At 61.6% G+C, this 115,343-nt stretch carries 90 protein-coding genes (2 of these 90 only partly in view); 36 read left to right on the forward strand and 54 right to left on the reverse strand.

Annotated elements, in window-relative coordinates; all coding sequences use genetic code 11:
* Positions 1 to 778, reverse strand: the 5' portion of a protein-coding gene (locus tag HBN98_RS19330; protein WP_083369231.1) for a J domain-containing protein. The gene continues 860 nt to the left of window position 1, outside the view; the window shows 778 of its 1,638 coding nt (coding positions 1-778); it begins with the start codon at positions 776 to 778; the stop codon falls past the left edge of the window.
* Positions 779 to 949: 171 nt separating this feature from the next.
* Entirely contained in the window at positions 950 to 1,375 is a 426-nt protein-coding gene (locus tag HBN98_RS19335) for a YciI family protein (RefSeq protein WP_064587380.1), read from the reverse strand.
* Between the two features lie 367 nt (positions 1,376 to 1,742).
* On the opposite strand from HBN98_RS19335, the gene tpx reads away from it, so the two are divergent.
* The 7 genes from tpx to HBN98_RS19370 all read left to right on the forward strand — a co-directional run bounded on the left by tpx (position 1,743) and on the right by HBN98_RS19370 (position 14,881).
* Positions 1,743 to 2,243, forward strand: coding sequence for a thiol peroxidase (gene tpx / locus HBN98_RS19340; RefSeq protein WP_064587381.1), 501 nt, complete (start codon positions 1,743 to 1,745; stop codon positions 2,241 to 2,243).
* Between the two features lie 175 nt (positions 2,244 to 2,418).
* Positions 2,419 to 3,726 carry an MdtA/MuxA family multidrug efflux RND transporter periplasmic adaptor subunit gene (locus HBN98_RS19345; RefSeq protein WP_083369230.1) on the forward strand — a complete coding sequence of 436 codons (1,308 nt, stop codon included), beginning with the start codon at positions 2,419 to 2,421 and terminating at the stop codon, positions 3,724 to 3,726.
* On the forward strand, positions 3,723 to 6,824 hold the full coding sequence (locus HBN98_RS19350) for an MdtB/MuxB family multidrug efflux RND transporter permease subunit (protein ID WP_083369229.1): 3,102 nt from the start codon (positions 3,723 to 3,725) through the stop codon (positions 6,822 to 6,824). Before HBN98_RS19345 ends, HBN98_RS19350 begins: the two co-directional genes overlap by 4 nt.
* A gap of 142 nt (positions 6,825 to 6,966) precedes the next feature.
* Positions 6,967 to 10,074: an efflux RND transporter permease subunit gene (locus tag HBN98_RS19355; protein ID WP_083369228.1), complete on the forward strand. Its 3,108-nt coding sequence runs from the start codon at positions 6,967 to 6,969 to the stop codon at positions 10,072 to 10,074.
* Positions 10,071 to 11,540: an efflux transporter outer membrane subunit gene (locus tag HBN98_RS19360; protein ID WP_083369227.1), complete on the forward strand. Its 1,470-nt coding sequence runs from the start codon at positions 10,071 to 10,073 to the stop codon at positions 11,538 to 11,540. The genes HBN98_RS19355 and HBN98_RS19360 overlap by 4 nt, the downstream gene beginning before the upstream one ends.
* 301 nt (positions 11,541 to 11,841) lie before the next feature.
* A complete protein-coding gene (locus HBN98_RS19365; RefSeq protein WP_083369226.1) occupies positions 11,842 to 13,923 on the forward strand; it encodes a putative bifunctional diguanylate cyclase/phosphodiesterase in 2,082 nt (693 codons plus the stop codon).
* Positions 13,924 to 14,134: 211 nt separating this feature from the next.
* Positions 14,135 to 14,881: an SDR family oxidoreductase gene (locus tag HBN98_RS19370; RefSeq protein ID WP_064587387.1), complete on the forward strand. Its 747-nt coding sequence runs from the start codon at positions 14,135 to 14,137 to the stop codon at positions 14,879 to 14,881.
* 134 nt (positions 14,882 to 15,015) lie between these two features.
* Here the strand turns inward: HBN98_RS19370 and mapR are convergent, their stop codons facing one another.
* The 3 genes from mapR to HBN98_RS19385 form a co-directional block, all read right to left on the reverse strand.
* Positions 15,016 to 16,425, reverse strand: a complete 1,410-nt coding sequence (mapR, locus tag HBN98_RS19375) for a GntR family transcriptional regulator MpaR (protein WP_008087199.1) — start codon at positions 16,423 to 16,425, stop codon at positions 15,016 to 15,018.
* A 207-nt stretch (positions 16,426 to 16,632) separates the two neighbouring features.
* A complete protein-coding gene (gene ccoG / locus HBN98_RS19380; RefSeq protein WP_064587388.1) occupies positions 16,633 to 18,063 on the reverse strand; it encodes a cytochrome c oxidase accessory protein CcoG in 1,431 nt (476 codons plus the stop codon).
* Between the two features lie 195 nt (positions 18,064 to 18,258).
* Entirely contained in the window at positions 18,259 to 18,507 is a 249-nt protein-coding gene (locus tag HBN98_RS19385) for a DUF3203 family protein (protein WP_083369225.1), read from the reverse strand.
* A gap of 122 nt (positions 18,508 to 18,629) precedes the next feature.
* Here HBN98_RS19385 and HBN98_RS19390 point away from each other — a divergent pair, with 122 nt between their 5' ends.
* Entirely contained in the window at positions 18,630 to 19,142 is a 513-nt protein-coding gene (locus HBN98_RS19390) for an MgtC/SapB family protein (RefSeq protein ID WP_083369224.1), read from the forward strand.
* Between the two features lie 123 nt (positions 19,143 to 19,265).
* Here HBN98_RS19390 and HBN98_RS19395 read toward each other — a convergent pair whose 3' ends face one another.
* Entirely contained in the window at positions 19,266 to 19,424 is a 159-nt protein-coding gene (locus HBN98_RS19395) for a hypothetical protein (protein ID WP_169841819.1), read from the reverse strand.
* Positions 19,425 to 19,641: 217 nt separating this feature from the next.
* Between HBN98_RS19395 and HBN98_RS19400 the strand changes: the two genes are divergently transcribed.
* The 3 genes from HBN98_RS19400 (at position 19,642) to glgB (ending at position 27,351) form a co-directional block, all read left to right on the forward strand.
* Complete coding sequence (locus HBN98_RS19400; protein ID WP_083369223.1) at positions 19,642 to 21,639, forward strand: alpha-1,4-glucan--maltose-1-phosphate maltosyltransferase; 1,998 nt, start codon at positions 19,642 to 19,644, stop codon at positions 21,637 to 21,639.
* Positions 21,640 to 21,775: 136 nt separating this feature from the next.
* Positions 21,776 to 25,117: a maltose alpha-D-glucosyltransferase gene (gene treS, locus HBN98_RS19405; protein ID WP_083369222.1), complete on the forward strand. Its 3,342-nt coding sequence runs from the start codon at positions 21,776 to 21,778 to the stop codon at positions 25,115 to 25,117.
* A gap of 2 nt (positions 25,118 to 25,119) precedes the next feature.
* Positions 25,120 to 27,351, forward strand: coding sequence for a 1,4-alpha-glucan branching protein GlgB (glgB, locus tag HBN98_RS19410; protein ID WP_083369221.1), 2,232 nt, complete (start codon positions 25,120 to 25,122; stop codon positions 27,349 to 27,351).
* 147 nt (positions 27,352 to 27,498) lie between these two features.
* On the opposite strand, the gene HBN98_RS19415 is transcribed toward glgB, so the two are convergent.
* Positions 27,499 to 28,281, reverse strand: coding sequence for an endonuclease/exonuclease/phosphatase family protein (locus HBN98_RS19415; protein ID WP_064587394.1), 783 nt, complete (start codon positions 28,279 to 28,281; stop codon positions 27,499 to 27,501).
* A 464-nt stretch (positions 28,282 to 28,745) separates the two neighbouring features.
* On the opposite strand from HBN98_RS19415, the gene HBN98_RS19420 reads away from it, so the two are divergent.
* Positions 28,746 to 29,120, forward strand: coding sequence for a DUF6124 family protein (locus tag HBN98_RS19420; RefSeq protein WP_083369220.1), 375 nt, complete (start codon positions 28,746 to 28,748; stop codon positions 29,118 to 29,120).
* Between the two features lie 139 nt (positions 29,121 to 29,259).
* Positions 29,260 to 29,619: a DUF6124 family protein gene (locus tag HBN98_RS19425; protein ID WP_083369219.1), complete on the forward strand. Its 360-nt coding sequence runs from the start codon at positions 29,260 to 29,262 to the stop codon at positions 29,617 to 29,619.
* Between the two features lie 193 nt (positions 29,620 to 29,812).
* Here HBN98_RS19425 and HBN98_RS19430 read toward each other — a convergent pair whose 3' ends face one another.
* The 16 genes from HBN98_RS19430 to HBN98_RS19505 form a co-directional block, all read right to left on the reverse strand.
* On the reverse strand, positions 29,813 to 30,571 hold the full coding sequence (locus HBN98_RS19430) for a PIG-L deacetylase family protein (RefSeq protein WP_064587397.1): 759 nt from the start codon (positions 30,569 to 30,571) through the stop codon (positions 29,813 to 29,815).
* A 157-nt stretch (positions 30,572 to 30,728) separates the two neighbouring features.
* The gene (locus HBN98_RS19435; RefSeq protein WP_083369218.1) at positions 30,729 to 31,415 is read right to left on the reverse strand and encodes a glycosyltransferase family 2 protein; all 687 of its coding nucleotides are present in this window, start codon (positions 31,413 to 31,415) and stop codon (positions 30,729 to 30,731) included.
* A complete protein-coding gene (locus HBN98_RS19440; protein ID WP_083369217.1) occupies positions 31,412 to 32,011 on the reverse strand; it encodes an SAM-dependent methyltransferase in 600 nt (199 codons plus the stop codon). Before HBN98_RS19440 ends, HBN98_RS19435 begins: the two co-directional genes overlap by 4 nt.
* On the reverse strand, positions 32,008 to 32,781 hold the full coding sequence (locus HBN98_RS19445; protein ID WP_083369216.1) for a PIG-L deacetylase family protein: 774 nt from the start codon (positions 32,779 to 32,781) through the stop codon (positions 32,008 to 32,010). The genes HBN98_RS19440 and HBN98_RS19445 overlap by 4 nt, the downstream gene beginning before the upstream one ends.
* Complete coding sequence (locus HBN98_RS19450) at positions 32,778 to 33,776, reverse strand: acyl-CoA dehydrogenase family protein (RefSeq protein ID WP_083369215.1); 999 nt, start codon at positions 33,774 to 33,776, stop codon at positions 32,778 to 32,780. The genes HBN98_RS19445 and HBN98_RS19450 overlap by 4 nt, the downstream gene beginning before the upstream one ends.
* Before the next feature lies 1 nt (position 33,777).
* Positions 33,778 to 35,937: a glycogen debranching protein GlgX gene (glgX, locus tag HBN98_RS19455; protein ID WP_083369214.1), complete on the reverse strand. Its 2,160-nt coding sequence runs from the start codon at positions 35,935 to 35,937 to the stop codon at positions 33,778 to 33,780.
* Positions 35,938 to 36,229: 292 nt separating this feature from the next.
* Entirely contained in the window at positions 36,230 to 36,562 is a 333-nt protein-coding gene (locus HBN98_RS19460; protein WP_064587403.1) for a DUF2934 domain-containing protein, read from the reverse strand.
* 27 nt (positions 36,563 to 36,589) lie between these two features.
* Positions 36,590 to 39,358 (reverse strand): malto-oligosyltrehalose synthase, encoded by a 2,769-nt coding sequence (locus HBN98_RS19465; RefSeq protein WP_083369213.1) that lies wholly within the window; start codon positions 39,356 to 39,358, stop codon positions 36,590 to 36,592.
* Positions 39,355 to 41,433, reverse strand: coding sequence for a 4-alpha-glucanotransferase (malQ, locus tag HBN98_RS19470; protein WP_083369212.1), 2,079 nt, complete (start codon positions 41,431 to 41,433; stop codon positions 39,355 to 39,357). The genes HBN98_RS19465 and malQ overlap by 4 nt, the downstream gene beginning before the upstream one ends.
* The gene (gene treZ, locus HBN98_RS19475) at positions 41,430 to 43,232 is read right to left on the reverse strand and encodes a malto-oligosyltrehalose trehalohydrolase (RefSeq protein WP_083369211.1); all 1,803 of its coding nucleotides are present in this window, start codon (positions 43,230 to 43,232) and stop codon (positions 41,430 to 41,432) included. The genes malQ and treZ overlap by 4 nt, the downstream gene beginning before the upstream one ends.
* A 19-nt stretch (positions 43,233 to 43,251) precedes the next feature.
* Positions 43,252 to 44,838 (reverse strand): glycogen synthase GlgA, encoded by a 1,587-nt coding sequence (glgA, locus tag HBN98_RS19480; protein WP_064587407.1) that lies wholly within the window; start codon positions 44,836 to 44,838, stop codon positions 43,252 to 43,254.
* Between the two features lie 586 nt (positions 44,839 to 45,424).
* Positions 45,425 to 46,378: a D-2-hydroxyacid dehydrogenase family protein gene (locus HBN98_RS19485; protein ID WP_083369210.1), complete on the reverse strand. Its 954-nt coding sequence runs from the start codon at positions 46,376 to 46,378 to the stop codon at positions 45,425 to 45,427.
* A gap of 13 nt (positions 46,379 to 46,391) precedes the next feature.
* Complete coding sequence (locus HBN98_RS19490; protein WP_083369209.1) at positions 46,392 to 47,444, reverse strand: alpha/beta fold hydrolase; 1,053 nt, start codon at positions 47,442 to 47,444, stop codon at positions 46,392 to 46,394.
* A gap of 85 nt (positions 47,445 to 47,529) precedes the next feature.
* Entirely contained in the window at positions 47,530 to 47,964 is a 435-nt protein-coding gene (locus tag HBN98_RS19495; RefSeq protein WP_083369208.1) for a YqaA family protein, read from the reverse strand.
* Positions 47,964 to 48,410 carry a DUF411 domain-containing protein gene (locus tag HBN98_RS19500; protein WP_064587411.1) on the reverse strand — a complete coding sequence of 149 codons (447 nt, stop codon included), beginning with the start codon at positions 48,408 to 48,410 and terminating at the stop codon, positions 47,964 to 47,966. Before HBN98_RS19500 ends, HBN98_RS19495 begins: the two co-directional genes overlap by 1 nt.
* Before the next feature lie 300 nt (positions 48,411 to 48,710).
* Positions 48,711 to 50,702, reverse strand: coding sequence for a methyl-accepting chemotaxis protein (locus HBN98_RS19505; RefSeq protein ID WP_083369207.1), 1,992 nt, complete (start codon positions 50,700 to 50,702; stop codon positions 48,711 to 48,713).
* A 379-nt stretch (positions 50,703 to 51,081) separates the two neighbouring features.
* Here HBN98_RS19505 and HBN98_RS19510 point away from each other — a divergent pair, with 379 nt between their 5' ends.
* On the forward strand, positions 51,082 to 51,609 hold the full coding sequence (locus HBN98_RS19510; RefSeq protein WP_083369206.1) for a hypothetical protein: 528 nt from the start codon (positions 51,082 to 51,084) through the stop codon (positions 51,607 to 51,609).
* A 42-nt stretch (positions 51,610 to 51,651) separates the two neighbouring features.
* Here the strand turns inward: HBN98_RS19510 and HBN98_RS19515 are convergent, their stop codons facing one another.
* The 6 genes from HBN98_RS19515 to HBN98_RS27955 form a co-directional block, all read right to left on the reverse strand.
* Positions 51,652 to 52,584 carry a GNAT family N-acetyltransferase gene (locus HBN98_RS19515; RefSeq protein ID WP_083369205.1) on the reverse strand — a complete coding sequence of 311 codons (933 nt, stop codon included), beginning with the start codon at positions 52,582 to 52,584 and terminating at the stop codon, positions 51,652 to 51,654.
* Positions 52,584 to 53,873, reverse strand: coding sequence for a phenylacetate--CoA ligase family protein (locus tag HBN98_RS19520; RefSeq protein ID WP_083369204.1), 1,290 nt, complete (start codon positions 53,871 to 53,873; stop codon positions 52,584 to 52,586). The genes HBN98_RS19515 and HBN98_RS19520 overlap by 1 nt, the downstream gene beginning before the upstream one ends.
* A 49-nt stretch (positions 53,874 to 53,922) precedes the next feature.
* Positions 53,923 to 56,325: an aldehyde dehydrogenase family protein gene (locus HBN98_RS19525; protein ID WP_083369203.1), complete on the reverse strand. Its 2,403-nt coding sequence runs from the start codon at positions 56,323 to 56,325 to the stop codon at positions 53,923 to 53,925.
* 1 nt (position 56,326) lies between these two features.
* Positions 56,327 to 57,457, reverse strand: coding sequence for a LuxE/PaaK family acyltransferase (locus HBN98_RS19530; protein ID WP_083369202.1), 1,131 nt, complete (start codon positions 57,455 to 57,457; stop codon positions 56,327 to 56,329).
* A gap of 9 nt (positions 57,458 to 57,466) precedes the next feature.
* The gene (locus HBN98_RS19535; protein ID WP_083369201.1) at positions 57,467 to 58,723 is read right to left on the reverse strand and encodes an MdfA family multidrug efflux MFS transporter; all 1,257 of its coding nucleotides are present in this window, start codon (positions 58,721 to 58,723) and stop codon (positions 57,467 to 57,469) included.
* Between the two features lie 263 nt (positions 58,724 to 58,986).
* On the reverse strand, positions 58,987 to 59,121 hold the full coding sequence (locus tag HBN98_RS27955; protein ID WP_257737114.1) for a hypothetical protein: 135 nt from the start codon (positions 59,119 to 59,121) through the stop codon (positions 58,987 to 58,989).
* 157 nt (positions 59,122 to 59,278) lie between these two features.
* On the opposite strand from HBN98_RS27955, the gene HBN98_RS19540 reads away from it, so the two are divergent.
* The gene (locus HBN98_RS19540; protein WP_025109975.1) at positions 59,279 to 59,467 is read left to right on the forward strand and encodes a hypothetical protein; all 189 of its coding nucleotides are present in this window, start codon (positions 59,279 to 59,281) and stop codon (positions 59,465 to 59,467) included.
* Positions 59,468 to 59,485: 18 nt separating this feature from the next.
* Here HBN98_RS19540 and HBN98_RS19545 read toward each other — a convergent pair whose 3' ends face one another.
* Positions 59,486 to 59,863, reverse strand: a complete 378-nt coding sequence (locus HBN98_RS19545) for a hypothetical protein (protein ID WP_064587419.1) — start codon at positions 59,861 to 59,863, stop codon at positions 59,486 to 59,488.
* A gap of 277 nt (positions 59,864 to 60,140) precedes the next feature.
* On the opposite strand from HBN98_RS19545, the gene pvdQ reads away from it, so the two are divergent.
* On the forward strand, positions 60,141 to 62,501 hold the full coding sequence (pvdQ, locus tag HBN98_RS19550; RefSeq protein ID WP_083369200.1) for a bifunctional acylase PvdQ: 2,361 nt from the start codon (positions 60,141 to 60,143) through the stop codon (positions 62,499 to 62,501).
* A gap of 73 nt (positions 62,502 to 62,574) precedes the next feature.
* On the opposite strand, the gene HBN98_RS19555 is transcribed toward pvdQ, so the two are convergent.
* Entirely contained in the window at positions 62,575 to 63,600 is a 1,026-nt protein-coding gene (locus HBN98_RS19555) for a FecR family protein (RefSeq protein ID WP_083369199.1), read from the reverse strand.
* A gap of 153 nt (positions 63,601 to 63,753) precedes the next feature.
* Here HBN98_RS19555 and HBN98_RS19560 point away from each other — a divergent pair, with 153 nt between their 5' ends.
* Positions 63,754 to 64,023, forward strand: a complete 270-nt coding sequence (locus HBN98_RS19560; protein WP_083369198.1) for a PepSY domain-containing protein — start codon at positions 63,754 to 63,756, stop codon at positions 64,021 to 64,023.
* 56 nt (positions 64,024 to 64,079) lie between these two features.
* Here HBN98_RS19560 and HBN98_RS19565 read toward each other — a convergent pair whose 3' ends face one another.
* Positions 64,080 to 68,876, reverse strand: coding sequence for a dermonecrotic toxin domain-containing protein (locus tag HBN98_RS19565; RefSeq protein ID WP_083369197.1), 4,797 nt, complete (start codon positions 68,874 to 68,876; stop codon positions 64,080 to 64,082).
* Between the two features lie 235 nt (positions 68,877 to 69,111).
* Between HBN98_RS19565 and HBN98_RS19570 the strand changes: the two genes are divergently transcribed.
* A complete protein-coding gene (locus HBN98_RS19570; protein WP_083369196.1) occupies positions 69,112 to 70,152 on the forward strand; it encodes an Ldh family oxidoreductase in 1,041 nt (346 codons plus the stop codon).
* A 176-nt stretch (positions 70,153 to 70,328) separates the two neighbouring features.
* On the opposite strand, the gene HBN98_RS19575 is transcribed toward HBN98_RS19570, so the two are convergent.
* On the reverse strand, positions 70,329 to 70,646 hold the full coding sequence (locus tag HBN98_RS19575) for an ElaB/YgaM/YqjD family protein (protein WP_064587425.1): 318 nt from the start codon (positions 70,644 to 70,646) through the stop codon (positions 70,329 to 70,331).
* Positions 70,647 to 70,799: 153 nt separating this feature from the next.
* Here HBN98_RS19575 and HBN98_RS19580 point away from each other — a divergent pair, with 153 nt between their 5' ends.
* On the forward strand, positions 70,800 to 71,054 hold the full coding sequence (locus HBN98_RS19580; protein ID WP_003224595.1) for a hypothetical protein: 255 nt from the start codon (positions 70,800 to 70,802) through the stop codon (positions 71,052 to 71,054).
* Positions 71,055 to 71,061: 7 nt separating this feature from the next.
* Here the strand turns inward: HBN98_RS19580 and HBN98_RS19585 are convergent, their stop codons facing one another.
* Positions 71,062 to 71,976, reverse strand: a complete 915-nt coding sequence (locus tag HBN98_RS19585; protein WP_083369195.1) for a LysR substrate-binding domain-containing protein — start codon at positions 71,974 to 71,976, stop codon at positions 71,062 to 71,064.
* Positions 71,977 to 72,060: 84 nt separating this feature from the next.
* Here HBN98_RS19585 and HBN98_RS19590 point away from each other — a divergent pair, with 84 nt between their 5' ends.
* Positions 72,061 to 72,984: a carbon-nitrogen hydrolase family protein gene (locus HBN98_RS19590; protein ID WP_083369194.1), complete on the forward strand. Its 924-nt coding sequence runs from the start codon at positions 72,061 to 72,063 to the stop codon at positions 72,982 to 72,984.
* A gap of 132 nt (positions 72,985 to 73,116) precedes the next feature.
* On the opposite strand, the gene HBN98_RS19595 is transcribed toward HBN98_RS19590, so the two are convergent.
* The 3 genes from HBN98_RS19595 to HBN98_RS19605 all read right to left on the reverse strand — a co-directional run bounded on the left by HBN98_RS19595 (position 73,117) and on the right by HBN98_RS19605 (position 76,290).
* Complete coding sequence (locus HBN98_RS19595) at positions 73,117 to 73,590, reverse strand: LEA/WHy family protein (protein WP_007966053.1); 474 nt, start codon at positions 73,588 to 73,590, stop codon at positions 73,117 to 73,119.
* Positions 73,591 to 73,655: 65 nt separating this feature from the next.
* Positions 73,656 to 75,122, reverse strand: coding sequence for a nucleobase:cation symporter-2 family protein (locus HBN98_RS19600; RefSeq protein WP_064587428.1), 1,467 nt, complete (start codon positions 75,120 to 75,122; stop codon positions 73,656 to 73,658).
* A 274-nt stretch (positions 75,123 to 75,396) separates the two neighbouring features.
* Positions 75,397 to 76,290, reverse strand: a complete 894-nt coding sequence (locus HBN98_RS19605; RefSeq protein ID WP_064587429.1) for a LysR family transcriptional regulator — start codon at positions 76,288 to 76,290, stop codon at positions 75,397 to 75,399.
* Positions 76,291 to 76,389: 99 nt separating this feature from the next.
* On the opposite strand from HBN98_RS19605, the gene HBN98_RS19610 reads away from it, so the two are divergent.
* From HBN98_RS19610 to HBN98_RS19630, 5 genes are all read left to right on the forward strand, one after another.
* Entirely contained in the window at positions 76,390 to 77,481 is a 1,092-nt protein-coding gene (locus HBN98_RS19610; protein ID WP_064589991.1) for an extracellular solute-binding protein, read from the forward strand.
* Positions 77,482 to 77,497: 16 nt separating this feature from the next.
* Positions 77,498 to 78,457, forward strand: coding sequence for an agmatinase (gene speB, locus HBN98_RS19615; protein ID WP_064587430.1), 960 nt, complete (start codon positions 77,498 to 77,500; stop codon positions 78,455 to 78,457).
* A 154-nt stretch (positions 78,458 to 78,611) separates the two neighbouring features.
* Positions 78,612 to 79,730, forward strand: coding sequence for a cell division protein ZapE (zapE, locus tag HBN98_RS19620; protein ID WP_064587431.1), 1,119 nt, complete (start codon positions 78,612 to 78,614; stop codon positions 79,728 to 79,730).
* 17 nt (positions 79,731 to 79,747) lie between these two features.
* The gene (locus tag HBN98_RS19625) at positions 79,748 to 80,329 is read left to right on the forward strand and encodes a DinB family protein (RefSeq protein WP_083369193.1); all 582 of its coding nucleotides are present in this window, start codon (positions 79,748 to 79,750) and stop codon (positions 80,327 to 80,329) included.
* A gap of 127 nt (positions 80,330 to 80,456) precedes the next feature.
* Positions 80,457 to 80,954 carry a GNAT family N-acetyltransferase gene (locus tag HBN98_RS19630; protein WP_083369449.1) on the forward strand — a complete coding sequence of 166 codons (498 nt, stop codon included), beginning with the start codon at positions 80,457 to 80,459 and terminating at the stop codon, positions 80,952 to 80,954.
* An 85-nt stretch (positions 80,955 to 81,039) separates the two neighbouring features.
* On the opposite strand, the gene HBN98_RS19635 is transcribed toward HBN98_RS19630, so the two are convergent.
* Both HBN98_RS19635 and HBN98_RS19640 read right to left on the reverse strand, forming a co-directional pair.
* Positions 81,040 to 81,249 carry a hypothetical protein gene (locus HBN98_RS19635; RefSeq protein WP_064587433.1) on the reverse strand — a complete coding sequence of 70 codons (210 nt, stop codon included), beginning with the start codon at positions 81,247 to 81,249 and terminating at the stop codon, positions 81,040 to 81,042.
* 131 nt (positions 81,250 to 81,380) lie between these two features.
* The gene (locus tag HBN98_RS19640) at positions 81,381 to 83,627 is read right to left on the reverse strand and encodes a TonB-dependent siderophore receptor (RefSeq protein WP_083369192.1); all 2,247 of its coding nucleotides are present in this window, start codon (positions 83,625 to 83,627) and stop codon (positions 81,381 to 81,383) included.
* A 197-nt stretch (positions 83,628 to 83,824) separates the two neighbouring features.
* Between HBN98_RS19640 and gorA the strand changes: the two genes are divergently transcribed.
* Complete coding sequence (gorA, locus tag HBN98_RS19645; protein ID WP_083369191.1) at positions 83,825 to 85,183, forward strand: glutathione-disulfide reductase; 1,359 nt, start codon at positions 83,825 to 83,827, stop codon at positions 85,181 to 85,183.
* Here gorA and HBN98_RS19650 read toward each other — a convergent pair.
* On the reverse strand, positions 85,180 to 86,196 hold the full coding sequence (locus HBN98_RS19650) for a DNA-binding protein (protein ID WP_064587436.1): 1,017 nt from the start codon (positions 86,194 to 86,196) through the stop codon (positions 85,180 to 85,182). The genes gorA and HBN98_RS19650 overlap by 4 nt on opposite strands.
* A 177-nt stretch (positions 86,197 to 86,373) precedes the next feature.
* On the opposite strand from HBN98_RS19650, the gene HBN98_RS19655 reads away from it, so the two are divergent.
* The 3 genes from HBN98_RS19655 to ahpF all read left to right on the forward strand — a co-directional run bounded on the left by HBN98_RS19655 (position 86,374) and on the right by ahpF (position 89,707).
* Complete coding sequence (locus HBN98_RS19655) at positions 86,374 to 87,312, forward strand: site-specific integrase (protein ID WP_083369190.1); 939 nt, start codon at positions 86,374 to 86,376, stop codon at positions 87,310 to 87,312.
* Between the two features lie 136 nt (positions 87,313 to 87,448).
* The gene (gene ahpC, locus HBN98_RS19660; protein WP_003224621.1) at positions 87,449 to 88,012 is read left to right on the forward strand and encodes an alkyl hydroperoxide reductase subunit C; all 564 of its coding nucleotides are present in this window, start codon (positions 87,449 to 87,451) and stop codon (positions 88,010 to 88,012) included.
* 132 nt (positions 88,013 to 88,144) lie between these two features.
* Positions 88,145 to 89,707 (forward strand): alkyl hydroperoxide reductase subunit F, encoded by a 1,563-nt coding sequence (gene ahpF, locus HBN98_RS19665; RefSeq protein ID WP_083369189.1) that lies wholly within the window; start codon positions 88,145 to 88,147, stop codon positions 89,705 to 89,707.
* Between the two features lie 126 nt (positions 89,708 to 89,833).
* Here ahpF and gloA read toward each other — a convergent pair whose 3' ends face one another.
* Positions 89,834 to 90,355, reverse strand: coding sequence for a lactoylglutathione lyase (gene gloA / locus HBN98_RS19670; RefSeq protein ID WP_007963339.1), 522 nt, complete (start codon positions 90,353 to 90,355; stop codon positions 89,834 to 89,836).
* Between the two features lie 139 nt (positions 90,356 to 90,494).
* Here gloA and HBN98_RS19675 point away from each other — a divergent pair, with 139 nt between their 5' ends.
* Positions 90,495 to 91,013 (forward strand): DUF4946 domain-containing protein, encoded by a 519-nt coding sequence (locus HBN98_RS19675; RefSeq protein WP_083369448.1) that lies wholly within the window; start codon positions 90,495 to 90,497, stop codon positions 91,011 to 91,013.
* A 218-nt stretch (positions 91,014 to 91,231) separates the two neighbouring features.
* On the opposite strand, the gene HBN98_RS19680 is transcribed toward HBN98_RS19675, so the two are convergent.
* Both HBN98_RS19680 and HBN98_RS19685 read right to left on the reverse strand, forming a co-directional pair.
* Positions 91,232 to 91,597, reverse strand: coding sequence for a histone-like nucleoid-structuring protein, MvaT/MvaU family (locus tag HBN98_RS19680; RefSeq protein WP_025109950.1), 366 nt, complete (start codon positions 91,595 to 91,597; stop codon positions 91,232 to 91,234).
* 234 nt (positions 91,598 to 91,831) lie between these two features.
* Complete coding sequence (locus tag HBN98_RS19685) at positions 91,832 to 93,367, reverse strand: EAL domain-containing protein (protein WP_083369188.1); 1,536 nt, start codon at positions 93,365 to 93,367, stop codon at positions 91,832 to 91,834.
* A 484-nt stretch (positions 93,368 to 93,851) separates the two neighbouring features.
* Here HBN98_RS19685 and hppD point away from each other — a divergent pair, with 484 nt between their 5' ends.
* On the forward strand, positions 93,852 to 94,928 hold the full coding sequence (gene hppD / locus HBN98_RS19690) for a 4-hydroxyphenylpyruvate dioxygenase (RefSeq protein WP_064587440.1): 1,077 nt from the start codon (positions 93,852 to 93,854) through the stop codon (positions 94,926 to 94,928).
* 60 nt (positions 94,929 to 94,988) lie between these two features.
* On the opposite strand, the gene rarD is transcribed toward hppD, so the two are convergent.
* The 3 genes from rarD to HBN98_RS19705 all read right to left on the reverse strand — a co-directional run bounded on the left by rarD (position 94,989) and on the right by HBN98_RS19705 (position 98,113).
* Entirely contained in the window at positions 94,989 to 95,870 is an 882-nt protein-coding gene (gene rarD, locus HBN98_RS19695) for an EamA family transporter RarD (RefSeq protein ID WP_083369187.1), read from the reverse strand.
* Positions 95,871 to 96,131: 261 nt separating this feature from the next.
* Positions 96,132 to 97,145, reverse strand: coding sequence for an aldo/keto reductase (locus tag HBN98_RS19700; RefSeq protein WP_064587442.1), 1,014 nt, complete (start codon positions 97,143 to 97,145; stop codon positions 96,132 to 96,134).
* A gap of 68 nt (positions 97,146 to 97,213) precedes the next feature.
* Complete coding sequence (locus tag HBN98_RS19705) at positions 97,214 to 98,113, reverse strand: LysR family transcriptional regulator (protein WP_083369186.1); 900 nt, start codon at positions 98,111 to 98,113, stop codon at positions 97,214 to 97,216.
* A 98-nt stretch (positions 98,114 to 98,211) separates the two neighbouring features.
* On the opposite strand from HBN98_RS19705, the gene HBN98_RS19710 reads away from it, so the two are divergent.
* Positions 98,212 to 98,568, forward strand: coding sequence for a VOC family protein (locus HBN98_RS19710; RefSeq protein WP_083369185.1), 357 nt, complete (start codon positions 98,212 to 98,214; stop codon positions 98,566 to 98,568).
* A gap of 198 nt (positions 98,569 to 98,766) precedes the next feature.
* On the opposite strand, the gene HBN98_RS19715 is transcribed toward HBN98_RS19710, so the two are convergent.
* Positions 98,767 to 100,077 carry an MFS transporter gene (locus HBN98_RS19715; RefSeq protein ID WP_083369184.1) on the reverse strand — a complete coding sequence of 437 codons (1,311 nt, stop codon included), beginning with the start codon at positions 100,075 to 100,077 and terminating at the stop codon, positions 98,767 to 98,769.
* A gap of 172 nt (positions 100,078 to 100,249) precedes the next feature.
* Between HBN98_RS19715 and HBN98_RS19720 the strand changes: the two genes are divergently transcribed.
* The 4 genes from HBN98_RS19720 to HBN98_RS19735 all read left to right on the forward strand — a co-directional run bounded on the left by HBN98_RS19720 (position 100,250) and on the right by HBN98_RS19735 (position 105,896).
* Complete coding sequence (locus HBN98_RS19720) at positions 100,250 to 101,368, forward strand: sugar diacid recognition domain-containing protein (RefSeq protein ID WP_083369183.1); 1,119 nt, start codon at positions 100,250 to 100,252, stop codon at positions 101,366 to 101,368.
* Between the two features lie 178 nt (positions 101,369 to 101,546).
* Positions 101,547 to 102,689 carry a glycerate kinase gene (locus tag HBN98_RS19725; RefSeq protein ID WP_083369182.1) on the forward strand — a complete coding sequence of 381 codons (1,143 nt, stop codon included), beginning with the start codon at positions 101,547 to 101,549 and terminating at the stop codon, positions 102,687 to 102,689.
* A 352-nt stretch (positions 102,690 to 103,041) separates the two neighbouring features.
* On the forward strand, positions 103,042 to 104,667 hold the full coding sequence (locus HBN98_RS19730) for a methyl-accepting chemotaxis protein (protein ID WP_083369181.1): 1,626 nt from the start codon (positions 103,042 to 103,044) through the stop codon (positions 104,665 to 104,667).
* Between the two features lie 41 nt (positions 104,668 to 104,708).
* Positions 104,709 to 105,896, forward strand: a complete 1,188-nt coding sequence (locus HBN98_RS19735) for a pyridoxal phosphate-dependent aminotransferase (protein ID WP_083369180.1) — start codon at positions 104,709 to 104,711, stop codon at positions 105,894 to 105,896.
* 117 nt (positions 105,897 to 106,013) lie between these two features.
* Here HBN98_RS19735 and HBN98_RS19740 read toward each other — a convergent pair whose 3' ends face one another.
* From HBN98_RS19740 to HBN98_RS19770, 7 genes are all read right to left on the reverse strand, one after another.
* On the reverse strand, positions 106,014 to 106,991 hold the full coding sequence (locus HBN98_RS19740) for a 2-hydroxyacid dehydrogenase (protein WP_083369179.1): 978 nt from the start codon (positions 106,989 to 106,991) through the stop codon (positions 106,014 to 106,016).
* Positions 106,992 to 107,004: 13 nt separating this feature from the next.
* Complete coding sequence (locus HBN98_RS19745) at positions 107,005 to 108,303, reverse strand: MFS transporter (RefSeq protein WP_083369178.1); 1,299 nt, start codon at positions 108,301 to 108,303, stop codon at positions 107,005 to 107,007.
* A gap of 55 nt (positions 108,304 to 108,358) precedes the next feature.
* Positions 108,359 to 109,378, reverse strand: coding sequence for a sugar kinase (locus HBN98_RS19750; RefSeq protein WP_083369177.1), 1,020 nt, complete (start codon positions 109,376 to 109,378; stop codon positions 108,359 to 108,361).
* Positions 109,371 to 110,153 (reverse strand): TIM barrel protein, encoded by a 783-nt coding sequence (locus HBN98_RS19755; RefSeq protein WP_083369176.1) that lies wholly within the window; start codon positions 110,151 to 110,153, stop codon positions 109,371 to 109,373. Before HBN98_RS19755 ends, HBN98_RS19750 begins: the two co-directional genes overlap by 8 nt.
* Positions 110,154 to 110,308: 155 nt before the next feature.
* Entirely contained in the window at positions 110,309 to 111,334 is a 1,026-nt protein-coding gene (locus HBN98_RS19760; protein WP_083369175.1) for a LacI family DNA-binding transcriptional regulator, read from the reverse strand.
* Between the two features lie 166 nt (positions 111,335 to 111,500).
* Positions 111,501 to 112,142: a DUF1345 domain-containing protein gene (locus HBN98_RS19765; protein WP_064587455.1), complete on the reverse strand. Its 642-nt coding sequence runs from the start codon at positions 112,140 to 112,142 to the stop codon at positions 111,501 to 111,503.
* Between the two features lie 115 nt (positions 112,143 to 112,257).
* Positions 112,258 to 115,343 carry the 3' portion of an efflux RND transporter permease subunit gene (locus HBN98_RS19770; protein ID WP_083369174.1) on the reverse strand. The gene runs 13 nt beyond the window's last position, so 3,086 of the gene's 3,099 nt are visible here — the last part of the coding sequence; its start codon lies off the right edge, out of view; the stop codon is at positions 112,258 to 112,260.

Below are 115,343 nucleotides of genomic sequence, written 5' to 3' on the forward strand. Positions count from 1 at the left end.
GAAAAATCGGCGTTTCATGGCGCGCAACCAGACGTTTCCATTCGCTCTCGGGGCATCGGTTCGACGGGCCTGAGTGCCAGTCCTGGCCAGCGCAAACCTGCTCGAAAATGTCCGCGGACCAGTGACGGCTGTCCAGCAGCAACTGACTCAAAAAGCGGTTGAACCATTGTCGGTGCACTTCGCCTTCAAGCCAGAGGACGTTGACGCGACCCTGGTAAGCCTGCAAAAAGGCTTCACGGTCTTGTTGCTCAAGTGCATCGCACAGGGGCTCGGTCACGCGCTCACGCTGTTGAGCCAGCAGCAGTTCTATGGATTCTTCGTCCAGCTCAAGGCGTTGCCAGGCACTGAACCAGTGATACTGCTGCACCGCCCAATCCACCAGCGGCCCGGACGATTGTGGTTGTTCGATGCAGTGCTGCAGCAGGGTTTCTTCCAGGATGTGTGCGCACCCTTGCTCGACAGCGAGTGCGTGACGCTGGCGCAGTTCTTCCAGGCTGATACCGTCCAGCGAGCGCGTGACCAGTTGCAGGGCATCGGCTTCGACCACGGTCAGGCCGGTCAAGTCCCATTGGCGGTCGTCAGGCTCGGGGGCTTCTTGCTCTTCGCGGGACTGTATCCATTCCTTGTAACTGAGGGCTTGTTCATACGCGTCGCGCAGGCGCTGAAACCCCTCCGGATCTTCGTCCGGACGGGTCTGTTTGAGCAGGGCAGCGTATTGGCGTTTGATACTGCGCGTATCGGCGTCGGCCGTTAGGCCAAGGACGGTCCAGCAACTCATTGCGTGTACAACTCCATGGAAACTTGCGACGCGACCCAGTGATGGCACTTTGATTTTGCGCACCCTACCTGTTTCGCGTCAGAAAGTCCTCAGACGTTGTCCATTTCTTGAGTTCGAGCGCTCGCATCAGCGCCAGATATGGCATCTGATGCCGGATGCACGTTAAGTCAGTCAAAGATTTTTCTTCGCCTGCTCGCGAATCCGCTCTTCCTGCGCACGGGCTTCAGGGGTGAACTCGGCACCGAAATCCTCGGCGGAGAATATCTGGCGAATCTCGATTTCAGACTCGCCCGGCATCGGGTTCGGGCAGCGCTTGACCCATTCGATGGCTTCTTCTTTGGATTTCACTTCCCAGATCCAGTAGCCGGCCACCAGCTCCTTGGTCTCGATGAACGGCCCGTCGATGACCGTGCGCTTGTCGCCGGAAAAGCGCACGCGGGCGCCTTTGCTGCTTGGGTGCAGGCCATCGGCGTCGATGAGGATGCCGGCCTTGACCAGTTCTTCGTTGAAGTTGCCCATGGCGGTGATCAGCTCTTCACTGGGCATGATGCCGGCTTCGGAGTCGGCGCTGGCTTTGACAAGGATCATGAATCGCATGGTGGTTGCTCCGTGGAGTGTGGGGGATTCACTGCTTGGTCGAACGGGCAGGGCATGAATCGACAGGTTCACTGAATAAAGATGCAGTCCGGCGTTTTAACAAGCAGCAAAAGCACTGCTGACCACAGAGATCTCCTGTAGGAATGAGCCTGCTCGCGATGGCGTCGTGTCAGTTAACAAATAGCTGCCTGATTCACCGCCATCGCGAGCAGGCTCACTCCTACAGAGGATCGGTTGCGCGGTTGTATACAATTTTTCACGCAGGCACCCAACAATTTCCAGACAGGGCATAGGTCGTCGGACAATTTCGTGGTTAACTTCGGCCTCTTGCATGCTTTCCAATCAAAACATCAGAAGGACTAAAGTCATGGCTCAAGTCACCCTCAAAGGCAACCCGGTTCAAGTCAACGGCCAGTTGCCACAAGCCGGTTCCAAGGCGCCAGCCTTTTCCCTGGTTGCCGGCAATCTGTCCGACGTCACCCTGGCGAGCTTCGCCGGCAAGCGCAAAGTGCTGAACATCTTCCCAAGCGTCGACACCCCGACCTGCGCGACTTCCGTGCGCAAGTTCAACGCCCAGGCCAACGAAGTCGCCAACACCGTGGTGCTGTGCATCTCGGCTGACCTGCCGTTCGCCCAGGCCCGTTTCTGCGGCGCCGAAGGCCTGGAAAACGTGCAGAACCTGTCGACCCTGCGCGGTGCCGAATTCATCGAAAACTACGGCGTAGCCATCGCTGACGGCCCGCTGAAAGGCCTGACTGCCCGTGCGGTGGTTGTTCTGGACGAGAACGACAACGTGCTGCACAGCGAGCTGGTCAAGGAAATCGCTGAAGAGCCGAACTACGAAGCAGCGCTCGCTGTTCTGAAGTAAGCGCTTTTACAATTGTTAACGGCCTGGCCCTGTCCAGGCCGTTTTCATTTGTGTATCAGTGTTTTGCCTTACACCTTGAAACGTAAGTTGAAGGTAAATTGCCGGTAAAGCTGCTTTGCTTAAATCCTGCCAGTGCTTATCGTTCAGCCTCCCGTAAAAGAAGCCCACGCGCCCAATGGTTAATCAATCCATGCAATCGTCCCCTCGCAACTCCCGTCGCTGGCTGATCAGCCTGCTCGTCCTGTTGGTCATCGCCGTACTGTGCTGGAAATTCTGGCCCGCCGGTTCGGCCCACAAGGAGGGCGGCGACAAGGCCGCCGCCGGTCATACCGGCCGTTCGGGGATGATGCGACCGGGCTTCGGTGGCGCGGCCGGACCGATTCCGGTGCGCGTGGCGCCGGCCGTCACCGGTGATTTCCCGCTGTATTACAAGGCGCTGGGCACGGTGACCGCGCTCAACACCATCAATGTGCGCAGCCGGGTGGGCGGCGAGCTGGTGAAAATCAATTTCGAGGAAGGGCAGATGGTCAAGGCTGGCGACCTGCTGGCAGAGATCGATCCGCGGCCGTACCAGAACGCCTTGCTCCAGGCTGAGGGCACCTTGCTGCAGAATCAGGCGCAGCTGAAAAACGCTCAGGTCGATGTCGAGCGTTATCGCGGCCTGTACAAGGAAGACAGCATCGCCAAGCAGACCCTGGACACCGCCGAAGCGCTGGTCGGCCAGTATCTGGGCACGGTCAAGACCAATCAGGCGGCGGTCAACGACGCCAAGCTCAATCTCGAATTCACCAAGATCCGCGCACCGATTGCCGGTCGCGTCGGCCTGCGGCAGGTCGATGTCGGCAACCTGGTGGCGGCCAACGACACCACGTTCCTTGCGGTCATCACCCAGACCCAGCCCATCAGCGTGGTGTTCACGCTGCCGGAAAACAGCCTTGAAACGGTGCTCGCCCGCTACCACAGCGGCGCCAAACTGCCGGCCGAGGCATGGGATCGCGGCGATACCAGAATCCAGGCCAACGGCGTGCTGCAAAGCCTCGACAACCAGATCGACGTCGCCACCGGCACCCTGAAATTCAAGGCCCGTTACGACAACCGCGATCAATCGCTGTTTCCCAATCAGTTCGTCAACGTCCACCTGCTGGCCGACACGCTCAAAGGCGTGGTGCTGGCTCCGTCGGCGGCGATTCAGTTTGGCACCAACGGCACCTTCGTCTACGCGCTGGACGGCGACAAGAAAGTCACCATCCGCCAGTTGAAGATCGGCGCCAGCGACGGCACCAACACCGTGGTCACCGAAGGCCTCGCCGCAGGGGATCGCGTGGTGCTGGAAGGCACCGACCGCCTGAAAGAGGGCAGTGAAGTGGAAGTGGTCAACGACAGCAATGACGTGCCAACCACGCCGACCGGCCACCTGCAGGGCAAACCCGCCGCCAATGCACCGGACGCCGCTGTGACTGACAAGGCCAAGAAGGGCGCATGAACATTTCGCGGCTGTTCATCCTCCGTCCGGTAGCCACTACCTTGAGCATGCTGGCCATTGTCCTGGCCGGCCTGATCGCCTATCGCCTGCTGCCGGTCTCGGCATTGCCGCAGGTCGATTACCCGACCATTCGCGTCATGACCCTGTATCCCGGCGCCAGCCCGGACGTGATGACCAGCGCCGTGACCGCGCCGCTCGAACGCCAGTTCGGGCAGATGCCGGGCCTGACCCAAATGGCGTCGACCAGCTCCGGCGGCGCTTCGGTGCTGACCCTGCGCTTCAGCCTCGACATCAACATGGACGTCGCCGAACAGCAGGTGCAGGCCGCGATCAACGCCGCGACCAATCTGCTGCCTACCGATCTGCCGGCGCCGCCGGTGTACAACAAGGTCAACCCGGCGGACACCCCGGTGCTGACCTTGGCGATCACTTCGAAAACCATGCTGCTGCCCAAGCTCAATGACCTGGTCGACACGCGCATGGCGCAGAAGATCGCCCAGATCAGCGGCGTCGGCATGGTCAGCATTGCCGGCGGTCAGCGTCAGGCGGTGCGGATCAAGGTCAACCCCGAGGCACTGGCGGCCAACAGCCTGAACCTGGAAGACGTACGCACCCTGATCGGCGCGTCCAACGTCAACCAGCCCAAGGGTAACTTCGACGGCCCGACCCGGGTCTCGATGCTCGATGCCAACGACCAGCTGACCTCGCCCAAGGACTACGCCAACCTGATCCTCGCCTACAAGAACGGCGCGCCGCTGCGCCTGAAGGATGTGGCGGAAATCGTCGATGGCGCGGAGAACGAACGTCTCGCCGCGTGGGCCAACCAGAATCAGGCCGTGCTGCTGAACATCCAGCGCCAGCCGGGCGCCAACGTGATTGAGGTGGTGGACCGGATCAAGGCGTTGCTGCCGAGCATCACCGATAACCTGCCGGCCGGCCTCGACGTCACCGTGCTCACCGACCGCACCCAGACCATCCGCGCCTCGGTCACCGACGTGCAGCACGAACTGCTGATCGCCATCGCCCTGGTGGTGATGGTGACGTTCCTCTTTCTGCGCCGCGCCAGTGCGACGATCATCCCGTCGGTCGCGGTGCCGTTGTCGCTGATCGGCACGTTTGGTGTGATGTACCTGGCCGGATTCTCGGTCAACAACCTGACCCTGATGGCACTGACCATCGCCACCGGTTTCGTGGTCGACGATGCGATCGTGATGCTGGAGAACATCGCGCGTTTCATCGAAGAAGGCGACAGCCCGATGCAGGCCGCGCTCAAGGGCGCCAAACAGATCGGCTTCACCCTGATTTCCCTGACCCTGTCGCTGATCGCCGTACTGATTCCGCTGCTGTTCATGGCCGATGTGGTCGGGCGGCTGTTCCGTGAGTTCGCCATCACTCTGGCGGTGGCGATCCTGATTTCCCTGGTGGTCTCGCTGACGTTGACCCCGATGATGTGCGCGCGCCTGCTCAAGCGTGAGCCGGAAGAACATGAACAGGGCCGTTTCTATCGGGCCAGCGGTGCCTGCATCGACTGGATGATCGCCGCCTACGGGCGCAAGTTGCAGTGGGTGCTCAAGCACCAGCCCCTGACCTTGCTGGTCGCCATCGGTACATTGGCGCTGACCGTGCTCCTGTACATGGTGGTGCCCAAGGGTTTCTTCCCGGTGCAGGACACCGGGGTGATCCAGGGCATTTCCGAGGCGCCGCAGTCGATTTCCTTTGCCGCCATGGGCGAGCGTCAGCAAGCACTGGCGAAAGTGATTCTGCAGGATCCGGCGGTGGAGAGCCTGTCGTCCTACATCGGCGTCGACGGCGACAACGCCACGCTCAACAGCGGCCGCCTGCTGATCAACCTCAAGCCCCACGGTCAGCGCGACCTGAGCGCCACCGAGGTGATCGCGCGGCTGCAACCGCAATTGGACAAACTGGTCGGCATCCGCCTGTTCATGCAACCGGTGCAGGACTTGACCATCGAAGATCGGGTCAGCCGTACCCAGTACCAGTTCAGCATGTCCTCGCCGGACGCTGAACTGCTCAGCCAGTGGAGCGGACGGCTGGTCGAGGCGCTGGCCCAGCGGCCGGAACTGACCGACGTTGCCAGTGACTTGCAGGACAAGGGCTTGCAGGTCTATCTGGTGATCGACCGCGATGCGGCTTCACGCCTCGGCGTTTCGGTGCAGAACATCACCGATGCGCTGTATGACGCCTTTGGTCAGCGGCAGATTTCCACCATCTACACCCAGGCCAGCCAGTACCGCGTGGTGCTGCAGGCGCAGGCCGGGGAGAAGATCGGGCCGGCGGCGCTGGATCAGATTCACGTCAAGACCACGGATGGCGCGCAAGTGCGTCTGTCGAGTCTGGCCCACGTCGAAGAACGTCAGGCGCAACTGGCGATCACCCACATCGGCCAGTTCCCGGCGGTGATGATGTCGTTCAACCTCGCACCCGGCGTGGCGCTGGGGCACGCGGTGGACATCATCGATCAGGTGCAGAAGGACATCGGCATGCCGATTGGCGTGCAGACCCAGTTCCAGGGCGCGGCCGAAGCATTCCAGGCCTCGCTGTCGAGCACCTTGCTGCTGATTCTGGCGGCGGTGGTGACCATGTACATCGTGCTCGGCGTGCTCTACGAGAGCTACATTCACCCGATCACCATCCTTTCGACCTTGCCCTCGGCGGCCGTGGGTGCGTTGCTGGCCTTGCTGCTCAGCGGCAACGACCTGGGGATGATCGCGATCATCGGCATCATCCTGCTGATCGGTATCGTCAAGAAGAACGCGATCATGATGATCGACTTCGCCCTCGACGCCGAACGCACCCAGGGCATGGCCCCGGAGCAGGCGATCTATAAGGCGGCACTGCTGCGTTTCCGACCGATCCTGATGACCACGCTGGCGGCGTTGTTCGGTGCGGTGCCGTTGATGCTGGCCACCGGTTCCGGGGCTGAACTGCGTCAGCCGCTGGGTCTGGTGATGGTCGGCGGCCTGCTGGTGAGCCAGGTGTTGACCCTGTTCACCACGCCGGTGATCTACCTGTACTTCGATCGCCTGGGGCGGCGCTTTGGCAAGACCAATGCCGACCGCGATGAGGTGGTGGTATGACTGCCCTGACACATAACCCCTGTAGGAGTGAGCCTGCTCGCGATGAGGCCGGCACATTCAATATCAGTGGGGGCAGACACACCGCTATCGCGAGCAGGCTCACTCCTACAGGGGCGTGCGGTGAAGACGGGGTTCGCGGTCAATGAATCTTTCTGGTCCTTTCATCAAACGCCCCGTGGCGACCATGCTCCTGAGCCTGGCGATCATGTTGCTGGGCGGTGTCAGCTTCGGTCTGCTGCCGGTGTCGCCGCTGCCGCAAATGGATTTCCCGGTGATCGTGGTCCAGGCCAGTTTGCCCGGCGCCAGTCCCGAGGTGATGGCGTCCACCGTCGCCACGCCGCTGGAGCGCTCGTTTGGCGCGATTGCCGGCGTCAACACCATGAGCAGCCGCTCCAGTCAGGGTTCGACCCGAGTCATTCTGCAATTTGACCTCGACCGCGACATCAACGGCGCGGCGCGCGAGGTGCAGGCGGCGATCAATGCGTCGCGCAACCTGTTGCCGAGCGGGATGCGCAGCATGCCGACCTACAAGAAGGTCAACCCGTCGCAGGCGCCGATCATGGTGCTGTCGCTGACCTCGGACGTGCTGGAAAAGGGCCAGCTCTACGACCTGGCCTCGACCATCTTGTCGCAGAGCCTGTCCCAGGTGCAGGGCGTGGGCGAAGTGCAGATCGGCGGCAGCTCGTTGCCGGCGGTGCGCATCGAACTCGAACCACAGGCGCTGAACCAGTACGGCGTGGCGCTCGACGATGTGCGCAAGACCATCGCCGGGGCCAACGTGCGCCGGCCCAAAGGCTCGGTCGAAGACAGTGAGCGCCTGTGGCAGATCCAGGCCAACGACCAGTTGGAAAAGGCCAAGGATTACGAATCGCTGATCATCCACTACAACAACGGCGCAGCCCTGCGCCTGAAGGACGTGGCCAAGGTCAGCGACGGCGTCGAAGACCGTTACAACAGCGGCTTCTTCAACGATGACGCGGCGGTGTTGCTGGTGATCAACCGCCAGGCCGGCGCCAACATCATCGAGACAGTCAACGAAATCAAGGCGCAGTTGCCTGCGTTGCAAGCGGTGCTGCCGGCCAGTGTGAAGCTGAACCTGGCGATGGACCGTTCGCCAGTGATCAAGGCCACGCTGCACGAGGCGGAAATGACCCTGCTGATCGCCGTGGCGCTGGTGATTCTGGTGGTGTTCCTGTTTCTCGGTAACTTTCGCGCTTCGCTGATCCCGACGCTGGCAGTGCCGGTGTCGCTGGTCGGCACCTTCGCAGTGATGTACCTGTATGGTTTCTCGCTGAACAACCTGTCGCTGATGGCGCTGATTCTCGCGACCGGGTTGGTGGTGGACGATGCCATCGTGGTGCTGGAGAACATTTCCCGGCACATTGACGAAGGCGTCAAACCGATGAAGGCTGCGTACCTCGGGGCCAAGGAAGTCGGCTTCACCTTGCTCTCGATGAACGTCTCGCTGGTGGCGGTGTTCCTGTCGATCCTGTTCATGGGCGGGATTGTCGAGAGCCTGTTCCGCGAATTTTCCATCACCCTGGCGGCGGCGATCGTGGTGTCGCTGGTGGTTTCGCTGACGCTCACGCCGATGCTCTGCGCACGCTGGCTCAAGCCGCACACGCCCGGCCAGGAAAACCGCCTGCAACGCTGGAGCCGCAAAACCAACGAATGGATGGTCGGCAAGTACGCCACCAGCCTCGACTGGGTGCTGCGCCATCGGCGCCTGACCTTGCTCAGCCTGATCGTCACGGTCGGGGTCAACGTCGCTCTGTACGTGGTGGTGCCGAAAACGTTCATGCCGCAACAGGACACCGGCCAGTTGATCGGTTTCGTACGCGGTGACGACGGCCTGTCGTTCAGCGTGATGCAGCCGAAAATGGAAACCTTCCGCCGCGCCGTGCTCAAGGACGAAGCGGTGGAAAGTGTGGCCGGGTTCATCGGCGGCACCAACGGCACCAACAACGCCTTCATGCTGGTGCGCCTGAAACCGATCAAGGAACGCAACCTGTCGGCGCAGAAGGTCATCGAACGCCTGCGCAAGGAAATGCCCAAGGTGCCTGGTGCCCAATTGATGCTGATGGCCGACCAGGACCTGCAATTCGGCGGTGGCCGCGAGCAGACCACCTCGCAATACAGCTACATCCTGCAAAGCGGGGATCTCGGCGCATTGCGCGAGTGGTATCCGAAAGTGGTCACCGCGCTGCGCGCACTGCCGGAGCTGACCGCGATTGACGCCCGCGAAGGCCGCGGTGCGCAGCAGGTGACGCTGATTGTCGACCGCGATCAGGCCAAGCGCCTCGGGGTCGACATGAACATGGTCACGGCGGTGTTGAACAATGCCTACAGCCAGCGGCAGATCTCGACCATTTACGACAGCCTCAACCAGTATCAGGTGGTGATGGAGGTCAATCCGAAGTACGCACAGGACCCGGTGACGCTCCAGCAGGTGCAGGTGATCACGGCTGACGGCGCACGGATTCCGTTGTCGACCATCGCCCATTACGAAAACAGCCTGGAAGATGACCGGGTCAGCCACGAAGGCCAGTTCGCTTCCGAAAGCATTGCCTTCGACATGGCCGAAGGGGTGACGGTGGAGCAGGGCAGTGCCGCCATCGAGCGGGCGATTGCCAAGGTCGGTCTGCCCGAAGACGTGATCGCAAAAATGGCCGGCACCGCCGACGCCTTTGCCGCGACCCAGAAAAGCCAGCCGTTCATGATCCTTGGCGCGTTGCTGGCGGTGTATCTGGTGCTCGGTGTGCTCTATGAAAGCTACATTCACCCGCTGACGATTCTTTCGACGTTGCCATCGGCCGGGGTCGGCGCGTTGCTGTCGATCTATGCACTGGGCGGCGAGTTCAGCCTGATCTCGTTGCTCGGGCTGTTCCTGCTGATCGGTGTGGTGAAGAAGAACGCGATCCTGATGATCGACCTGGCGTTGCAACTGGAGCGCCATCAGGGGCTGTCGCCGCTGGAGTCGATCCGCAGCGCCTGCCTGCAACGTCTGCGGCCGATTCTGATGACCACCCTGGCGGCGATCCTCGGCGCCTTGCCGTTGTTGCTCGGCCGTGCCGAGGGCGCGGAAATGCGTCAGCCGCTGGGCCTGACCATTATCGGCGGGCTGATCTTCAGTCAGGTGCTCACCCTTTACACCACCCCGGTGGTTTACCTCTATCTCGACAAGCTGCGCCACCGCTTCAACAAGTGGCGTGGCGTGCGTACTGACGCTGCTCTGGAAACTCCGCTATGACCGACCGTTCGCTTCTCAATCTGGCCACTGCTCGAGGCTCGCGTCTTTTGAGCCTGTCGCTGTGCGTGGCGATGCTCAGTGCCTGCGCCGTCGGCCCGGACTATCAGCGCCCGCAAACCGCCGAAATCGCGCAGTACAAAGAGGCCAAGGGCTGGCGTCAGGCCAACCCCAGCGACTCGCTGGCCCGTGGCGCTTGGTGGGAGCTGTATGGCGATCAGCAACTCAACGCCCTGGTCGAGAAACTCAACAGCGCCAACCAGACCGTTGCCCAGTCCGAAGCCCAGTACCGTCAGGCCCAGGCCTTGGTGCGCAGCGCCCGTGGCGCGTTTTACCCGAGTGTCGACCTGAGCGTGGGCAAGACCCGCTCCAGCCAGGGCACCGGTAGCAGCAGTTCCAGCCTGAGCAGTTCTGCCAGTGGCATTCGGGACACCTACAACGCGCAATTGGGCGTGAGTTGGGAAGCGGATATCTGGGGCAAGTTGCGCCGCAGCCTGCAAGCGAACGAAGCCAGCGCCCAGGCCAGTTTTGCCGACCTGGCGGCGATGCGCCTGAGCCAGCAGTCGGAGCTGGTGCAGAACTACCTGCAATTGCGCGTGATCGACCAACAGAAGCGCTTGCTGGAATCGACGGTGGCGGCCTACGAAAAGTCGCTGCAAATGACCCAGAACCAGTACCGCGCCGGAATCTCCGGCCGCGATGCGGTGGCCCAGGCGCAGACTCAGCTGAAAAGCACCCAGGGCGATCTGGTGGATCTGATCTGGCAGCGCGCGCAGTTCGAAAACGCTATCGCGGTGCTCACCGGGCAGGCCCCGGCCGAGTTCAGCATCGCCGAGAGCCAGAACATTCCGAACCTGCCGCAGATTCCGTTGAGCCTGCCGTCGCAGTTGCTGGAGCGTCGTCCGGACATCGCTTCGGCGGAGCGTTCGGTGATCGCCGCCAACGCCAATATTGGTGTGGCGAAAGCGGCGTACTACCCGGACCTGACTCTGAGCATGAGTGGCGGTTACAGCAGCAGTACGTCAAAAAATCTCCTGACCCTGCCCAATCGCTTCTGGTCGGTCGGGCCGAAACTGGACTTGCCGATCTTCGATGGCGGCATTCGTTCGGCCGAAGTCGATCGCACCGAAGCGGCGTATGACCAGACCGTCGCCAAATACCGTCAGACCGTGCTCGACGGTTTCCGCGAGGTGGAAAACTATCTGGTGCAATTGAAGGTGTATGAAGACGAAGCCGCCGTGCGCCAGGAAGCGCTGGATGCTGCGCGTGACTCGTTGCGCCTGACCCAGAACCAGTACAAGGCCGGGTTGATTGCCTACATCGACGTGGTCGTGGTGCAGGCCACTGCACTGAGCAACGAGCGCACCGTTCTCAACATTCTGCAGAGCCGCCTGATTGCCAGTGTGCAGCTGATTGCTGCGTTGGGCGGTGGTTGGGATGGCAATCTGGAAGTAAGCGACAACCACTGATCCAGGCAACAAATTTGCCACTGTGGCGAGGGCGCGTGCTCCCGCCGGAATGCGCAGCGACCCCAAGAGGTCAGGGAGCGCTGCGCATTCCAGCGGGAGCAAGCTCACTCGCCACACGTGCAAGTATTTCAGTATGTGAGTCCCGGGCCAGAGCCTCGCAGGACGGTCGAACAAGCGTTTCATCGGCTTGATGGCAAAATGGTTACTTTGTCAGTGCGTTCTTCTGTGCAATCAGTACAATCGCCGCATTTGCCCGACCGAGAATGGACGCAATACGGCGCGGGTGTTCGCGAGAATTTTCATGCTCATCGGTAGTTATTCCTCCACGCTGGTTTTCATTTCGTTGTGTGTGGCGATCCTCGCTTCCTACACCGCTCTCGATCTCACCGGACGCATCGCCACCGCCAAGGGGCGAGCCGTGCATTTCTGGACTGCCGGCGGCGCGTTTGCCATGGGGGTGGGGGTCTGGTCGATGCACTTCATCGGCATGCTCGCCTTCAAACTGCCGATCGAGCTCGGTTATGACTTCACCCTCACCGCGCTGTCGCTGCTGATCGCGGTGCTGTCTTGCGGTTTTGCCTTGTGGCTGGTCAGCCAGCCGAAATTGCCGGTCCTGCAACTGGCGTTCGGCGCGCTGATCATGGGCGCCGGCATCAGTGCCATGCACTACACCGGCATGTCTGCGATGCGCATGACCCCGGGAATCGATTACGACCCGACGCTGTTCGGCGCGTCATTGCTGATCGCCGTCGGGGCCTCGGCGGCCGCACTGTGGATCGCCTTCCGTCTGCGCCAGCAATCGCCGTATGTGCGCCTGATTCGTGCCGGAGCGGCGGTGATCATGGGGATTGCGATTGTCGGCATGCACTACACCGGCATGGCGGCCGCGCAGTTTGCCGACGGCAGTTTCTGTAGCGCTACGCTCAACGGCCTCAAGGGTAACGGCCTCGACAGTCTGGTGTTGATCACCACGCTGGCGGTGCTGTCGATTGCCTTGTTGACGTCGATCCTCGATGCCCGCCTCGAAGCGCGGACCGCCGATCTGGCGCATTCGCTGACCCTGGCCAACCGTGAGCTGACACAACTGGCGCTGCACGACACCCTGACCGGCCTGCCGAACCGCATGCTGCTGGATGACCGGATCAATCAGGCGATGAAAAAGGTCAACGAGCAGGGTGGCTGTTTTGCCTTGATGTTCATTGACCTGGACGGTTTCAAACCGGTCAATGACGCATTCGGCCATCACATGGGTGACCAACTGTTGCGCGAAGTCGGCCTGCGCTTGCGCGAAGATTTGCGCAGCGTGGATACACTGGCCAGGATTGGCGGCGACGAGTTCGTGCTGCTGGTGCGCCTGACCGAACCCGATGACGCCCTGGGCCTGGCTGCGCGCCAGGTCGGCCTGATTGGTCAGTCGTTCCGCGTGGCCGAACATGACTTGCAGATTTCCGCCAGCGTCGGCATTGCCCTGTATCCGGGCAACGGTCAGAGTGCCCAGGAGTTGCTGATGAACGCCGACGCGGCGATGTATCACGCCAAGGGCGGTGGCAAGAACGGCTACAGCTTTTTCGACGTTTCTATGAACAACAACGCGCGCAAGCAACTGCAACTGTTGCAGGACCTGCGTGCAGCGCTGGAGCACAACCAGTTCAGCCTGCATTACCAACCCAAGTTCGATGCCGCCAATGGCCACCCGGTGGGCGCCGAAGCGCTGCTGCGCTGGCAGCACCCGACACAGGGCATGTTGCTGCCGGACAAATTCATCGATCTGGCGGAGAAGACCGGTGTGATTATCGGCATTGGCGAATGGGTGCTCAACGAGGCCTGCCGGCAGATGCGCGAGTGGTATGTGCTTGGCTACACCGACTGGCGTATCGCGGTGAACCTTTCGGCCTTGCAGTTCTGCCACGCAGGACTGGTGCGCAGCGTGGCCAAGGCGCTGGCGACGCACCATCTGCCGGCCAACAGCCTGACCCTGGAAATCACCGAAACCACGGCCATGAGCGACGCCGACGCGAGCATGACGGTGCTGCAGGAGTTGTCGGACATGGGCGTCGACCTGTCGATCGATGACTTTGGCACCGGTTATTCGAGCCTGATGTATCTCAAGCGCTTGCCGGCCAACGAGCTGAAGATCGACCGTGGATTTGTCCGCGATCTGGAGCATGACAGCGACGACGCGGCCATCGTCTCGGCCATTGTCGCGCTGGGTCAGGCGTTGGGCTTGCGGATTGTCGCCGAGGGTGTGGAAACCGGCGTGCAGCAGGACTTCCTCACAAAATTGGGCTGTGATTCGTTGCAGGGCTACCTGCTCGGGCATCCGATGCCGGCTGATCGCTTCTTGCAGAACATTGCCCGTGGAGAGGCGCTGGCGGCTGACTGACTGCCTGCTGGGGCGAGGGCGCTTGCTCGCGCCGGGTCGTGAAGCCACCCCTCTCTTAAAGCATGGGCCTGCTGCGCAGGCCAGCGGGAGCAAGCTCCCTCGCCACAAACGGCGTGAGCGCTCAAGCCTTTGACACAGCCCATGCAAAACCCGTGAATGGCGGTTATTCTTCCACCCGACTGTTAAGTGTGCATTGGGGGGAAGGGCCAGCATGGATAAAGTCATTGTGATCACCGGGGGCGGGCGTGGAATCGGCGCCGCCACGGCGTTGTTGGCTGCCGAGCAGGGCTATCGGATCTGCATCAACTATCAGTCGGATGAGCAAGCCGCGCAAAGCGTGCTGGAGCAAGTGCGGGCGCTGGGGGCGCAAGCCATTGCGGTGCGCGCCGATGTCAGTATCGAAGACGAAGTGATCGCGCTGTTCCACCGGGTCGACACCGAACTGGGTCGAGTCACCGCGCTGGTAAACAACGCCGGCACCGTCGGGCACAAGTCGCGGGTCGATGAAATGTCCGAATTCCGCATCCTCAAAATCATGAAAACCAATGTATTGGCGCCGATCCTCTGCGCCAAGCACGCGATCCTGCGCATGTCGCCCAAGCACGGCGGGCAGGGCGGCAGCATCGTCAACGTCTCGTCGGTCGCTGCACGTCTGGGTTCGCCCAACGAATACGTCGACTACGCCGCGTCCAAAGGTGCGCTCGACACCTTCACCATCGGTCTGTCCAAGGAAGTGGCGGGCGAGGGGATTCGCGTCAACGCGGTGCGTCCGGGCTACATCTATACCGATTTCCATGCCTTGAGCGGCGATCCGGATCGGGTCAGTAAACTGGAGTCGGCGATCCCGATGGCCCGAGGCGGGCGCCCGGACGAAGTGGCGGAGGCGATTGTCTGGTTGCTGTCGGACAAGGCTTCTTATGCGACGGGGACGTTTGTTGATTTGGGTGGTGGGCGTTAAGTCCAGAACGTTTCGCTGTCAGGTCGGCCCTCTTCGCGAGCAGGCTCGCTCCCACATTGGTTCTGTGTCCTGCACAAATCCAGGGTGGGAGCGAGCCTGCTCGCGAAGGCAATAGCCCAGACAACACAGGCCTGTCAGAACGACCGCACAATCCGCCCCAACGTCTCCATCGCCTTCTCCGAATCCTCGGTCCACGGGCTGCCGTAATTCAGCCGGATACAATTCCTGAAGCGCTGGGTCGGCGAGAAGATCGGCCCCGGTGCAATGCTGATGCCCTGTGCCAAGGCCATCTGAAACAACTTCAATGAATCCATCTGCGGTGGCAGTTCCAGCCACAGGAAGTAGCCGCCGGCCGGCTGGCTGACCCGGGTCTGTGCCGGGAAGTAGCGGGCGATGGCTGCGAGCATCGCGCTCTGCTGTTCTTCCAGGGCATAGCGCAATTTGCGCAGGTGGCGATCATAGCCGCCGTGTTGCAGATAGTCGGCGATCGCCGCTTGCGCCGGCATCGAGGCGCACAGCGAGGTCATCAGTTTCAGCCGTTCGATTTTCTGCGCGTAACGCCCGGCGGCGACCCAGCCAATGCGGTAGCCGGGGGCCAGGCTCTTGGCGAACGAACCGCAGTGCATCACCAGCCCTTCAGTGTCGAACGCCTTGGCCGGTTTCGGCGCTTGCTGCCCGTAATAGAGTTCGGCGTAGACGTCGTCTTCGATCAGCGGCACCTGATGCCGACGCAGCAGTTCCACCAGTTCCTGTTTCTTCGCCTCGGGCATGGTCGCGCCCATCGGGTTCTGGAAACTGGTCATGCACCAGCAGGCCTTGATCGGATGCCGTTCCAGCGTCTGCGCGAGCACGCCGAGGTCGATGCCGTCGCGTGGGTGCACGGGGATTTCCACGGCTTTGAGTTTCAGACGCTCCAGCACTTGCAGGCTGGCGTAGAACGCCGGGGCTTCGATGGCCACCAGATCGCCCGGCTCGGTCACCGCTTGCAGGCACAGGTTCAGCGCCTCCAGGGCGCCGTTGGTGATCAGCAACTCTTCCATCGGCAGCATCAGCCCGCCGACCATGTAGCGCAGGGCGATTTGCCGGCGAAGTTGCGGGTTGCCCGGCGACATGTCGGTGACCACCATGCGCGGGTCCATCTCCCGCGCCGCGCTGGCCAGCGAGCGCGACAGGCGTTGCAGCGGGAACAGCGTCGGGCTGGGGAACGCCGAGCCGAAGGGCACGGTGCTCGGGTCCTTGATCGATTCGAGGACCGAGAACACCAGTTCGCTGACGTCGACCTCGGTGGAGTCGTTGACGTGGCTGCTGATCACCGGTTCCGAGAACGGACTGGGCGCGTGGGTGTTGACGAAATAGCCGGAGCGCGGCCGCGCACGGATCAGGCCGCGACGTTCCAGCAGGTAATAGGCCTGGAACACCGTGGACGGGCTGACCCCGTAAGTCTGGCTGGCGTAGCGCACCGACGGCACTCGCTGCCCGGGCCCGAGGACGCCGGAGCGGATCAGTTCTGCGATGTCGTCGGCGAATTTTTCGTAGCGTTTCATCGGTTGCCCGGTTAGTAGTTGATTCGAGTGCATGTACTTGTGGTGAGGGGATTTATCCCCGATGGGCTGCGGAGCAGTCCTGAAACCATACGACGCGGTGTATCAGTCATGGCCGGCTGCTGAATTTGGGGCCGCTCCGCGTCCATCGGGGATAAATCCCCTCACCACAGGTATCGCAGTGTCAAAACAGAACTGCATCTTAATGGCTCAGCGATTCATCGGTGCCACAAACCTGCTTTTCGCCACGCTATAAATCTCAGGCTCATCGCTGTCGGCAATCTTGAAGCTCAAGGTTTGCGAGCTGCTGGCCGGGCGCTCCGTGGTCATCGCCACCGACACCGGCACATCGACAATCTCTCCCGGCGCCAGGCTCAGCTCGGTCTTGCCCTGCAACTGGAAGCCGTCGCCGTCCACCAGGCTCAGGTTGTAGTCCTGACGCTGCTGGGTCTTGTTGATGACCTTGAGAGTGTAGATGTTCTCGATCTGGCCCTGACCGTTCTCGCGGAACAGCCCACGGTCCTTGGTCACGTCCAGCGAGACCATCGGCCGTTCGACCAAGGCCAGCGCCAGGGCGCCGATCATCACCAGCAGCACCGCCACGTAGCCAATCAGTCGCGGCCGCAGCAAGTGGGTCTTGCCACCTTGCAGTTCGCGCTCGGAACTGTAGCGGATCAAACCGCGCGGGTAGTTCATCTTGTCCATGATCGAGTCGCAGGCGTCAATGCACGCGGCGCAGCCGATGCATTCCATCTGCAGGCCGTCGCGGATGTCGATGCCGGTCGGGCAGACCTGCACGCACAATTGGCAGTCGATGCAATCGCCGAGGCCGGCCTCGGCGGGCTTCACATCGCGTTTGCGCGGGCCACGGTTTTCGCCGCGGGCCACGTCGTAGGAAATCGCCAGGGTGTCCTTGTCGAACATCACGCTCTGGAACCGTGCGTACGGGCACATGTGCATGCACACCGCTTCGCGCAGCCAGCCGGCGTTGATGTAAGTGGCGGCGGTGAAGAACAGCACCCAGAACAGGCTGACGCCGCCGATTTGCAGGGTGAACAGTTCTTCGGCGAGCGGACGGATCGGCGTGAAGTAGCCGACGAAGGTCAGCCCGGTCATCACACTGATCGCCAGCCACAGGGTGTGCTTGGCCGCGCGCCGCGCCAGTTTGTTCAGGCCCCAGGGCGCTGCCTGCAGTTTGATCCGTTGGTTGCGCTCGCCTTCGGTGATCTTCTCGCACCACATGAAGATCCATGTCCACGAACTTTGCGGGCAGGTGTAACCGCACCAGACCCGGCCGGCGAACACGGTAATGGCGAACAGGCCGAACGCGGCAATGATCAGCAGCGCCGAGAGCAGAATGAAATCCTGGGGCCAGAAGGTCGCGCCAAAGATGTGGAATTTGCTTTCGGCCAGATCCCACAGTACCGCCTGACGGCCGCCCCAGTTCAGCCACACGGTGCCGAAGAACAGCAAAAACAGAAATCCCGCGCCGCTCATGCGCAAGGTGCGGAACAGGCCGGTGAAGCTGCGGGTATGAATCTGCTTGTCGGTGGAACCGGCCTTCGCCTTCATCGGGCGACCCGGCACATTTCTTATGGTGGGGCTTGCTTCTACGGTTCGGACGGGGATTTGTTCGCTCATGGTCGTTCGCTCATCAGCCTCCATCAGGCGAATGAACTATGAGCGCCGAACTGTTTGCATAACAGACTCAGCTATTTCATTAAAAAGCGTATCAGATGGCTTTTTGCGGCCGATCTGCGACAACTTGAAGCAGCCCGCAGGCACAGGCGCAAACGCCTATCGCAGGCGTCTGCGGCGAGTGTTGATCAGGGTCAGTCAAATCACCGAATCACTCTCGTCAGCCTTCAAGTGTTTCCGGCCATCCCTGGCGCCTGCAACGGTCAAGGCGTCGGCTTCTGCTTCGGTGATGTAAATGCGCCGGCTTTCGATTTCCACGAAAGACATGGATTTGTCACTGTCTGTGCAGACTTCCAGCGTGTCGCAGATACGAATTTCTTCGCCATTTTCGACGGTGAAAAAACACACTTTTGATTCGGGATTGGATTCATCGATTCGAACGGGCATGGGGCTGTCCTTTTTCCGGGGGTATCTGAAAGGTTAGGGCACAGCGTCGGATGATCGTTCGACGCAACCGATTAATGGTCGGCGCTGTCCATCGACCAACGACCAATAAAAAGGACCGTGCGATGAACGCTTGGTGGGATGAAGTGTGGGAAACGCTGCAAGCGGAGTTCGCCGACATCGGCGATGCCTCGCAACTGACTCGCATCACCGTGCGCCTGCTGATGGCGGCGGTGTTGGGCGGGATTCTGGGTTTCGAACGTGAACACAAGGGCAAGGCCGCCGGGGTGCGCACGCACATGTTGGTAGCGTTGGGGGCGGCGCTGTTCGTACTGGTGCCGCAGACCTCCGGGGCGGAATCCGATGCGATGAGTCGGGTGTTGCAAGGCGTTATCGCCGGGATCGGGTTCCTCGGTGCCGGGACGATCCTGAAGAATCATGAGGGTGACGAAGGCCACGTCAAAGGGCTGACCACGGCGGCGGGTTTGTGGATGACGGCGGCGATCGGTGTGGCGACCGGGTTGGGCAAGGAAGCGACGGCGTTGCTCAGCACGTTACTGGCGTTGGGGATTTTCAGCGTGATGCCACGGATTGTCAGGCTGTTCGAGAAGAGCGACGAGAAAAACCAACATCTGTAACAACCCGCGCGGACTCTCTGATTCCTGTAGGAGCTGCCGGAGGCTGCGATCTTTTGATCTTGTTTTTAAGGATCAACATCAAAAGATCGCAGCCTCCGGCAGCTCCTACAGAGTGCGCGCTGCTCAGAGGATCACGGGCGGCATTGTCGTCGGAGGCTCTTCCTTCGGCGGTGGCGTGGTCCCCGGGGGTTCCTGCTCGGGAATCGGTGGTGGCTCGGTCTCGGGCAAGGTGGGTTTGTCGATGTTCGGATCAGGCGTTTCTGCCGGGATCGGGATGTTCATCTGTAGACCTCCGTGTGGCACATGGCGTGAGAAGTGCTTAAGTGGATTGACCACCTCCTGGTGAATTCGATCCGCTTTTTTATCCAGGCAAATCCCTGTGAACTTTTCCCCGGGCCGGTCGCTCGGAACCTAAGTGAGTTCATGTCGGGGCCGGTGCCTCCTTGTGAACACGGATCCGGCACAAGAGCGTCCTTGGGGCGTAAAGGAGAGATGCTCGATGTCTGCTGAAAAATCTTCAGAGCTGAGCTACAACCCGCACATGCCGCTGTCGCAAGCGTTGCTGCTGCCGCGCATCGTGATCGAAAACACCATGCCGACCCTCGACGGCGGGCAATTCGCCGTCAAGTCGATTGCCGGCCGCGATGTCGTTGTCACCAGCAAAGTATTTGCCGATGGTCACGACAAGCTTGCCGTGCGCATCCGCTGGCGCGGAGAAGGCGAAGAAACCTGGCAGAGCGAGGTCATGAGCGACCTCGGCAATAACAGCTGGGAAGGGCGCTTCCGTCCCGAACATCAGGGGCGCTATCTGTTTTGCGTCGAGGCGTGGATCGACCATTTCGCCAGCTTCCAGTACGAGCTGGAGAAAAAGCACAACGCCGCCGTCCCGGTCTCGCTGGAATTGCAGGAAGGCCGGAGCATGGTGCAACAGGCTGCCGAGCGCAGCGACGGGCCGCTCAGCGAAGAGCTGGCGGCGCTGCACCATGAATTGTCCGGCCTGCTCGAAACCGAGCAGGTGGCGCTGTTTCTGCACCCGCGCAGTGCGCAATTGATGGCGCAGGCCGATCACCGCGCCTACTTGAGCCTGAGCGCCGAATTTCCGATGGATGTCGAACGGGAACTGGCCGAGTTCGCCAGTTGGTACGAGCTGTTTCCCCGCTCGATCACCGACGATCCCAACCGGCACGGCACCTTCAATGACGTGCATGCACGGTTGCCGATGATTCAGGACATGGGCTTCGACGTCCTTTACTTCACCCCGATTCACCCGATCGGCCGCGCCCATCGCAAGGGCCGCAACAATTCCCTGACGGCCGGGCCGGATGATCCGGGCAGTCCTTATGCGATTGGCAGCGAGGAGGGCGGCCACGAGGCGATTCACTCGCAACTCGGTACCCGCGAAGACTTCCGCCGCCTGGTGGCGGCCGCTGCCGAGCACGGACTGGAAATCGCCCTCGATTTCGCCATTCAGTGCTCTCAGGATCACCCGTGGCTCAAGCAGCACCCGGGCTGGTTCAACTGGCGTCCAGACGGCACGATCAAATACGCGGAAAACCCGCCGAAGAAGTATCAGGACATCGTCAACGTCGACTTCTATGCGCCGGACGCGATTCCCAGCCTGTGGGTCGAGTTGCGCGACATCGTGGTGGGCTGGGTCAACGAAGGCGTGAAGATCTTCCGTGTCGACAACCCGCACACCAAGCCGCTGCCGTTCTGGCAATGGCTGATCGCCGATGTGCGGGCCCTGCACCCGGAAGTGATCTTCCTTGCCGAAGCCTTCACCACGCCGGCAATGATGGCGCGGCTGGGCAAGGTCGGTTACACCCAGAGCTACACCTATTTCACTTGGCGCAACACCAAGGCCGAACTGGCGAGCTACTTCACCGAACTCAACGAGTCGCCGTGGCGCGAATGCTACCGGCCGAACTTCTTCGTCAACACGCCGGACATCAACCCGGCGTTCCTGCATGAATCCGGACGTCCCGGATTTCTCATCCGTGCGGCGCTGGCGACCATGGGCTCGGGCCTGTGGGGCATGTATTCGGGGTATGAACTGTGCGAATCGGCGCCGGTGCCGGGCAAAGAGGAATACCTCGATTCGGAGAAGTACGAGATCCGCGTCCGCGACTTCAATGCGCCGGGCAACATCATTGCCGAAATCGCCCAGCTCAACCGCATCCGCCGACAGAACCCGGCGTTGCACACGCACCTGGGCCTGAAAATCTATAACGCGTGGAACGACAACATTCTGTATTTCGGCAAGCGCAGCTTCGACGGCAGCAACTTCATTCTGGTCGCGGTGAGCCTCGATCCGCACAACGTGCAGGAGGCGAATTTCGAGCTGCCGCTGTGGGAAATGGGCCTGTCGGATGACGCGACCACCCATGGTGAGGATTTGATGAACGGGCACCGCTGGGACTGGCATGGCAAGTATCAATTCATGCGCATTGACCCGGCGTATCAGCCATTTGGCATCTGGCGGATTACGGCCGCCTGAAGCAATGCACAACCCCCCTCTGTAGGAGCTGCCGAAGGCTGCGATCTTTTGCCTTTGATTTTAGAAGCAAGATCAAAAGATCGCAGCCTTCGGCAGCTCCTACACAGGAATCGAACAGAATTCAGCAGGAGTTCACATGGCGAAGAAACCCAAGGCAGCCACCTTTATCAAAGACCCGCTCTGGTACAAGGACGCGGTGATTTATCAAGTACACGTCAAATCGTTTTTCGACTCCAACAATGACGGGATCGGCGACTTTCCCGGCCTGATCGCCAAACTCGATTACATCGCCGAACTCGGCGTCAACACCATCTGGCTGCTGCCGTTCTATCCCTCGCCACGTCGCGACGACGGTTACGACATCGCCGAATACCGCGGCGTGCACAGCGACTACGGGACCATGGCCGACGCCAAGCGTTTTATTGCCGAGGCCCACAAGCGTGGCCTGCGGGTGATTACCGAGCTGGTGATCAACCACACCTCCGATCAGCACCCGTGGTTCCAGCGGGCGCGCAAGGCCAAGCCTGGCTCGGCGGCGCGGGATTTCTACGTGTGGTCGGATGACGATCAGAAATACGACGGCACCCGGATCATCTTTCTCGACACCGAAAAGTCCAACTGGACCTGGGACCCGGTCGCCGGCCAGTACTTCTGGCACCGCTTCTATTCGCACCAGCCCGACCTGAATTTCGACAACCCGCAAGTGATGAAAGCGGTACTGTCGGTGATGCGCTATTGGCTGGACATGGGCATCGACGGCCTGCGTCTCGACGCGATTCCGTACCTGATCGAACGCGACGGCACCAACAACGAAAACCTGCCGGAGACCCACGACGTCCTCAAGCAGATCCGTGCCGAAATCGATGCCAACTATCCCGATCGCATGCTGCTGGCCGAGGCCAACCAATGGCCGGAAGACACCCAGCTGTACTTCGGTGACACCGATGCTCAAGGCCTGAATGGCGACGAATGCCACATGGCTTTCCACTTCCCGCTGATGCCGCGCATGTACATGGCGCTTGCCCAGGAAGATCGCTTCCCGATCACCGATATTCTGCGGCAGACCCCGGAAATCCCTGCCAATTGCCAGTGGGCAATCTTCCTGCGCAACCACGATGAGTTGACGCTGGAGATGGTCACCGACAAGGAGCGCGACTACCTGTGGAATTACTACGCCGCTGACCGCCGCGCGCGGATCAACCTCGGCATTCGTCGGCGTCTGGCGCCATTGATGGAGCGTGACCGCCGCCGCGTCGAATTGCTCAACAGCCTGCTGCTGTCGATGCCCGGCACGCCGACCCTGTATTACGGCGATGAAATCGGTATGGGCGATAACATCTACCTCGGCGACCGCGACGGCGTGCGCACGCCGATGCAATGGTCGATCGACCGCAACGGCGGCTTCTCCCGCGCCGATCCGGCGAGTCTGGTGCTGCCGCCGATCATGGACCCGCAATACGGTTATCTGTCAGTCAACGTCGAAACCCAGGCCGGCGACCCGCATTCGCTGCTCAACTGGACCCGCCGCATGCTCGCGGTGCGCAAGCAGTCCAAGGCCTTCGGTCGCGGCACGCTGAAAATGCTTTCGCCGAGCAACCGGCGGATTCTGGCCTACACCCGGGAATTCACCGACGCCGACGGCAAGCACGAAATCATCCTCTGCGTGGCCAACGTGTCGCGCAGCGCGCAGGCGGCGGAGCTCGATCTGTCGGCGTACGTCGGCATGGTCCCGGTGGAGATGCTGGGCGGCAACGCGTTCCCGCCGATTGGCCAGTTGAATTTCCTCCTGACTCTGGCGCCGTATGGCTTCTACTGGTTCGCCCTGGCCACGGAAAACCAGATGCCGAGCTGGCACGTCGAACCGGCGCAGAGCCTGCCGGACTTCACCACACTGGTGCTGAAGAAACGCATGGAAGAGCTGCTCGAAGCGCCGACCCGGGCGACTTTGGAGCAGAGCATTCTGCCGAGCTGGCTGCAGAACCGTCGCTGGTTCGCCGGCAAGGACGCGGCTATCGAGCAGGTGCATCTGGCCTACGGCGTGCGCTTCGGCGACGCGCAGCATCCGGTGTTGCTCAGCGAGATTGAAGTCACCAGTGCCGGGCAGACCAGCCGCTATCAACTGCCGTTCGGCTTCATCTCGGAAGATCAGGTCGGCCCGGCACTGCCACAGCAACTGGCATTGTCCCGGGTACGGCGGGGCCGTCAGGTCGGACTGATCACCGATGCGTTCAGCCTTGAAACATTTGTCCGCGCGGTACTTGAGGGGATGCAGAACAACACGGTGTTGAACTCCGAAGAAGGCGAGATCCGTTTCGCCCCGACGGCTCAGCTGGAAGCGCTTGGCCTCGGTGCCGAGTCGGAAGTGCGTTATCTGTCGGCGGAGCAATCGAACAGTTCGGTGGTGATCGGCAACAGCCTGGTGCTGAAGCTGATCCGCAAAGTCGCCTCCGGTGTGCACCCGGAGCTGGAAATGAGCGCCTACCTGACCGAGGCCGGGTTCGAGAACATCTCGCCGCTGCTGGGTTCGGTGATTCGCCGTGATGCCAACGGCGACGACAATCTGCTGATGATCGCCCAAGGCTATCTGAGCAATCAGGGCGATGCCTGGGAATGGACCCAGAACAACCTTGAACGGGCGTTGCGCGATGAGCTGGCCGACTCGATGTCCGAGCAGGAGCAGCATTACAACGCCCTCGGTGAGCTGAAAGACTTTGCCGGCATGCTCGGCCAGCGTCTGGGCGAAATGCACCAGGTGCTGGCGGCGCCGAGCGACAACCCGGACTTCGCTGCGCAGATCACCAGCGCCAAGGATGCGCAAGCGACCGGCAAGGACGTTGCGGCGCAAGTCGAACATGCGCTGAAGTTGCTCAAGCAGCATCAGGGCCATTTGGGCGCGGCAGATCAGAAGCTGGTCACGCGCCTGGTGGACAACAAAAAGGTCATCCTCGGCCATGTGCAGGAGCTGGCAAAACAAGCGGTCGGCGGCTTGCGCATTCGCGTCCACGGCGACCTGCACCTGGGGCAGGTGCTGGTGATCAAGGGCGATGCTTATCTGATCGATTTCGAGGGCGAGCCTGCACGGCCGCTGCACGAACGTCGCGGTAAACACAGTCCGTACAAGGACGTCAGCGGGGTGCTGCGTTCCTTCGATTACGCGGCGGCGATGACCATCAACGTGCACAACGTTGATCACAGTCCGGAGTCTGAAGAGGCGCGGCGCCGTGTGGCGGATCGCTATTTGCGTGAAGCGCGGGAAGCATTTGTCGAGGCATATCGCCGGGCGGCAGCTAGTCTTGAACATGCCTGGCAGGATCCTGCGGGTGCCGACGCTGCGCTTGCGCTGTTCGGCCTGGAGAAGGCGGCCTATGAAGTGGCCTATGAAGCCGAAAATCGCCCCACGTGGTTGCCCGTGCCGTTGCACGGTTTGTATGGGTTATTGACAGGGCTTAAACCCTTTTCCGATCTTGGTGGAGAGTAGTCATGAGTTTCTCGAACAAGGAACAGGGTCACGCTAAAGAAGCATTATTGCCGGCCGCACAGGACATCGATGCCCTGGTGCGTGCCGAACATCACGACCCGTTTTCCATTCTCGGTCCGCACGGCGATGGTGCCGGCGGGCAATTTATCCGGGCTTACCTGCCCGGTGCACTGAAAGTCGAAGTGCTGGACAAGGACAGCGGCGAAGAACGCGGCGAACTGACGGCGAGCGAAACCCCGGGGTTGTTTGTCGGGCATTTCGAGCAGGCCCGGCCGTATCTGCTGCGCACCCGCTGGGCCGGCGGTGAACAGGTAGCAGAGGACCCCTACAGCTTTGGCCAGTTGCTCGGTGAAATGGACTTGTATCTGTTTGCCGAAGGCAATCACCGCGATCTGAGCAGTTGCCTCGGCGCACAACTGACCACGGTCGACGGCGTGGAAGGCGTGCGCTTTGCCGTGTGGGCACCGAATGCCCGGCGCGTCTCGGTGGTCGGCGATTTCAACGTGTGGGACGGGCGCCGGCATCCGATGCGCCTGCGGCATCCGTCCGGGGTCTGGGAGTTGTTCATTCCGCGCCTGCAGGCGGGCGAGTTGTACAAGTACGAAATTCTCGGCGCCCACGGCATTCTGCCGCTGAAGGCCGACCCGATGGCCCTGGCCACCAGCCTGCCACCGGACACCGCTTCGAAAGTCGCCGCGCCGCTGCAGATCGACTGGCAGGATCAGGACTGGATGAACGGCCGGCGCGAGCGGCAACAGCATTCGCAGCCGCTGTCGATCTACGAGTTGCACGTCGGGTCGTGGCAGTGCGAGCTGGACGATCTGGGCGAAGTCGCTCGCCAATACAGTTGGCCGGAACTGGCCGAGCGGCTGATTCCTTACGTCAAGGAACTGGGCTTCACCCACATCGAACTGATGCCGATCATGGAGCATCCTTTCGGCGGTTCGTGGGGCTATCAACTGCTCTCGCAATTCGCCCCGAGCGCCCGTTATGGCACGCCGGAGCAGTTCGGCGATTTCGTCAACGCCTGCCACCAGGCGGGGATCGGGGTGATTCTCGACTGGGTGCCGGCGCATTTCCCCACCGATACCCACGGTCTCGCGCAGTTCGACGGCACCGCGCTGTACGAATACGGCAACCCGCTGGAAGGTTTCCATCAGGACTGGGACACGCTGATCTACAACCTCGGACGCACCGAAGTGCACGGCTACATGCTGGCATCGGCGCTGCACTGGTTGAAGCATTTCCACATCGACGGCCTGCGCGTTGATGCCGTGGCTTCAATGCTCTATCGCGATTATTCGCGCAAGGCTGGCGAATGGATTCCGAACCGCCATGGCGGTCGGGAAAACCTCGAAGCCATCGATTTCCTGCGGCACTTGAATGACGTGGTCGAGCTGGAAGCCCCGGGCGCGCTGGTGATTGCCGAAGAGTCAACCGCATGGCCGGGCGTCAGCCAGAGCACCCAGCAGGGCGGTCTCGGATTCGCCTATAAATGGAACATGGGCTGGATGCACGACTCGCTGCATTACATCCAGCAGGACCCGGTGTACCGCGCGCACCACCACAACGAGCTGAGCTTTGGCCTGGTCTACGCCTGGTCCGAGCGCTTTATCCTGCCGATTTCCCATGACGAAGTGGTACACGGCAAGCATTCGCTGATCGACAAGATGCCCGGTGATCGATGGCAGAAGTTTGCCAACCTGCGCGCCTATCTGAGCTTCATGTGGACCCACCCGGGCAAGAAGCTGTTGTTCATGGGTTGCGAATTCGGCCAGTGGCGCGAATGGAATCACGATCAGCAGCTGGACTGGTACTTGCTGCAATACTCGGAACACAAAGGCGTACAGAAACTGGTCGGCGACCTCAACCGTCTGTACCGCGACGAACCGGCGCTGCACGATCAGGACGACGCGCCGCAGGGCTTCCAGTGGTTGATTGGCGATGATGCGATCAACAGCGTGTATGCGTGGCTGCGCTGGAGCAAAGATGGCAAACCGGTGCTGGTGGTTGCCAACTTCACGCCGGTGCCGCGTCAGTCCTATCGCGTTGGCGTGCCGTTCCCCGGGCGCTGGACCGAGTTGCTCAACAGTGATGCCGACACCTATGCCGGTTCCAACTATGGCAACGGCGGCGGGGCGTTTACCGAGGAAGTGCCGAGCCATGGGCAGGGGCTGTCGCTGGAATTGAATCTGCCGCCGTTGGCGGTGTTGATTCTCAAGCCAGAGGGCTAGTCCAGCCACCGCTAACCCTGTGGGAGCGGGCTTGCCCGCGAAGAGGTCGGAACATTCAACATCTCTGTTGCCTGATCCGCCGTCATCGCGGACAAGCCCACACCCACAGGCGTTTTCGGTGATCCGGGGATCGCTGCCGCAGCAGAATTACAGGTGCACTTCCACCGCCAGCGGCAAGTGGTCCGACAGGTGCGTCCACGGCTTGTTGCCGAGGATCTGCGGGTCGTGGCTGCTGGCGTTGCGCAGGTAGATGCGATCCAGGCGCAGCAGCGGGAAACGTGCCGGATAGGTCTTGGCCGGTCGCCCGTGGTGACGCTCGAACGCTTCGTGCAAGTAGTCGCGGCGGGCGAGGGCCTGGTTGCCCTGCAACTGCCAGTCGTTGAAGTCACCGGCAATGATCACCGGCGCATCCTCGGGCAGCGATTCCAGCAACTGGCAGAGCAGTTGCAACTGCAACTGGCGGTGGCTTTCGAGCAGGCTCAGGTGCACGCAGATCGCATGCACCTCGGCGTGCCCCGGCACGTCCAGCACGCAGTGCAGCAGGCCACGGCGCTCGGGGCCGGTGATCGACACGTCGAGGTTGCGGTATTCGCGGATCGGGTATTTCGACAGCAGGGCGTTGCCGTGGTGGCCATCTGGGTAGACCGCGTTGCGCCCGTAGGCGAAATCGCTCCACATGCTGTCGGCGAGAAATTCGTATTGCGAGGTTTGCGGCCATTCGTTGTAGCGATTGGAATGGCGCTCGTGTTCACCCACCACTTCCTGCAGAAACACCAGGTCGGCCGACGTGCTGCGCACCGCCTCGCGCAGCTCCGGCAGGATGAAGCGCCGATTGAGGGCGGTGAAGCCCTTGTGGGTATTGACCGTCAGCACGCGCAGGCGATGGATGACGGGGGCGTCGACGGCGTGACGCTTGGGATCGCTGGACACGTTCACTCCTCTGAAAAACAGGCTTCCTGTTCATGCGACTGGTCTGTGGGCGGGCAGTTCCTTCCAGATGTCTCAGGCCAATACAACCGGGCAAACCTCGGGCATAAACGCAAACCCGCAACCACGTTTAAAGTACACGAACCGTTACGCCATAACGGCTACAACGCCTTGCGCCGTTACCTACGCGTACGCCAGAATCCGCCGGCTTACACGGCTATGGGCCGGGCTATATCGTTTCCCTGTCACTGAACATCAGTGATCGGGTTTGGTAGCCCGTCTGTAATAGCTGTATGGCAACACCTATGCAGCCCTTTTTTGGGCTCGGTTTTATGGTGGTCATGCGTGGGGCTCGTTCGCGAGCGCCGGGTTCCTATTGCAGCCGGTCTACCAACCCGCGTATGGCCGCCACCCTCGTTTGGTAGCGAGAGTGATGGCTCCTGAAAATCTGCAATAGGAGTACATCCATGTTCAAAGCCACACCCAACCCCCCAGACGCCGACCCGATCCCCTACGACCCGGCCCTCGACCCGCAGAAGATAAAAGAGGCGACCGACCGCGCCATCAAGTTCTACCTCAACCCCGGCGCACTGAAAATCTCGATCCCTTCAACCCCGTCACGCAAATCGAACAGAATCTTCCTCATCGACCCGACCGTGGACGAAGAAACTCTACTCGTCGAAGCCTGCGAATCACTAGCCGCCGCCAGCGACATGGCGCGCGATATCGGCAGCGCGCTCGACGACTCACACCGCCGCGCCGTGCTGATGCTGCATCAGGTGATCATGCTCAGTGAACTGATGGTCAACCGAGTCCTGGACGGCCGCCGCGTACCGAACTAGTCACCCGGCCCTGTAGGAGCTGCCGCAGGCTGCGATCTTTTGATCTTGTTTTTAAAAAACAACATCAAAAGATCGCAGCCTTCGGCAGCTCCTACAGGTCGTGATTCTTTCAAAAGTGCCTCGATCGGAGTTCCAGCTGATGCCCGAAACCACCCCCAATCCACCGGCTACAGACCCGGTATCACCCTACGAATCCCACAACTCCAGAAAACTCCACGAAGCCGCCGAACGCGCCCTCGACCACTACCTCGCGCCCGCGCAAATCATGGCGACGCCGTACACCCCCAGCAGCATGTTCATGGTCAACCCGCAAACCGACACCGAATCCCTGCTGGCCAACGCCTGCGAATCCCTGGCTTCGGTCACGGTGATGCTCGGTGATTTCGCCGGCACGCTGGAAGGGCCGAGTCGCAATACGGCGCTGGGCATTGCCCAAGTGGTGATGCTGGGCGAGTTGGCGGTGAATCAGGCGCTGGATAACGTCGTACCCAAGGATTAGGCGGCAACTGTTATGGCCTCATCGCGAGCAGGCTCGCTCCCACATTGGATTTGCGGGGCTCACCTATTTTATGCCCGACAAAAAGTCCCTTGTGGGAGCGAGCCTGCTCGCGAAAGCGGCGTTTTAGCCAATACATCAAGTGCCTGACACGGCCTCTTCGCGAGCAAGTTTGCTTCCACAAGGAATGGTTGTTTCAGATGAAGACGATCTCGTACGGCAGCCGCATGCGTTCGAGCAGGACTGGCGGCAGCATCGGCGCAATGCCGATTGCCGGTTCGCCCTTGAGCTGGCTGGCGTAGGCGTGGGTGGCGTGGCTCTTGCGCGCCACGGTCCACGTATCGAGGCGCAGTTTGCGCGCACGTTCCCAGGGGATCAGGCTGTGATCGCGCTCCGGCCAGTGCCAGGCCCAGACCGGCACGTCGTGGAAGGTCGCGCCCACTTGTGCTGCCGCTTGGGCACTGGCACGTCCGACCGCTTCGTGGTCGGCATTGCCATCGTTGCGCCAGGTGCTGAACACCACGTCACCGGGACGCAGGTAGCGCGCGATGAACTCGGTAAGGTCGGTCTCCCGGTCGAGCAGCGCGTTGTCAGTGAACCCGCCGCGCACCCATTTCAGGCTGTGCATCGGCAGACCCAGGCGCCGCAGCGCCTCGACGCTCTCTTGCGGGCGGAACACGCTCAGGCGTTTTTCCGACCATTGCCGCGAGCCGGGGTGGCTGGCACTGCCGTCGGTGATCGACAGCAATTGCAAGGGGTGGTCGAGGCTGGAGAGCAGTTGCAGCAGACCGCCGCAGGTCACCACTTCATCGCCCGGATGCGGGGCGACCACGACGGCTCGGGCACCGGGTGGCACCAGACTGTGGGTATTGATGACGGGAATGTTGTCGAGCTGCGGGGCGCTGTTCCATATCTGCGCCGGCAGCGGATTATCGCTGAGGGATAACGGTTTCATGGGTGTTACGTCCTTGTTGAGTCTGGCCCTCAGTCGTACCGACGCCGTGAACAATCAGGCGCGCGCGACCCGTGAAGGCGGATGGATTGCCGTGCGACGCTCCGAACCCTGGATTGCCGCGCAGCAGAGTATTGCTCAAGATCTGCGGTTCGTCGCGTCACAGATCAAACTGACCCGGTTTTTTTTGATCGATCTGTGCCAGATTCCGCAAATAATCCCCGAATCCTCCGCGCGCGCGGCTGTCCAGGCGGGCGCTGGTGTGCACCTGCGGGCGATGGCTCCAGGCGATGTCCGCCCCCGACAATTCCAGGCGCCGCACCAGTTGCACGTCTTCATCGCAGGCCAGCGGCGGGAAGCCACCGGCCCAGCGGTAGGCGTCGGCGCTGATCCCGAGGTTGGCACCGTGGATGTGCCGGTGACCGTCACGGGCCTGATAGTGGCGGTGATAGCGGATCTGGGCTGACTCATTGAACGACTGATCCCAGTGCTCGACGGTCACGGTGCCGCATACCGCGTCGGCACCCAGGCCCAGCTGCGCCACCAGCCAGTCATCCGCCACGCGGCTGTCGGCGTCGGAGCAGGAGATCCAGCGCGCACCGCGCTCCAGCAGGACTTGCGCGCCGGCGGCCCGGGCCTGACCGACGTTGCGCGCATCGATGTGCAGGCTCAGCACCGGAAAGTCACTGACAATCTGCGCCGAGCGGTCGGTGCAACTGTCGAGCACCACCAGCACTTCCACCGGTTCGCCGGCCAACAGCCCGTGCTTGCTGGCGCGCAACGCGGCGCTGAGGCATTGCCCGAGCAGCGCTTCCTCGTTGTGCGCAGGAATCAGAATACCGATCATCGCAGACCCTCCAGTGCGGCCACCGAACGCGGTTCGCGGCTCCAGACTTCAAGCAGGAAGTCCGCTTCCTGATGCAGCGCCACACGCGGCAGCGCCAGATGCTCATGGATAAGGTCGTGGACCTGACGCGCATTGAGCGGGCATTCGTCAATCGGTGGGCGCCAGTGACAGGCCAGCAATTGGCCGTCGGCGGTCAGGGATTGACTGATGCGCCGGATCACTTCTGTCAGATCCTGGGCATCGAGGTAGTAGCCGATTTCGCTAAATACAATCAGGTCGAATTTTTCCTCCGGCCAGTCGCCGGGCAAGCGACTCTGGCGCACTTCGGCGTGGTCAAAAAGACTCAAACGGGTACGGGCCAGATTCACTGCGGCGCTGGCGGTGTCGCAACACAGCAGGCGGTCGCAACGCCCAGCCAGTTCGGCGCTGAGTTCGCCATTGGCGCAACCGGGCTCGAAGATCGCCCGGTAATGTGCGCGGGGCAGGGCGGCGAGGGTGATGGCCCGTTTGCGCTGTTCGTACCAGCGTTCGCGGAAGGCCCAAGGGTCATCGTTGGCGCTGAACAACCCGTCGAAATAGCGATCATCGACACTCATAGGAACACCACTTCAAACGGTTGCAGCAGACGATCCAGCACGTACGGCGCCAATACCGGTTGCAGCCCGGCTTGCGGGTCGCCTTCCAGTTGGCTGGCGAAGGCGTGCACCGCGTGGCGTTTACGCGCCACTTGCTCCGCTGACAACAGAATCTTGCGCGCGCGTTGCCACGGCACCGAGGCGTCTTCGGGGGAGGCCCAATGCCAAGTCCACACCGGCAATTCGTGACAAGTGGCGCCGACCCGCCGCGCGGCTTCGATACTGGCGCGCCCCGCGGCTTCGTGATCGCAATGGCCGTCCTCGCACCACGTGCTGAACACCACGTCGCCGGGGCGCAGGTGGCGTTCGATGAACGCGACCAGCGACGGCTCATCCGCAGCGACCTGGCTATCGCTGAAACCACCGCGCAGCCATTTCATCCGGTGCAGCGGTACGCCGAGGCGGCGAAGGGCTTCGGCCGATTCCTGCGGCCGCACCACGCTCAGGCGTTCGACCGGCCAGCGTGCGGAACCGGGATGACTGGCGCTGCCATCGGTGACCGAGATCAGTTGCAACTGACGCCCGGCGGCCGCCAGCAACTGCAACAAGCCGCCGCAGCCGAGCACTTCGTCGTCCGGGTGCGGGGCGACAATCACCGCACGGGCGCCCGGTGGAACCAGACTGAGGACATCGACACTGTCCAGCGCCGCAAGGTGCCGGGAGTGTTGCCATTGCAGCAGCGAAGTGCCCTGGTGGCCGATGATCGGATCGGGTTTGCTGGCGGCATTCATAGGCTCCAGGCCTCCTCGGGGTGTTCGGCCAGCCATTGGCCGAGGGCCGCCAGGTCGCGCTCGGCATGGCTCTGGCGCAGGAATACCGGCAGATCGGCGCTCAATTGCGCAAAGTGGCGGTCCTTGCAGAACGGTCCCGCACCCAATGCCCGTCCGGCTTCACGCAGGACCTGTTCGGCGGTGTCTTCGACCACCGCGCGGGCGCGTCGGGCAAGTAGTTCGGCGTGGGCCTCGGGGTAAGTATCGATGTGCAGCGCGCTGAAGCGCAGGACGTTGGCCGCCGCATGCAACGCCGAATCGACGGCGCCGAGATGCGCGAGGGCATGCGGTTCCTGGCGTTGTGCGCAGTGTTGGCGCAGCGCCTGGGCAAGCTGTTGCGCCGCGCCGTACCAGCACGCGGCGATGCCGATTCCGCCTTGCCAGAAACCCGGGCGTTGCAGGTAATCGCCGGGGTTGCCGATGGCCTGCGCCTCGGCGCCGTCGAACAGCACCTCGACGCTGCCGGTGGCGCCCATGCCGACCGCTTGCCAGCCCTGATCGGTGACGTTCACGCCCGGTTGATCGAGCGCCACCGCCACCAGTTGCTGACGCTCATCGGCGTCCCACGCGGTGAGCAGCGCATGGCTGAGCACCGCCGCCCCGGAGCACCAGGCCTTGCGCCCGTCGAGACGGACCATGTGCCCGGCCGGGCGCACTTGCACGCGCGCCTGGGGCGGTTCTGCGGCCCACATGCCCCAGGTGCTGCCGGGTGTCGGCGAACCACCGAGTTGTTCGATGATCGCCAACGCGTCGGTGTGTCCCTCGTAGAGCTTGCACAAGCCCAGATCGTGTCCGCCGACCTCCGCCAGGCGCTGAAAGCGCTCCAGCGTGCGGCCACTGCCCGGTAACGGCAACTGATCCAGCCCGGCCTCGACCAGCGCCCGCAGGCAGTGGCCGAGCGCCGCAGTGTCGCGATAGTCCGGCGGGCGGCGTGCCAGATAATTGTGCAAGTCCATATCAGTCTTCTTCTTCGCGTTGCAGTTCGAACAGCAGCAGCGAACGGCCGGTGACGGAATATTCGTGACCGAACTCGAAGCGTTCCTGACCGCGAATCGCCGGTTGGTTGGTGTCGATCATGCAGGTCCAGAAACTGCCTTCCGGCACTTCCGGCAGCTGGAAATTGACGATGTCGTGATGCGCGTTGACCACCAGCAGCAGGGTCGCGTCGGCGCCCTTGCGGCGAATCCCGGTTTCCTGCGCGCGGCCATCGAGGAGCATGCCCAGGCAACGGTTGTGCGCGTCGTGCCAGTGTTCGGTGGTCATCTCGGTGCCGTCCGGCGCAAGCCAGGTCACGTCCTTGACGCCGATGTCCTCGTTGTATTCGCCGACCAGGAAACGTCCGCGACGCAGGATCGGATACGCCATGCGCAACTTGATCAGGCGTTTGACGAACTTCAGCAGTGCCTTGCCGTCCTCGCTCAGGTCCCAGTTGACCCAGCCGATCTCGCTGTCCTGGCAATAGGCGTTGTTGTTGCCGTCCTGAGTCCGCGCGAATTCGTCGCCGGCGACGATCATCGGCGTGCCTTGGGCCAGCAGCAGGGTGGCGAAGAAGTTACGCATCTGCCGGTGACGCAGTTCATTGATTTCAGGATCGTCGGTCGGACCTTCGACGCCGTGGTTCCACGACAGGTTGTTGTTGCTGCCGTCCTGGTTGTTCTCGTCGTTGGCTTCGTTGTGCTTGTCGTTGTACGACACCAGGTCATTGAGGGTGAAACCGTCATGCGCGGTGATGAAGTTCACCGACGAATACGGTCGCCGTCCGCGCTGGTTGAACATTTCGCCGGACGCGGTCATGCGGCTGGCGAAGTCGGCGACCTGGCCGTCATCGCCTTTCCAGAACGCACGCACGGTGTCGCGGAACTTGTCGTTCCACTCGACCCAGCCCGGCGGGAAGTGACCCACCTGATAGCCGCCGGGGCCGCAGTCCCAAGGCTCGGCGATCATTTTCACCTGACGCAGTACCGGGTCCTGACGGCAGGCGACGAGGAAGCTGTGACGCTCGTCGAAACCGTCGTGATAACGGCCGAGGATGGTCGCCAGGTCGAAGCGGAACCCGTCGACGTGCATTTCGCTGGCCCAGTAACGCAGCGAGTCGGTGACCATTTGCAACACGCACGGGTGACTCAGGTCCAGCGTGTTGCCGGTGCCGGAATCGTTGATGTAGAAACGCTTGTCGTCGGGCATCAGCCGGTAGTACGAGGCGTTGTCGATGCCGCGCATCGACAGGGTCGGGCCTTGTTCGTTGCCCTCGGCGGTGTGGTTGTAGACCACGTCGAGGATCACTTCCAGATTGGCTTCGTGCAGGTGCGCGACCATTTCCTTGAACTCGGCGATCTTGCCGCTGGCCAGATAGCGCGGGTCCGGGGCGAAGAACGCGATGCTGTTGTAGCCCCAGTAGTTGGTCATGCCTTTGTGCAGCAAGTGCTGGTCGTTGACGAAGGCATGGATCGGCAGCAATTCCACCGACGACACGCCGAGCTTGCGGATGTGTTCCAGCACATCGTCAACCATCAACCCGGCAAATGTGCCGCGCACGTTCTCCGGCACCGACGGGTGCCGCATGCTGATGCCGCGTACGTGGGTTTCATAAATGATGGTCTTGTCCCACGGCACGCTGACGCGGTGGTCGTTGCCCCAGGTGTGCGCCGGGTCGATGACTTTGCATTTGGGCACGAAGGGCGCGCTGTCGCGTTCGTCGAAACTGAGGTCGGCGTCCGGATGGCCGATGGTGTAGCCGAACAGTGCTTCGGACCATTTCAACTCGCCGACCAGTTGCTTGGCGTAGGGGTCGATCAGCAGTTTGTTGTGGTTGAAGCGATGACCATTGGCCGGATCATATGGGCCGTAGACGCGATAACCGTAGATCAGCCCCGGGTGGGCGTCCGGCAGATAGCCGTGGTAAATCTCGTCGGTGTATTCCGGCAGTTCGATGCGTTCGAGTTCGACTTCACCGGCGTCATCGAAGATGCACAGTTCAACCTTGGTGGCGTTGGCGGAAAACAGTGCAAAGTTAACCCCCAGCCCATCCCAGGTCGCACCGAGCGGGAAGGGCAGGCCTTCACGGATTCTGGACGGCTCGGCGTGCGTTGCGGGCTCGGCTTTTTTGGGACTGGACATGATTGCTCCTGCAAAACGGGTTGGTTCGAATAACTGATCAATTACGGGAGCAGATTGTGTGGCGAGGGGATTTATCCCCGATCGGCTGCGAAGCAGTCGCAAAACCTGTGCACGCGGAATGTCTGAGACATCGCCATTGCTGCTTTGGGGCCGCTGCGCGACCCATCGGGGATAAATCCCCTCACCACAAAACGCTCTCCAGTCAGGGTTTTTCACATTTCTTGAGGACGAGTTGGCCCTCGGTGGCGAGCAAGCTCGCCACACGGTCATTCAGTTCAATAATCCGGGTGGGTCAGTTGGCCGGGGGCTTGCGGGTTGCCCGGGGCTTTTTCTCGGGGGCTTTTTCGCCCGGCGGAACGACCTTCGCCGCGCCGGCCGGTTTGGCCTTGGCGGCCGCCGCAGCCTTGGGTTTGGCCGCTGCGGCTTTGCTGTCGGTGTCTTTGCTGGCCGTCTTGCCAGCCGTCTTGCTGCCTGTTGCCTTCGGCGATTTCTTCGGCGCCAAAGCCTCGGCTTCAGCCAGTTTGCGCGCCATCTCCCAGTGGCGTGCTTCGTGACCTTCAGGTTTGCCCTCTGATTCCCAGATCTGATAGGCGAACTCGCGGATGCGTTTATCGTCGGTACTCATCGCAATGCTCCTGAACTGAACTCGTCGTTACGTAAAGAGTTGGATAAAGAGATTGACCGGGATATCCCCCAGCGCGGCGCTGACGTTCAGCTCCCTGTTTTTTGTGACTGCGCTGCTGTGAAAAAGTCCCTTCAGGTTTGTGTCGGAGGCGGCGAACGGTAAAACCACCCGCGTATCGCCCCAGCGCAGCGCATCGACCTGAGGGATGGCACAGTTTTCCAGCAGCGTCGCGCAGCGCACCGGTACGATCACGATGGCGTACGTCCCCTCGTGTTCACGGGCAAACGCGAGCACGTTGTGCGCCTGGCTGCCCAGCACCTCCAGGGCCTGGTACGAGCCTCGCCGGAACAGCTCGGCGTGTTCGGCGCGCAGGTTCAGCACCTGGGCGATCAGCGCTTGCTTGATGCGCCCGTCACGCCAGTTCGCCAGCAACTTCTCGACCTCTGCATGCGCATGCAGGGCCTGCTCGTGGGCGGCGTAATCCACCGGCCGGCGGTTGTCCGGATCAACCAGACTGAAGTCCCAGAACTCGTTGCCCTGATACAGATCGGGCACCCCCGGCACGGTCATGCGCAGCAAGGTTTGCGCCAGACCATTGAGCGCACCGGCGGCGGCGATGCCGTTGACGGTCTTGCTCAGTGCCGCGCGCAGCAGTTCGCCTTCGTCACCGGTCAGCAGGCGTCGGGTGAAGGTCTGCGCAGCGTTTTCATAGGCTTCGTTGGGCGCACTCCAGCTGCTTTGCAGCTTGGCTTCACGCAGGGCTTTCTGTTGCCATTGCCAGATGCGCTCGGCGTAATCGGCAAAACCTGTCTGATCGTCATCGCGCAGTTGCAGCGGCCAACTGCCGAGCAATGCTTGATAGAGGATCAGTTCATCAGCGGACGACGGCAGTTGATCGTCGTCGCGCAGCGGCCGGGCGAGGGCGCGCCACAGCTCGACCTGTTCGGCGTACCAGTGGCTGCGTTCGCTGAGCACCGCCAGCCGCGCCCGGGTGTCTTCGCCGCGCTTGTGGTCGTGGGTGGCGGTGGCCAGCAAGTTGTCGGGAAACGCCTCCATCCGCTGCTGATTGATGGCATGGAAGTCACTGAGCGGCGCGCTGAACTGCTCGGTGTTGTAGCCGACGTCATTGCGCGACAGCAGCACCGCCGAGCGATACAGCGCGGTGTCTTCGACTGCCTTGGCCGCTGCCGGTGAGGTCAGTTGCTGGAAGCGTACGCAGGCGTGCTTGAGGATCTTGCGCGAGCGCCCGCGCGGCTTGTGCCGCCACGGTGTGCCGCCGAGCCACGCAGCGACGCAATCGAGCACCGGCCAGTCGCCTTCGCCCAAGGTCTGGCGAGCACCGTCCATGGCCTGCTGGAAGAACTGTTCATCCTGTGCCGGGCGGCCCAATGCGCTGATATAGGTGCGGTAGACCGGGAAATGCACGATCAGCGCCTGCAACACCCGGCGGATCGCGCCGAGGGTCAGGTCGCGGGTCATCAGGTCGTCCCGGGCCACTTGCAACAGGGCCTGGGCGACGCTTTCGAAGTCACTGGCCAGCGAGCCATTGAGGATCTGCTGGCGTGCCAGTTGCGCTTCTTCGATGAACGCCGCCGGGCGCTCGGTACGCCGCTGCCAGAGGTCGCCGAGTACGTGTTCGCCGTCGGGGTCGTGTTGCAGCAGCGACAGCTGATTCATGAACTCGTAACCGGTGCTGCCATCCACTGCCCAGTCGCGGCGCAGGGTTTCGCCAGCGCCGAGAATCTTCTCGACGTAGATCGGCAAATGCCGCCCTGGCGCGAGCAGGTCGAGGCGCCGGCGCAGCTTGCGGCAATAACCACGCGGATCGGCGAGGCCGTCGATGTGGTCGATGCGCAAACCGTCGACCAGCCCTTCAGCGATCAACTGGAAGATCTTGCCGTGGGTCGCTTCGAAGACTGCCGGGCGTTCGACGCGCAAGCCGCCGAGTTCGTTGATGTCGAAAAAACGCCGCCAGTTGATGTCATCGGCAGCGGTGCGCCAACTCGCCAGACGGTAGCTCTGGCGCTCCAGCAACTGGTGCAGTTTGTCGAAACCTTCCTCGGTGGTGGAGTCGTAATGCGTCAGGTTGGCCTCAATGGCTTTGAGGATCTGCGGATCGCCTGCCAGCTCGCGCAACTCTGCCTTGAGCGGCAGCGCCAGCGAATGAGCGTCGGACTGGTCACGGAGGGCAGTGAAACGCTCGGCCAGCGACTGCAGCGCTTCGACCGGTTTGAGCAGGTCGCCATAGTCATTCGGGCAGATCGGGAAGTGATGCTCGTAATGCTCGACGTGGAAGCGTCCCTGCTGCGCATCGAAATGCAGTTTCAGCGAGCCTTCCTGCAGTGCGACGCCGTAATCGCTGCCGAGAAACGGCAGCAGCAACTGGCCTTCCATCAACGGGTCCGGCGAGTGCCACTGGATGTCGAAGAACTCGCTGTAAGGGCTCAGTCGACCCCATTCCAGCAGGTCGAGCCACCATGGGTTGTCACCGCCGCCGACGGCCATGTGATTGGAGACGATGTCGAGGATCAGCCCCATGTTGTGTTCGCGCAGGGTGCTGACCAGGCGCCGCAACGCCGGTTCGCCGCCGAGTTCCGGGTTGACCTGGGTCGGGTCGACCACGTCGTAGCCGTGCATCGAGCCGGCTCGCGCGGCGAGCAGTGGCGAGGCGTAGATATGGCTGATACCGAGGCTGGCAAAGTACGGCACCAGTGGCACCGCCTGTTCCAGGGTGAAGCCTTTGTGAAATTGCAGGCGCAGGGTCGCGCGCAGTGGCTGGATGAGCGTCTGGTTCATTGGTCACGCTCGGCTGCCTGAAGGCGGGCGCAGGCCAGCAGTTCCAGACGACGCGCTGCATCGACCCCGTCGAGCAAGGCTTCGCTGTTGCCGGGCAACCGCCGCGACCAGTTCGGGTGGCTGTCGATGGTGCCAGGCAGGTTGGCCTGTTCGTCGATGCCCAATGCGTCCTCCAGTGGCAATAACACCAGCGGCGCCCGGGTATGACCGAGGAACCGCACGCTGGCGTCCACCACCTGATCGGCTTCGTGGGACTCTTCGCGGAAGTTCTGCGGGTCCTGACTCAAGGCGCTGCGCAAGCCTTCGCGTTCGCGCTGGCGATGACGCCGCCAGTCGATTTCACCGTTGGCATCGACAAAGCCCAGGCGCGCATTCCAGTCGATGTCGCGGCCATGCCACCAGCCGTTGAGCGTCGGCAGGTCGTGGGTGGTGGTGGTTGCCAGGGCGTTGTCCGGCCAGTCGAGAATCGGTTTGAAACGGGTGTTGTCCTGTTCGAACAGCAGCACGCGCATGCCGAGAATCGAACGGGCGATAAGTTTTTCCTGCAGGCCTTCGGGCACGGTGCCGAGGTCTTCCCCAAGGACGATGGCCTGATGGCGATGGGATTCGAGGGTCAGCAGGCGCAGCAGATCGTCCACCGGGTAATACAGGTACGCGCCGTCGGCGGGGGCGGCACCGTTGGGGATCACCCACAGGCGTTGCAGGCCCATGACGTGGTCGATGCGCAGGCCGCCGGCATGGGCGAAGTTGGCACGCAGCATGTCGATGAACGCGCGAAAGCCATTGCGGATCAGGCCTTCGGGAGAAAACGCGGAAATCCCCCAGCCCTGGCCGGAACGATTGAGGATGTCGGGTGGTGCGCCAACGGTCAGCGAGGCGAGCAATTCGTCCTGAAAACTCCAGGCCTGGCTGCCGGCACCGTCGGCACCCACGGCCAGGTCGGCGATCAGGCCGATGCCCATCCCGGCGCTGCGCGCGGCGGTTTGTGCGCGCTCCAGGCAACGGTGGATCAACCATTGGCAAAAGGCGAAGTAAGCGATGCGCTCCGCGTATTCCTCGGCAAACGCTTCGAGGGCGGCGCCGCGCGGGTCGTGCCAGTGTTCCGGCCATTCGCGCCAATCGAGGCTTTCGCCACGGGCAGCGCGCATTTCCTGAATGGCTTCGAAGCGGCAATGATTTTCCAGTGCTTCGCCACCGCTGTGGCGGAAGCTGGCGCAATCCGCGTGCAGAGGATGCTCGCCGGCGACGAACCCGTCGTACAAGGCTTGCAGCAATTTTTGCTTGGCGTCGGCGGCAGTCGGCCAGTCGATGAGTTTGAGCTCTTCCAGTTGCTGGAATTGCTCGGCCAGGCCGCTGGCGTCAATCGCATCGCGCAGCGCCCGTTCCCCGAGGATCGCCCCGGGGGCAGCATATAGTGAATTGAGGAATAGACGACTGGACGGCGAATAAGGGCTGTAGCGCCCGGTGTCGGCGCTGAACATCGCGTGCAGTGGGCTGATCGCCAACGCATCGGCACCGCGCTCGCCGGCCACCCGAACCAATTCTTCCAGCGCTTGCGTGTCGCCGAAACCGCCATCGCCGGGGCGACGCAGACCGTAGAGTTGCGCGCTCAGACCCCAGACCCGCGGGATCGGGTTGTCCACCGCATCGCCGACGCTAAAGCAGCGCTCCGGCGCCACGGCCAAGGTGAAATACTGATCGGCGATGTGCACCTGTTGATAGCCGACCGGGACCAATCCCGGCAGCACGGCGTTGTCATCAAGCTTGAGGTTCAGCCGCGAGCCGTCTTCGAGATGAATCTCACACGGGGTTTGCGGTTCGAAATAGCGCGCCAGATCCACGCCGACACCTACGTCGGCAGTGAGCAGCGGCGGCAGGTGCAGATCCTGTTGCACTTGTTGCAGTTGCAGCAGGCTGGCGTCGATTTCCTGCGCGGTATTGGCCGGATGCCCGAGTCCGGTGAGGACATTGCGCAGTACCGCCGGGGCGACTTTTTGCGGGCGGCCGTTGGCGTCGATCCAGTCAACGGCAAGGCCAGCTCTGCTGGCGAGAATTTCCAGTTGCGCATCGCTCATAGGCGCTCTCCATCCAAAGGTTGCAAGGGGGTTGCGGCCGTGAGGCTGACAAGCGCGCAATACGCGGGCAGTTGGCCCGGTTCCGACAGGGCAACCGCAGGCGGCTGTTGAAACAGCCACACGGCATCGCTCTGTGGAGGGTTGACCACTGGCGTATCGCTGAGGTTCAGGTCAATTCGCAGCTCGCTGCCATCGCCCAGGCGCCAGCGTGCACTGACCGCGCCGTGGCCGAGCATGTGTGCGCCGAGCGCCTGGGTGCCGGACAGATGCGGGATGATGTAGCGGTGGCGCAGTTGCAGCAGGTGCCGGTACAGGGCGAGGGTTTCCTGCTGTTTCGCGCTACCGCTGCCCATCAGCCGTGGTTGCGAGGCATGAAAGGTCTGTTCGGCATTCGGGTCGGGAATTTGCTCGCGCTTGTGCGGATCGCTGAAGGCGCTGAAGTCTGCAAATTCATTGCGCCGACCTTCGCGCACCAGATCCGCCAGCTCGCCGTGGTGGCTGGTGAAAAACAGGAAAGGCTGTTCGGCCGCGTATTCGTCGCCCATGAACATCAGCGGAATCATCGGGGACAGCAGCAACAGCACGGTGGCCGCCTGCACCGCCTTAGGGTTGGCCAGTTGATGCAGGCGTTCGCCAAAGGCGCGGTTGCCGATCTGGTCGTGGTTCTGCAGGAACAGCACGAAGGCGGTGGAGGGCAGGTGTTCGCTCGGCTCGCCGCGCGGTTCACCGTGGCGGGTGATATGCCCCTGGAACACGAACCCCTGGCTCAGGCAGCGCACCAATTGTTCGGTCGGTTGCAGCGCATAGTCGGCGTAGTAGGCGTCGGTTTCACCGGTCAGCAGCACGTGCAAGGCGTTGTGCCCGTCGTCGTTCCACTGCGCGTCGTAATCCTCTTCGAGCAGGCTCGACTGGTTGAGCTCGTTCTCCACGGTCAGCCAGACATGGCGGCTTGGGTCGATTTGCTGGCGGATGCGCTGTGCCAGTTCCGGCAGGAAATCCGGGCTTTCGATGGCGTGCACCGCGTCCAGGCGCAGACCGTCGAAGCGGTATTCCAGCACCCACATCAGTGCGTTTTCGATGAAGAAATCCCGCACTTCCCGGCGGCGGAAATCGATGGCCGCGCCCCAGGGCGTGTGCTTGTCCTCGCGAAAGAAGCCTTTGGCGTAGCGGCCCAGGTAATTGCCGTCGGGGCCGAAGTGGTTGTAGACCACGTCGAGAATCACCGCCAGGCCAAGGCCGTGGGCGCTGTCGATCAGATGCTTGAGTTGTCCCGGCGTGCCGTAGGAGGCTTGCGGCGCATAGGGCAGCACACCGTCGTAGCCCCAGTTTCGACTGCCGGGGAACTGTGCCAGCGGCATCAGCTCGATGGCGGTAATCCCCAGCTCGACCAGGCGCGCCAGATGCTGCTCGACTTCGGCAAATCCGCCGAGCGCACCGACGTGCAGCTCGTAAATCACCGCTTCACTCCACGGCCGACCTTGCCAGGTGGTGTGCTGCCATTGATAGGCCAGCGGATCGACCACCACACTGTGGCGGTCAAGGTCGCCATCCTGGGCGCGGGAGGCCGGGTCGGGCACCTCCAGTTCGCCGTCGATGTTGTAGCGGTAGCGGGTGCCCGCGGGGCACCGGGTCTTGATCACGAACCAGCCATCACCCTGCGGCAGCATCGGCAGGGACTGGCCGTTGGCAAGTTCGACACTGACGTAAAACGCATCCGGTGCCCACAGCGCAAATTGCGTGTGTTCGGCGTCCTGCATGATCGCGCCGTGGGGCCAGTTATCTTGGGTCCGTAACGGCATCGTGAAAAAACTCCCTGAGTTATTTGTGGCCGGCTTTACCCAGCGCCTTGGCGACCAGTTGTTCATAAAGTTCGGCGTAGGGTTCGACCGCTTTGCACCAGTTGAACGGCGCGGCCATGGCCCGGCAGCGCATGGCGTTGAGCAGCTCGGGGAAGGCGAACACCTTGAACGCGCGGCTCAGGGCTTCGCGGTAGCTGTCGGCGGTGGATTCGTCGAAAAGGAATCCGGTGACACCGTTCTCGATGGTGTCGGCCAGCCCGCCGGTATTGCGCGCCACCGGCAACGAACCGAATCGTTGCGCGTACATCTGGCTCAGGCCGCAAGGCTCGTAGCGCGACGGCATCAGCAGGAAATCGCTGCCGGCGAACATGCGCCGGGCGTCGGTTTCATTGAAGCCGATGCGCACGCCGATCTGCCCTGGGAAGCGCAGCGCCAGTTCACGCATGGCCTGTTCTTCTTCCGGCTCGCCGCGACCGATGATTGCGATCTGGCCGCCGTTCTGCACGATGTACTCGGACACCGCCTGAGTCAGGTCCAGGCCTTTCTGATAAACCAGACGCGAGACCACGGCGAACAACGGCCCGGTGGAATCGTGCAGACCGAACAGTTCACGTACATGGGCGGCGTTGATCGCTTTGCCTTCCCAGTCGCCGATGTGGAACGGCGCGAACAGGTGTGGATCGGTCGCAGCATCCCAGCTCTCGTCGATGCCGTTGGGGATGCCGCTGAGCAAGCCTTGCTGGGTCTTGGCGGCGAGAAAGCCGTCGAGACCGCAGCCAAAATCCGGGGTGGTGATCTCTTGCGCATACGTCGCGCTGACCGTGGTGATATGGCTCGAATACGCCATGCCGGCCTTGAGGAACGACATCTTGCCGTAGAACTCCATGCCTTCCTGTTGCAGGGCATGGGTCGGAATGCCGAGCTCCGGGCACGAGCCGAGGCTGGTCACGCCTTGATAGGCGAGGTTGTGAATGGTGAACAGGGTCGGCGTACGCTGCCCGCGCCAGTGCATATAGGCGGGCGCCAGACCGGCGGGCCAGTCATGGGCGTGCACCAGATCCGGGCACCAGTGAATTTGTGCGAGGTTGGCGGCGATGTCGGCAGCGGCCAGGCCCAGGCGGGCGAAACGAATATGGTTGTCCGGCCAGTCGCGGCCGTTGTTGGCGCCGTAGGGAGAACCCTCGCGCTCATAGAGTTCGGGGCAGATCAGGACGTAAATCACCAGGCCGTCAGGCATGTCCATGCGGCCGATCTTGCACGGTGGCAGCGCGGCATGACCGCCGAGCTCGCCGATGATGTGGATCGGGTTTTCGCTGTGCATCACCTGCGGGTAGCCGGGGATCAACACCCGCACATCGTGCAGGTGCGCCATGGCGCGGGGCAGGGCGGCGGAGACGTCACCCAGACCACCGGTCTTCACCAGATCGGCGATTTCCGAGGTCACGAACAATACTTTTTTCTTGTTGGGGTTCTGGCTGGCGACGGGCGTCAGCGTTTTGGTGCTCGGGACGTTGATCGACCGGCTGCCGGGAAGACTCACGGTGCTCGATTCACCAACCGCCTGCTGAGCACGCTCTCCCTGAATTTCCAATGCCGCACTGATCATATGAATCTCCCGTGTCGTTGATCTGATTCTTGTATCGAACAAGCTGTGGCCAAATCCTGTGGCCGGGCGCAAACGCGCCACGCATCGGTGAGCAAACGCTACCCAACACGTGCAAAGCAGAATGGGTGAATGGGCCGTTGCAAGGATTGCACCAGTCGCGTTGACCCTGCCTTTCAGATGACCCGCCGCAATCAGCAAAAGTTTCGACAATTTTTCGGCTATGTGACCGGGCGGTTTTACCCCGCGAAAATCAGTCTAGGCCAGATCCTAGAGCGGGCCAGAGCAAATGGGTAAATTGTTCGACAATCGGTTGGCAGGCGGCGAAAGCCGTGGTCTGCAGACAGAAACGCACCGACGAAGTGCAGGTTTTTTTGCTGGAGAGGACCAAAACGGTGACTGGCCGGTCACGATTCTGTGCTAGTGCAAAGGGAGGGTGCACTGTTGTGGTGCGGGCAGTTTGTTGATCGGGTGTCTGTGCGGGCCTCATCGCGAGCAGGCTCACTCCTACAGAGGAACGCATTGCAATGTGTAGGAGTGAGCCTGCTCGCGATGGCGTCGGAGGGCGCACCGCAACGAGAAATTGCGGTCAGTTCAACAGGCGAACCGGACTCCCGGCGACCCAAGCCTGAATATCCTCGATCATCTGCGAAAAGAACTGTTGATAGTTCTGCCGGCTGACATACCCCACATGTGGCGTGGCCAGCACATTGTCCAGGGTGCGAAATGGATGCAGTTCCGGCAACGGTTCTTGATCGAACACATCCAGCGCCGCCCCGGCAATCTTCTGTTTCTGCAAGGCCTTGATCAGCGCTGCTTCATCGACGATCGGCCCGCGGGCGGTGTTGACCAGCAGCGCTGTCGGCTTCATCCAGTCCAGCGCCTGGGCGTCGACCAGCCCGCGACTGCGCTCGCTGAGTACCAGATGCACCGAGAGCACATCGGCCTGTTCGAACAATTGCTGTTTGCTGACGTAGGTCACGCCGGCCTGCTGCGCGCGTTCAGCGGTGAGGTTTTCGCTCCAGGCGATCACGCGCATACCAAACACCTGACCGAATTGCGCGACCTTCTGACCGATGCTGCCAAGACCGAGGATGCCCAGGGTCTGGCCATGCAGGTCGCCGCCCAGCCCCTGCTGCCAGCCGCCGGCGCGCAGGGCGTTGGCTTCATTGAGCAGATTGCGCGTGGCGGCCATGATCAGCGCCCAGGTCAGTTCCGGCGCCGCGTGCTTGTAGCTGTCGGTGCCACAGACCTTGATTCCTAGGCTGGCGGCCGCCTGCATGTCCAGCGCCGCGTTGCGCATGCCGCCGGTGACCAGCAGCTTGAGGTTGGGCAGGCGCTGGAGCAGGTCCTGGTCGAAACGCGTGCGCTCGCGCATCACGCAGATCACCTGGTATTTGCCCAGTCGCTCGGCCAGTGTGGCGTTGTCCGCCGGGTATTCATGCACAAACGTCACTTCGCCGATGCTGTCGAGCACCGACCAGTCGACCACATCCCGCGCCACGTCCTGCCAGTCATCGATTACTGCAATCTGCACCGCCATCAGCCTTACCTCATCAACGAACGGGATTCGGGTTGTTCAGCCAGCCGAGCAAGGCCTGATGAAATTTCGCCGGTTCTTCCATCTGCGGCGCGTGGCCGAGGCCGGGAAATTCCACCAGTGTCGACTGTGGTATCAGCTTGGCGACCTGTTTGCCGAGCACGTCATAGTGGCCGATCTTCGCCTTGACCTCAGGGGTGGCGAGATCTTTGCCAATGGCCGTGGTATCGGAGGTGCCGATCAGCAACAGGGTCGGCATCTTCAGGTCCTTGAACTCGTAGTACACCGGCTGGGTGAAGATCATGTCGTAGATCAGTGCCGAGTTCCACGCCACCTGGGTCTTGCCCGGGCCATTGCTCAAGCCGGCGAGCATGTCGACCCAGCGCTCGAATTCCGGTTTCCAGCGGCCGTCGTAATAGGTGCTGCGCTCGTAGTCGCGAATGCCTTGGGCGGTGACCTTCAGCTCGCGCTGATACCACTGATCGACCGTGCGCCAAGGCACGCCGAGGGCTTTCCAGTCTTCCAGGCCGATCGGGTTGACCAGCGCCAGTTGCTCGACCTGGTCCGGGAACAACAGGGCGTAGCGCGTGGCGAGCATGCCGCCGGTGGAGTGACCGAGCAGGGTGGCTTTCTGGATGCCCAGTGCCTTGAGCAGTTGCTGGGTGTTGCTCGCCAGTTGCTGGAAGCTGTACTGATAGTGGTCGGGCTTGCTGGAGGTGCAGAAACCGATCTGATCCGGCGCGACGACCCGGTACCCGGCCTCGCTCAAGGCCTTGATCGAACTGTCCCAGGTGGCAGCGCAAAAATTCTTGCCGTGCATCAGCACCACGGTGCGGCCATTGGCTTTGCCGTGGGCGGCGACGTCCATGTAACCCATCTGCAGGGATTTACCCTGGGACTGAAAGGCAAAGTGCTTGAGCGTGTAGGGATACTGGAAGCCTTGCAGCTCCGGGCCATACGTGGGGCCCGCTTCGGGCACTGCATCAGTGGACGCGGCGGCCTGGGCAAACAGCGGCAACGCGGCCGTCAGGAACAGGCCGGGCAGCCAGCGGGTCAGCGTGACGGACATAGGGCAAACTCCATTGAAATCAGCCGATGCTGGAACGGCGGGATTAGGGCGACGTTAACCACAGGCAACCGCCGTGGCGAAATGTTCAACCCAGCCAACCGGAAGTCAGCAGCGCCACCACGGCGTAACGCGCAGCCTTGGCGACGGTGACGATCAACACAAAGCGCCCGAGTGGCTCGCGCATGACGCCGGCGATCAGGGTCAGCGGATCGCCGATCACCGGCAACCAGCTGAGCAGCAGTGACCAGTGACCGTAACGCTCATAGTGCTTGCGCGCGGTGTCCATGTGCTTCGCGCTGACGGGAAACCAGCGCCGATCCTGAAAGCGTTCGATGCCGCGTCCCAGCCACCAGTTGACCAGCGAACCCAGCACATTACCCAGCGTCGCCACAGCCAGCAGCCCCCACAACCAGTAGCGGTCGCTGACGATCAGGCCGACCAGCAGCGCTTCGGATTGCAGCGGCAAGAGTGTCGCCGCGCCGAACGCCGCCGCGAACAGCCCGACGTAACCGGCGACCATCAGTGAGCCGGGTAGTCCGCCACCACCACGTCCGTGCCGTCCTTCTTCAGGCCGATCACTTGATAGGCATCGCTCATGCCGTCCATTTCCATTCCCGGCGAACCCATCGGCATGCCCGGTGCGGCCACGCCCAGCAGGTCGTCGCGTTTGCTCAGGGCCAGCACTTGTTCAGCCGGAACATGGCCCTCGACGAACTTGCCGTTGATCAGCGCGGTGTGGCACGAGCCCAGGCGCGGTGGCACGCCGTGTTGCTGCTTGAAACTGCTCATGTCGCTTTCGACGTGGTCTTCGACTTTAAAGCCGTTGGCTTCGAGGTGGCTGATCCATTTTTTGCAGCAGCCACAATTGGCGTCGCGATGGACTTCGATCGGGATCAGGTCGGCGGCCTGGGCCAGGGAGGACAGGAGCAAGGCGCCGAGGGCGGCCAGTCGCAAAGGATTTCGCATGAGGGGTTCTCGACTCGCAGACAAACCAGAGATGAACCTGTGGCTTGCCACAGGCGGGAGTTTCCAGGCGGCCATTTTGACCGGATTATCCTGCCCGGCATCAACGGAGTGTTTCAAGTTGATACAAACAGGCCGGCAGGATGATCATGGATCAAAGTCTGCTGAGCGCGAGATGACAAATCTGTCAGATAAAACACGATCCCCTGTAGGAGCTGCGGCACGCTGCGATCTTTTGACTTTGCTTCCTGAAATCAAAATCAAAAGATCGCAGCGTGCCGCAGCTCCTACAGAAGCGGAGCGTTAACGAACCTTGAACCGCCCCATGATCGCGCTGACCCGGCTGTTGGCTTCCAGCAACTGGCGGGTGTTGGTTTCGCTGGCCTGGCCGCTGTGCACCAGTTCTTCGACCATGTGGCGGATCTGCACCATGCTGCGGTTGATCTCTTCGGTCACCGCACTTTGCTGCTCGGCTGCTGTGGCGATCTGCGTGCTGAGGCTGTTGATGTGGCTGACCGAGCCGGCCATTTCATCCAGCCCCGAGGTGACCCGGGCGGTGGCGTCGGCGGCGGACTGGCAACTGGCCTGGGTGTTTTCCATGGCACTGACCGAGGAACTCACGCCCTGGGTCAGGCGGGTGAGCATTTCGTTGATTTCCGAGGTGCTGGCCTGGGTGCGGGCGGCGAGGGCACGCACTTCATCGGCAACCACGGCGAACCCGCGACCTTGTTCCCCGGCACGGGCCGCTTCGATCGCGGCGTTGAGGGCCAGCAGGTTGGTCTGCCCGGCGATGGCGCCGATCACCCCGAGAATCTCGGTGATGCGCTGCGCGTCCTGCTGCATGTTCTCGACTTTCTGGGTGGCGCTGGCCACTTCGCCGATCAACGCCACCACGCTGTTGGTCGCTTCACCCACCACCACCCGCGAACGGTCGGCGTTTTCATTGGCGCGTTGAGTGAACGCGGCGGTTTCAGCGGCGTTCTGCGCGACGCTGTCGGCGGTCGAACTCATTTCGGTGATGGCGGTGACGGTCTGGTCGGTTTCCGAAGCATGGCGCAACAGGATCTGGCTGGTGTGCGCCGAGGTGCGTTGCAGGTCGTCGAGGCTCGTCGCCATCGCGCCGGTGGCCTGGGTCACTTCACCGATCATGTTTTGCAGGTAGGCAATAAAGGTGTTGATCGAGTGTCCGATGGCTCCCAGTTCGTCCTCGGCACGGATGGTGATGCGTCGGGTCAGGTCGGCATCGCCGCTGGACAGCAAGTCGATGTTGGCTTTCAGCGCTTTCATCCGCGAAACCAGTTGGCGGATCGCATAGACCTGCAACAGCACCAGCAGGATCACCAGCGGAATCTGCAGCAGGCTCAGGGTGCTGAGCACGTCGTCACGCTGAGCGGTGAGCATCTTGGTCGGCAGGGCGGTCGCGAGGAACCATGGCGTGCCCTCGATCGGGCGCATGAAGAAGGTGCTGGCCTCGCCGTTGTTGTCGAACTCGACGCGTTGCGCCTGATCGCGATTCTGCAGGCCGGCCTTGACCTGGCTGGCGAAGGTCGAACTCGCGGCCAGTTCACTGATGTTCTTCAGAACGATCGGGCCGCTGATGCGCGAGCTGTTGCTGATGATCTTGCCGTCGGCTTCGACGATCAGCATTTCGGCGTTCAGGTCTTTTTCCTTGCGCGCCACCAGGTCGTTGAAGAAGCCCAGTGTCACGTCGATGGTCGATACTCCCCAGGCGCTGCCGTTTTTCTGGATCGCCATGGCGCAGTTGGTGCGTGGCTCGGCACTCGCGTCATCTTTATAGGCCGCTGCCCAGGCGCACTGGCCGCGCGGGGTCTGCATGCCGCCCTTGTACCAGCTCTGGTCGTAGTAGTTGGGCGCGGCGTCGCTGTTCCAGAAGGTGTTCACCGCCAGTTTGCCCGAGGCATCACGGTGCCAGAAGGTGCTGAATTTGTTGCGCCCGGCCTCACGCTGGCCTGGCAGCGGCCAGATCCCGCCGCCAAACACTTTCAGCTCGCCGTACTGGTCAACCAGCCCCGGCAATACCGTGTCGATGGCCGCGCTGTCGAGCAGGGGAATGGTCTGGGTGATGCTGCGCTGCTGCGATTGGACCTTGTTCAGCTCGCCCTGAATCTGCTCGGCAACTTCGGCGATGCGATTGAGCACCACCTGCTCTTCGGTATGACGCAGCTTGGGCGCGACCAGTTGGCTGATACCGACCACGGTCAGTACCGACAGCAACAGGATGAACAGAACCAGAAACAGGGTGTAGCGAGCCTGAATGGTGCGGAATGCGGGCATGGATACCGGTCCTTGAGCTGCGATTTTTTATTGTGGAGTCGGGGAAAAGCGGCGGGGGTACACCAGCGTATCGTCGGCGCGCGGCGAAGCTTTAGGTACTTTCGTGCAACAAATCGCCGGGCTGACCAGAGGCAGGTATCGGCGTTGATACAAACCCTTCAATCGCCTTGTGCGGCGGCCTGAAAAATCTTCGACGGCGTTCACGCAATCAGCCCTAGCTCCCGCCACAGCACGCTTGTCATGATTTGTATCGAGAATGTACAGAAATTGTAAGCGACTGCACCAAAAGGGTTGGTGCCATTACTTGGCCGGTAGATACTCCCGGCATTCGAGTGGTCCACCAAGGACATTTCATGGTTTTTCTACAGGGAGTCTTCTCATGACGATCGGCATTGTCGGCGGCTGGGAGAGCAAGGCAGGGGTGCTGGTGCGCAATACCGGCGCGAAAAAGCAGGTGAGTCAGAGCGTCAAGGTGCAGCAGATGCTGACCATGGTCGGCAACGACCCGAACGCGCTGAACACTGCGGAAATGGACAAGCAGGGCCTGCGCAAGAACATCAAGGGTTTTGATCCGTCGAACACCTCGGTCAAGCAACTGGGCAATCTGAGCGTTTTCCTGCGCAGCCGCGGCCTGATCTCCGAGATCACTTCCTTCACCTTGCTCAATGCCGGCGACAAGTTCGACCGTTTCGGCGTGACCAAGGACGTAGATGCCAAATTCAACGCGCTGGAGTATTTCGCCACCCAGCTCGACGCCATCCAGAGCAACGGCCTCAATGGCAACGCCTACGGCAAGAACCTGATCCCTGAATATAAAAAGGCGATCTACGTCCTGCAGAACCTCAAGACCTACGGTGAAGGCAACGCGCCTAAACCGGTAGATCAAGGCGTCAAGGCCAAGGCTTAAGCCGAACCTTTACGGCCCGCCCATCCTTTGGGCGGGCCGTTTTCATTTCTGCTTGCGGCACATTTCAGCAAGCGCCAGCGCCTGAGCCTGCAGGTGCTGCATGTGCGGGCAGTGCAAGGTCAGCGTGGCGGGCTGATAACCGCGATGAAACAGCGCCAGCCAGCCTTCGCTGCGTTCATCGGGAACAATCCCGGTGAAGGCAAAACCCACTGCAGCCAGATCTTCCAGTGCGCCGGCAAAGCCGTCGGCGAGTCGCAGCCGGATCGATGTCAACCACTGCGCAGGCAATTGCCCTAACTGTTTGAGCAGGTTTTCATCCAGCGTCTTGAGTAACACGTCGTAACGCCCCGAGGCGTGTTCGAAATGCACCTTCGGCCCCTTCCATGGCGGGGTTTTGTCAGCGACGCCAAATACGGATTGCAGGTGCTGCATCAGCTCGCGACATGCCACGGGCCAGGCCAGCGCCGGCAGCGGGCGTCGATAGCCGTCAATGCTGCAATAGCCGACAACGATGGTCTCGCGTCCGGGGCCGCCAAACGGTGAGGGCACGTAGTCCGGCAACAGCCCGCAACTGTGAAACCCCAGGCCCGCCGCCATACGCTGGGTGTACGGGTGCTGTGTCACCTGTTTGATGGTGACGCCCCGGTAATCGAGCGCCTGCGCATGAATCAGCAACTGTCGGCCCAACAGGGTGGCAACGTTCTGCCCGCGCGTGTCGGGGTGCACCACACTCAGCGCCAGTTCCGCGGTCGATGAATGGCACGCCGCCTGGCGAAACAACGTGGCGTGCCCGCGGATGTTGTCGTCGACCAATGCCACCAGCGAGTGCCAGCGACCGTCGCAATGGTTCTGGCTGATCATGCAGGGCAGGTAGACGTGGGGTTGCACGTAATGGTCGCCGTAGATTTCCCGGAACAGGCTACTGACCGCCGGCGCATCGCTGAGACGATAGCGGCGCAGGATGACCGGGTTCATCACCTGGGCCTCTGGCAGGGGGCCGCGTACTCACGGCGGTCGACGACGCGCTGGCGCTTGCCGGAGCGCGGATGACAAGCCATTTCATCGCTTGCGCAGGCGATCACTTGCAGCTCGAATAACTGATCGACCTGCAGTTGCTGGATCAACGGGTATTGAGCGGTCAGCGCCTGCCGCAGAGCTGAATTTGCCAGGGGGATGTCGGGCGTTGGTGCAGCCGGCACCCAGCGCAGGCTCAGCCGATCTTTTTTCCCTTGCTGTTCGATGAGCAATTGCCAATCGTCGCTGGCGCCGATGCGCTGCACCAGCTTGCCAATATCGCCGGTGTCCAGGCTTAACACCCCCACCCGCACGCGCTGGCTATGCATGCTGCGGCCCATCAGGGCGAACTTGCGCATTGGCGTCCCGGGCGGTTCGCACCAACGGGCCAGGTCCCCGACGGGATAGCGGATCACCGGCATCAATCGGCGGGTGAGGTTGGTCAGCACCAGCCGTCCGGTGCGGTCCGATTCTTCGATGACCTCGCCGCTCACTTCATCAATGATCTCGAGCAGACTGTGCTGCTCCTGCATCCGGTGTTCGCCCGAGGCGCAGTCGCGGTCGCTGGAGCCGATCAGCCCGGCATCGACGCTGGCATAGCCGATCGAGGCGATACGCGCATTCGGGAACACCCGCCCCAGCAATTGCTGCTGCGCGGCGAACAGGCTTTCACCGCCGTAAAGCACGGTGTCGACCCCGTCCAGTGTCTGTGCCTCACGTTCAAGCCACGCGGCGAATTTCAGCAGCTGCGCCGGTACTCCCGCCAACACGTTGATCCGGTACGCGACGACTGAGGCGGCGAGCACGGCATTGTCGACTGCTCCGGTAAACGGAAACTCACTCACGGGTGTTTCGACATGGGCCAGGGCGTCGTGGATGAACACGAAACTCGCATACAGCTCACCGACGAAAAACAGATTGGCCACGCGATCAGCGGGTTTCAGTTGCGCCGTGAGCTGGCGACCGAAATCGCGCACCAGGGTTTGCCATTCGCCGCGGGTGAACAGCGAAAGCTTGCCTGAACCGGTGGTGCCGCCGGTCTTGAACACCAGCGCATCGTCCAGGGCGCCGGTCAACACCGGCCATTGTTCGGGGTTCTGGCTGCCGCGCCAGTAGTGCTCGGGGTCGGTCAGGGGCAATTCGCTCAGTGCGTTGATGGGCGCTGCGACGTCCTTGAAATGCTCGCGGTAGTAAGCCGAGTGACGGCGGGTGTAGCCGAGCAAGGTGTTCAATTCAATGATCGTATTCATGGTCTTTTCTTGAAAAGATTGGCGGTGGGCCGCGTGCAAGTGAATGCAGTCAGCGGCGGTTATCAATCACTGTCGGCGTCTTGCCGCTGTGCCTGTTTCGGGAAAACTGCTCGACGGCACAGTGCTCGACGGCCAGCGTCAGCAACCCGGTCTGCACCAGGGTGGTCAGCTTCGGGTCGTCCAGCAGTCGTCGCCGGATGTCGGGCGCCGGCAACGGGCAGTGCACGTGTAGGCGCTCCAGACCCTCGGGGTCGTGATCGAGGACCAGTTGAAACGGCACTCGCAGGTGGTGCGCCAGCGTCGTCAGAGAAATGAAGTCGGTGCCGATGCGAAGCAAGGTGCCGTGACGTTCCAGCAGTTCGAAACGCGGCGAGGTCAGACCGCAGGCACACCGGCCGGGCAGCCAGCGCCCGCTGTCACCAATGTCATAGCGGCGCACGGACTGGCCCTGGCGTTCGCGGGAGGTCACCAGCAGCCGGCCGGACTGGCCTGCGCCGACTGGCGTGTCGTGCTCGAAGTCGACGATTTCCAGGTGCTGGATATCGCTCATCAGGTGGAAGACGCCGTCTGCCGTGGCTTCGCAGGCATGACCCAAAGGCCCTGCGTCGACGCTGCCGTAAATCGCCGAGCGAATCAGCCTGACACCGCAGCTGTGCAGCAACGCACGCGTTTGCTCGCTGAGGTGTTCGCCGCCAAGAAAGACTTTGTCGACGGCGCCATAGCGTCGCAGTGTCTGCTGTTCGTTGAGAAACAAGCGGTGCAGGGTGCCGGGCATACCGATCAGCACGGTGATTTGCTGGTCGACGATCAATTGCGCGATTTCGCGGTAATCGTCGTCAGCCGGAGCGCCCATCGGCCAGTGCTTGGCTTCGAGGTGTTCCAGCACCTTGGCGAAGCTGGAGAATCCGCCGTACAGCCCGCCGCTGAAGAACAGGTTCATGACCCGATCGCGCGCCGGATCGAGCCCGGCCGCACGCAGACCATCGGCAGCGGCCCGCATCTGGCGCTGGAAATCGCGGTAACTGAATGCCGAAAGCGCGGGTGTGCCACTGCTGCCCCCGGAGCGAAAATACAGCTGTGCGTCTGGGGCGGGTGGTTGCCGGGTAAAGGCTTTTTTGTCCATGATCGGCACCCCGACCAGCAGCGGCGGCGCGGGCTGCGAATCGAGCGTGGCGTGCCGCGCCAGCGTGGTCGGCGGCAAGCTGACCGACACCCTCCGGCTCAGGCGCTGCAGAGCGTAGACCCCGTCATGCGGTTCGCCGTCGTAGCCATCGTGAATGGCTTCGATTGGCGCAATGCGCGTGACCCCGGCGGCGATCAGCGTTTGCGCCAGTTCACCGATCTGTGCCTCGGGACAGAGCAAGGCGCAGCTCTGCAGCACGTTGCGCCACGGCAGCAGCGTCGCTGCGAGCATGTCGCGGGGCACCGGTTTGAGCAGCAGGCTGCGAAACAGCGCAGACGGTTCGAGCTGGCGGTCATGGCCCCAGATCACGCGCCAGCCGGGTGTATTCCAGACTTGCCCGGTTTGCCCGACGAAGCTCTGAGCCAACTGCGCCATCGCCGTGCAGGTGGTGATTTGCGAGGCCTCCTCAAGGGTCGGCGTGAGGGCCGGCCAGCGCCCGCCACGGCGTTCGAACGCCTGCGCCACTTGCGCGCCGATGTCCCGCAGGACGGCCGCGTCGTCACTGTCGACCAGCAGCCATTGCGGGCTGGAACAGGCTTGCTGATCGAGGCGGCAGACTTCATCGACGATGGCATCGAGCACCGCTGGCGATACGGCGTCCGGGCTCAGGTAAACCAAACTGATGCGGTGCCCCCAATCGATCCAGCGACAGCCTGGCGCGAGCTGTTGGCGGATGGCGTGCAAGGCGTTTTCACCACCCCAGGCCGCGACGCCGTTGGCGTGTTGGCACAGTTGGCCGATTTGCGCGGTGGTCGCCGGCAGCACCGCGACGTAACCGCTCAGTTGCCCAGTCGGATCACATTCGAGCAGCGCCTGGAGCAATTGCGCGGTGAAACCGCCGTCGCTGCTGCTCGGACGCAACCAGTTGACGTTACCGCTCAACAGGCTTTCGAGAACTGCGCAGAACGCCAGCAGCGGAGCGTTGGCCGGGGTGATGTGCACCACCAGGCCCAACGGGCTCCAGCGTTCGAAGCGCGACAGTCGATCGTCGATGCGGCGCAGTGAATCGGGCTGCGGACCGAGTTCACGATCCAGCTTGGCCTGCAGCGCGGCGGGCTGGCAGAAATCGATCAGCGCCTGGCGTTGCCCGGCATCGAGCTCCAGCGCCGAAGTCTGCTGCTGCAAGCGTTCGGCGAAGACTTTGGTGGCGGTCAGCAGCGTGCTGGTCTGAAGCGGGGTCTGCAGCCGTTGTGGCAGCTCTTCGACCAGTTGCTGCAAGGCGTTGCCGAGGTTGCCGTCGGCGTAAAGATGTCCATTGATCAGGTACATGTCAGTGCCTCCCCAGCAGATCGGAGGCGGCCATCGCACAGCTTCTGGCCGCTGTGGTGCCGGCGCGTCCATGCAGCTCGAACCAGTCGCTGAGCAAGCCGCAACCGCAACTTGAGCCGGGGTGCAGCGTGGCAAGGTCACTCATGACCACCGCGTGCGCCGGACTCGAGGAAATGTAGGGCGAAACCAGACTCAGCAGACCGCGCTGCCCGTACGGCACGACGGAAAAATCCTGCGGATTGCGCACGTACACCTTCGCGTAGACCGGCACATGAAAGCGATGATGGGCACACTCGATGTAAGGCACCGCGTGCTCGACCGCACCGTAGCCATCGCGGCAATCCTGTGCGTTGATGCCCAGTTGTTGCTCGATACGCGCGTACAGCTGCTGTTTCGGGACTTCTTCAGCGGCACGGGTTTTCCAGCCGCCGCCGAAAAAAGCCAGTGATCCGGCCGGCAGTTGCAGATCCGCCACGCCGGTGGCGCGCATGCGTTGCAGGGTCTCCCAAAGAAACGCCGGGAAGCCGAAGATCCGAACGGGTAGGCCTTCTGCGGCGAATGCCCGCAAGGCGGCGATCACACCGAACAGATCAAACTGGTGACCGTCGCCATTCGCCCGCAGTGCGTACACGGTTCGGGTGACCGGGGCAAAGCGGCACAGGAACTGGTCAGTGAAGGAGGTTCCCAGGGTGATCCGCTGCTCGGGCTCGTAGCTCAGCAGCAGGTAATTGCACGGTGTGTGCGGCGTGATCCAGCCGTACTGGGCGAATATCCGCTCGACCATGTACTGCGCCGCCGCGAGGCTGCGGCTGTCGTAGCGCATGCGGCTTTTTTGCCCGCTGGTTCCGGAGGAGGTCAGTTCCAAGGCGTCCGCACCAGTGGGGCTTAGCAGCAAATGTTGTTTGAAGAAACTGGCGAAAATCGGTGGCAGTTGCGACCAGTCGTGCACGGTGTCCAGCGCATCGACCTCGATTGAGTGCGCGCGCAACCAATGGTCGTAACCGGGCGTGTGGGCGGCGTGGAACCGGGTGATTTCAACCATGGCCAGATCGAACAGCCCGCCGGGCACGGAATCCGGGCAATAGGGTTGCGGCAACGCGCAAAGCGCATCGCTGTGGGGGAAGCGAGTCATTGAATGTCCTTATTGAGGTGCGTTCGGCGTTGCGGGCGTCGATGAGCTGTTGCGCAGAAGGCGGTAAAGCAGAGGCAGGCACAGCAGCCCGCCGAGGGCTGCCCACAGGGCGAAGGATTGCAGGCTGCGGCCGCCGCCGATGAGTGCAATGAGCGTTCCACCGCCGCCCATCACGGCAATCGACAGCATGCCGATCATCGCCGACACCAGACCTTTGCCGTCATCGCTGGCGAACAGTGCCAGGCGGTACAGTGCGGCATTGCTCATGCCCAGACCCAGGGCGTACAGGGCAAGACCGGCGACGGTCAGTATCAAAGAGGTCGAGCCGAGTGACGCGGCGATCAACAGCAGCAGCCCGAGGCAGAAGGGCCACAAGGCCAGTTCAATCAGGCGTATCAGCGACTGATCGCCCAGCAACCGGTCAAGCAGCAGATTGCCGACGATCACTGCCGAGAACACCGGGATCTGCCACAGGCCATACGCCAGCGCAGACAGTTCCAGGCGCTGCATGAGCAGCACTGGCGCGAGGCCGATCCAGGCAATCAGCGGCAGGCTCATCAGGCCCAGGGCCAGGCTGCTGGCGACGAAGCGTCGGTTGCGCAACAGGGCAAGGTAACGCTGACCCATCTGCCTGAACGAGAACGGCGCAGGGGCCTGTTGCTGGCCGTCGCGGCGTACGACGCCAATGGTTTCCGGCATCCACGCCAACAGACCGAGCCAGATTATCGCGCTCGCGGCACCGAGGCCGAGAAACAACTGACGCCAGCTCAGCCATTCCAGTAGAAGACTGCCGAGCAACGGCCCGAGCAGTGGCGACAACAGTGCCACGTTGCCCAGCAAGGCCATGAGCCGCACCGCATCCGCTTCGCAGAACACTTCCTGCAGCGTTGGATAGCTGACCGCAATGACGAAACCCAGGCCCATGCCTTGAATCAGGCGCAGCGCGTTGAAGGCTTCAATGCGCTGGGTCATGACGGCGGCGCTGCACGCCAGGCCGAACAGCGCGCAGCCAAGCAACAGCAGCCGGCGTCTGCCGTAGCGGTCGGAGAGGGGGCCGATCAGCCATTGCAGGCAGACGCCGCCAATCAGGTACAGATTGAAGGCGTTGGGTACATGCCGGGCATCGGCGTGGAGTTCGTCGGTGACCGACAACATGGCGGGCATGATCATGTCGCTCGCCATGTAGGTGATCAGTTCGAAAGCGGTAATGGCCAGGCAGAATCCGATGATTTGCACCGGTCCCATTACGATCAAAGTTCTCTGCATAACGTCCCTGTTCCATTGGTGGAGAAAGTGCGCAGAGACTAGAGGCAGAGCGGTCGCAGCAGCCAATGCTTTGCTGCGACACGAGATTTCAAATGCTTACAACGTATTAAAGGCAGACGATGGCTGACACGAACAGGCGTTTTTCCGCAGAGGGATGCACCCACAAAAATGCCCGCCGGGCGGCGGGCAGGGTGTATGTGGAAAAGGCTTGTGGTGTTTCTCCACCGGCACTTCAGCGGCACCGGCAGGCGAACGTTCCTGTTCTATCGATGGTAATAACCGGGGCCTTCCTGGTAGCGATGGTGGTCGTCGTGCCAGCCGCCGTGAGGGAAAATGATGCAGCCACTCAGGGTCAGTACGGCAAGGAGGGGAATCAGCCAGGTGATTCGACGGAACATTTCAGAAATCCTCATGGTTACGCCGTCATGAAGCCAAAACTCTTCATCGGCTGTAACATGAGACCGCGTTCGCCGCGGCTCATCCCCGCAACAGGGTATGTGCATGGCATGCAATCGGATACAAACCGGATACATTTGAAAGTTTCAGGAACCCGCAATGACCCAGAAGCAACGTTTGAAATACTCGATCCTGATCGCCCTGTCGGTGCTGGCGATCATGCTCGGCCTGTCCTGGCTGCAAAACGCCGGGATGATCAGCGAGAAGATGTTCCAGTACATCGCCATCGGTGTGGCGGTGGTCGTGGTGGTGATCAACGGGGTGATGCGCCGCAAGGTCAAACCCTGACGGCGATCGCGGGACGCTTCAATCGTTATTGAGCACTGCAGCAGCCTGTGGATGCAGGCTGTAACTCTTGTCCGGGTTGAAGGTGACCACACCTTCGGCGCACAGCCGCTTCAACACTTCACGCACACTGAGAAACGACAGCGGCACGTCGAGGTCGAGCAACTGACTGTGCACGCCGCGCACCCCCAGGCGTCGGTCGCTTTGTGCGGCGACCAGCAGGGCGTCGATGACTTTCAGGCGAATCAGGCTGGTGCGCAGGCCGAAGCTCTTGAGCAGCAGGCGAATGCGCTCATTGCCCGATCGTTCGGGGCTTGGTGCGAAACTGCTCGCGCTAGGGCTCATGGAAGCTCCTTGTGACGCCTGGCTACCGTCCGTTGGTAGTTGCGAGTTGTACATGGGATTACTCCTTTGCAGAGCCTGATCAGGAAACGTTTTGCCAGCTCTCAAAGAACAAGACGTTTCAGCACGACGAATCATGAAAGGAAATATGTAGAAATTTTGTCGCTTATTCGTTGTTTTCCCGTAATCACGGGATTGCCCGGCCGCTGTCGAGGCTAAATTTTTTTCTCCCGATTCGTTTTCTGAACAGCCCCCTTGCGCCCAGGCGCAGGCGTCAACTTCAGAGCGGATCCGGCGCACGCGTCGATCCTTGTCCTATCGAACAGGAGCGTGTGTGATTATTTCCAGACAGTTAACCGGGCTGGCCCTCGCCAGTGCGTTTCTCGGGCTCAGTCTGTCGGCCCATGCGTTCAGTCCCGCCACGCCGTCCACCAGCGCACAGGCCAGCGCCGAGATTCGGCGCACCGGGTTTGGCGTGCCGCACATTCGCGCGGAAAACGAGCGGGGCCTGGGCTTCGGCATCGGTTACGCCTATGCCCAGGACAACCTGTGCCTGCTGGCCAACGAGATCGTCACGGTCAATGGTCAGCGTTCGCGTTATTTCGGGCCGGATCAGCTCACGGTCGAGGAGCGCGAAAACCGCGTCAGCGACCTGTTCTTTACGTGGCTTAACACCCCTGAAGCCGTGAAGGCGTTCTGGGACGCGCAACCGACCGCCGTGCGCGATCTGGTGCAGGGCTATGCCGCCGGCTACAACCGCTATCTGGCCGAACGTCGGCAGCAAGGTTTGCCGCAGCAATGTCAGGGCGAGTGGGTGCGAGATATCGCGGCCGAAGACCTGGTAAAACTCACGCGCCGGCTGCTGGTCGAGGGCGGTGTCGGGCAGTTCGCCGAGGCGTTGGCCGACGCCACACCGCCGCAGGCGTCGGCCCAGGTCAGCCATGATGCGCAGGCGTATCAACTGGCGGACGCGCGCCTGCAGCGCTTCGCCCTGGATCGCGGCAGCAACGCGGTGGCGATCGGCAGCGAGCGCTCGTTCAACGGTCGCGGCATGCTGCTGGCCAACCCGCACTTTCCGTGGGTTGGCGGCATGCGTTTTTACCAGATGCACCTGACCATTCCCGGCAAACTCGACGTCATGGGCGCAGCCTTGCCGGGGCTGCCGATGATCAACATCGGCTTCAACCAGCATCTGGCCTGGACCCACACGGTCGACTCGTCCAAGCACTTCACCCTGTATCGCCTGCAGCTCGATCCGAAAGATCCGACCCGCTACCTGCTGGACGGCCAGTCAACGCCGCTGAGCAAGCAGACCGTGACTGTGCAGGTCAAACAGGCGGACGGCCAGGTGCTGCCGGTGGCGCGGGAGATTTACAGTTCAGTGTTCGGCCCGATTGTGCAGTGGCCGGGCAAACTCGACTGGGACCATCAGTACGCTTACAGCCTGCGCGACGCCAACCTGGGCAACGATCGTGTGCTGACGCAGTGGTACGCGATGAATCAGGCGGCCAACCTCAAGGACCTGCAGGACTCGGTGCACAAGATTCAGGGCATCCCGTGGGTCAACACCCTGGCGGTGGACGACAAGGGCCAGACGCTTTACATGAACCTGTCGGTGGTGCCGAACGTCAGCGCCGACAAACTCGCCCAGTGCAGCGATCCGCGCGCCGGGTTGCAGATGATTGTGCTGGACGGTTCGCGCCGCGCCTGCGCCTGGGATATCGATCCACAAGCGGCGCAACCGGGCATCTATGCCGCCAGCCAGTTGCCGCAATTGCTGCGCAAGGACTTCGTGCAGCACTCCAATGACTCGGCGTGGCTGGCGAATCCGGCGCAGCCGTTGAGCGGTTTTTCGCCGCTGATCAGTCAGGATGGTCAGCCGTTGGGGCTGCGGGCGCGGTTTGCTCTGGAGCGTCTGAGCACGCTGGGCAAGCAAGGGTCGGTGGCGGTGAAGGACCTGCAACAGATGGTGATGGACGACAACGTGTACCTGGCGACTCAGGTGCTGCCTGACCTGCTGAAGTTCTGCGCGGCTGATCTGGCTGCGGACGCGGCGACACTGAAGCCGGTTTGCACTGGCCTCAAAGCGTGGGACGGCCGGGCCAATCTGGATTCCGGCGTCGGCCTGATGCATTTCCAGAACATCATGCAGGCCTTGCTCGAGGCGCCGGATGTATGGCGCGTGCCGTTCGATCCGAAAGATCCGCAACACACTCCACGCGGTCTGGCGATCGAACAACCGGCGGTGAGCAAGGTGCTGCGTGAGGCGATGCTGGCTTCGGCCGCCACTGCTGAGAAAATGGGCCTCAAGCCGGACACCCGCTGGGGCGATATTCAGGTGGTCAGCAGCGGCGCGCAGCAAACCGCGATTCACGGTGGACCGGGGACGCTGGGGGTCTACAACGCGATCCAGAGTGTGCCGCGTGAAGACGGCAAGCTCGAAGTGGTCAGCGGCACCAGCTATCTGCAAGTGGTGACCTTCGACGACAAAGGCCCGCAGGCCCAAGGGCTGTTGGCGTTTTCCCTGTCCAGTGATCCGGCTTCGAAATATTCCCGGGACCAGACCGAGGCGTTTTCGAAAAAGCAGTGGAGCGTGTTGCCGTTCACCGAACAGCAAATCACCGCCGATCCGCACTATCAGGTGCAGGCGGTTCGCGAGGTCCCGCAGCAGCCGGCCAAGGTGGCGGCGCAGTGAGCGATTGATCGCGGCCTGAACAAAAAAGCCGCTGCACCCTGAACAGGGGCAGCGGCTTTTTTTGGGGCGGATTTCAGGTCTTTGGTGGCTGGCGAGGCATCGAGTTGATCACCGGATCACCCTCGGTATTGCGGGTCAGGTAGACCGGCAGCACCTTGGGCAAGGTGTTGACGAGACCGCCGAGCTCTTTGATGTTGTAAACGCCGCCGACGCGAATCGCGCCGGTGCTGGCATCGGCCAGTTTCAGTGGCTTGCTCAGATAACGATTGATCAGGGGCAGGGCTTCGTTCAGCGCGAGGTTGTCCAGCACCAGTTTGCCGCTGCGCCAGGCGAGCGCGTTATCGTTTGAGTAGGTCTGGCTGATCTGTGGCATGTAGTCGCCACGCTTGTACTGCGCCTGCATCGCTGGCCCCAGGCGCAAGCCATCGCCGGGCAGTGCAGCGTTGCTGGCGACCAGCACCGAGCCTTCGATCAGGTTGACCCGCACTTGGTCTTCATAGCGCCAGACATTGAAACGGGTGCCGGTCACGCGGATCTTGCCTTCTGCGGCCCGGACGACAAAGGGATGGGCGAGGTCGTGGCTGACTTCAAAAAAGGCTTCGCCTTTTTTCAGCGTGACCCGGCGCTCGTCCTTGTAATTGCTGAACGTCAGCTCGGTGTTGAGGTTGAGCTCGACCTGGCTGCCATCGTTCAAGGTGACCTGACGGACATTGTCGGTGGCTGCGAAGTGCTGGTAGCTGTTGGGCAGCCAGCCCAGTTGCCAGCCGCTGTAAGCGGCCAAGGGCAACGCCAGGGCGCAGACACTGGCGGCCATTGCGTAACGACGCCAGGCGGGAACCGGTGCCTGCAACGGCACCTTCAGCGGCACGTTCAACGCTGCCTCGGTTGTCGGCAGAGGGCGCGGCAAATGCTCGGCAACGTCCCAGATTTCCAGCATGGCTTCGTATTCGAAGGCATGCAGCGGATGCGCGTCGCGCCATTGCTCGAAAGCCAGACGCTCCTCGGCGGAGCAGTCGACCGCATGCAGACGCATGCACCAGTGCGCGGCGGCATCGGTGATCGCATCGTATTCGGCTTCCGAGAGGGTTTCTTGGGTCATTGACTCGTCCTGATTTGCTGCATTCTAACCCTGCGGGCAAGGCGCCGAGAACATCAGTCATGGCAATTGCCCATCAAAGTGGAACTTATTTTTCCGCCCGACGCCCAAAAACAGGACATCTGACGAAACATCATCCACAAATGGAGTGAAAAAATGATCAAAAAAACCTTTGCCGCTGTTGTTGCCACTGCCGCCTTGTTGAGTGCCGGTGCCGCCATGGCCGACCGTCCAGGCGCAGGCTGGGTGACCATCGAGAAGGCGATCGAGATCGTGAAGACCAAGGCCGGTTATGTCGAAGTGTATGAGATCGAAGCCGACAACGACGGCTACTGGAAAGGCGAGGGGCGCAAGGCTGACGGCGTGGTCTACGAGTTCCGCATCGACGGCGCGTCCGGCAATATCCTGCGTGACCAGAAAGACTGACATTGTTCCACCGCACGCGAATGCGCAGGCCCCAGGGCCTGCGTTTTTTTTGCCGTTCAGGCGAGCCCTTCGACCGCTTGCGTGACCGGGTCCAGTTGCCGGCCCATCTCACAGATCAGGAAGGCAATCGAGTCGGCGTTGCGCAGGATCGTGTCGATTCGGACGACAGGATTGCGCGAGTCGAGAAACGCCTTGCGTGCATCCTCCAGGGTCGTGCACGCAGTGGTCTTGAGAATTTCCTTGCCGACATGGGACAGGTAAGGGATCGAATCCAGGCTGACCCACGTGCGCAGGTCGCGGCTCCAGACCGAAAACAGTTCCTCGTGGGGCGTTGCCAGCGACAGGGCTTCACGCTGAAAACGCGTCTGACTTTCCTTCAACTCTGCACCGTAGTGGGTAATCGTCGAAATCAGATCGACAAAAGGCCGCCGGGCCTCCAGTGACGCAATGTCCACAGCTTTGGAGAATTGATGCGCGAACTCATGAATCAGCGTTGCCGCCCGGGCATGGCCTTGAACATCGAACGGTTCGGTCAGGCCGTCGTGATACCACTCGAGTCCCTGATTGAAGAAGGTTTCGGTGAAATGCACTTTTCGGGTCGAGTCGTTATCCAGTACGAAGGCAATCAGGCCCGTGTGTCGGTATTTGTTTGAGCCGACGACAAAGCGCTCGGTGTTCATCAGGTCTTCCGTCGGGTCCACCAGTGCGGTGCAGACCGGGGTGATCACCTGTTTTATTTTCGCCAGCACGTCGGCGTCGAGGCGCGGGACGTCAAAAAATGCCTTCAGGAAGGTGTCCAGTCGAGTGCCGGGGGCATGGTTCTTCAGTTGGGCCAGGTTGTGCAGGCTGTTGAAGGCATAGAAGCGCGCGAGATCAATCGCCTGTATGAGCATCCAAGCCTTTTCCGGGTGCCTGGCGCGAATTTCCGTCATGCCTCGGGCTTCGATGTTTATGGGCAGGCGGGTCTGCCGTTCATTGGCGTACGCGTCATACATTTTCGACAGTGCCTTGCCGAAATGCACCGTGTGCCGATCCGGGTCAAGCACCAGTTGCCCCGACGCGGTGTGCTGCAACACTGGCCCCGCGTAGTCGGTGCCCTTGATGCGCCAGACCGCCCCGGGGCGCTCCACCGCATAGACTTTGCCGGCGATCGCGGCGTAGCGGGTTTTGCTGACAAGGTCCTGATAGGTGCCGTCGGCCGGATGCGGCGTCAGGTCTTTCAGGGCAATGGACGGTGCTTCGAACGTTTGCAAGGTCGTGCGGGCCGAGGCTGTCGGTTTGATCTGCGACCAGTGGGGGACGCTGAGCGGCGCCGCAACGGCTGGCGCAGACGCAAGATCCTGGCTGGCCAGGGTCGACTCCCGTGACAAACGTCCCAGAGACACCATCTCGGCCCCCCCGGCAATGAACGCGTAAAGTGCGCGGGTCCAGTGATGATCCTGCAGCGCTTCGGCGGAGGCGAGAAAGTCCTTGTAGCTGTGCCAGAGAAACTGCACATAGGCCAGTTTGCCCGGCAGCAGTCCTGCAATCGGTTTGATCGTCGAGCTGAACAGGTTTTTCGCCGCCTCCCAATCTTCCTGCGCACCCGGTATTACGTGGCTGTGCAGCAACCGCGAGAGCAACGCCAGGTTGTCGGTGAAAAAATATTCCAATGCATTGCCGTCGATCGCCGATCGCGCCAGCTGGACTTTGCTGGTCTGGCCGGCACTGTCCTGGAGCAAGGCGCCAAAGTTCGATTGTTGATCTTCAGGCAGACGGCGCAGCAGCAGGTCCCGCAGGGCACCCGGCAGGTTGAAGGCGGCGACCACCGCTGCGTCGTTTTCGAATTCGCTGAAGACGCATTCACCGTGACAGGGCGAATAGAGCACTTGCGGCCCGGCTTGGCCGGACACCGGCCCGATCAGGTACAGGCCCAGCGCCTTGATCGCCGCAGCCCCCGCGGTCTTGATCAACTGCACCGGCCGGATCATGGCATTGGCGCCCGGCACCGCAGCCCGAGCGAGCGCGTCGGGCATGTCCAGCACTTGGCTCAACAAATCAAACGCCTTGCCGGACAGTCGCTGCTGCAACTTCATCTGATGAGCGTGCTGCAACAGCTGCCAGGGCAATTGGCGCATGAACCGTTGTTTGCGCGGGGCAGCAGTGGCCGCATCGCCTGTGAGGAGCGAATGATGGGCAGTGGCGAAGGCCGGGATATCCAGCGACTGCAGCAGAGTGCGCACGGCCTGTTGGTCGAACCCTTTCGGCAGGGTGTGGGCACTGCTCGATGCGACCGTGAAGCGGATTTGCCCGGCGACGCTGGTGTGGTTCAGCGCAAAGTCGACCAGGTTGGTGGCCGGGCCGGCAAGGGCCAGCAGCGGTTTGATTTCGATGTGTTGCGGGTCAAGGTCCGGTGCCTGATAACGGCTGCTCAACAGTGTTTTCAGGCGCTGTTGGACGTGTTCGCGCAAGGTGGGCAAACCGTGCAGGTAATCCTTGTCATCGACGACGCTGTGACGCCATTGCTCGAGCAATTCCAGGTGCAGTTGCTGTTCGTCGAGCGTGGCCATGCCCAGCCACGCGGGCAGCGTCTGTTGGCGCTCAAGTGCCGTGGCCAGCGCGATTGCTCTGGGCAGGTTAACGTTGATCAGTTGTCCAGCCAGGGCTTTGAGGGCCTGCTCCTCGCGGGATTGTGCCAGCTTCAGGCCGCGTACCCGTTCGCACTGTTGAAGAAACTGCTCGATAGCCGATTGCGTACGGTTGTGCAGCACATTGTCAGTGATCAGGTGCAGCGTACCCAGCGTGTAACGCTGATGAACTCCATCGCTGAACGCAGAGAGGTTTTCCAGCAAGGCCAGGCGTTTTACCGGATGGCGCAGGCGCTGGTTCAACACCTGGCGGGCGCTGTCGATGGAGGCGAACACTTCCAGGCCCATGGCCGGTGTCCACAACACGGCGCGCCCGGAGTTCTGTGGGTCGAGCCCGCCGCGTTCGGTCAGCAGGACGCAGTTGGCCAACGGCAGTTCGTCGTCATGCCCGGTGCTCTGTACGGTGAGCGACCAGGCGTCCGGACGGAAACCATTGAGTCCGTTGCGGTGATGACGTTCCGGGCGGTCAGCGTTGAACACTGTGTCGACAATCGCTTGCTCGGGCCGCCGCTGGCTGCCGTTGAGAACCCGCATCTGCGCTTCGCCCGTGATCCCGACAAACAGCAGGTGGGCCAGTGAGGCCAGGAGACCTTGCACATGGCTGCGCTGCCGCGCCGGAGGGGCAAGGGGTTGCGCCGCAAAAGCCTCGGTGACTTCTGGCAGCACGCTGTTGAATACCTTGATTTGCGTGGCCGCAACGTCTGCCAGCAACATCGAGGGCAACTGGCTGCCCGTGATCGCCAGACGGGTACTCCAGCGGCCCCCGATATCGAGTGCGAGCAGGCGTTCGTGGAGCATCGAGCGAATATCCAGCGCCTTGTCGAACAGGGCCGAAATGTCGGGTGCTCCATCACTGTGGCGGAACACCTGCAGGACGTATTCGATGTTCTGGCGTTGCTTGGTAATGATGGCTTCCAGCAGCACCTTGAAAATATCGCCACTGATCGCTTCGCCCGACACCTGCGGCTGGTCGAACCCGATGAAGCGTTGGCGCTCTTCAAGGCTCAACAAGCCATACATCTCATCATTGTGGCCGGGGGTTTTGAACTTGCTCAGCAGGGTGTCATTGAGGTCCTGGTGGTCCTTGAGGACTTGCAGCCCCCGGCTCGGCGTGTACAGGCAGGCATCGGTGTCACTGAGCATCAGTGACCCGGCCAGCTCGACCGCATTGGGCTGGTATTGCCACAGGCGTACGACCTCCAGCGTGCCCCGTCTCCCCGACGTGCCCTGCGGGTCGAGCCACGCCAACAGGTTGTTGCATTGACCGGGCTCGATGATGCCGGCCTCGCGCTTGAGCAGGATGTCGGCCCGCGCCTGTTCGCGCAGCACCCGGCTGAAGAATGCCCGCCGGGTCATGCCGTCGGCGGATGCGCCGTTCCAGTAGCGTTCCATGCGCTGGTACAACCGAGCGAGCAGTTGGCCGGACACGCTGTTCACGGCCGCTTGCCAATGCTCGGGGTCAGTCGCCAGTGCCGGCTTTCGTGGATGGGCGTAGGCAGGCAAGTGCGCGCCGGGCCATCCCGAATATCGGTACTGCAACAGGACTGAGTGGCCCAGCGTCATCGTGTGTGCCGTTACGCCGTAGGGCGGCGAGGAGGCCTGAACGCTCACCTGTGTAAGGGCTTGATCCACCCCGGGCATGACGGTATCGAGCTGATCCTTGAGTATGTCGGCAAGCAACGTATCGAGCTTGGGCAGTTGCAGCAATTCATGGAGCATGTCTTGCGCGTTGAGGCGCTGAGCGTGTTCGACGGCAGCTTTTTGATCGTCGAACACGTCGCCCTCGATGAGCTGGAAGGTCACGTTGATACCGCGTTTTTCCAGCAAAGACTTGCGTTGCTCGACGCCGAGCAAGGCCAGCAGGCGATCGTCTTCATCGGCCTTGGCCAGGCGTTGTTCGAGGTGGCGGGTCACGGTGGCGAGGCTGTCGAATTTTTTCAGGCCGTCGAACGGCGTGTAAAGCAGGAAGGCTCGATCATCCGGGGTACTGCTGAGGATAAAACTGCCCGCCAGGACCACGGCCGGCGGTGTGGCGGTTTGCAGCAACACACGGTGGGCCAGCATCGGTGGCGTCTGTTGGCGACGCAGTGATTCAGTTGCCAGTTGCACATGCGCCAACCAGTCGAAATCCTTGGTCGACAGACCGTGGGCCGGGCCCAGTGATCGCCATGATCCGGGAGCATGCAGAACCTGCGAGAACAACAGTGGGGTGACTGACGCAGACATTGTCGGGTCTCTATCAGGGCGCGGACACAGGCGCCGTTGGGAAGGAGACCACACCCTAGAAGCCTCGGGGCGGGTGAGGGTGGTACATAGTTACCGCACACAAAGCCTCGAAATGTGCCGGACAGCGCGCACCGATCACCTGAACGGTTGACAGCACCCGGGCCTGACGTGGTTAATCGACGGGCAAGTCGTCCACACGCTGTTGTTCCCTCCAATAATTAGTCTGGAGCTTCAGATGTCTGCGCCACACGATCATGTGTCCTCTGCTGTCTCGCCATCGTTGTCACTCGAGGCGCTGACGCAACTGCTTGAAACGATTTTCCTGCGTCACGGCACCTCCGCCGATGTTGCCCGTTCACTGGCCGCCAACTGTGCCGGCGCCGAGCGTGACGGTGCGCACAGCCATGGGGTGTTCCGGATTCCCGGGTACGTATCGACCCTGAAGAGTGGCTGGGTCAACGGTCAGGCGGTGCCGCAAGTCGAGGACGTCGCGTCCGGTTTTGTGCGGGTCGACGCCGGCAATGGTTTTGCCCAGCCCGCGCTGGCCGCCGCCCGGCCACTGTTGGTGGAGAAGGCGCGCAATGCCGGGATTGCCGTGTTGGCGATCCGCAATTCCCACCACTTCGCGGCCCTGTGGCCGGACGTCGAACCGTTCGCCGAAGAAGGATTGGTGGCGTTGAGCGTGGTCAACAGCATGACCTGTGTGGTGCCCCATGGTGCCGACCGGCCGTTGTTCGGGACCAACCCGATTGCTTTTGCCGCGCCTCGGGCCGGTGGTGCGCCGATTGTCTTCGATCTGGCGACCAGCGCGCTTGCTCATGGCGACGTGCAGATTGCCGCGCGCAAGGGTGAGCGCCTGCCTGCGGGAATGGGCGTGGACAGCCTCGGCCAGGCGACCCAGGACCCGAAAGCCATTCTCGAAGGCGGGGCGCTGCTGCCGTTCGGCGGGCACAAGGGCTCGGCGCTGTCGATGATGGTCGAGTTGCTGGCGGCTGCGCTGACTGGGGGCAACTTTTCCTTTGAGTTCGACTGGTCGAATCATCCCGGTGCCAAGACCCCGTGGACCGGGCAGTTGCTGATCGTCATCGATCCGAGCAAGGCCGCCGGGCAGAGTTTTGCCGAGCGCAGTGAGGAGCTGGTGCGACAGATGCACGGTGTCGGGCTCAAGCGCTTGCCGGGCGATCGCCGCCACTTGCAGCGCGCCAGGTCGCTGGCCGAGGGCATCGTGTTGGACGAGCAGACGCTGGGGCAGTTGCGCGAGCTGGCCGGGGAATAATTGTCGGATAACAAATGTGGCGAGGGAGCTTGCTCCCGCCGGGTTGCGAAGCGGCCCCCTTTGTCTACTTGAGAACACGGGGACTGCTGCGCAGTCCAGCGGGAGCAAGCTCCCTCGCCACAGGTTTATTGTCAGGTCTTAAACGATGCGACCTGATGCGACCTGACAAACGTCGATCAACGACGACCGAGCAGCAGGCCCACCACCAGACCGAAACCGGCGGAAATCGCCACGGTCTGCCATGGATGACCGCCAATGTAGCTTTCAGTGGCTTCGACCGCTGGTTTGGTGCGCTCACGCACGCTCGACACGGAATCCAGTGCCTGTTGCAGCTTCTGCGCGATTTGCCCGCGCAGGGTTTCCGCTTCTTCGCCGACCAGCGATGCGCTGCTCTTGAGCAGTTTGTCGGACTCTTCGATCAGCGCCTGCAGTTCGCTGAACGCTTGATCCTTGATTTGGTCTGCGGCGGCTTGCACGTTGGATTTGCGGGCCATTGGGTAACTCCTTGCTGGTGAATGGACAGTGATCAATGGAGTGCGACGCTGTCCGAAAAGTTGCACTGATTTTAGGTGCGAAAGAAAAACCTGCGCGGGAGATTTCCGTCGAGCGTGTAAGATGTCGCCATTTTACGCAGCAGGTATTTCCCCATGAGTTTCAATCTGGCCGACAAATCCCTCGCCGAGCGCGCGGCGCTGGAAGACGAGAAATCCCGTCTGTTCGAACTCTGGCAGAACAATCTGGGCAAAGCCAAAGGCGAAGCCGCACGGTTGTTCGGCGAACGCTCCAAGCGCAAGGGCAAATGGGCCGAGTGGGTGCGCGCCGAGCTTGATGGCATGTCCCCGCCGGAATTCGCCAACATGGTGCGCAGTGAAGTCAACCGGCTGATGGCCGCCAACAAGTAAGCGCGGCTCAGGGCGTGTTGAACGCCGCTACGATTGCCTCACGCACCGTGATCACCACCGGATCGATCTGCGCGCTGGTGCGCCAGCCCAGTTCGATCGGGTAGCGCGGCAAGGCCAGCGGGCAGGGCAGCAACAGCAGTCCGCTAAGGGCGGCGATGGCCTCGGCGGCATGCGTCGGGATCGTGGCCACCGCGCCGCTGCCCTTGAGCAGATGCGGCAGCGCCGCGAAGTGCGTGGTCGAGGCGCAGACCCGGCGACTCAGGCCCAGCGCCGCCAGCCCTTCATCGGTGATGCCGATAAAACCGCCCGAGGACACCAGAATGTGCTCGCGGGCGACAAACTCCTGCAAATCGATCGACTGTTGCCCGGCGGCCAGGCTGCCCGGGTCGACCAGACACGCATAATCCCCTTCACCCAATACCTGACGACTGAGCAGGCGTTCGGCAAAGCCGCCGGCGGTGATCGCCAGGTCGATGCTGCGCTCCATCAGCGTACGGGCGACGATCTGGCTGTGGGTCTGGCGGAAGATCAGTCGCAGTTTCGGCGCGCGGCGGGCGATCTCTTCGATCAGGCGCCGGCCATAGGCGATTTCGAAATCATCCGACAGGCCCACCGTCACTGAACGTCCTTCGTAGTGATGCGCCGCCGGATCAACCATCGCCAGGCTCTGCCGGCACTTGTTCAGCGCCTCGCTGACCACCGGTTTCAGTTGATCGGCCTTGAGCGTCGGCGCCAGCCCGCGACCGGTGCGCACGAACAACTGATCGCCATACACCTCGCGCAGCCGCCGCAACGCAGCGCTGACCGCCGATTGCGTCACGCCCAGACGCAGCGCCGCACGGCTGGCGCTGGACTCTTCATGCAGGGCTTCGAAGACTTTCAGCAGGTTGAGGTCAACGGTGGCGATATTCATTTGGCTCATATCATTCAGCAGTCAATCGGTCTTTATTCATGATCCCGCGCCGCCGCAGAATCGGCAACACTTGAACCTGATGGAGTGAACGCGATGCCCAAATCAATTGTTGCTGCCCTGCAGATCGGCGCCTTGCCCGATGGCACAGGTGCAACCCTGGAACAGATTCTGAGCTGGGAAAGTGCGATCAGCGAGTCCGGCGCGGCGCTGGTGGTGATGCCCGAAGCGCTGCTCGGTGGCTATCCGAAAGGCGAGGGCTTTGGCACCCAGCTGGGTTATCGCTTGCCGGAGGGCCGTGAGGCCTTTGCGCGTTACTTCGCCAACGCCATCGATGTGCCGGGGGCCGAGACCGAAGCGTTGGCCGGTCTATCGGCGCGCACCGGGGCCAATCTGGTGATTGGCGTGATCGAGCGCGCCGGCAGCACGCTGTATTGCACGGCGCTGTATTTCGACCCGCAAGCGGGGCTGGTGGCCAAGCATCGCAAGCTGATGCCGACCGGCACTGAACGGCTGATCTGGGGCAAGGGCGACGGCTCGACGCTGCCGGTGCTCGACACTCAGGTCGGCAGGCTCGGCGCCGTGGTCTGCTGGGAAAACATGATGCCGCTGCTGCGCACCGCGATGTACGCCAAGGGCATTGAAGTGTGGTGCGCGCCGACGGTGGATGAGCGCGAGATGTGGCAAGTCAGCATGCGCCACATCGCCCATGAGGGCCGTTGCTTTGTGGTCAGCGCCTGTCAGGTGCAAGCCTCACCGACCGAGCTGGGCGTGGACATCGCCAACTGGCCGGCGGATCGGCCGTTGATTGCCGGCGGCAGCGTGATCGTCGGGCCGATGGGCGATGTACTGGCCGGGCCGTTGCGCGGAGAGGCGGGGTTGTTGACAGCGGAAATTGATACCGACGAGTTGATTCGGGCGCGCTATGACTACGATGTGGTCGGCCATTATGCGCGGCCGGATGTGTTTGAGTTGTCGGTTGATGAACGGGCCAAGCCGGGCGTGCGGTTCACCGCATAACCTCCGCACCGACACTTAACCTGTAGGAGTGAGCCTGCTCGCGATGGCGCCAGATCAGCCAATAGCTTATTGACTGACACGATGCTATCGCGAGCAGGCTCACTCCTACAGGAAATTTGTGTGTTGAGTGGGTTACCAGGTCGCGGCAGTCGCTTTCGGCAAACTGAGCTTGCCACTGTCGACAAAGCGCATGGTGCCGAACACTCCCCCCGCCAGTTTGCCACGCAGCACGTAGGGCAGGTTATCGAGGGTTTGGGTCTGACTCAGGCCGAGGGTCTGGCGCAGCACTGAGAACGCGGACACGCTGACCGGTACGCTGACCACGGTTTCCGAGAAGCGCGGAATCGAGCCGACCTGATCACTGACACCCGAGGCCAAGGGACGGCCATTGACCTCCAGATCCAGGGCGATGCCGTTGTAGTCGATGGCCGTCTCATTGGGGTTCTGCACCCGCAGCTTGATGGCGAAGCGCACTTCCAGGTCCTGGCTCGGCAAGGGTTCGAGGCCGACCACGTTGATGTTCACCGGGTCGCGGTTGGGGAACAGCGCGCAGGCGCTCAGGGACAACAGCAGCAGGGACAGGATGACGGCATGGACGCGGCGCATAAACAGTCTCTCAACAAAAAAGGGCTGAACCGTTGCCGGCTCAGCCCTTTTTTCGAGGCGCAGCGTCAGCGGTTCAACTGTGCGACCGCCGTGGCGGTTGCTGGTTCAGCCTTGGCCGGCAGATCGGGGTTTTCCATGACCTGCAGAATCGACGCTTCCGGATCGAAATCGTCTTCCTCAAGCTCAATGAACTCTTCCGGCAGGAAGATATTTAGCACGATAGCGCACAACGCGCCGACGGTGATCGGCGATTCGAAGATGTTGCGCAGCGCTTGCGGCAACTCGCGCAGCACTTCCGGCACGGCGGCAATGCCCAGGCCCATGCCGAGCGAAATCGCCACGATCAGCATGTTGCGGCGGTGCAGGCCGGCTTCGGCGAGGATCTTGATCCCGGCCACGGCCACGGTGCCGAACATCACCAGTTCAGCACCGCCGAGCACCGGTTTGGGCATCAGTTGCAGTACCGCGCCGATCATCGGGAACAGGCCCAGCAGCACCAGCAGGCCGGCGATGAAGAACGCCACGTAGCGGCTGGCGACGCCGGTCAACTGGATCACGCCATTGTTCTGCGCGAAGGTCACCATCGGCATGCTGTTGAACACGGCGGCCATGGCCGAGTTGAGGCCATCGGCTAGCAGACCGGACTTGATCCGGCGGATGTACAGCGGGCCTTTGACCGGTTGTCGCGAAATCATCGAGTTGGCCGTCAGGTCACCGGCGGCTTCCAGTGGCGAGACCAGGAAAATCACCGCCACCGGCACGAACGCTACCCAGTCGAAGTTGAAACCGTACTTGAACGGCACCGGCACGCTGACCAGCGGCACCTCGGGCAGGTTGGCGAAATCCACGGTGCCCATCAGCCACGCGACCACATAGCCAAGGGTCAGCCCGATAACGATCGCGCCCAAACGCAGGAACGGCACATCAACGCGATTGAGCACGACGATGGTGCCCAGAACCAGCGCCGCCAGGAACACATGGCTGGCCGCGCCCAGATCGGCGGCGCCGAAGCCGCCGGCGATGTCGGTCATTGCCACTTTGATCAGCGACAGGCCCATCAGGGTGATGATCGTGCCGGTGACCACCGGGGTGATCAGCATCCGCAGTTTGCCGATGAACTGGCTCAGCACCACTTCGATGAACGCGGCGAAAAAGCACACGCCGAAGATCGTCGAAAGGATTTCATCGGTACCGCCGCCCCGGGCCTTGACCATAAACCCGGCGCTGAGAATCACGCTGATAAAGGAAAAACTGGTGCCTTGCAGGCACAGCAGGCCGGAACCGACCGGACCGAAACGCCGCGCCTGCACAAACGTGCCTAGACCCGACACGAACAGCGCCATGCTGATCAGGTACGGAATCTCGCTTTGCAGGCCCAGGGCGCCGCCCATGATCAGGGTCGGGGTGATGATGCCGACGAAGCTGGCCAACACGTGTTGCAGCGCGGCGAAAACGGTTGCGGTGAGGTGCGGACGGTCGTTGAGGCCGTAGATCAGATCGTTGTTGCGCGGGACTTTTTCAGAGGCGGTCATGGTGTTTTGCGCGCCGTGAGGCGGGGCCGGGTCAGAAAATGGAGGCGCAGGATGCCGGAAGAGGACGGCGAGGGCAACGAACAAAAATTGCCTGAAAGGTCAGGATTTATGGGTGTTGGCGGTCAATCAGCGCACCCTTACAGACATTGTTGTGGCGAGGGAGCTTGCTCCCGTCCGGCTGCGCAGCAGTCGTAAAACACTGTTGAACGGGTCTTGCAGAGGGCTGCTTCGCAACCCAGCGGGAGCAAGCTCCCTCGCCACAAAAGTAAAGGAATCATGCAAAGGCACTGAGCAAATCCTCCTCAAACGCCTTCTGCGCATCCCCCGGCACCTGCGCCCTATGCCGGGCCAGATGAAAGGCCACGTCGAAACTCAACTCCCCGGGGCGCAGCGCGCGCAGCAAGCCCTTGTCCTCCCAGACGCGCGCGTAGTGATCGGGCAGATAATCGACATGCTTGCCGGAAAGAATGAAGGCGAGGGTGCCCTCGACCTGTTCCGAGCGCGCGGAAAAACGCTTGTCCGGGAACGGCTCGCCTGTGCGCATGAACCGATACGGATGATCGACCCGGTCGCAGGCCTGCAGCGCTGCATCGTCCGGCTCATCGACGGTGAACAGCGGATGGCCCTTGGCGCAATACAGGTGCTGGGTTTCACTGAACAATTCGCGGTAATCGAAGGCGCTCTGCACTTGCGAGAAATAACCAATGGCCAGGTCCAGCCGCTGTTGCAGCAGCAGGCGCTCCATCTCACCGGGCATCGCGCTGATCAACTCGATGCGCACCGATTCGTCGCGTTCGCGAAAGCGCCGGATCGCATCCGCCACCCGCAGCAGCACCGACTGATCGACCGCTTCCGACAGGCCCAGGCGCACCTCACCGATCAGCCGTCCGGCGACGCCGTTGGATTGATGGCGGAAGGTCTCGATGGATTCGAACAGCGTGCGAACGGCGATCAGCAACTGCTCACCCTTGGGCGTGACGCTGAAACCGCCCTTGCCACGGCTGCACAGGCGATAGCCGAGGCGGGTTTCCAGCTTGGCCATTTGCTGGCTGATGCTCGATTGGCTCAGGCCCAGTTCACCTTGCGCCGCACTGAAGCCGCCGGATTCCACGACCCGCACAAACAGACGCAGCAACTGCAAATCGACGTCGTGGAGCTGACCGAGCATTACATTACTCCGCAATAAAGTCAGGTTAACAAACTTGATATTTCTACAATGTATCCGACGGCGCATCCTGCCACCACTTCCTCCGGTCAGGTGTTCGTCATGGCTCCCTTGTTCAAGCTGTGTTTTCCCGCGCTGTTGTTGTCCGTGGCCCTCAATGCCCAGGCCGAGGACCAAACCCTCAACTTCTATAGCTGGGCCGATTACGTGCCGGTGCAAACCCTGCAGCGCTTCGAGCAGGAGACCGGGATTCATGTGCGTTACGACACCTTCGACACGTCCGAAGTGCTGGAAACCAAGCTGCTTACTGGCGGCAGTGGCTATGACGTGGTCGTGCCATCGTCCAGCGTTCTGGCCCGCGGATTGGCCGCCGGCGCGTTGAAGGAAATCCCTCACGAAGGCCTCAAGGGCTACGCCAATCTTGATACCGATCTGCTCGAAAAACTCACGGCAGTCGACCCCGGCAATCGCTACGCGGTGCCCTACACCTGGGGCACGCTGGGGCTGGGATTGAACGTCGAGGCGGTGAAAAAGCGCCTGCCGGACGCGCCGCTGAACAGCCTCGATCTGCTGTTCAAGCCCGAGTACGCCAGCAAACTCAAGGACTGCGGGATTGCCGTGCTCGACTCACCGCAGGAGGTCATCGGCCTGGCACTGCATTACCTCGGCAAAGATCCCTACAGCACCGACAAGGCTGATCTGGCCGCCGCCGAGGCCTTGTTGCAGAAGCTCCAGCCTTCGGTGCTGTACGTCGCCACCGGCCGGCAGATCAACGATCTGGCGAACGGCAGCGTGTGCCTGGCGCTGACTTACAACGGTGACGTGAGCATGGCGGCCGATCAGGCGCACAAGGCCAACAAACCGTACGAAGTCGCGTACCGCATTCCCAAGGAAGGCACGCTGATCTGGCAGGACAACCTCGCCATCCCCAAGGACGCGCCGAACCCGCAAGCGGCGCGGGCGTTCATTGAATTCATGCTGCGCCCCGAATCGGTGGCCGAGTTGACCAACACGCTGTTTTTCGCCACCGCCAACCTGGCCGCGACGCCGCTGGTGGACGAAGCAGTGCGCAACGATCCGGACATTTATCCGCCCGCCGAAGTGCGCGAGCGCTTGTACGCCGACCGCAGCATGAGCCTCAAGGACATGCGTCAGCGCACGCGCCTGTGGACCACTTTCCGTAGCCATCAATAACAAGAGGAGCACCCCAATGGACGTGCCGATGCTCAACGACCAAGCCATGACCCGCGACAGCCTGTACGGCACGAGTGCCGAAAGCACCTACGCCGGGATTACCAGTTTCATGCGTCGCCGCTACAGCCGGGATTTGCGCGGCGTCGATGTGGCGGTCAGCGGCGTGCCGTTCGACACCGCCACCAGCAACCGTCCGGGCGCGCGCTTCGGACCACGGGGGATTCGCGCGGCGTCCACCGGGATTGCCTGGGAACGCCATTGGCCATGGGCCTTCGATCCGTTCGATCATCTGGCGGTGATCGACTACGGCGATTGCGACTTCGATTACGGATCGCCGCACACGATTCCGCCAAGCATCGAAGCTCATGCTGAGCACATCCTCAATGCCGGCAGCGCGATGCTGACGTTTGGCGGCGATCACTTCATCACCTATCCGCTGCTCAAGGCCCACGCCCGCAAACACGGTGCGCTGTCGCTGATCCATTTCGACGCGCACAGCGACACTTGGCCAGACGAAGAGGGCAAGCGGGTCGATCACGGCACCATGTTCTGGCATGCCGCCAAGGAAGGGCTGGTGGATCCGGCGCGCTCGGTGCAGATCGGGTTGCGCACCACCAATGACGATCATCAAGGCTTTGCCGTGCTCGATGCGCGGCAGGTGCATCGGCGTGGCTGCGAGGCGATTGTCGAGGCGATTCGTGCGCGGGTCGGTGATAACCCGGTGTACCTGACCTTCGACATCGACTGCCTCGACCCGGCGTTCGCCCCGGGCACCGGTACCCCGGTGTGTGGCGGCTTGAGCACGGTGCAGGCGCTGGAAATTCTCGGAGGGTTGCGCGGGATCAATCTGGTGGGCATGGACGTGGTGGAAGTGGCACCGGCCTATGACCACGCGGAGGTAACGTCGCTGGCGGCGGCGACCCTCGCCATGGAAATGCTCTGCCTGTATGCGGCCAGACACAAGGTTGATCTCTAAAATCACTGCGCACTCCAACCTGTGGGAGCGAGCCTGCTCGCGAAGGCATTAGATCAGGCAGCACCTGAATAGCCTGACACACCGCCTTCGCGAGCAGGCTCGCTCCCACAAAAGCCCACCTGTTTTTCAGGGACATCGTGGCATACTGCCGCGCATGACTTTCGACTCTCCTTTAAGCGCCTGGCAACACGCGATCGAGCACAAGGGTTTCATCCAGGATGAAGCCCAGGAGCACGCGGTCTGGGCGCTGCAAAAATGCCATGAAGCCTTGCACGCCGGCGCCCGTTCAGTCACCGGCGTGTACCTGTGGGGCCCGGTCGGACGCGGCAAGACCTGGCTGATGGATCAGTTCTATCAAAGCCTGCGGGTGCCGGCCCGGCGTCAGCATTTTCATCATTTCATGGGCTGGGTGCACCAGCGCTCGTTCCAGCTGACCGGGATCGCCGACCCGCTGCGGGCGCTGGCCAAGGAGCTGGCGGCGGACGTGCGGGTGCTGTGCTTCGACGAACTGTTCGTCAACGACATCGGCGACGCGATCATCCTCGGACGACTGTTTCAGGTGATGTTCGATGAAGGCGTGGTGGTGGTCTGCACCTCCAATCTGCCGCCGGATGAACTGTATGCTGATGGCTTCAACCGCGACCGGTTTGTCCCGGCGATTGCCGCGATCAAGGCACACATGGAGGTCGTTGCGGTGAACGGCGCCGAGGATCATCGGCTGCACCCGGGCGCGGGCCTGCAGCGTTATTTTGTGGCCGCGCCGGGCCAGCAAAGTGCACTGGAGCCGGTCTTTCAAGCGCTGAATGCCGGGCAACCTGCCAGTGCGGAACCGGTGCCGGTCGGGCATCGCACCGTGAATGTGGTGCAAGCCAGCGAGTCGGTGCTCTGGTGCCGCTATGCCGACCTTTGCGAGCAACCGTTTGCCGCCATGGACTTCATCGCGCTGTGCGACCGCTATCGGTCTATTCTGTTGAGCGAAGTGCCAAACCTCAGCGCGCAGAAACGCGAAGGGCGTATCGCCCGCGGTACGGAAGATGGCTCGGCGCAGGTGGTGGCCGGTGACCGTGAGTTGCCGCAATTGTCGGTACACGACGACGGCGTACGCCGCTTCATTGCCTTGGTGGACGAGTGTTACGACCGTAAAGTCCCGCTGTACATCGAGGCTCAGGTACCGATGGAGGCGCTGTACACCGAGGGCTATCTGGAATTCCCGTTCCGGCGCACCCTCAGCCGTTTGCAGGAGATGCAGCTGCAGCGATTTGCCGAATCCTGAGCGAAGAGGGCGCGAGCATGAGTCAACCGCTGTCTCATCATTTACTGACCATGGCCTACCAGAATGCGTGGGCCAATCACCGCCTCGGCAAAGCCTGGGGCCGGCTCGACGCCGAGGCACTGGCGGCGCCACGGGTGAGCTTTTTTCCAGGCATCCGCCTGACCCTCAACCACATCCTGACCTGCGACTGGTTCTACGTCGACGCGCTGGAACGCGAGTTGCGCGGTGACGAGCCGCATCCCGACTGCTATGTGTTTTTCAACCTCAATGAACCGTTCACCGAGGCTGCGGCGCTGCGCGAGGAACAGGCACACGTCGACCGGCGGCTGATTGCTTATTGCGAGCAGCTGCGCGATGCCGATCTCGGGCGGATCGTCACCATCGCCCGGGAAACGCCGCAGCACGACAGTCGCCTGCGCATGCTCTCGCACCTGTTCGAGCATCAGATCCATCATCGTGGTCAAGTGCATGCGATGCTCAGTGATACGTCGGTAAAACCGCCACAACTGGATGAGTTCTTCGCCGCAGGCGAGGCCGGTTTGCGTGCGCAGGATTTCGCCGAGCTGGGCTGGACCGAAGAGCTGATCTGGGGGCACTGAGTACGCGACATCTTTGCTCATGGATGTTTTTCATCTTTGAGGTTGTGGGTTGAATCAGCCTCGCGTTATCGTCAAGCAGCCTTTCAGGTGCGCACCTTGCATGCCGGGGTCATGATCGGGGATGGAAATGGATTCCGCAGAAATTCTTGTGTTGCAAGCCAGCTACACCAATCCACTGCATGCCGAAGCCATCGGCATTGTGCTCAATCACTACGCAGAAGATCCCATGGGCGGCGGCGAGTCGCTGGCCCCCGAACTGCTGCGGCGCGTGCCCGAAGAACTGGCGCGCCGGCCCCATGCGTTCAGTGTGCTGGCGTTCGTTGGCGGTGAGCCGGCAGGCCTGGTGAACTGCTTTGAAGGGTTCTCGACGTTTGCCTGCAAACCGCTGGTGAATGTCCACGACGTGGCGGTGGTGGCGAAATTTCGCGGCCTCGGGCTGAGCCAGAAAATGCTGCGCAAAGTCGAGGAGATTTGCCGCCAGCGCGGTTGCTGCAAGATCACCCTCGAAGTGCTCGAAGGCAACGCCATCGCAAAGGACGCCTACCGCAAGTTCGGTTTCGCCCCGGGGATGTTCAGCCCGGAGCATGGGCGCATGCTGTTCTGGATCAAGGATCTGCAGGCATAAAAAAAGGCGCCCGAAACAGGGCGCCCAACTGTCGTCTCCGAGTCCAGAGCGGAGCCATCGGAGGTCCATCGGTTGCTCGATAAAATCAGTGTCGATAAGACTCGGTGACTTGCGCGGTCTGATCGTTCGGAACCTTCAGTTCCGCGGTTTTGGATTCGGTCCGCTGTTCGCTCTGCGCGCTGTGGACCGGGAAGTTGTCGTAGTAATGCCGCATGCGCTCGGCGCCGCCCTCGGCAAAGGCGCTGGCGGAACCGAGGGCGAGTAGCCCGGCAAGAATGGCGGTGGTGATGTTCATGGTGCCTCCTACTGAAAAACGTGGGAGCCGTTCGTCCATGAAGCAGATCTCGAGGCACAGTCTCCCCAGCCTGAATTAACTCGGGGTTAACACGCTCGCCGGGGATGTGCTGAGTGAGTTCGTGCGCAGGGTCAGAGCTTCCAGTCCAGGCTCAGGGTTACCGTGCGCGGGTCGCCCCAGTACACGCCGTTGTAGAAACCGACGTTGTCGTAATACTTCTTGTCGAACAGGTTATCCACGTTCAGCGACGCCGACAGGTGCTGGTCGAACTCATAGCGCGACATCAGCTTGACCACGGTGTAGGCCTCCTGATTGATCCGCGCGCGTTCGGTGATGATCCGGCCATTGGCGCCGCGACCGACCGGACGGTTTGACGCGCCATAGATATCGCTCTGCCAGTTCACCGCGCCACCGACGGTCAGCGCATGCCAGTTGCCCGGCAGGCGATAGGCCGTCGACAGCCGGAACATGTTCAGCGGCTGCGCGGTATTGGTGCGCTGTTTTTCGCCGTTGACCGAGTGGGTGTAGGTGTACCCGGCGGTCATGTTCCAGCCGTTGAGGAGTTCCCCGGAGACCTCGGCCTCGAAGCCATTGACCTTGTTGCCCTTGCCGCCGGATTTGAAAAACTCCTCGCCGGTGACCGGGTCCGGTGCCACTGAACCGTCCCGCTCGGCTACGTTGTCCTGTTTGCTCCAGAACAACGCTGTGGAGAGGTTCAGGCGTTCTTCCAGCAGGCTACCCTTGAGGCCGAGTTCGTAGTTGCTGCCGACCACCGGATCGATGTATCTGCGACTGGCATCGCGCCTGGTTTGGGGGTTGAAGATGTCGGTGTAGCTGACGTACACGGTGTATTGCGGCGTCAGGTCGTACAGCAGGCCCGCGTAAGGCGTCCACATGTCGTTGTGTTGCTGGCTGGTTTTGTCGACACCGCTCAGTTGCAGCTTGTCGTCGTAGGTGTTGGTGGCACTTGCCGTTTCCCAACTGCCATAGCGGCTGCCGAGCACGGCATGCAGTTCATCGGTCAGGCTCAGGCGTGTCGCCAGGTAACCAGCCTTTTGTCGGGTGTAATCCTTGAAACCGCTCAGGCCGGTCACGGTGTCGGGGAATTTGTCGATGTCGCCCATGTATTTCCAGTCGCGGATGTTTTCATAACCGGCCGGCACCGCGCCGGCGATGGTGTATGGATCATCCGAACGACGTTCGGCCTCGCCATAGCCGAACATCAATTCGTGCTCGCGCCCGAGCAGCGCGTAGGGGCCGGAGACATTGAAGTCGTACGCCTTCATGCTTTGATCGCCAGCCATGTGGCTGGTGTTGGCGGACATGCCGCTGCGATCGGCTTCGGGGAAGCCGCCACCGCCGTAATAGATCTTGCCTTCGGTGTCACTTTTGCGATGGGTGTAGGCGGCTTTCAGGTGCCAGCCGCCCGCCAGTTGCTGGTCGAGGGTGGCGAAGGCCGTTTTGTCGCGCAACGGCCATGAACTCCAGGATGTGGCCATGTTGGTCGAACGACCGAGACCGGCCTTGCCGCCTTCGGCATTCCAGTAGGGCACGGTGCCCCACGAGGTGCCCTGAACCTGTTTGTCCTGATAGTCATAACCGACTGCCAGCACGGTGGAGTCGGTCAGGTCGGCTTCGAGGATGCCGTAGCCGACCTCGCGTTGCAGCGCGTACTTGTCACGAAACGACTGGCTGTCGCGATAGGCCAGCACCGTGCGCCCACGCAAGCGGCCATCGAACGCCAGCGGGCCGCCGACATCGACGTAGCTGTAGTAGTCGTCGTAACTGCCGCCGCTGACACCCGCCAACGCCTGCAACTGCGCGGTCGGACGTTTGCGCACCATGTTGATCGTCGCCGATGGGTCGCCCGCGCCAGTGGTGAGGCCGGTCGCACCGCGCACCACCTCGATCCGGTCGTAGATGATGGTGTCGGCATCGGACTTCATGTAGCTGAAGGTGTTGAGCATCCCGTCGATCTGGAAGTTGTTGATCGGGTAACCGCGCGCCGAATAGCTGACCCGGTCCGAATCGTTGTGCTGCACGACGATGCCGGTGGTCTGGCTCATGGCCTCGGACAATGTACCGAGTTTGAAATCGTCCATTTGTTGACGCGTGACCACGGATACCGATTGCGGGGTTTCCTTGATCGACAGGTTCATCCGCGTCGCGGTGCTCATTACGCCCGTCGTGTAGGAATCGGTGTTCTCGGTGTTGATCCCCAAGCCTTCGGCGCTGATGCTGGTGGCGTCCAGTTCCAGCGTTTCGGCGGCCGATTGTGGCGCTGTTTCGGGGTCGGTTTCAGCCAGCAGATCGGGACTCAACACTGCGCTGCACAGGCCGAAAGTGAGGGTGATGGAACGGGTAATGGGCGCGAACATCGCAGCCGACTCCTTGTCTTCGAGAGAAAAAATCCGTTGGTTCAAAGACGAGGGGCAGCGCGGCGATTTAGTAACAAACGAGAAATATTGTTATTTGTAGATGTGTCCCCGAATCGCCAAACAGGCTGAAAAGCTGCGCACAGCGCTTGCCCAATGGAACACGGCGGGTATGCTGATGGCCTGCCGAGGAGATAGAAATGGCCTACGATTTTGACCTTTATGTGATTGGTGCCGGTTCCGGCGGTGTACGCGCGGCGCGCTTTGCTGCCGGTTTCGGCGCGAAAGTGGCGGTGGCCGAGAGCCGTTACCTGGGCGGTACCTGCGTCAACGTCGGCTGCGTGCCGAAGAAACTGCTGGTGTACGGCGCGCATTTCGCCGAAGACTTCGAACAGGCGTCGGGCTTTGGCTGGAGTTTGGGTGAAGCCAATTTCGACTGGGCGACGCTGATCGCCAACAAGGACCGCGAAATCAATCGCCTCAATGGCATTTATCGCAACCTGCTGGTCAACAGCGGCGTGACCCTGCACGAGGCCCACGCGAAGATCGTTGGCCCGCATGAGGTCGAGGTCAACGGTGAACGCTTCACCGCGAAAAACATCCTGATCGCCACCGGTGGCTGGCCGCAGATTCCGGAGATTCCGGGGCACGAGCACGCGATCAGTTCCAATCAGGCGTTCTTCCTCAAAGAACTGCCGAAACGGGTGCTGGTGGTCGGTGGCGGGTACATCGCGGTCGAGTTCGCCGGGATCTTCCACGGGCTGGGTGCGAACACCACGCTGTTGTATCGCGGCGATCTGTTCCTGCGCGGTTTCGATGGTTCGGTGCGCAAGCATCTGCAGGAAGAGCTGACCAAGCGCGGCATGGATCTGCAGTTCAATGCCGACATCGCGCGCATCGACAAACAGCCTGACGGCAGCCTGAAGGCGACCCTCAAGGATGGCCGCGTACTGGAAGCGGATTGCGTGTTCTACGCCACGGGCCGACGTCCGATGCTGGACAATCTGGGCCTGGAAAATACCGATGTGCAGCTCACCGACAAGGGCTTTATCAAGGTCGACGAGCAATACCAGACCAGCGAACCGTCAATTCTGGCGCTGGGCGATGTGATCGGTCGTGTGCAATTGACGCCCGTGGCGCTGGCCGAAGGCATGGCGGTGGCGCGGCGGCTGTTCAAGCCTGAGCAATACCGGCCGGTGGATTACAAGATGATCCCGACGGCGGTGTTCAGTCTGCCGAACATCGGCACTGTCGGTCTGACCGAAGAAGAAGCGCGGGACGCGGGCCACGAGGTGGTGATTTTCGAAAGCCGCTTCCGTCCGATGAAGCTGACCCTGACCGAGTGTCAGGAGAAAACCCTGATGAAGCTGGTGGTCGACGGCAAGACCGACAAAGTGCTCGGCTGCCACATGGTCGGTCCGGACGCCGGCGAGATTGTTCAAGGTTTGGCGATTGCACTGAAGGCCGGTGCCACCAAGCGTGACTTCGACGACACGATCGGGGTTCACCCGACGGCCGCCGAAGAGTTCGTCACAATGCGTACGCCGGTCGGCGCTTAAGCATCCTTCGCTTTGGCTGTGTCTGGCGCTGCCGCAACGGTAGCCGCCAGACGCAAGCTGTCTTCGAGGCTCGCCTGAGTCTTGGTCAACTCTTTTTCCAGTGACTGATTGAGCTGCCGCTGTTCGTCGGCATCCTGTTTCAGTGTCTGACTTTCCAGCAAGGCCACGCGCAAGCGTTCCTGGAGGAGGGTGCGCTCGCTGTCGACGCGGCTGGCTTGCTCCAGCAGTTGATCCTGGCGCTGGTTGCTGTGCTTGAGCTGATCCTGCATCAGGCTCAGCTCGCGCTGGGTGCCACGGTTTTCGGTGAGCAGGCGCTCGTTGTCTCGGTGCAGCTGGGTGATCTCGTCCTGACGCACCAGCGCACTTTGTTGCGCCTGACGCAGCTCCATCTGCAATTGTTGAAGCTGGCCTTCGTGGCGCGCCTGTTCCTGCTCGCGCTGTTCTTTGGTGGCGTTGCGGTAGTGTTCCAGCGCATCGCGGGCGTGCAGATGCTTTTCTTCCAGCGAGCGGATTTGTTCGTCCTTGTCCTGCAAGCGCAACTCGAAGTCGGCCAGTGCCTGGTTCAGCCCGGCATTGCGCGTCTGTTCGGTCTGCAACATCGAACGGGTTTCGTTCAGCGCCTCGGATTCCCTGGCCAGCGCTGCGCCTTGAATGTCGTGTTGTTGCTCCAGTTGTTCGAGTGCCTGGCGCACTTGCTTCAATTGCGCTTCCAGCGTTTCGCGCTGCTCTTCGAACTGCTCGCGGGCCTGTTCGATCGGCTCTTGCGCTTGCTCTTTCAAGCGCTGGGCGAGGCGCGAGACCAGTGCCGTCAGCTCGTCGTTGATCGGTTCTGCCGACGCTTCAACCGGTTGGCTGCCGTCATCGAGCTCTTTCAGATAGCGATGGATCGTGGTTTTCGAACCGGTGTTGCCCAGTTCGATCCGTACGGCATCGATGCTGGGGTGTTCGCCTCGGGCCAGAATCGCTGTGCGCGCGATCTGAACCACTGCTTTGTTTACGCCGCCACGGGCCATGTGAACTCCTACCGTTTCGTACTGTGGTACATGCCACCAAAGTACATAGTGTACCACGCTGAAAATAAAGTTAAATCCTTGATTAATAACAGGCGGGATATACTGGTATTACCCAATGTCAGATGCTTAAATGGCTTCTTTACGCCTTGAATCAGTACGCCAGCGAGAAACCTGCCCATGAGCGATATCGATCGCTATCTGCAAGCCGCCACCCGTGACAACACTCGTCGCAGCTATCGCTCGGCGATCGAACACTTTGAAGTGAAGTGGGGTGGCTTCCTGCCGGCGACGGCCGACAGCGTTGCGCGTTATCTGGTCGAGCACGCCGGGGTGCTGTCGATCAACACGCTGAAGCTGCGCTTGTCAGCACTCGCGCAGTGGCACAACAGTCAGGGATTTGCCGATCCGACGAAGGCGCCAGTGGTGCGCAAGGTGTTCAAAGGCATTCGCGCGCTGCATCCGGCGCAGGAAAAACAAGCCGAGCCTCTGCAGTTGCACGACCTGCAACAAGTGGTCGACTGGCTGGAACAGGAAGCCAGCAGTGCCCGGCAACAGCAGGATCGTCCGCAATTGCTCAAGGCCTATCGCGACCGGGCGCTGATCCTGCTGGGCTTCTGGCGCGGCTTTCGCAGCGATGAGCTGTGCCGCCTGCAGATCGAACACGTGCAGGCGCACGCCGGCAGCGGCATCACCCTGTACCTGCCGCGCAGCAAGGGCGACCGCGAAAACCTCGGGCAGACCTATCAGGCGCCGGCGCTGCTCAAGCTGTGTCCGGTGCAGGCGTACATCGACTGGATCACCGAAGCGGCGCTGGTACGCGGTCCGGTGTTTCGCGGTATCGACCGCTGGGGCCATCTGAGCGAGGAGGGCTTGCACGCCAACAGCGTCATTCCCTTACTGCGCCAGGCACTGGAGCGCGCCGGGATTTCCGCCGAGCGCTACACCAGCCATTCCCTGCGCCGCGGCTTTGCCACCTGGGCGCATCAAAGCGGCTGGGATCTGAAATCGCTGATGAGTTACGTCGGCTGGAAAGATATGAAGTCCGCCATGCGCTATGTTGAAGCCAGCCCCTTTCACGGGATGGCTCGGATTACGGATAAGCCGGCTTCGTCGTAGATATCGTTTTCTTCTATTAATACAGTCAGCTAATAGCGAAAACAAATCAGCAGCATCAGGTTTGCCAATGAGCCATCCGTCGAGTGAGTGGGTAGGATTCACCCATCGAATTCACAACCCTGACGGAGAGTCATCAATGCCTATCATCAACAGCCAAGTAAAACCGTTCAAAGCTACCGCGTTCAAAAACGGCGACTTCGTACAAGTCTCGGACGCTGACCTGAAAGGCAAATGGTCCGTAGTGTTCTTCTACCCAGCCGACTTCACTTTCGTTTGCCCAACCGAGCTGGAAGACCTGGCCGACAACTACGCTGCGTTCCAGAAACTGGGCGTGGAAATCTACAGCGTTTCGACCGACACCCACTTTGCCCACGCTGCCTGGCACAACACTTCGCCAGCCATCGGCAAAATCGAATACACCATGATCGGCGACCCGACTCACGTCATCTCGCGCAACTTCGACGTGCTGATCGAAGAAGCTGGCCTGGCTGACCGTGGCACCTTCGTGATCAACCCTGAAGGCCAGATCAAAATCGTTGAACTGAACGATGGCGGCGTTGGCCGTGACGCTTCCGAGCTGCTGCGCAAGATCAAGGCTGCTCAGTACGTTGCTGCTCACCCAGGCGAAGTTTGCCCAGCCAAGTGGAAAGAAGGCGAGGCCACTCTGGCGCCGTCCCTGGACCTGGTCGGCAAGATCTAAGTCTGTGCGACACGTAACACAGGGCGGGACACCGCACCTACTTCAGTAAGCTGCACCGCCCACTAAAAAAGCCCGGGCGAGATTCGCTCGGGCTTTTTTTCGCCTCGAATAAAGACACAGGAGATCGCCCGTATGTTGGACGCCAATCTTAAAGCCCAGTTGAAATCGTACCTGGAACGGGTCACCCAGCCGATCGAGATCGTTGCTTCCCTCGACGACGGTGCGAAATCCCGGGAAATGCACGACCTGCTCAAAGACGTTGCCAGTCTGTCGAGCCAGATTACCCTGATCGATAACGGTAACGATGCCCGCAAGCCGTCGTTCTCGATCAACCGCCCCGGTGCCGACATCAGCCTGCGTTTCGCCGGCATCCCGATGGGCCACGAATTCACTTCCCTGGTGCTGGCCCTGCTGCAAGTCGGCGGCCACCCATCGAAGGCCAGTGTCGAAGTGATTGAACAGATCCGTTCGCTCAAGGGCGAGTTCAACTTCGAAACCTACTTCTCGCTGTCGTGCCAGAACTGCCCGGACGTGGTCCAGGCACTGAACCTGATGGCAGTGCTGAACCCGAACATCCGTCACGTCGCAATCGATGGCGCGTTGTTCCAGGACGAAGTCAATGATCGCAAGATCATGGCCGTGCCGAGCATCTACCTGAACGGCGAAAACTTCGGTCAGGGCCGCATGGGCCTGGAAGAAATCCTCGCCAAACTCGACACCGGCGCCATTGAGCGTCAGGCCGAGAAAATCAGCGCCAAAGAAGCCTTTGATGTGCTGGTGGTCGGCGGTGGCCCGGCCGGTGCGTCGGCAGCCATCTACGCGGCGCGTAAAGGCATTCGCACCGGTGTCGCGGCCGAGCGTTTCGGCGGTCAGGTGCTCGACACCATGGCCATCGAGAACTTCATTTCCGTACAGGAAACCGAAGGCCCGAAACTGGCGGTTGCGCTGGAAGAACACGTCAAGCAGTACGACGTCGACATCATGAACCTGCAACGCGCCGACAAGCTGATCCCGGGCAAGAACGGCGAGCTGCACGAAGTCCACTTCGCCAGCGGTGCGACCCTCAAAACCAAGAGCGTGATCCTGGCGACCGGTGCGCGCTGGCGCGAAATGAACGTGCCGGGCGAGCAGGAATACCGCAACAAGGGCGTGGCGTACTGCCCGCACTGCGACGGCCCGCTGTTCAAGGGCAAGCGCGTGGCGGTGATCGGCGGCGGTAACTCCGGCGTTGAAGCGGCCATCGACCTGGCCGGTATCGTGGCGCACGTGACCCTGTTGGAGTTCGACGTGCAACTGCGCGCCGATGCGGTGCTGCAACGCAAACTGCACAGCCTGCCGAACGTTACCGTGATCACCAGTGCGCAAACCACTGAAGTCACCGGTAATGGCGAGAAGGTCAACGGTCTGCGCTATAAGGATCGCAACACCGACGAACTGCGTACGGTCGAGCTGGAAGGGATCTTCGTGCAGATCGGTCTGCTGCCCAACACCGACTGGCTCAAAGGCACCATCGAGCTGTCGCCGCGCGGTGAAATCATCGTCGACAACCGCTGTGAGACGTCGATCCCCGGCATCTTTGCTGCCGGTGACGTGACCACCGTGCCGTACAAGCAGATCGTAATCGCGGTGGGCGAGGGCGCCAAGGCATCTCTCAGCGCGTTCGATCACTTGATCCGCACTTCGGCTCCGGCGTAAACGGCAGTCGCGGAAACGAAAAAACCCATGAGCGATCATGGGTTTTTTTATGGGTGAAGCAAAAGATCGCAGGCTGCGGCAGCTCCTACAGCGAATGTGTAGGAGCTGGCGAAGCCTGCGATCTTTTTACAGTGGCGCAGGCTGAATGATTTCAACCCAGTAGCCGTCCGGGTCCTTGATGAACGCCAGGCTTTTCATGCGGCCATCGGTCAGGCGCTTCTGGAAATCACAGCCCAGCTCTTCAAAGCGTGCACACGCCGCAACGATGTCCGGCACGGAGATGCAGATGTGACCAAAGCCACGCGGGTCAGTGTTGCCGTTGTGATAGGCAAAGTCCGCATCGTTTTCGGTGCCGTGGTTGTGGGTCAGTTCCAGAATGCCGGGAATCGACTTCATCCACTCGGTACGCGCCGCGGCATCGGCCGGGATCTGCGCCTTGTCGACCAGGGCGAGGAAGTACAGGCTGAATTCGGCTTCCGGGAAGTCACGCTTCTCGACCAGCGAGAAACCCAGGACGCGGGTGTAGAAATCCAGGGACTTGGTGATGTCCTTTACACGCAGCATGGTGTGGTTGAAGACGAAGTTGCGGGTTGCGCTGTCTGGGGTGGCGGTGACGCCGGGAAAAGTGTTCAGTTCGTGCAGGCTCATAGGCCCTCCGTAACAATGGGGCGAGTGAATGGACGCAATGATACGCATGCGGACCGGCATCGCCAAACCGAATCCGCGGCTTGCTCTGTGGGCGGGCGAGCCTCAGACTTCAATGCTCAATCTGCGAGTGCCTCTGGTAATGATCCGACCGTTCAAAGCGCTGTTCGTTGTTCTTTTTTCGTCGCTGCTGGCCGTCCCGGCACTGGCCGATCAGCCGAGCATCACCTGGCCTGCCGGTTGGCAAGTCGAAGCGTTGCCAGATACACCGGCTCAGGTGTCCCGTCAGCGCGCGGTGAAAAACGACGCCGATGGCAATCAGATCATGGTGATGGAATTGACCATGACTCAAGTAGAGGCCGGTCATCAGGTCAATGTCCCGGGCGTTCTGCTAGAGATGCGCAAATCGATTCAAAAGGACTTCTTCCAGGGCGGTTATCAGAGTGTTTGCAACAAGATGCATCCGGCAAAGCTGGGTGCGTTGGACGCACTGGAAACCACCTGCACGATCACTGAAAACGGTCGACATGTGTTGTCGCAAACATTGGTCGCCGCGGTCGATGCGCAAAAGGCGTATGTACTTTCTTACGCGGGTCAGGCTGAGGTTTATAAGGCGAGCGCCGACGAAATAATCGCGGTGAGAAACAGCTTGAAACTTTAAGCGTCTGTTCGCTCCCCGCTAGGTATTAGATACCCGAAGGAATTAAGCACAAAGTTTAGCGCGGGTTACCGAGGCAACATCCCGCTGCAAAATGTTTAGCCGGATGCCGTGTGGTGTTAAAGCAGTATCACAACTAGCCATGGGGAAATCGTTGCTTTTGTTAGATATTGTCGAAAAAAAAGCCCTGCATAACGCAGGGCTTGTTTGTTGACGCGAGATTAACCGCGCAACCAGGAATCGACGGTAGCTGCACCGTACTGTTCTTTCCAGGCTTTCAGGCCGCGGTGGTTGCCGCCCTTGGTTTCGATCAGTTCGCCGGTGTGCGGGTTCTGGTAAACCTTGACCACGCGAGCACGGCGGGTTTTTGGTGCGGCAGACACTTGCAGACCGGATTTGCCCGGGTTCGGATCGAGGATGGCGATGATGTCTTTCAGGCCTTTGCCGTAGGTTTTCATCAGCCCCTGGAGCTTTTCTTCGAATTCGATTTCTTTCTTGAGCCCGGCATCGTTCTTCAGCGATTCCAACTGCTTGAGCTGTTCCTGAAGGGCCTTTTCAGCTGCACGAAATTCAGCGAGTCTGGACAATATCTTTACTCCAATAGTGTGTTTGGCTGATACCAACCGCAAACAAAGCTATAAGCCAAGAGCCTTGAAGCGACTCGGTGACAATGGCTCACCTGCCAATCTTGCACAGGCTGAAAAAATTGTAGTAGTTAATGCGCCAAGAGTAAATCCTGTTGTTGTCCTCATGTAACAAAAGTGGTCTTTTGTATCAATTTGGTGCGTCTTTTCGCGACGCCACGGTTAATTTGTTTTTAGTTAATGGTGACTTAATGCGGCGATGAAGTCGGCGCCGGGCATGGGTTTTCCGAACAGATAGCCCTGCAGGAAGTTGACGTGGTGCGCGGTCAGATAGTCGGCCTGCGCCTGAGTTTCTACACCCTCGGCAACAATACCCAGTTCGAGCTTGGCGCAAAGTTCGATAATCGTATCGAGAATATGCCGCGACAACGCATCGATCCCGATCATCGCCACGAAGCTTTGATCGATCTTGAGAAAATCCACGTTGAATTTGCGCAGATAACCCAGGCTCGAATGCCCGGTGCCGAAGTCGTCGATGGCGATCATCACGCCCAGCGTATGCAACTGCTCGAACAACTGACGAGTGATGTCTGTGGGCTCGATCAGTTGGCGCTCGGTCAGCTCCAGCACCAGACTGACGCTACCGGGCGCGAACGCTGCCAGAAACGTGCGGCAGTCGTCGACCAGTTGCAGGTCCTGACAATGGCTGGCGGTGATGTTGATGCCGATATGAAACGGCTTGTCGAAACCAGCGGACGGCGGGCCGAGCAGGGCGGCTGTCTGCTGCATCAGGGCGCGGGTCATGGGCACGATCAGCCCGGAGTGTTCGGCGAACGGGATAAACAGGTCCGGGCGCACCAGGCCTTCCTTGGGATGTTGCCAGCGCATCAGCACTTCGGTCCCGGACCATTTCTTGCTGTCTCCGTGCACCACCGGCTGGAAATAGGGAATGAATTCGCCAGCCTCCAGCGCCCGCAGCATTTCATGGCTGGGCGAGGTGGCGCGCCGTTGCAGAACGTGGCCGATAGCGCCTGACACCACGCCAAAAAACATCAGCAGGCTGAACAGCGGCGGATATACGTCGGCCATGTAGCGCCAGACTTCACCTTGCGGAAAACCGGCGCTGACACTGAAGGCGTAGCGCGAAGACGCCAGCATGTGTTGCGCCACCGGTAACACCGGCAGGGCACCCTGATGCACGTTGCCGTCGGCGGACAGCCAATTGTCGCCGACTTGCAGCAACAGCAGCGTATCCCGGCCGATCAGGCGCAGCACATTGCTCAGGTGATAACCATCGAGCGTGGTCAGTGCGCCGCCGCGTCCTTCGCTGAGCCGATACACCAGCAGCGCGGTGTTGGGCGTGACGGGGTTGCCGTTCATCAACCACAACTTGCCCTGGGTGTAATCACCCGGGTTCACCGCTTCCTTGAATTCACCGAACAGCGAACTGCAATAGAGGTTGTCATCCCACACCAGATTGGTCGAGCGCACGAAGGGGCGTCGGGTGACCTGTTCGCGCAGGGCGAGCTTGACGCTGTCGCAGGGCTGGCCAGCCAGTGGCAATAACACGCTGGCGGCCTGGGCGGTGTTGTCGAGCATCAGTTCGAACTGGCGCAACGCCTCCTCGGCGGTGTTCTGCGTGCTCTGTTGCAAGGTTCGTTCGGCCTGCATGTACAGAATTCCCGTGCCCAGAAGCACCGGCAACAGGCCGCAAAGCAGAGTCACAATCATGCGCACGCTACGTTTGCGGCGGGGTCTGACGGTCAAGGGCATGGGCGCATCCTGTTGCGATGGAGTGAAACTCTCGAATGCAGGCCTGGCAACGGCGCGCCTGTGAAAATCACGGAGTCAGAAGGCATGATAGATGGCCGTTGACGCTTGTGCCGCATACGGCCGGTTGATCTGCGTGGCGCGTGCACTAAAGGCCAGCGAAGCCTCCCACTGAGATTCGCCCGGATGACTTCCCGAGCAACAAACCCCTTGCGCCGGCACGAAAAAGGCGGATTTTATAGAGAGGGCAGACAACCCTATTTACGCTGTGTAGAATTGGGTTACGCATACAATAATAATCGTCTTCTGGCAGCAGAAGCCTCGCCCGCAAGAGCCTTGGGTCGACAATGAAGATATTCGGGTTTCAACTGATCTATGGTGACTTCCTCGCCCGCAGTGTGCGAGGCATCTCCTGCGCACCGCCCGCCGGTCTCAGCATTACTGACAAATAACTCTGGTTAATTGATAAGAATGATGAGGCGTCACCATGACCGATTTATACGAAAACCCAATGGGCCTGATGGGCTTTGAGTTCATCGAGTTCGCATCGCCGACTCCTGGCACCCTGGAGCCGATCTTCGAGATCATGGGCTTCACCAAAGTCGCGACTCACCGCTCCAAGAACGTGCACCTGTACCGTCAGGGCGCGATCAACCTGATCCTCAACAACGAACCGCACAGTGTCGCCTCGTACTTCGCGGCCGAGCACGGCCCGTCGGTGTGCGGCATGGCGTTCCGCGTCAAGGATTCGCAAAAAGCCTACAGCCGTGCGCTGGAACTCGGCGCCCAGCCGATCCACATCGAAACCGGCCCGATGGAGCTGAACCTGCCGGCGATCAAAGGCATTGGCGGCGCGCCGCTGTACTTGATCGACCGTTTCGGCGAAGGCAGTTCGATCTACGACATCGATTTCGTGTTCATTGAAGGCGTTGACCGCAACCCGGTCGGTGCCGGCCTGAAGATCATCGACCACCTGACCCACAACGTGTACCGCGGCCGCATGGCCTACTGGGCCAACTTCTACGAGAAGCTGTTCAACTTCCGTGAGATCCGCTACTTCGACATCAAGGGCGAATACACCGGCCTGACCTCGAAAGCGATGACCGCACCGGACGGCATGATCCGCATCCCGCTGAACGAAGAGTCGTCCAAGGGCGCCGGGCAGATCGAAGAGTTCCTGATGCAGTTCAACGGCGAGGGCATCCAGCACGTGGCGTTCCTCACTGACGACCTGGTCAAGACCTGGGATCAGTTGAAGAAAATCGGCATGCGTTTCATGACCGCGCCGCCGGACACCTACTACGAAATGCTCGAAGGCCGCCTGCCGAACCACGGCGAGCCGGTTGACCAGTTGCAATCGCGCGGCATCCTGCTCGACGGTTCGTCGAACCCGGACGACAAGCGCCTGCTGCTGCAGATCTTCTCGGAAACCCTGATGGGCCCGGTATTCTTCGAATTCATCCAGCGCAAAGGTGACGATGGTTTCGGCGAGGGCAACTTCAAGGCCCTGTTCGAATCGATCGAGCGCGACCAGGTGCGTCGTGGCGTGCTCGCCACCGAGTAACCTGCAGATGTAAAAAAGCCCGGCCTGCAAAATTGCAGGCCGGGCTTTTTATTGCGCGCCTTACGGGCGTCGTTGCCGCATCAAGTGCTTGAAGCCTTCAAACACCAGCACCACAACCGCCAGCCAGATCGGAATGTAAGTCAGCCACTCGCCGGCCTTGATGCTTTCACCGAGCAACAGCGCGACGCCGAGCAGCAACACCGGCTCGACATAACTGAGCAGGCCGAACAGGCTGAACGGCAGCAAGCGACTGGCAATGATGTACACCACCAGCGCCGACGCACTGATCAGGCCGAGCAGCGGAATCAGCCACATCAGGCCCGGGTACTGATCGAACACACCAAAGCCTTGCTCGCCACCGCGCACGAACGCGTACGCCACCGGCAGCATCAAGGTCATGTCGACCCACAAGCCGCCGAGGTGATCGGTCTTCAGACGTTTGCGCAGCACGAAGTACAGCGGGTAACCGACCACGACCACCAGGGTCGCCCAGGAAAATCCGCCTACCCGGTACAGCTCGTTCGCCACGCCCAGAACGGCAAAGAACACCGCGATTTTCTGCAGGTACGACAGGCTGTCGCCGTAAGCGATACGCCCGGTCAGCACCATCGCCAGCGGCAAGAGGAAATAGCCCAGCGAGACGTCGAGGCTGTAGCCATTGAGCGGCGCCCACATGAACAGCCACAGCTGCACGCCGAGCAATGCGGAGGAAACGATCAGGCCGCCGATCAGCTTCGGGTAGCCCGCCACACGCCGCAGCAATTCCAGCACCCGCCGCCATTCGCCGGAGACCAGCATGAACACGGTCATGCACGGTACGGTCAGCAGCATCCGCCAGCCAAAGATTTCCACGCCACTCAACGGGGTGAGCAACGAGGTGTAGTAATACATGACGGCAAACAGCACCGAGGCTGAAACCGATAGAGCGATACCTTTAGACAAACTGTCCTCGCGGGTGGGTGATCAAAACAGGGCGCGCAGGATACGTGGTTTTTGTGCTGAATATTGGCCGAGTGATCAATATTCCCCACATCCTGAAGCTAAGCACAAAACCTGTGGGAGCGAGCCTGCTCGCGAAAGCGGTGTGCCAGACAACGCAGATGTTGCATGTGCCGGGCTCTTCGCGAGCCGGCTCGCTCCCACAATGGATTTGTGTTGCCCTCGCAATCTGCTGACGCCACTGATGCCCGGCTTGTGCGGCTTTCAGGCCTGACGCGGTTTACGACCCGACACAAAATGGCTCACATCATTGAACCCCGGTGTCGACGCATGTCCCGGTGTCACCAGCGAATCGATAAACGCTTCATCCTCAGCCGTGATCTGCACCGCCTGCGCCTTGGTGTAAGCATCCCATTGATCTTCGGTGCGCGGGCCGACGATTGCCGAAGTCACTGCGCTGTTGTTCAGCACCCAGGCAATCGCAAACTCGACCATGCCCACCCCGCGGCCTTGGGTGTATTGCTGGATCTGCTGGGCAATGCGCAGCGATTCCACGCGCCATTCGGTTTCCAGAATGCGCTTGTCCTGACGCCCGGCGCGGCTGTTGGCGTCCGGGGTCACGTCCGGCGCGTACTTGCCGCTGAGCACGCCACGGGCCAGCGGGCTGTAAGGCACCACGCCAAGGCCATAGGTTTGCGCGGCGGTGATCTGCTCGGTCTCGGCCTGGCGATTGACGATGTTGTACAGCGGCTGGCTGATCACCGGGCGGTCGACACCGAGCTTGTCAGCGATGCGAATCACCTCGGCAATCCGCCAGCCGCGATAGTTCGACAGGCCCCAGTAACGGATCTTGCCCTGGCGAATCAGGTCGCCAATGGCCGACACCGTGACTTCCAGTGGCGTGTTGTGGTCTTCGCGGTGCAGGTAATAGATGTCGAGGTAGTCGGTGCCGAGGCGCGTCAGGCTCGCCTCAAGACCGTTGAAAATGTGCTTGCGGCTCAAACCGCTGCGGTTCGGCACGCCGTCCGCCGGGCCGAAACCGACCTTGGTCGCCAGCACCCATTCATGCCGATGGCGGGCAATGGCTTCGCCGACGATCTCTTCCGAGCGGCCATTGGTGTAGACGTCAGCGGTGTCGATGAAATTGATGCCTTGATCCCAGGCCTTGTCGATGATGCGCAGCGAATCTTCAGCGCTGGTCTGCTCGCCAAACATCATCGTGCCGAGGGTGAGGGTGGAGACCTGCAAACCCGAGTGCCCCAGTGTGCGATAGCTCATGCCGAAATCCTTTTATCGGTGGGAAAACTCCAATCAAATACCAGAAGCGTCGGATGCGGCAAAGTGAATTATCGGCTGAGTAACGCGCAACGCGTCTGCAAGAACGCCTGCAACACCCGCACCCGCTCGGACACCTGCACCCGATGCGGGCAGAGCAGATTGAACGGCACGCTCTCGCCGTGCCAGTCATCGAGCAGTGTCAGCAGGCGTCCGGCGCGCACGTCTTCGGCGACGTCCAGCCACGCCTTGTAGGCGATGCCATGCCCGGCCAGCGCCCAGCGTCGCGCGACTTCGCCGTCATCGCTGAGGTAGTCGCCATGAACTTCGACTTCCAGCGTTTGATCCTCGCGACTGAAGCGCCAGCTGTTGTAAGGCCGACCATTGCGCAGATAGAGCAGAGCGCTGTGCTCGCGCAATTCGCCGGGATGTTGCGGCGTGCCATGCCGGGCCAGGTAGTCGGGGCTGGCGCAGGCAACGCGTCGATGCGCCGGCAGAATCGGCAACGCCACCAACGTCGAATCGCTCGGCACGCCGAAGCGCAGCGCGACATCCACGGTTTCGCGGAACAGATCGGCATGGCGATCGTTGAGCAGCAATTGCAGCTGGATGTTTGGGTGTTCGCGCTTGAAATCGTCCAGCCACGGCAACAACACGTTGCGCCCGAAGTCCGACGGCGCCGCCAGTTGCAGCACACCGCTGAGGCCTTCGCCGTGTTGCTTGAGTGCTTGCTCCCCCTCGGCCAGTGCGCCGAGGGCGATGCGCACGCTATCGAGATAACGCCGTCCCTCTTCGGTCAGGCGCATGCTGCGGGTGGAGCGGGCGAGCAGGCGAATGCCGAGGCGGGTTTCCAGGCGCTTGAGCGCAATGCTGGCCGCCGCCGGGGTCAGTTCCAGGGCGCGGGCAGCGGCAGAGATGCTGCCGGAGTCGGCGACGCGGACGAAGATCTCCAGATCAAGAATCGAGCTCATTGGTAAAAATCCTTTAAAGATCTTTGCGTTTTTGCGGGATTTTTTCGTGATTGGCAAGCGCAGATACTTCAATCAACGAATAACCGCAGGAGACGCCCATGAGCTGGACATTCGATCATCTGGCCTTCAACACCGCTGACGGCCAGAACGTGCAGGAGACTTTCGGCCAGTTGCTCGGGCTGACCCCGGGGCGGCGGCCACCGTTTCCGTTTCCCGGCCGCTGGTTGTATCAGGATGAGCATGCGCTGGTGCATGTGATCGAGCAGCCGACGTTCAGCGAAACCGCGCTGAGCCACATTGCCTTTCGTAGCGACGAGCCGGCACAAAGTGTGTTGCAGCGAGTGCGCGACAGCGGATTGCCGTATCAGGTGGCGCAAGTACCGGAGGAGGGCATCTGGCAGATCTTTGTGCAGATGCCGGGTGGACTGGTGATCGAGCTGGACGCGTTTGCCTGAACGCAAAAAGATGGCAGCCGGCAACTACAGTGCCTGTGGCGAGGGAGCTTGCTCCCGCTCGGCCGCGCAGCGGTCGCAAAACCGCCACGCAGGGTTTGCCTGACACACCTCATGGTCAGCGTTCAGGTTCGCTTCGCAACCCAGCGGGAGCAAGCTCCCTCGCCACAAATGTGCAAAGCAAAAGATCTTGAAACGTGATCAGGCGCGCAACGTGCGCGTCATGCGCAACGCCAGCAAGCTCCCGCCGACAATCACGCCGGCCAGCAGGTACAACGCCGCATCCGTCGAGCCGGTGCTGTCCTTGACCCAGCCCACCAGGTACGGGCTGAGGAAACCTGCCATTTGCCCCATCGAGTTGATCAGCGCCAGACCACCGGCCGCCGCGCCCGCGCTCAACATGGCGGTCGGCACCGGCCAGAACATCGGCAGACCGGTCAGCGCGCCCATGGTCGCAATGGTCAGGCCGAGGATGGCGATGGCCGGGTTGGCGGCGAAGTTCACTGCGATCAGCAGTCCGAGAGCGCCCATCAGCATCGGCACCACCAGATGCCAGCGACGTTCTTTGCGCAAGTCCGCCGAACGCCCGACCAGCAGCATGAACACCGCCGCCAGCAGGTACGGAATCGCACTCAACCAGCCGATCACCAGGTTATCGCTGAAACCGAGGTTCTTGATGATCGACGGTAGCCAGAAGTTGATCGCGTATACGCCGCTCTGAATGCAGAAGTAGATCAGGCCGAAAGCCCAGATCGCCGGGTTCTTGAACACCGCGAGCAGCGAGTCCGAGGTGGTTTTCGGTTTGTTCGCCAGATCTTCGGCCTGATCGGCTTCGAGCACGGCGCGCTCATGCGCGGTCAGCCATTTGGCGTTGGCGAAGCTGTCGCTGAGCAGGAAGTACGCCAGCACACCGAGGATGACCGTCGGAATACCCTGCAGCAGAAACATCCACTGCCAGCCGGCCAGCCCACCTTGCCCGGCGGCGAAGTGATTGAGGATCCAGCCGGAGAACGGGCTGCCGAGCAGCCCCGAAACCGGGATTGCCGACATGAACAGCGCCATGATCCGTCCACGGCGGAACGTCGGGAACCACTGCGAGAGGTACAGCACCACGCCCGGGAAGAATCCGGCTTCGGCCGCACCGGTAAACAGGCGCAGGGTGTAGAACTGGGTCGGCGTGGTGACGAACAACAGGCAGGTCGACAGCGTGCCCCAGGTGATCATCATCAGCGCGATCCAGCGCCGTGGGCCAAACCTGGTCAGCGCCAGGTTGCTCGGTACGCCGCACAGCACGTAGCCGATGAAGAAGATCCCGGCACCGAGGCCGTACACGGTTTCGCTGAACTTCAGTGCGTCAAGCATCTGCAGTTTGGCAAAGCCGACGTTGACCCGGTCGAGGTAGTTGAACAGGTAGCAGATGAAGATGAAGGGGATCAAACGCAGGGTGATGCGTTTGTAGACGGCGTTTTTACCGTCATCGATGGTCTGGGTAGCTGCGGCGCTCTGCGACATAGCGGCTCTCTCTTTATTATGATTTTTTGCGATGCACAGGTTAACGTTGATCGCCCTGAGAGTCTCGGCCACCCATGGCCGGATTGTCTTTGTGCCTGAGCACAGGGTTTGCCGCCAGACCCTGTGCGGGTGAACAACCGTCCGCCGCCGTTGCTTAAGGATTTTGCCGATCATGTTCGAACTCGATCACGACCTCGCTCAGGACATCGTTGACCGGGCCATGGCCATTCTGCCCTACAACGTCAACGTCATGGACAGCCAGGGGCTGATCCTCGGCAGTGGCGAGCCGGAGCGCATCAACACCCGCCACGAAGGCGCGCAACTGGTGCTGGCCAACGGGCGGGTGGTGGAGATCGACGCGCAGACCGCGGTGCATCTGAAAGGCGTGCAGCCGGGGATCAACCTGCCGCTGTTGCTTGATCAGCGGTTGATCGGCGTGCTCGGCATTACCGGCGAGCCTGAGCAGTTGCGCACCTACGCCGAACTGGTGCGCATGACCGCCGAAATGCTCGTTGGCCAACGCAATCAGCAGGCCGAGCAGCAATGGCGGCGCCAGCGTTGCGATGACCTGCTGGCCTTGCTGTTGAGCGAAGCGGGGGATTCGCCGCGTCTGGTCGATGAGGCGCAGCAACTGGGGCTCAAGCCGCAACTGACCCGGGTGCCGTACCTGTTCGAACTGGGCCTGGAACATGGCCCGGGGCAAACCGTCGAGGCCTTGAGCGCGTGGTTGACCTCGCGCTACCCGGACAGCTGGTGTGTGAGTTCTGCCAAGTCGTCGCTGCTGTGGTGCCGCCCGGCGAGCCAGACCGTTGAACATGACCGCTTGCTGGAAAAGCTCGATGGCCTCGGCTGGAACATTCTGCGCATCGCCGTCGGTGGGCAGGCTGACGGGCTGGGCGGATTGCGTCGTTGCTATCGGCGGGTCGGCGATTTGCTCGCCTATGGCCGGGAGGTGTTGCCGCACTCGCGATTGCTGACCCTCCATCGCTATCGCCTGCCGGTAATGCTCTGGCGCCATCGCAACGATGATGCGCTGGACGAATTGCTCAAACCGCTGCGCAAGGTCATTGCCAAGGACGGCAACGGCCAACTGCTCGCGACCCTGCGCAGTTGGTGTGAACACGACGGCCAGAGCCAGGCCTGTGCTGATGCGCTGGGCATTCACCGCAACAGCCTGCGTTACCGGATGGAGCGGATTGCCGAAATCAGCGGGGTGGATCCGTTGCGGCTGGACGGGATGCTGGCGTTGTACCTGGGGGTGCAGTTGTTGCCGCAGACTGATCCGAATTAATCGGGTGATGTCACTGACACCATCGCTGGCTTGCCAGCGATGAGGCCGGGACATTCGCCACCCATTCCAGGGCTTTTGTAGAAATGAACAATAAACGCCCACCCCGCTTGTGCAGCGGACAGGCGTCAATGCGCAGGCCGGCTGGCAGCATGAAGGGCATTGGAACTGGAGAATTCGCATGAAGATCGTCATCGCCCCCGATTCGTTCAAGGACAGCCTGAGTGCGCAAGGCGTTGCCGAGGCCATTGCTCTGGGCCTGGCGCAAGTCTGGCCGCACGCCACACTGGTCAAATGCCCGATGGCCGATGGCGGCGAGGGTACGGTGGAGTCGATTCTCGCCGCCTGCGAAGGCGAACTGCGCCGCACCCGGGTGCGTGGCCCGCTGGGCACATCTGTCGATGCCGCGTGGGGCTGGCTGGCGCACAACCACACCGCGATCATCGAAATGGCCGAGGCCAGTGGCTTGCAATTGGTGCCGCCGGGGCAGCGTGATGCGTGCATCAGCAGCACGTTCGGCACCGGTGAACTGATTCGCGCCGCGCTGGATGCCGGCGCGCAACGGGTGATTCTGGCGATTGGCGGCAGCGCCACCAACGACGGCGGTGCCGGGGCCATGCAGGCACTCGGGGTGAAGCTGCTCGATGCGCAGGGTCAGGCGCTGGTGCCGGGCGGACTGGCATTGGCGCAGCTGGCGCGTCTGGACCTGAGCGCGCTGGACCCGCGTCTGGCCCAAGTGCGCTTCGACATCGCTGCCGACGTCAATAATCCGCTGTGTGGCCCACACGGTGCTTCGGCGATTTTCGGTCCGCAAAAGGGCGCGTCACCGGCGCAGGTGCAACAGCTGGATCAGGCGCTGGGGCACTTTGCCGAACTGTGCGCGCAAGCGCTGGGCAAGGATGTTCGCGATGAGCCGGGCAGTGGCGCGGCGGGTGGCCTGGGCTTTGCCGCCAAGGCGTTTCTCGGCGCGCAGTTTCAGGCCGGCGTTGAAGTGGTAGCCGAGCTGGTCGGCCTCGCCGAAGCGGTTAATGGCGCGGATCTGGTGATCACCGGCGAAGGCCGCTTCGACGCGCAGACCTTGCGCGGCAAGACCCCGTTCGGTGTGGCACGGGTCGCCAAACAGCACGGTGTGCCGGTGATCGTCATTGCCGGGACGTTGGGCGAGGGTTATCAAGCGCTTTACGAGCATGGCATCGATGCGGCATTCGCCGTGACCAGCGGCCCGATGACCCTGGAACAGGCGTGCGCCGAAGCGCCGCGCTTGTTGCGTGAGCGGGCGACGGACATTGCCCGGGTTTGGCAGATGGCCAAACTCGGTATCTGACACGCTGAAAACAGGGTGGCGAGGGAGCTTGCTCCCGCTGGGCTGCGAAGCAGACCCAAAACGTTCCACGCCTATCATCAGTCTCAGCGCATCAGGCGGGTTTACGACGGCTGCGCAGTCGAGCGGGAGCAAGCTCCCTCGCCACAAAAGCGGGAAAAGCTGCAAGGGTGTTTCAATATTGAAACACCTTGAAAAATATTTCTGCTTTACACAAAACCTTCCTAAAGCCCGGTCGATACAGAGATCAGGCGCACACAGATTCCCTCGAACAGTGACGCCGGACTGGCCCCGCCCCAAGGGCCAGTGATGACGGCAAGGACGCTCGCAGCTACCTCTATCCGAGAGTCCAACCATGTCCTTGCGTAACCTGAATATCGCGCCCCGTGCTTTCCTCGGTTTTGCCTTTATCGCCTTGCTGGTGATCGTTCTCGGCGTGTTTGCCGTCAACCGCATGTCGACCATTCGTCAGGCCTCCGTCGACATGGAGACCAACCAACTGCCCAGCGTGACGTACCTTGGCGTGGTGACGGAAAACGTTCTGCGCCTGCGGATTCTGTCGTTCCGGATTCTGGTCAACCGTGACCCTGCCGGTCTGCAAGAAGCGCAAACGCGTATCGGCGTGCTGGTGGACAAGGTGCGCAGCGCCCAGGCGAGCTATGCAGCGCTGCCTGCAGAAGCGGATGAGCGCGCGTTGTATCAGACGTTCGCGGCGACGCTCGACAACTACCTGCAAGCGCAAAACCAGATGATGGAGTTCTCGCGTCAGGACAAGGTCGAGGACATGCGCACGCTGATCAACACGCGCATCAAGGACGGCACTGATCAGATGGGCGAGCAGCTCAACAAGCTGATCGCGATCAACGCGGCGGGCGCGAAAGTCGCCTCCAATCAGGCCGGTGAGCATTACGACAGCGCCATTACCGGTATCGTGATTGTTGCCGTGGTCGCGGCGCTCGCCACCGTGCTGCTGGCGCTGCTGCTGACCCGCAGCATCGTCACCCCGCTGAACCGTGCCGTAGTGGCCGCGCAAACCATCGCCGGTGGCAACTTGACCCAGTCCATCGAAGTCGACGGCAAGGACGAAGCCACGCAACTGCTGCAGGCGCTGGCCACCATGCAGACCAACCTGCGCAAAACCATCGAACAGATCGCCGGCTCCGCCACCCAGTTGGGCGCCGCCGCCGAAGAACTCAGCGCGGTCACCGAAGAAGCCTCCCGTGGTCTGCAACAGCAGAACGACGAAATCGAACAGGCCGCCACGGCGGTCAACGAAATGACCGCCGCCGTGGAAGAAGTGGCACGTAACGCCGTGTCCACCTCCGAAGCGTCGAACCAGTCAACCCAGGCTGCCCGCGAAGGTCGTGATCAAGTGGTGAAAACCGTCGACGCGATCCAGACCATGACCCACGACGTGCAGAACACCGCACAGATGATCGAAGGCCTCGCCGCGCAGGGCCGCGACATCGGCAAGGTGCTCGACGTGATTCGTGCCATTGCCGAACAGACCAACCTGCTGGCCCTCAACGCCGCCATTGAAGCGGCACGTGCCGGTGAAGCCGGGCGCGGGTTTGCCGTGGTGGCGGACGAGGTGCGCGCCTTGGCCCATCGCACCGCGCAATCGACCCAGGAAATCGAAAAAATGGTCGCCGGCATTCAGAACGGCACCGGTGAAGCGGTTTCGTCGATGCAGCAAAGCAACCAGCGCACCCAGACCACCCTGGAAATGGCCCGTGCCGCCGGCGTGGCGCTGGAGCAGATCACCCAGTCGATCCATCAGATCAACGAACGCAACCTGGTGATCGCCAGCGCCTCGGAAGAACAGGCGCAGGTGTCCCGCGAAGTCGATCGCAACCTGGTCAACATTCGCGACCTGGCCACGCAATCGGCCGCCGGGGCCAACCAGACCAGCGCCGCCACCCACGAGCTGTCGCGCCTGGCGGTGGATTTGAACGCCATGGTGGCGCGTTTCGTGATTTGAGATAGGGTGAAGGCTGGAGCCCGCGCAATCAGGAGACGTGCATGCGCTATTCAGCCTTGACCCAACGAATCGCCGGGGAGGGAGCAGCGGCCTGGCAGATTCATGACCGAGCGCTGGAGTTACGCGCCGAGGGTGTCGATATCCTGCTGCTGAGCGTGGGTGATCCGGATTTCGACACGCCGCTGCCGATCATCCACGGCGCCATCGACAGCCTGCTGGCCGGCGATACGCATTATTCCGAGGTGCGTGGGCGTTTGGCGCTGCGCAAGCTGATCGCCGCCCGCCACCAGCGGCGCAGCGGTCAGGTGGTGGATGCCGAGCACGTGATCGTGCTGCCCGGCGCGCAATGCGCGGTGTATTCGGTGGCCCAATGCCTGCTGGACCCGGGTGATGAAGTGATCGTCGCCGAGCCGATGTACGTGACCTATGAAGGCGTGTTCGGTGCGTGCGGCGCGACGGTGGTACCGGTGCCAGTGAAACCGCAGAACGGCTTTCGAGTGGATCCAGCCGATGTTGCCGCGCGCATCACCCCGAAAACCCGCGCGCTGTTGCTCAACAGCCCCAACAATCCTTCCGGCGCGAGCCTTTCCCTGCTGATCTGGCAAGAGCTGGCGGCGCTCTGCGTGCGTCACGATTTATGGCTGATCAGCGACGAGGTCTACAGCGATCTGTTGTACGAGGGCGAGCACGTCAGCCCGGCGAGTCTGCCGGGCATGGCCGAACGCACGGCGACCATCAACAGCCTGTCGAAATCCCATGCCATGACCGGTTGGCGAATCGGTTGGTCGATCGGCCCCAAGGCGCTGGCCGAGCACTTGGTGAACCTGTCGTTGAGCATGCTCTTCGGCCTGCCGGATTTCGTCCAGAAAGCCGCGCAAGTGGCGCTGGAAAGCGATCTGCCGGAAGTGACGCAGATGCGCGAGGAATACCGTTTGCGCCGGGACCTGGTGTGGGAGCGGTTGCGTGGTTGTCCGGGGTTGCAGCCGATCCGGCCCGATGGCGGGATGTTCGTGATGGTCGATGTGCGCCAGACCGGCTATGGCGCGCAGGCGTTTGCCGAGCGGTTGCTGGAAGGCTACGGGGTGTCGGTGCTGGCCGGGGAGGCGTTCGGGCCGAGTGCGGCGGGGCATATCCGTATCGGGCTGGTGCTGGACCGGGTGAAACTGGCGGATGCCTGTGCGCGGATTGCGTTGTGTGCGGTGCAGCTTTTACAGGCGCGCAGTGCCTGAGAAATGTGTGTGGCCTGAACCGGCCTCATCGCGAGCGGGCTCACTCCTACATTTGGAAAGCATTCCCCTGTAGGAGTGAGCCCGCTCGCGATTACGATTCAACAGACGCAGGAAATCTCAACCCTGCCAGGCAGCTGGATTCACTAGATTCAACGGCTTCTCACCACTCAAGGCCTGCAACAGATTCTCCACCGCACACCTTGCCATCGCCTCGCGCGTCTCATGCGTCGCCGAACCCATGTGCGGGGTCGCCACCACATTGTTCAGCTGCAACAACGGCGAATCATGATTCAACGGCTCACGCTCGAACACATCCAGCCCCGCCGCACGGATCCGCTGGTGGCGCAGAGCATCGATCAGCGCTGCTTCATCGACGACTTTGCCCCGCGAGATATTGATGAAGATGCTCTCGGGGCGCATCAGTGCAAACTGTTCAGCGCCGATCAAGCCTTCGGTCTGCGCGGTCAGCGGCAAGGTCAGGCAGATGAAATCCGCTTGCTTCAACAAATCTTCGAGGCTGCGGTACTGCGCGTCGAAGCGCTCTTCGACCGCCGGTTTTCGCGACTGGCTGTGATAGAGCACCGGCATGCCAAAACCGAAATGCCCACGCTGGGCCAACGCCTCGCCGATGCGACCCATGCCGATGATGCCCAGGGTCTTGCCGTGCACATCGGTGCCGAAATGCGCCGGGCCGATGTTGCGATGCCACTGGCCGCTGCGCACCATATTCGCCAGCTCGACTACGCGCCGCGCGGTGGCGAGGATCAGCGCGAAACCGGTGTCGGCGGTGGTTTCGGTGAGCACGTCCGGGGTGTTGCTGAGCAGGACCTTGCGCCGGGTCAGGTAGTCGATGTCGTAGTTGTCGACGCCCACCGAAACGCTGGCAATCGCCTGCAGTTGTGGCGCGAGGTCGAGCAGCGCGGCGTCGAGTTTCAGGCTGGCGCCGAGCAGACCGTGGGCGCCGGGCAGGGCATCGCGCAGCTTCATCAGGCCATCGGCGTCGAGGCTTTCGATCAGCGTCACTTCACACTGTTGCTGCAGGCGCGTCATCAGCGCCGGCGAGAGTTTCTTGTACAGCACGACATGTTTTTTCATGGGCAGGTTCTCTTCAGGAATGCGCGGGCACGGGACGCGTGGCAGCGGCTTTGGCCACGACGCGATCACTGGCGCCGGGCTTGAGAAAAATCGTCAGCACCACCGACAGCATCAGCGCGCCGCTCATTAGCAGGTAAGAAGCACCGGGCGAACCGGTGGAGCTGTTCAGGTAACCGACCAGGTACGAGCCGCCAAACGAACCGAGCGCGCCCATGCTGTTGATCAGCGCCATGGCGCCCCCGGCGACGTTGGCCGGCAGAATCTCCGGAACGATGGCGAAGAACGGTCCGTAAGGCGCGTACATGCAGGCGCCGGCGATCACCAGCAGCGTGTACGACCACCAGAAATGTTCAGCGCCCAAGGCGTAGGAGCCGTAGAAGGCGATAGAGGCGATCAGCAGCGGCGGCCAGACGAAGCGTTTGCGCTTTTGCAGTTTGTCCGAGCCCCACGACACCGCGAGCATGCCGATCACCGCCGCCAGGTACGGCAGCGCCGACAGCCAGCCGGCTTCGATCATGTCCATTTGTGCGCCGGCCTTGAGGATCGACGGCAGCCACAAAACGAAGCCGTAGACGCCGATGCTCCAGCAGAAAAACTGCAGGGCCAGAATGATCACCTTCGGCGAACGGAACGCCTCGGCGTAGTTCTTCACCGCTTTGATCCCGACCTGTTCGGCAGCGAGGGCGCTTTCCAGGTCGTGCTTTTCCTGCTCGCTCAACCACTTGGCCTGGGCCGGACGATCATCGGCCAGTTTCCACCAGATAAACGCCCAGAGCACCGCCGGCAAGCCTTCGATGATGAACATCCAGCGCCAGCTGAAGTGCTGCACCAGATAGCCCGACACCACCGACATCCACAGCATGGTGACCGGGTTGCCGAGGATCAGAAAGGTGTTGGCCCGCGAGCGTTCGGCGCGGGTGAACCAGTGACACAGGTACACCAGCATCGCCGGCATTACTGCAGCTTCGACCACGCCGAGCATGAAGCGAATCACGATCAGCCAGTAGGCGTTGGAAACCACGCCCGTCAGGGTGGCAAGACCGCCCCAGAGGATCAGGCTGAAGAAGATCAGCTTCTTGACGCTGTGCTTCTGCGCGTAAATCGCCCCGGGCACCTGGAAGAAAAAGTAGCCGAGGAAGAACAGCGCCCCGAGCAACGAAGACAGGCCCGGGGTGATCATCAGGTCGGCGGCCATGCCGGACGCGGCGGCGAAGCCGTAGTTGGCGCGATCCAGATACGCCAGGCTGTAGGTGATGAACACGATGGGCATGATGTACCACCAGCGGCGGGTGGCAAGGGTTGCGGTTTTCATGGTGTTGCTCCTGAGCTTGTTGTTTTTGTCGCAGCAGGTTCAAATTTTGCGGTGATCAGGCGGGCCGCTTCGCGAGCAGGCTCGCTCCCACAGGGGAATGCATTTCAAATGTGGGAGCGAGCCTGCTCGCGAAGGCGGCCTCGAATTCGGCGATGAGTTCTGATCGGGTCGGCAAACCCTCCATATCCCCGCGACTCTGCACCGCCCGACTGCCAATCCAGTTCGCGCGTTGCACCGCCTCGGCGAAACTCTGATGCTCGAGCAGGGCGCTGATCATGCCGACGGCAAACCCGTCACCCGCACCCACGGTGTCGACCACGTTGGCCACCGGCACCCCGGCGACAAAACCCTGGTCCAGATGCGTGCGGTAATAGGCCCCTTGCGGCCCGAGCTTGATCGCCACGGCTTCGGCACCCTGATCGAGATAAAACGCCGCGATGTCCGCCGGATCTTCAAACCCGGTGAGCAGACGACCTTCGCTCAACCCCGGCAGCACCCAATGGGCGAGGGCGGCGAGGCGGTTGATTTCGCGGATCATCTCTGACTCGCTGGCCCACAGGCTCGGGCGCAGGTTCGGGTCGAACGACACGCTGCGCCCGGCATTGCGCATGCGCGTCATCAGCTCGAACGACAGTTCTCGCGCGGTGGCCGACAGCGCCGGTGGAATCCCGGTGGCGTGCAGGTGACGGGCGCCGAGCAGGCTGGCGCTGATCGATTGTGGCGACAGATGACTGGCCGCCGACCCCCGGCGGTAATACTCGACCTGCGGGTCGCTGCCGTCGTCGTTGCGGGATTTGAACTGGAAACCGGTCGGGTGCTGGTAATCGACATCGACGTGGCTGCAATCCAGACCTTCCTTGATCAGGCTCTCGACCACAAAACGGCCGAGGGAATCGTTGCCGACCCGGCTCAGCCACGCCACATTGAAGCCCAGCCGCGCCAGGCCGATCGCCACGTTACTGTCGGCGCCGGCAATGCGCCGGTGGAAGTGGGCGACTTCGGCCAGATCACCGGTCTGCTCGGCGACCAGCATCGCCATGGTTTCGCCGAAAGACAGAATATCGATGTCAGACATGGGCAGGCTCCAGACGCGATTGGCCAAGGCGGGCGAGGGCGGCGACGTGCTCGGTGGTCAGCGCCACCAGGTCATCGCCCTGCAACGGGTATTCGGCGGCGCGCATAACGCCTTGGGCCATGTGCCGCAGCAGTTGTTCCCACAAATGCAGGTCGCTGACGGCCGGCGGCACGGCGACCAGTTTGCCGTCGGCACGGCGGGCTACGGCTTTGCAGTGCACATAACCGACGTGCCGTCCGAGCAGGCGGGCGGCGTTGGTGGCGGACTGGTCCTGCCACTGCCAGTTGCCGATGTCGAAGGTCATTTTGACCGGCAGGTTGTGCTGCTCGACGGCGGCGAAAAAGCGCTGGAACGGCTCGATGCGCCCGCCATGCAGGGTCTGGTCATTTTCCACCAGCAGCTGCACCGGACTGTTGCCGAGCAGTTGTTTCAGCACCTGCAAATCACAGTTGTCGGTGAAATAGCCGAGGGAGACTTTCAACCATTTCGAGCCGAACGCCTCAGCGTGTTGCAGGGCGGTGATCAGTTCGGGGTTAGGCCGCGCCTGACCGGCGAGCCACAGTTCGCTCGGCGAGGAATAGATGCTTTGCAGGCCCTGCGCCTGGGTGGCGGCCTGCAGTTGCGCGGGTACTTCGCGAGTCAGCAATTCTTCGCGCCACTCGATCCGATCGGCGCCGGCGGCGGCCAACACGTCGATGAAGAAGTCCTGCCCGCGTTGGCGCACAAGCTCGGCGCCGTAGCTGGACAGGCTGATGGAAACGGCAGGTTTATTCATTGTTCTCTACCTCTGAAACCGGTTTCATTTTTGTTCAAAAAAAATCTGATGGATCTTTGTCGGGCGTTCCGGCGCCATCGCGAGCAGGCTCACTCCTACATTTGGAATGCGCTCCTCCTGTAGGAGTGAGCCTGCTCGCGATCGCGCCAAAACAGTCACCGCAAAGATCCCTGGGTAGAACCGCGCTCAACCAGCACCGGCGCAAAATCCAGCCTGCGCACGACCTCGACATCCCCGCGCAAGCGCTTGAGCAGACACTCAAACGCCCGCGCGCCAATCTCGGCCGTCGGCTGGGCGAGGGCAGTAATCCCGCTGCCCACCAACGGGTACCAGTCCAGATCATCCAGCGCAATCAACCCGACATCCTCAAACAACCGGCAGCCGATTTCGCGCAAGGCCAGGGTGCAGGCCAGCGCCGCCACGCCATTGGCGCAGAACAGGGCTTTTGGGCCGTTCGCCGGTTGCTTTAAAAAGCGTTGAAGTTGCATCGCGAGTTCAGCGCCGGTTTCCAGTACCGCTCCGGTCAACCCGGAGTGCTGGACAATCTGCGCCTGAAAACTGCTGACCCGCTCGATCCGCGAGCTGGTGCCGTCATACGGTTCGGTCACCAGCAACACATCGCGGTAGCCGCGCTGCTCAAGGTGCGTCAGTGCCATCTCGACAGCCTGCGGGTTGTTCAGTCCGACCATGTCGCTGTCGAGGCCATCGACTTTGCGGTCCACCAGCACCAGCGGCATTTCCCGGTGCAATTGGTGTAACTCGTCACGGTGATGGCCCAGAGTGTTCACGATGAGCCCCTCGATGTTGTACGAGCGCAACAGCGCCAGGTGCTGGCGCTCCTGCTCGTCATCGCGGTCGGTGTTGCACACCACCAGGCTGTAGCCGTGCGCACGGCAGGCGGTTTCTACCCCGTGCATCACGGCAATTGAATATGGGTTGCGGATATCGGCCACCAGCATGCCGATCAGGCGGGTACGCCCGCGTTTCAGACCACGGGCCATCTGGTTCGGGCGGTAACCGAGTTCGGCGATCGCCTGTTCGATGCGCAAGGCAATGGCATCGGAGAGCAGGGCACGGTCATCGCCGATAAAACGCGAGACGCTGGCCTTGGACACGCCAGCGCGCTCGGCGACATCGAGCATGGTCACGCGGCTGCGCTGGGCGGCGGAAAAGTCATTCACGGTCTGAAACCTTATTATTGGATTTGTCCGTTCCAGGCGCCGCGATGGCGCTGAAACCGGTTTCAGGAAACACCAGAAGCTGACACCCCGTCAAGTGAATGCGCGTATTGCTTCAACCTGGCGCCGACGGGCGGCGCTCAGCGTCATTGAAATTTTCGCGCAATCGTCAGCCAAACAGGCCGGCCGCAATATTGATCGAAAAGCCCAGAATCGCGGTGTTGAATACGAAGCCGATCAACGATTGCGCCAACACGATCTTGCGAATCTCGCGGGTGGCTACGCCAACATCGGCGGTCTGCACCGCCACGCCGATGGTGAACGAGAAGTACAGGAAGTCCCAGTAATTGGGCGTGGTCAGGCCTTCGGCAAAGCGTAAGGCGGGTTCCTTGCCGTCCCAGGTGTAGAACAGGCGGGCGTAGTGCACGCAGAAAATGACGCCGATCAGCAGCCATGAACCCACGACTGTCAGCGCGGTGAACGCGTAGTGCAGGAGTTTGCGGTGGGTCTCCAGATCCTTGGTCCCGGCCAGTTCCAGGGTGATGGTGGCGAGGCTGGCCAACGCGGCGATACACACCACGAACAACACCAGTCCGGCGTTCTCATCCTCGACGACGGCAATGCGTTTGACGTCCGGGGCCTTGGCTCGAACGGTCAGCCAGAACATCAGGATCAGGTAGGTCCATACGCCGGCATTCCAGCCGATGAGGATTTTGCTGATGACGGAGTCGGCAGGGACCAGAAGACCGGTGGCCAGGCCGACGAGGGCGGCAGCGGACAGGCGAGGGTGGGTGCGGGCGAGGAAGCGCATGGGAACTCGATGGGCCAGGGTGTTTTCACACCTTAGCCCAGCGATGGCCGGCATGACCACTGAGTTGGCTGTCCGAGGAACAATGTGGGAGCTGGTGATCCAGCTCCCACAGGGTTTAGTGAGGTTTGGTGAAGCGCTGTACGAGCTTCATCACCACCACAAAGAACAACGGCACAAAGATCACCGCCAGCGTCGCGGTGATCATCCCGCCGATTACCCCGGTGCCAATCGCCTGCTGGCTCGCCGAGCTGGCGCCGGTGGCGATGGCCAAAGGCACCACGCCGAGGATGAACGCCAGCGAGGTCATCACGATCGGCCGCAGACGCAGGCGTGCCGCTTGCAGCGTGGCATCGATCAGGTCGTGACCCTCGTCGTACAGGCTCTTGGCGAACTCGATGATCAGGATCGCATTCTTCGCCGACAGGCCGATGATGGTGATCAGCCCGACCTTGAAGAACACGTCGTTGGGCATGCCGCGCAAGGTCACCGCCAATACGGCGCCAAGTACACCCAGCGGCACCACCAGCAACACCGAGGTCGGAATCGACCAGCTCTCGTACAGCGCCGCCAGACACAGGAACACGATCAACAACGACAGGCCGAGCAGGATTGGTGCCTGACTGCCGGACAACCGCTCCTGCAACGACAGACCGGTCCATTCCTGACCCAGACCTTTCGGCCCTTGGGCGACCAGACGCTCGATCTCCGCCATGGCCTCGCCGGTGCTGTGCCCCGGCGACGGTTCGCCGGAAATCGCGATGGCCGGATAACCGTTGTAACGGGTCAACTGTGCCGGGCCCTGGGTCCATTTCGCCTGTACGAACGCTGACAACGGCACCATGTGTCCGGCGTTGTTGCGCACGTGCATTTTCAGCAGGTCGTCGACCTGGCTGCGCCGATCACCTTCGGCCTGTACCACCACCCGCTGCATCCGCCCCTGATTGGGGAAGTCGTTGATGTAGGAAGAACCGACGGCGGTGGACAGTACGTTACCGATGTCGGCGAACGACACGCCCAGTGCATTGGCCTGCTTGCGGTCGACTTCCAGCTGCACTTGCGGTGCTTCGGCCAGCGCGCTTTCACGCACGTTCATCAGCACCGGGCTTTTTTCCGCTGCCGCCAGCAGTTCGGCACGCGCCTGCATCAGCGTGGCGTGGCCGAGGCCGCCGCGATCCTGCAGACGGAACTCGAAACCGCTCGAGGTGCCGAGGCCGTCCACCGGTGGCGGTAGAACGGCGAACGCTACCGCGTCCTTGATCTGGCTCAGGGCGATGTTGGCGCGGTCGGCAATCGAGGTGGCCGAATCATCGCTGCCGCGCTCGGACCAGTCCTTGAGGGTGGTAAACGCCAGTGCGGCGTTCTGCCCGCTGCCGGAGAAGCTGAAGCCGAGAATCACCGTGCTGTCGCCGACCCCGGGTTCGCCGGCGTTGTGCGCTTCGATCTGCTCGACCACTTGCACCGTACGGTTCTTGCTCGCGCCCGGTGGCAGTTGAATGTCGGTGATGGTGTAACCCTGGTCCTCGACCGGCAGGAACGAGGAGGGCAGTCGCGCAAAGCACACACCCATGCCAATCAGCAGCACGCCGTAAATCAGCAGATAACGCCCGCTGCGCTTCAACGCGTAGCCGACCCAGCCCTGATAGCGATCGGTCAGGTGTTCGAAGCGGCGATTGAACCAGCCGAAGAAACCGCTTTTTTCGTGATGCTCACCCTTGGCGATCGGCTTGAGCAGCGTGGCGCACAGGGCCGGGGTCAGGGTCAGGGCAAGGAACGCCGAGAACAGGATCGAGGTCGCCATCGACAGCGAGAACTGCCGGTAGATCACGCCCACCGACCCCTGCATGAACGCCATCGGGATAAACACCGCCACCAGCACCAGAGTGATGCCGATGATCGCCCCGGTGATCTGCTTCATCGCCTTGCGCGTCGCCTCTTTCGGTGACAGGCCTTCGGTGGCCATGATTCGCTCGACGTTCTCCACCACGACAATGGCGTCGTCCACCAGAATGCCGATGGCCAGCACCATGCCGAACATGGTCAGCACGTTGATCGAGAACCCCAGTGCGAGCATGGTGGCGAAGGTGCCCATCAGGGCCACGGGCACCACCAGGGTCGGGATCAGCGTGTAGCGGATGTTCTGCAGGAACAGGAACATCACTGCAAACACCAGCAGCATCGCTTCGCCGAGGGTGTACACGACCTTGGTGATCGAGACCTTGACGAATGGCGAGGTGTCGTACGGGATCTTGTATTCCACGCCGGCCGGGAAGTAGCGCGACAGGTCGTCCATCTTCGCCCGGATCAGCGTCGCCGTAGCCAGGGCATTGGCCCCCGGCGCCAGTTGCACACCGACGGCGGTCGACGGTTTGCCGTTCAGGCGCGTGCCGAACTGGTATTCCTGACTGCCGATCTCGACCCGCGCCACGTCACCGATGCGCACGGTGGATCCGTCACGATTGGCCTTGAGCACGATGTCGGCGAATTCTTCCGGGGTCGACAACTGACCTTTCACCAGAATGGTCGCCGTGATTTCCTGTGCGGACGGGCTCGGCAAATCGCCAATGCTGCCCGCCGACACTTGGGCGTTCTGCGCGACGATGGCAGCGTTGACGTCGGCCGGGGTCAGGTTGAAACCGATCAGCTTCTGCGGATCGATCCAGATGCGCATCGCTCGTTCGGCGCCATACAACTGCGCCTTGCCGACGCCGTCGATGCGCTTGATTTCGTTCATCACGTTGCGCGCCAGATAGTCACTGAGCGCCACGTCATCGAGTTTGCCGTCGCTGGAGGTCAGGGTGATCAGCAACAGGAAACCGGCAGAGACCTTCTCAACCTGCAAGCCTTGCTGGGTGACGGCTTGCGGCAGGCGCGACTCGACCACTTTGAGCCGGTTCTGCACGTCGACCTGAGCCAGCTCGGGGTTGGTGCCCGGCTGGAAAGTGGCCTTGATCGTCGCGCTGCCGAGGCTGCTCTGCGATTCGAAATACAGCAGGTGATCAGCGCCGTTCAACTCTTCCTCGATCAGGCTGACCACGCTTTCATCGACGGTTTGCGCCGAGGCGCCGGGGTACACAGCGTAGATTTCGATCTGCGGCGGCGCGACGTCGGGGTACTGCGCCACCGGCAATTGCGGAATGGCCAGCGCACCGGCCAACAGGATGAACAGGGCGACAACCCAGGCGAACACCGGGCGATCGATAA

It is taken from the genome of Pseudomonas koreensis (assembly GCF_012986595.1).
GTDB classification, from domain to species: domain Bacteria; phylum Pseudomonadota; class Gammaproteobacteria; order Pseudomonadales; family Pseudomonadaceae; genus Aquipseudomonas; species Aquipseudomonas koreensis.

What these genes read in the sequence shown, in the direction of transcription:
- HBN98_RS19335 (WP_064587380.1), bottom strand. Translation starts at nt 1,375, where the DNA reads ATGCGATTCATGATCCTTGTCAAAGCCAGCGCCGACTCCGAAGCCGGC.
- tpx (WP_064587381.1), top strand. Translation starts at nt 1,743, where the DNA reads ATGGCTCAAGTCACCCTCAAAGGCAACCCGGTTCAAGTCAACGGCCAG.
- HBN98_RS19345 (WP_083369230.1), top strand. Translation starts at nt 2,419, where the DNA reads ATGGTTAATCAATCCATGCAATCGTCCCCTCGCAACTCCCGTCGCTGG.
- HBN98_RS19350 (WP_083369229.1), top strand. Translation starts at nt 3,723, where the DNA reads ATGAACATTTCGCGGCTGTTCATCCTCCGTCCGGTAGCCACTACCTTG.
- HBN98_RS19355 (WP_083369228.1), top strand. Translation starts at nt 6,967, where the DNA reads ATGAATCTTTCTGGTCCTTTCATCAAACGCCCCGTGGCGACCATGCTC.
- HBN98_RS19360 (WP_083369227.1), top strand. Translation starts at nt 10,071, where the DNA reads ATGACCGACCGTTCGCTTCTCAATCTGGCCACTGCTCGAGGCTCGCGT.
- HBN98_RS19365 (WP_083369226.1), top strand. Translation starts at nt 11,842, where the DNA reads ATGCTCATCGGTAGTTATTCCTCCACGCTGGTTTTCATTTCGTTGTGT.
- HBN98_RS19370 (WP_064587387.1), top strand. Translation starts at nt 14,135, where the DNA reads ATGGATAAAGTCATTGTGATCACCGGGGGCGGGCGTGGAATCGGCGCC.
- mapR (WP_008087199.1), bottom strand. Translation starts at nt 16,425, where the DNA reads ATGAAACGCTACGAAAAATTCGCCGACGACATCGCAGAACTGATCCGC.
- ccoG (WP_064587388.1), bottom strand. Translation starts at nt 18,063, where the DNA reads ATGAGCGAACAAATCCCCGTCCGAACCGTAGAAGCAAGCCCCACCATA.
- HBN98_RS19385 (WP_083369225.1), bottom strand. Translation starts at nt 18,507, where the DNA reads ATGCCCGTTCGAATCGATGAATCCAATCCCGAATCAAAAGTGTGTTTT.
- HBN98_RS19390 (WP_083369224.1), top strand. Translation starts at nt 18,630, where the DNA reads ATGAACGCTTGGTGGGATGAAGTGTGGGAAACGCTGCAAGCGGAGTTC.
- HBN98_RS19395 (WP_169841819.1), bottom strand. Translation starts at nt 19,424, where the DNA reads ATGAACATCCCGATCCCGGCAGAAACGCCTGATCCGAACATCGACAAA.
- HBN98_RS19400 (WP_083369223.1), top strand. Translation starts at nt 19,642, where the DNA reads ATGTCTGCTGAAAAATCTTCAGAGCTGAGCTACAACCCGCACATGCCG.
- treS (WP_083369222.1), top strand. Translation starts at nt 21,776, where the DNA reads ATGGCGAAGAAACCCAAGGCAGCCACCTTTATCAAAGACCCGCTCTGG.
- glgB (WP_083369221.1), top strand. Translation starts at nt 25,120, where the DNA reads ATGAGTTTCTCGAACAAGGAACAGGGTCACGCTAAAGAAGCATTATTG.
- HBN98_RS19420 (WP_083369220.1), top strand. Translation starts at nt 28,746, where the DNA reads ATGTTCAAAGCCACACCCAACCCCCCAGACGCCGACCCGATCCCCTAC.
- HBN98_RS19425 (WP_083369219.1), top strand. Translation starts at nt 29,260, where the DNA reads ATGCCCGAAACCACCCCCAATCCACCGGCTACAGACCCGGTATCACCC.
- HBN98_RS19430 (WP_064587397.1), bottom strand. Translation starts at nt 30,571, where the DNA reads ATGAAACCGTTATCCCTCAGCGATAATCCGCTGCCGGCGCAGATATGG.
- HBN98_RS19435 (WP_083369218.1), bottom strand. Translation starts at nt 31,415, where the DNA reads ATGATCGGTATTCTGATTCCTGCGCACAACGAGGAAGCGCTGCTCGGG.
- HBN98_RS19440 (WP_083369217.1), bottom strand. Translation starts at nt 32,011, where the DNA reads ATGAGTGTCGATGATCGCTATTTCGACGGGTTGTTCAGCGCCAACGAT.
- HBN98_RS19445 (WP_083369216.1), bottom strand. Translation starts at nt 32,781, where the DNA reads ATGAATGCCGCCAGCAAACCCGATCCGATCATCGGCCACCAGGGCACT.
- HBN98_RS19450 (WP_083369215.1), bottom strand. Translation starts at nt 33,776, where the DNA reads ATGGACTTGCACAATTATCTGGCACGCCGCCCGCCGGACTATCGCGAC.
- glgX (WP_083369214.1), bottom strand. Translation starts at nt 35,937, where the DNA reads ATGTCCAGTCCCAAAAAAGCCGAGCCCGCAACGCACGCCGAGCCGTCC.
- HBN98_RS19460 (WP_064587403.1), bottom strand. Translation starts at nt 36,562, where the DNA reads ATGAGTACCGACGATAAACGCATCCGCGAGTTCGCCTATCAGATCTGG.
- HBN98_RS19465 (WP_083369213.1), bottom strand. Translation starts at nt 39,358, where the DNA reads ATGAACCAGACGCTCATCCAGCCACTGCGCGCGACCCTGCGCCTGCAA.
- malQ (WP_083369212.1), bottom strand. Translation starts at nt 41,433, where the DNA reads ATGAGCGATGCGCAACTGGAAATTCTCGCCAGCAGAGCTGGCCTTGCC.
- treZ (WP_083369211.1), bottom strand. Translation starts at nt 43,232, where the DNA reads ATGCCGTTACGGACCCAAGATAACTGGCCCCACGGCGCGATCATGCAG.
- glgA (WP_064587407.1), bottom strand. Translation starts at nt 44,838, where the DNA reads ATGATCAGTGCGGCATTGGAAATTCAGGGAGAGCGTGCTCAGCAGGCG.
- HBN98_RS19485 (WP_083369210.1), bottom strand. Translation starts at nt 46,378, where the DNA reads ATGGCGGTGCAGATTGCAGTAATCGATGACTGGCAGGACGTGGCGCGG.
- HBN98_RS19490 (WP_083369209.1), bottom strand. Translation starts at nt 47,444, where the DNA reads ATGTCCGTCACGCTGACCCGCTGGCTGCCCGGCCTGTTCCTGACGGCC.
- HBN98_RS19495 (WP_083369208.1), bottom strand. Translation starts at nt 47,964, where the DNA reads ATGGTCGCCGGTTACGTCGGGCTGTTCGCGGCGGCGTTCGGCGCGGCG.
- HBN98_RS19500 (WP_064587411.1), bottom strand. Translation starts at nt 48,410, where the DNA reads ATGCGAAATCCTTTGCGACTGGCCGCCCTCGGCGCCTTGCTCCTGTCC.
- HBN98_RS19505 (WP_083369207.1), bottom strand. Translation starts at nt 50,702, where the DNA reads ATGCCCGCATTCCGCACCATTCAGGCTCGCTACACCCTGTTTCTGGTT.
- HBN98_RS19510 (WP_083369206.1), top strand. Translation starts at nt 51,082, where the DNA reads ATGACGATCGGCATTGTCGGCGGCTGGGAGAGCAAGGCAGGGGTGCTG.
- HBN98_RS19515 (WP_083369205.1), bottom strand. Translation starts at nt 52,584, where the DNA reads ATGAACCCGGTCATCCTGCGCCGCTATCGTCTCAGCGATGCGCCGGCG.
- HBN98_RS19520 (WP_083369204.1), bottom strand. Translation starts at nt 53,873, where the DNA reads ATGAATACGATCATTGAATTGAACACCTTGCTCGGCTACACCCGCCGT.
- HBN98_RS19525 (WP_083369203.1), bottom strand. Translation starts at nt 56,325, where the DNA reads ATGTACCTGATCAATGGACATCTTTACGCCGACGGCAACCTCGGCAAC.
- HBN98_RS19530 (WP_083369202.1), bottom strand. Translation starts at nt 57,457, where the DNA reads ATGACTCGCTTCCCCCACAGCGATGCGCTTTGCGCGTTGCCGCAACCC.
- HBN98_RS19535 (WP_083369201.1), bottom strand. Translation starts at nt 58,723, where the DNA reads ATGCAGAGAACTTTGATCGTAATGGGACCGGTGCAAATCATCGGATTC.
- HBN98_RS27955 (WP_257737114.1), bottom strand. Translation starts at nt 59,121, where the DNA reads ATGTTCCGTCGAATCACCTGGCTGATTCCCCTCCTTGCCGTACTGACC.
- HBN98_RS19540 (WP_025109975.1), top strand. Translation starts at nt 59,279, where the DNA reads ATGACCCAGAAGCAACGTTTGAAATACTCGATCCTGATCGCCCTGTCG.
- HBN98_RS19545 (WP_064587419.1), bottom strand. Translation starts at nt 59,863, where the DNA reads ATGTACAACTCGCAACTACCAACGGACGGTAGCCAGGCGTCACAAGGA.
- HBN98_RS19555 (WP_083369199.1), bottom strand. Translation starts at nt 63,600, where the DNA reads ATGACCCAAGAAACCCTCTCGGAAGCCGAATACGATGCGATCACCGAT.
- HBN98_RS19560 (WP_083369198.1), top strand. Translation starts at nt 63,754, where the DNA reads ATGATCAAAAAAACCTTTGCCGCTGTTGTTGCCACTGCCGCCTTGTTG.
- HBN98_RS19565 (WP_083369197.1), bottom strand. Translation starts at nt 68,876, where the DNA reads ATGTCTGCGTCAGTCACCCCACTGTTGTTCTCGCAGGTTCTGCATGCT.
- HBN98_RS19570 (WP_083369196.1), top strand. Translation starts at nt 69,112, where the DNA reads ATGTCTGCGCCACACGATCATGTGTCCTCTGCTGTCTCGCCATCGTTG.
- HBN98_RS19575 (WP_064587425.1), bottom strand. Translation starts at nt 70,646, where the DNA reads ATGGCCCGCAAATCCAACGTGCAAGCCGCCGCAGACCAAATCAAGGAT.
- HBN98_RS19580 (WP_003224595.1), top strand. Translation starts at nt 70,800, where the DNA reads ATGAGTTTCAATCTGGCCGACAAATCCCTCGCCGAGCGCGCGGCGCTG.
- HBN98_RS19585 (WP_083369195.1), bottom strand. Translation starts at nt 71,976, where the DNA reads ATGAGCCAAATGAATATCGCCACCGTTGACCTCAACCTGCTGAAAGTC.
- HBN98_RS19590 (WP_083369194.1), top strand. Translation starts at nt 72,061, where the DNA reads ATGCCCAAATCAATTGTTGCTGCCCTGCAGATCGGCGCCTTGCCCGAT.
- HBN98_RS19595 (WP_007966053.1), bottom strand. Translation starts at nt 73,590, where the DNA reads ATGCGCCGCGTCCATGCCGTCATCCTGTCCCTGCTGCTGTTGTCCCTG.
- HBN98_RS19600 (WP_064587428.1), bottom strand. Translation starts at nt 75,122, where the DNA reads ATGACCGCCTCTGAAAAAGTCCCGCGCAACAACGATCTGATCTACGGC.
- HBN98_RS19605 (WP_064587429.1), bottom strand. Translation starts at nt 76,290, where the DNA reads ATGCTCGGTCAGCTCCACGACGTCGATTTGCAGTTGCTGCGTCTGTTT.
- HBN98_RS19610 (WP_064589991.1), top strand. Translation starts at nt 76,390, where the DNA reads ATGGCTCCCTTGTTCAAGCTGTGTTTTCCCGCGCTGTTGTTGTCCGTG.
- speB (WP_064587430.1), top strand. Translation starts at nt 77,498, where the DNA reads ATGGACGTGCCGATGCTCAACGACCAAGCCATGACCCGCGACAGCCTG.
- zapE (WP_064587431.1), top strand. Translation starts at nt 78,612, where the DNA reads ATGACTTTCGACTCTCCTTTAAGCGCCTGGCAACACGCGATCGAGCAC.
- HBN98_RS19625 (WP_083369193.1), top strand. Translation starts at nt 79,748, where the DNA reads ATGAGTCAACCGCTGTCTCATCATTTACTGACCATGGCCTACCAGAAT.
- HBN98_RS19630 (WP_083369449.1), top strand. Translation starts at nt 80,457, where the DNA reads ATGGATTCCGCAGAAATTCTTGTGTTGCAAGCCAGCTACACCAATCCA.
- HBN98_RS19635 (WP_064587433.1), bottom strand. Translation starts at nt 81,249, where the DNA reads ATGAACATCACCACCGCCATTCTTGCCGGGCTACTCGCCCTCGGTTCC.
- HBN98_RS19640 (WP_083369192.1), bottom strand. Translation starts at nt 83,627, where the DNA reads ATGTTCGCGCCCATTACCCGTTCCATCACCCTCACTTTCGGCCTGTGC.
- gorA (WP_083369191.1), top strand. Translation starts at nt 83,825, where the DNA reads ATGGCCTACGATTTTGACCTTTATGTGATTGGTGCCGGTTCCGGCGGT.
- HBN98_RS19650 (WP_064587436.1), bottom strand. Translation starts at nt 86,196, where the DNA reads ATGGCCCGTGGCGGCGTAAACAAAGCAGTGGTTCAGATCGCGCGCACA.
- HBN98_RS19655 (WP_083369190.1), top strand. Translation starts at nt 86,374, where the DNA reads ATGAGCGATATCGATCGCTATCTGCAAGCCGCCACCCGTGACAACACT.
- ahpC (WP_003224621.1), top strand. Translation starts at nt 87,449, where the DNA reads ATGCCTATCATCAACAGCCAAGTAAAACCGTTCAAAGCTACCGCGTTC.
- ahpF (WP_083369189.1), top strand. Translation starts at nt 88,145, where the DNA reads ATGTTGGACGCCAATCTTAAAGCCCAGTTGAAATCGTACCTGGAACGG.
- gloA (WP_007963339.1), bottom strand. Translation starts at nt 90,355, where the DNA reads ATGAGCCTGCACGAACTGAACACTTTTCCCGGCGTCACCGCCACCCCA.
- HBN98_RS19675 (WP_083369448.1), top strand. Translation starts at nt 90,495, where the DNA reads ATGATCCGACCGTTCAAAGCGCTGTTCGTTGTTCTTTTTTCGTCGCTG.
- HBN98_RS19685 (WP_083369188.1), bottom strand. Translation starts at nt 93,367, where the DNA reads ATGCCCTTGACCGTCAGACCCCGCCGCAAACGTAGCGTGCGCATGATT.
- hppD (WP_064587440.1), top strand. Translation starts at nt 93,852, where the DNA reads ATGACCGATTTATACGAAAACCCAATGGGCCTGATGGGCTTTGAGTTC.
- HBN98_RS19700 (WP_064587442.1), bottom strand. Translation starts at nt 97,145, where the DNA reads ATGAGCTATCGCACACTGGGGCACTCGGGTTTGCAGGTCTCCACCCTC.
- HBN98_RS19705 (WP_083369186.1), bottom strand. Translation starts at nt 98,113, where the DNA reads ATGAGCTCGATTCTTGATCTGGAGATCTTCGTCCGCGTCGCCGACTCC.
- HBN98_RS19710 (WP_083369185.1), top strand. Translation starts at nt 98,212, where the DNA reads ATGAGCTGGACATTCGATCATCTGGCCTTCAACACCGCTGACGGCCAG.
- HBN98_RS19715 (WP_083369184.1), bottom strand. Translation starts at nt 100,077, where the DNA reads ATGTCGCAGAGCGCCGCAGCTACCCAGACCATCGATGACGGTAAAAAC.
- HBN98_RS19720 (WP_083369183.1), top strand. Translation starts at nt 100,250, where the DNA reads ATGTTCGAACTCGATCACGACCTCGCTCAGGACATCGTTGACCGGGCC.
- HBN98_RS19725 (WP_083369182.1), top strand. Translation starts at nt 101,547, where the DNA reads ATGAAGATCGTCATCGCCCCCGATTCGTTCAAGGACAGCCTGAGTGCG.
- HBN98_RS19730 (WP_083369181.1), top strand. Translation starts at nt 103,042, where the DNA reads ATGTCCTTGCGTAACCTGAATATCGCGCCCCGTGCTTTCCTCGGTTTT.
- HBN98_RS19735 (WP_083369180.1), top strand. Translation starts at nt 104,709, where the DNA reads ATGCGCTATTCAGCCTTGACCCAACGAATCGCCGGGGAGGGAGCAGCG.
- HBN98_RS19740 (WP_083369179.1), bottom strand. Translation starts at nt 106,991, where the DNA reads ATGAAAAAACATGTCGTGCTGTACAAGAAACTCTCGCCGGCGCTGATG.
- HBN98_RS19745 (WP_083369178.1), bottom strand. Translation starts at nt 108,303, where the DNA reads ATGAAAACCGCAACCCTTGCCACCCGCCGCTGGTGGTACATCATGCCC.
- HBN98_RS19750 (WP_083369177.1), bottom strand. Translation starts at nt 109,378, where the DNA reads ATGTCTGACATCGATATTCTGTCTTTCGGCGAAACCATGGCGATGCTG.
- HBN98_RS19755 (WP_083369176.1), bottom strand. Translation starts at nt 110,153, where the DNA reads ATGAATAAACCTGCCGTTTCCATCAGCCTGTCCAGCTACGGCGCCGAG.
- HBN98_RS19765 (WP_064587455.1), bottom strand. Translation starts at nt 112,142, where the DNA reads ATGCGCTTCCTCGCCCGCACCCACCCTCGCCTGTCCGCTGCCGCCCTC.